Consider the following 113,444-nt stretch of genomic DNA (forward strand, 5'->3'; position numbering starts at 1 on the left):
GCACCAGCTTGGTGTGCACCTTCATCCGGGCGGCGACGTCGAGGCCGCGCTCGCTGGCCAGCCGCAGGCGCGCCGCGCCGATGAGCTCCTCGACACCGGTGTAGATGTCGGCGCAATCATAGGTCCAGATGCCGGCATCGAAGGTGGCGATCAGATCGGCAACCGCTTGGCTGCGGTCGATGGCGCCGTGGCCGCCGGCCAGCTGCCAGCCGCCGCGAATGACGCGCGAGATGGTGTAGCCGGGGCCGAGTTCGAAGGTCTTGGCGGTCATGTCAGGTCATCCTCCTTCGGCAGCGGCACCGCTGTGGTCTCGGCGTGGCTGAACCGTCGCTTGGCCACCCTGACAATCCGGAGGCGGCTGGCGCAATTGGGATCGGGACAAGCGATCTCGGCGTCCGATGTCATCCAGTCGTTCGGGTGGGTCGGGCGCTGCTTGGCCGCCAGCAGCGGCAAGACGGCGGCGAGCGAATAAATCGAAAAGCCCTGCCCTGCCGGCATCGACAGCATCTCGCCCTTGAGCTCGAAATAGTCACCGGCCCTGGCGCCGCAATAGATCGGCTTGCCCTCCGGGATGACCACCTCGACGCGAAGATCGAACAGCTCGAAACTGTCGTCGGCCATGTCAAGCCTCCACCAGACTGAAGGTGACATCGCAGGCGCCGTTGCGCCGGATGCCGCCGCAAGCGGCGGCGAACTGATCGCGCTCCCCGGCACGCACCTGCGCCACCACGCTGCCGGCCAGCCAGCCGATCGGGAACAGGAGCCGCGCACCCTGGCCGTAATAGAGGCCGATGTCGAAGATCGCATTGGGATTGCCGCCCCACATGCGTGGCGGCACATAGGACAGCACGATGTCGCCCGGCTGCGGGTTCAGCGTTGCGTTCTCGGCCGGCAGCGGTTTTGCATAGGCCTGGCCCTCGAGGTCGGCTGGTGGAACCGGACAGGAAATCTCCGGCCCCGTCCACATCGCGTGGATGCCCGGAACAACGCGTGGCGTGCCGAGATAGGCCAAGAGGAAGGCAGCGTTTTCCGGTGCCTTTTCGGGCAGCAACAATGCCGTGACGGAAAGCTGCGAGCGCGGCTCGGTGATCCTGATGGCGGTCATGTCTGGTCTTTCGCGGCGGCAGCCTGCAGCTTGCTGCGCAGAAAGGTGAAGGGGCGGCTGATGTCGGCGACCAGCGACTCGCGCGCCGCCTGCGCATCCTGCGTGGACAGCGCCGTGACGATGCGGCGGTGATACTGGGCGGTGTCGACCTCGCCGGCTTCCGAGAAGGCGTAGATGGCGACACGGATGCAGGGGCCCGATTGCAGCCACAGGCTCTCGATCATCGGGATCAGCACGGCCGAACCGCAGGAGCGGTAGATCTCGAAGTGAAAGCTCTGGTTGAGCGTCACTTCGCGATCGACGTCCTTCTTGTGTTTCAGCGCCCGCATCTCGTCCCATTCGCCGAGAATGGTCTCTATGGTGGCGATCTGGCGCGGACCCATGCGGGCGGCGGCAAGCGCGATCGCCTCGCCCTCGATCAGGATGCGGGCCCGCAAGAGATCGTCGAGGCGTTCCAGCGTGATCGGCGGCACGCGCACCGAACGGTTGGGCAACGCCTCCAGCGCCTTTTCGGTGATCAGCCGGCCCAGCGCCTCGCGCACCGGCATAGTCGAGGTGACCAGCGCATCGGCCAAGCCACGGATGGTCAGCACCTGGCTTGGTTCGAACAGCCCGCCGATCAGGGCACGGCGCAGTTCGGAGTAGACGCGGTCCTGTACCGTTTCGCGGCCGACCGGCGCAAGTTGGGCCGCGATCGCCTCGTTGTTCTTTTCGATGGCAGCCTTTTGCATGGAATTCCGTTCTTGGCCGGTTTTCGGCTTGCGGATCAAATTAAAGCCGAATAGCGTGATCAAAGCAAGTGTGATCACAAATCAATAATCAGAAGGCGGCAACGATCGTCTTCGGCCAGAGGGTTTGATGAGCGAGGCAACCAAACGGCAAGGGGAAACCCGCGCGCCGGTTCTGACGGCAAGAAATGTCGTCAGGCGGTTCGGCGGCCTTGTCGCGGTCAACGATGTCTCGTTTGAAGTCAAAGCGGGAGAAATCCTCGGCCTGATCGGCCCCAACGGCGCCGGCAAGACGACGATGTTCGACCTGCTTGCCGGAAGCATCCTGCCGACCAGCGGTGAAATCCTTCTCAACGGTACGCCAGTCTCGGGCGAAGCCGCACATCTGCGCATCGGACGCGGTCTCGGCCGCACCTTCCAGATACCGCGCCCGCTGCCCAATCTGACGCTGATCGAAAACATCATGCTGGCGGCACAACGTCAGGCCGGCGAAAAGCTGCTCGCCAATTTCGTCACGCCATGGCGCGTCGCCGCGCAGGAAAGAGCCGCCAGGACAAAGGCGCTCGAACTGCTGGAACTGGTCACCCTCACCCGCCTCGCACACGAGCCGGCGCGCGTGCTTTCCGGCGGCCAGCGCAAGCTCCTCGAACTCGCCCGCGTCATGATGGCCGACCCGGCGATCATCCTGCTCGACGAACCGGCCGCCGGAGTCAACGCGACGCTGCTCGAAGTCATCATAGACCGCATCCGCGATATCAACGCGCGCGGCATCACCTTCCTGCTCATCGAGCACAATATCGACATGGTGACGCGGCTTTGCCATCGCGTCCTCGTCATGGCGAGCGGCCAGCTGCTCAGCGAAGGCACGGCAGAGGAAGTCGCCCGCGACCCACGTGTCATCGAGGCCTATCTCGGAGGCGCGGCATGAGCGAGATCGTCCTCGATGTCCGCGACCTCGAGGCCGGCTACGAGCCCGGCGTGCCGATCGTGCGCGGCGCCTCGATCATCGTCGCCAAGGGTGAGATCGTCGTCGTGCTGGGCCCCAACGGCGCCGGCAAGTCGAGCTTCATCAAGGCAATCGCCGGCCTCGTCCCGATCACCGGCGGCACGGTGTTTCTGGACGGCAAGGACATCACGGCCGCGCCTGCCCACACCATGGTTCGGCTCGGGCTTGCCTTCGTGCCGCAGACCGAAAACATCTTTCCGCTGATGTCGGTCGAGGACAATCTCAAAGTCGCCTGCGGCATCCTCGAACGGCGCGAGATCCCTGGCCGCATCGAGGAGATGTATTCGGCCTTCCCCGATCTCGTGCGCCAGCGTCGCACCGCCGCCGGCAATTTGTCGGGCGGGCAGCGGCAGATGCTGGCCGTCGCGCGCGCGCTGATCGTCCACCCCAAAGTGCTGGTTCTGGACGAGCCGTCGGCCGGCCTGTCGCCGAAATTCGTCTCGATGGTGTTCGAGATGCTGGCCGGCATCCGCAAGTCCGGCGTCACCATCCTTTTGGTCGAGCAGAATGCCAAGGCGGCACTCGCCATCGGCGACCGCGCCTATGTGCTGGTCGAAGGCAAGGACCGGCACGAGGGCATCGCCTCCGAACTATGGAACGATCCGGTGGTCGCCGAACTCTATCTTGGCCAGCGCCCCCGTAAGGCCGACACGGGAGGTGCGGCATGAGCCTGCAATTTGTCGTCGACGGATTGCTGACGGGTTCGATGATCGGCCTCGGCGCCATCGGCGTGACGCTCACCTATTCGATCCTGCGCTTCTCGAACTTTGCCCATGGCGACTTCATGGCCTGGGGAACCTATGCGACGCTGGCCGTCGTCAGCGCCATCGGCGCGACAGTCGGCAAGGTGGCGCCGATCGCACCGTTGTCCTTCGGCTGGCCGCTCATTGTTGCGCTCGCTATCGGCATGGCCTTCACCGCGCTCTTGGCGCTGCTGCTCGACAAGGTGCTGTTTTCGCGGCTTCGCTCGCAAGGCCAGGCGATCATCGTGGTGATGGCGAGCTTCGGCGCCTCGATGGCGCTGAGAAGCTTGCTCGAATTCACTTTCACCTCGCGGCCGACCTATTTCAGCCGGGCAATCCAGATCGCCATGCCGGTCGGCTTCGGCATCCGCATCACGCCCGACCAGATCGCCCTGCTGCTACTGACCGCGGTGCTGGTGCTCGGCGTGCATCTGTTGATGACGCGCACGCAAACCGGCCGCTCGATGCAGGCCCTGAGCCAGAACGCGGCACTGGCCCGCATCGTCGGCATCGATGTCGCCAGCGTGGTGCGCGTCACCTGGGTCATCGGCGGGGCGCTGGCCTGCGTGGCCGGCGTGATGATCGGCATTCTGGTGCAGATCCGCCCGTTCATGGGTTTCGACATGCTGCTGCCGATGTTCGCTGCCGCCATTCTCGGCGGCATCGGCAGCATTCCTGGCGCGGTGCTCGGTGGCTTGATCATCGGGTTCGCCGAAGCCGGTGCAGTACAGCTGATCGGAGCCGAGTGGCGCGCCGCCGTCTCCTTCATCATCCTGATGGCGGTGCTGTTCGTGCGGCCTATCGGCCTGTTTGGTGTGAGGGAACGCTGATGGACCTGCTCGGCTACGGCGCCTTCTTCCTGACCACCGCGCTGATCTTTTCGCTGGTCACGCTGGGGCTCAATCTGCAATGGGGGCTGACCGGCCTGTTCAATGTCGGCCTCGCCGGCTTCGTCGCCATCGGCGCCTATACATCGGCGCTGCTGACCACACCGGACGATGCCGCGCGGCTGGGCGGCTTCGGCCTGCCGATCCTTGTCGGCTGGCTCGGCGCCATGGTTGTCGGCGGCATCGCCGCGGCGCTTACCGGCATGGCGACGCTGCGGCTGAGATCCGACTATCTTGCGATCACCACCTTCGGCGTCGCCGTGGTGGTGCAACTGGTCGCGCTCAACGCGCAGAAGCTGACCGGCGGCCCGTTCGGCATCGGTTTCATCCCGCGCCCCTTCGGCAGCCTTGCCGAGACGCCGCTGCTGTTCAACCTGTCCAACCTCGCGGTCGTATCGGTGGTGACGCTGATCGCCTATCTCGCTTTGGAGCACCTGTCGCGCAGCCCATGGGGGCGGGTTTTGAAGGCGTTGCGCGAGGATGAGCGGGCGGCGATCTCGCTTGGCAAGAGCGCGCGTTTCTACCGCGTCCAGGCCTTTGCCGTCGGCGGCGCCATCATGGCGCTGGCCGGCGCGCTGCAGGCGCACTTCACCGGCTTCATCGCGCCGGACAATTATTTGCCGATCCTGACCTTCCAGGTCTGGGTGATGCTGATCGTCGGCGGCTCGGGCAGTAATCTTGGCGCCGTCATCGGCAGCATCCTGGTGTGGGCGATATGGGCCGGATCGGGCACGCTGACCAGCATCCTGTTCCCGCCGGAACAGCAGGCTCGCGCCGCCGCGCTGCAGATCGCCGCCATCGGCGTCATGCTCTGCGTCATCCTGCTGATCCGGCCGAACGGCCTGTTCGGCGACAGGCCGCGGCGGCGCCGCTTCAGCAAGCGGGCGAAGATCGCTGCGGGCGAGAGCAGTTCCGGCTCATGAATGCCGTGATCCGGCAGGAGGCACAAGGCGCTTCGCTCTGGCATGCCGTCAGCGGTAGCCGCCGCGAGCGGCCGGCGCTGCAAGGTGGGCTCAATGTCGACCTGGCCATTGTCGGCGGCGGCTTTTCCGGCCTTTCAACCGCGCTGCACGCCGCCGGGAAAGGCCTTTCCGTCGCCGTTCTCGAAGCCGAATTCATCGCCTGGGGCGCGACCGGCAGGAATGCGGGATTTGTCGTGCCGAACTTCGCCAAGATGGACCCGGCCGACATACTGGCCCATCTCGGACCGTCGCGCGGCGAAAGGCTGATCGATTTTGCCGCCGGCAGCGCCGACCTGGTCTTCCGCCTGATCCGGCAGCACGGCATCGACTGCGACGCCGTGCAGAACGGATGGATCCAGCCAGCGCATTCGCCTGCCGCCTTCGAGAAGGTCAAGTCACGTGCCGGGCAATGGGCACAGCGTGGCCGGCCGGCTGTCACATTGGATCGGCAGGATGTCGAAGCCCTGACGGGAGTGCCAGGTTATGTCGGTGGCTGGATGGATCGTTGCGGCGGCGTGCTCAATCCGGTCGCCTATGCGCGCGGGCTCGCCGATGCGGCGGAGAAGGCCGGCGCGAAGATCTTCGAGCAGACGCGCGTCACCTCGGTTGATCGCATAGCCGATGGCTGGGTGCTGAAAACGCCGGTGGGATCGGTACGCGCCGCAAAGGTGCTGATCGCCACCAACGCCTATGGCTGGTCCCTCAACCCGTCATTGCAGCGAACCTATTTCCCGCTCAAGGTTTTCCAAATCGCCACGGCGCCGCTGCCGCCCGAAATCCGCGCGCGCCTGTTACCCGGTGGGCAAGGTGTCGGCGACACCAGGCGCAATCTGTTCACATTCCGCTTCGACGCCGAAAACCGGCTGATCAGCGGCGGCATGCATATCCTTGGCGCCGGTGCGGATACGCGCGTACCGCAGACGATCTGGCGAAGGCTTGGCCGGCATCTCGGTCTGCCCGATCTCCCGCCGCTTGCCTACAGCTGGTCGGGAATGGCGGCGGTCGAACCGGATTTCCTGCCGCACCTGATCGACCTCGGTCCGGGCCTGATCGCCGGACGCGCCTGCAACGGCCGCGGCATCGCCATGACCACAGCGATGGGCAAGGTGCTGGCCGACTGGGCCGCTGGAGCCGAGGCCCGCGACCTGCCGCTGCCCTTCGCGCCACCGGCGCCTATCCCGTTCCATGCCTTGCTGCGGCATGCGCCCAACATGCTGCTCGGCTGGAGCATGCTGCGCGACCGGCTGGACGGGACGAGCTAGGCCGACGGCTACCTGGCAGCGTCAAGGTTTGCAGATAATACGGCGGCCGCCACGGCGATGTCCTCTTCTATGAAAGTCCGCACAGTGGGACCGCTGCGCCGCTCCAGCGCGGCGACGATCTTGCGATGCGCGTCGTTGGACTGCGGGATGTAGCGATCGGCCTGCATCAGCAGCTTGAGATAAGGCCCAACCCGCCCCCAGAGGTCGCGGATCATGTTGAGCAGGATCGGCGCGCCGGCATGCTGGTAGATGGCGAAGTGGAACGCCTCGTTCAACGAGAGATAGGCCCTGGCGTCGCCGGCCTCGATGGCACGCTGCATGCCGGCGAGCGTCGCCTGTATGTCAGCCAGTCCGCTTTCGCTCATCCTGGTCGCCGCCATCTCGCCCGCCAGTCCCTCGACGGCGATACGGATGCGCGTCAGTTCCTCGAAGGCGGGCGCGGACAGCAACGGCACGATGACCGAGCGGTTGTTCTGCATCTCGAGCAGTCGCTCGGCGACAAGCCGCTGCAGCGCCTCGCGGATTGGCGTCGTCGAGATGCCGAACGTTTCGGCGAGCTTGCGGATGACCAGCGTCTGCCCCGGGCTGAAGCCGCCTGAAATCAACTCCTGCTTGAGCGCGCCATAGGCGCGGTCATTCAGGGTTTGATGTTCGAGCTTCAGCATGCGTTCGGCCCGATCACCAGTTCGACAGCGCGCGATCGAGCGTCTCGGCCAGTTGCTCGGCATTGTCCCTGGCAAACGGCAGTGGCGGCCTCATCTTCAGCACATTGCCGCGCGGACCGCAGGACGAGATCAGCACGCCGTCCTCGCGCATGGCTTCGACGACCGCCGATGTCTTGGTGGCGGCCAGCGCCTCGTCACCGTCCGCCGTCAGCTCGACACCGAAATAGAGGCCGTTATGCCTGATATCGGCGACCGCGCCATGCCGGCTCTGCAGGGTGCGCAGCAGTTCACTCGTATACGCGCCGACATTGCGCGCATTCTCGATCAGCCCCTCGCCCTCGATCACCGCCAGCACGGCGAGACCGACGGCGGCAGCAACCGGATTGCCGCCGAAAGTGTTGAAATAACCGGTGTTCGAGCCGAACGAAGCGACTAGCTGCGGCCGCACGAGCACGGCGCCCATCGGGTGTCCATCGCCGATCGGCTTGCCCATCGTGACGATGTCGGGCTCGATGCCATAATTGGCGAAACCCCACATGCCTTGGCCAAGCCGGCCGAAGCCGGACTGGACCTCATCGGCGATGACGATGCCGCCGGCCTTTCTGACGTGATCCACCGCCTCGCGCATCACCGCCGCATCGGGAAAGAAGATGCCGTCGCTGGAAAAGGCCGAGTCGAGAAGGAGTGCGGCCGGCTTGATATCTTTTACGCGCATGTCCTCGATGGCGGCGGCGACATTTTTTGCGAAAACATTCGCGGCCCGGCCATGGTCGCGGAACGTGTCCGGCGCCGACACGGTGCGGTGCTGCGCGCGCACGCCCTTTGCTCCGACCGCCGCCGGCGACAGTTGCGCCGTCGCGATGGTGGCGCCGTGATAAGCGAAGTCGGTGATGATCACGCCGGTGCCGCCGCTGGAATGCTGGGCGATGCGGATGGCGAGGTCGTTGGCCTCGCTTCCGGTGCAGGTGAACATGGCGTGGCTAAGATGGGCCGGAACGGTGCCGAGCAGTTTTTCCGCGTAATCGAGGATGATCTCGCTGAGATAGCGCGTGTGGGTGTTGAGCGTGGCGGCCTGTCCGGACAGCGCCTCGACAACGCGCGGGTGGCAGTGGCCGACCGAGGCGACGTTGTTATAGGCGTCGAGGAATTTACGGCCCTGGGCATCGTAGAGCCACACACCGCTGCCGCGCACCAGATGAATAGGGTTGCGGTAGAAGGCGCGATAGGTCGGCCCAAGCAGCCTGGCGCGGCGTTCAAGCAGCGCGCGCTCCGATGCAGCCGCGTCGGCATTTGAAGGATATGGCGAGGACTGGGACACGAGCATTTACTCCGGATTGGAATGGTCGAGAAAATAGCGGCGGGCATCGGTGGATGACAGACCATCCAGCTTTTCGAGCGAGGCCCAGACCTCGGTGGCGAGGCGCAGCACATAGTCGCGCTTGGCCGGGAAGCGCTCGGCCTGCCAACTGGCGATGTTGACGATGAGCGCAAGCCGGGCACGGATCAGATCGAAGAGAATGCCGATCTCTTCCTCCTCCAGCAGCTGAACCGATTGATAGCCGGCGACGAAGCGCGCGGCCGGCGCCAACGGATGGCCTTGCGCCGGCCAGCGATAGACGGCGCCGATGGCGAGGTCGCAGATCAGCGGCGAATGGATCATGTCGCCGAAATCGAGGATGCCGCTGACGACCTCCGGCCGCGACGCGTCCATCACCACATTGTAGGAGTTCATGTCGTTGTGGACGATCTGGGCGCGCAGGGTCGGAATGATTGGCGCCGCATGCTGCTCGAAGGAGTCGATCGCGCGCTCGACCATCGCCCTCCGGCCCGGATCAGTGATGTGCACCGTCATCGGTCGTATCTTGGCGACCTTGCGGATATCCCAGAGCAGGTCGCTGCCGGCGGCCGGGTGGAAGAAACCGCGCAGCGCCCGGCCAAGGCGGGCGAGGAAGATCCCGAGATTGCGATCCTGCGCATCGGAAGTCGGCGAGCGCGACAGCAGCTGACCGGGCAGATAAGTCACCAGCCGGACGATGCGCGGTGCCGATCCACCAACACTGGCCGTAAATTGCGCTTCGCCCTCAAGGCTTTTGCGCACCGAGGGAACCGGCAAGGTGGGGTCGACTGCAAGGATGTGGTCGAGCGCCTTGTTCTGGAAGTCGGTGAAGCCGGCCTCTTCCGCCGGATGGGAAACCTTGAGGACGAACTCGCCCTCGCCGTCGGTCTGGATGTGGAAGTTATGGTCGCGTTCGCCAGGCAATGGACGCGCGGTGCCGGTCAGCCCGTAGTGCCGGCGCACGATGGCAAGCGCGTCGGTCGTCGAGACATGGGGCGCGTCCTCGGCGAGCGTTTCGCCGAAAGCATCGGGGACGGCTGCATTCATGGCTTGGCCTCGATAGGTTCGAGGCCGCACCAGTCGGCGATGAACAGCGCGATCGTCTGGGTGACCTTGCGCACCGAGTCGAGATCGACGGCCTCGTCATAGCCGTGCGGCATGCGGCAGATCGGGCCGTAGACGATCGCCGGCGTTTCAGCATAGAGGCCGAAGAAGCGCGCATCAGTGGTCGCCGAGGTGACGTGCTCCGTCAGCGGCTCGCCCCACACGGCGGTGTGGCTGCGGCGCAGCACCGCTTCCATCTCGTCGGCGCCTTCCAGCACATAGCCCTCGGCCATGAAGCCGTTGTAGGTCATCATCGGTGGGCGATTGGCCAGGAACGGATCGGCACGCGCCGCTTCGGCGATACAGGCCTCAAGCTCGGCCCTGGCGTCTTCGAGCCTCTGGCCGGGATAGGTGGCGACGCGCATCTCGAAGACACAGCGCGCCGGAACGCTCGATGTCCATTCGCCCCCTTCGATCTTGCCGAGATTGAAGCGGATCGGGTGCGGGTGATCATGGAAATGCTTGTCGTCGACCTTGCGCGCGTTCCAGACGATTTCGAGCTGCTTCAGCGCCTGGATGATGACAAATGCCTTTTCGATGGCATTGGCCCCGGCAGAAAATGCACCCGACGCATGCTGGGGATCGCCGTCGACCTCGACCCGGAACCAGATCGGCCCGACCTGCGCCCGCATCAGCCTCGGCTCCAGCGGTTCGGGAATGAAGGCGGCGTCGGCGCGGTAGCCGCGCTGCAGACAGGCAAGCGCGCCATTGCCGGTGCATTCTTCCTCGACCACCGACTGGAGATACAAGTTCGCGGCCGGCTGATAGCCAAGGCTGCGCAATGCGGCCAGCGCATAGAGGCAGGCGGACAGGCCGGCCTTCATGTCGCCGGCGCCGCGGCCATGCATCCAGCCGTCCTCGATCACCGGATCGTAGGGATCGCGCACCCAGCGGTCGAGTGGCCCTGTCGGCACGACATCGATATGGCCGTTGAGGATCAGCGAGCGGCCGGTCGCGTTTCGCGGCGTATGCGTGGCAACGACATTGAAGGCGTCGTCATAAGAAACTGCCACGGGTGAAAAACCCGGCAGGTCGCGAATCGCATCGACATCGACGCGCCACATGTCGACGGCATAGCCGTCAGCCTCAAAGGCAGCCGCCATGAACGATTGTGCGGCATGTTCCTCACCACGCTGCGAAGGAAAACGCACGAGGTCTTGCAGAAACGCTACCTGCCGCGCGAAGCCGCCATCGACCGCGCTGAGAATGGCCTCGTCCGCAATCCGCTCAGGCATTATGTTTCACTTTCATCTGAATGGTGTATCATATCTCATATGCCATTTCTGTGAAATGCAAGAGGCATACGCGCCAAACTTTCAGTCCAGGACTTGCCGTTCAATGCTGCCATGGTCTGGGGAGTTGGCATCGGATGCAGCAAGCCGATACTGCTATCTCTGGAAGACATGACGAGGAATGCGTTGATCACCGAAGACACGATGCCGGCCGAAATCACCGATCTCGCCATTGGCTACCATCGCCTGCCGGCGGGCAAGCTTGCCAATGCGGTGACGTGGATGGAGGCGCGCTCGCCGCAGCCCGATCTCGCGCACCCCTTGGCCATGACACGGATCACGCCCCCCGACTGCGCTTCCTACCGGGCGATTTTCCTAGAGATCGGCGCGCCCTGGCTTTGGGACCGTGTTTCCGAAATGTCCGATGCCGAAATCACCGAGCATTTCGCCGACCCGCGCCAGCATCTCTACTACGGCCATGACGAGACCGGCGCGCATCTCGGTATGGTCGAATTCTTCGTCGCCGACAGCAGCGAGATCGAGATCACCTATTTTGGCCTGTTCCCGTCCCTGACCGGCAGGGGTTTCGGCAAACGGCTGATGGCCGGGGCACTGGACCTCGCATGGCGTCTCAACCCGAGCCGCATCTGGCTGCATACAAGCAGCTTCGATCATCACAGTGTCATCGGGTTCTACAGTGCCTGCGGGTTCGTCCCCTTCGCGACCGGATTTGAGATCATCGACGATCCCCGGATCAAGGGAACCTTGCCGCGCGATGCCGCACCGCAGATTCCGCTGATCGAAACGGAGTGGAGCAATGGCAAGGGAGCCGCGCTTTCGCGGAAAAGCGGCAGGTTGCACGGACCTAGATGAGAACAGCTCCGCAATCCGTCAGCCAAGCGTCGCCGCACCATCGCCGATGGGTGCGCCGCGAGACCATCCTGTCGACGCTGGAGCGCCACATCGACACGCGGATCGTGCTGTTCGCCGCGCCCGCCGGCTTCGGCAAATCGACGACAATGGCGCAATGGGCCACGGAGGTCGCGCGCCACGGTCGGCTGACCGCATGGCTATCCTGCGAGGCAACCGACAATGACGAGGGCGCCTTCCTGTCGCATCTGGTGGGCGCGCTCCGCCATCTCGTCCAGAGCCCAGCGGAACTCGACCTTGCCTTCCAGTCCAGCCCGATCCCCCAGCTCGATGTCATGCTCGCGGCACTGGTCACGGGCCTTGCAGCGCGCGAAGCTGACATCACGCTGTTCTTCGACGACTACCACGCTGTCGAGGCGACGGCGGTGAAGCGGTTCATGGAGCGCCTGACCCGGCAGGCGCCGGCAAACGTCGCCTTCGTCATCGGCTCGCGCAGCCTGCCCGATCTGCAACTCGGCAAGCTCAGGGTGCTGGGCGACATCTTCGAAATCGGCCCCGACGATCTGCGTTTCGCCTCGTCCGAGGCCGAGGCTTTCTTCAACGAGAAGCTGGGCCTGAGCGTCAGCAGCGGCACAGTGGAGACCTTGTGCTCGCGTACCGAAGGATGGGCCGCCGGCCTGCAGCTCGCCTCGCTCTCGCTGAGTGCCGCACACGCACCCGAAACCTTCATCGGCAATTTTACCGGCGCCAACCGCAACGTCGCCGACTTCCTGATGGGCGAAGTGTTTCTGGAGCTGCCGCCGGCAATCGCAAAATTCCTGCTCTACAGTTCGATCTTCGAACGCTTCAGCGCCGAAGCCTGCCGGGCGGTGATGCGCGCGGCGGATGCCGAGGCGGCGATTACCGAGATCGAGACGCGCAACCTGTTCCTGGTGCCGCTCGATGAAGAGCGACGCTGGTTCCGCTACCATCATCTGTTCCGCGATTTCCTCAGCCGCGAAATGGAACGGCGCGAACCGGAGATGATCGCGCCGCTGCATCTGGCGGCCGCCGAATGGTTCGGCGAACGCAAGATGCTGACCGAGGCGATCGGGTACGCGCTGGCCGCCGGCGACCAGGCACGCGCGGCGGTATTCGTCGAAAACAACGCGCTCGACCTCATCGCCCAGTGCCAGCTTCTCTACGTGCGCCAGCTGCTCGCGCTGCTGCCTAGGAAACTGATCGACCAGCGCATCCGGCTGCAACTGGTGGTGCTTTGGCTGGCGGTGCACAGCAGCCAACCCGAGATTGCCCAGCAGACGCTGAGCAATGCGCGCAAGCTGGTCGAGACCGGACCGACTGACAGCAATGACCCAGGCACCATGACCGGCACAACGATCGAGGCCGAACTGGTGGTTCTCGCCGCTGCCGTCCACAGCACGCTGGAGCAGTTCGATCAGGCGCGCGACACAGCACTTGCGGCCCTGCGCGTCATCTCACCCGATGCCTGGTTCATGGAAGGCGCGACCGCCAATGTCATCGGCTACAACCTCTATGCGCTGGGTGACCTCGAAGGTGCCCGCGCCGCGATCGATGCGGCGCGACGGGCGCATGAGCGAAGCGGCAGCCTGCTCGGCGTCACCATTGCCAATTGCTACATGGCCGTTGTCGAGCGTTCGGCGGGCCGCTTGCCCGCCGCCGAGCGGCTGCTGCGCAACGCCATCATCGAGGCCAGGGCGCGGATCGGTGCTAATTCCTATGCCGAGGCCTTGGCCGGAACGCTGCTAGCCGAGCTCGCCTACGAGACCAATGCGTCGGGCGAAGCGCTGACCCTGGTCGAGAATCTCGGCCCGCAGATCGAGGGCGCGGCGGTCATCGTCTATCCCCTTGCCAGCGTGCCGACCTATGCCCGTGTGCTGCAGCTGACCGGTCGCACCGAAGCCGCACTGGACATGCTGGAGCGCGTCTATCAACGCGTGCGCGGCACGGTGTATCGCCGCCTGGCATCGATGATCATGCATGACCGCGTACGTGTGCTGCTCGACCAGAACCGCAATGCCGAGGCGCGCGCGCTGCTGGCCGAGCATCGCGGCGAAGAGACCGAGACTTCGACGGTCATCACCACCGCAAACGAGTTCGAGTTCTTTGCCGAGGGCCGTTTGCTGACGGCGGAAAAATCCTATGCCAATGCAGCGGGGGTTTTCGACGCGCTTCTGGAGCGCACGAGAACCAGCGGGCGCATGCGTCGCCATATATTGGCGCTGATCCTGCGAGCCAAAGCGGCCAGCGCTGCCCACGACCAACGCGAGGCAGACCGCAATCTCCTCGATGCGTTGCGTCTCGCCCAACCTTCCGGCTTCATCCGTTCCTTCGTCGACGAGGGAAGGTCTGTCGTCGAAGGGTTGATGCGGCTGCGTGCTGCCCAGGCGAAGACCGACCCCGCGCTGTCAGCCTATGCCACGCGCATCATCGATGCAGCGCAGGCGATGCCCGTGGCGGCGCGCAAGCTGGCCGCACCAGCCGCTGAGAAGGAACAGCTCACCCAGCGCGAGGCCGAACTGCTGCGCTATCTCACTGAGGGCATGTCCAATCGCGATATCGCCTTGGCGCTGTCGGTGAGCGAAACCACGGTGAAATGGCACCTGAAGAACATTTTCGGCAAGCTTGCGGTATCCAACCGGGTGCAGGCGGTGCGCGCCGCGCAAGGGTCAGCAGGCGCCTATACCCCTCCGAAAGGAGGGGCATAGATACAGGCGCAGCCCCTCTTTCGGGTCGGGCCACATGATCGTTAGCCTGCTAGCGTCACCTGGTTTTTAGAGGACGCTGCGAATGGCGACAGGCTACGTTTTTCACGAACAGCTGATGTGGCATGACACCGGCTCCAGCGCCGACATGATGCCTCCCGGCCGTTTCGTGGAACCCGGCCGCCATCTGGAATCCCCTGGCTCGAAGCGGCGGCTGAACAACCTCATCCAGGTCAGCGGCCTGTCGCGCCATCTCGTCCCGATTATCCCCGAGCCGGTCTCGGTCGAGGACCTGTTGCGCGTCCACACGCAACGTCACGTTGACGACATCAGGATGCTCAGCGAGCGCGGCTCCGGTTTCGCCGGGCCGCAGGCGCCAATCGGCCTCAACAGCTTCGACATCGCGCTGCTGTCTGCCGGCACCACCTATGCCGCGATGCGCGCCGTGCTGACCGGACGCGTCGACAATGCCTATGCGCTGGCGCGGCCGCCGGGGCACCATGCCGAGCCTGATCAGGCGATGGGCAACTGCCTGTTCTCCAACATCGGCGTCGCTGTCCGCCGGCTGCAGCATGAAGGCCTGCTTGGCCGCGCCGCAGTGGTCGACTGGGATGTGCACCACGGCAACGGCACCGAGACGGTGTTCTATTCCGACCCGTCGGTGCTGACCATTTCCTTGCATCAGGACAATCTCTACCCGACCGGGCGCGGTGCGCTGGCCGACAACGGCAAAGATGCCGGCGAAGGCTACAACATAAACATACCGCTGCCGGCGGGCAGCGGCACCGGCGCCTATGAAGCGACTTTCGACCGTGTCGTCGCGCCGGCGCTGCGTGCCTACAGACCGGACCTCGTCATCGTCGCGTCCGGCTTCGATGCGTCCGGCTTTGATCCGCTCGGCCGCATGATGCTCAACAGCGAATGCTTCAGGCGGCTCGCCGCGCGCATGGTGGCGCTGGCCGCCGAAACTTCGCAAGGGCGCCTGATGATGACCCATGAGGGCGGCTACTCCGAGGGCTATGTGCCGTTCTGCGGCCATGCCGTCATCGAGACTCTGGCCAACCATCGCACCGAAGTGGTCGACCCGTTGTCGGAGCATATCGACGAATGGGCGGGGCAGGATCTGCAGTCGCATCAGGCCGCGGCGATCGATGCCGCCGAAGGCCTGCTCGCCGGCCTGCGCCAACGTCTCGCCAGTGCGGCCTGACGCGATGGATTTTCTCATCACCACGCTGCTCAATGCGCTGACGCTGATCAGTATCCTGATGCTGGTCGGGCTCGGGCTGGCGATCAGCTTCGGGCTGATGAACGTGACCAATTTGGCGCATGGCGAGTTCGTCACCGTCGGCGCTTTCGCGGTTTATTTCGTCCAGAGCGTGGGCGGCTCGTTCTGGCTGGGCCTGGCGGCGGCGCCCGTTGCCGGCGCGGTGGTCGGCTGTATCCTCGAGTTCGCCATCATCCGCCATCTCTATTCCAGGCCGGTCTCGACCGTGCTTGCCACCTGGGGCGTCAGCCTGATCCTGCAGCAAGGGCTGGAACTGATCTTCGGGCTCGGCGCCAAGCCGGTGACGCCGCCGATCGAGGGCACGCTCGATCTTTTCTTTACCGTCTATCCGGCCTACCGGCTGATCCTGATCGGCATTGCCATGCTGACCTTGCTCGGCGTCATCCTGTTGATCAGCCGGACGCCCTTCGGTCTCGACATCCGCACCGTCATCCAGAACCGCGAGATGGCCGAAGGCGTCGGCATCAATACCCGGCGCACCTACGCCATCGCCTTCACCTTCGGCGCGGCAATCGCCGGCCTTGCCGGCGGACTGGTCGCACCGCTGGCAATCGTGCTGCCGCAGATGGGGGTGAACTATCTCGCCAACGCCTTCTTCGTCGTCATCGTCGGTGGTGTCGGCTCGATCGGCGGCCTTGTCGCCGGCAGCGTCTTCGTCGGCGGACTGACCAGCATCCTCAATTATCAGATTTCGCCGTCGCTGGCGCAGGCGATCGTGCTGCTGGCTGCCATCGTCGCTGTCCGTCTGCGGCCCAACGGCCTGTTCAACGGAGCGTCGCGATGATCGCCCGCGACCGCAACTGGCTGATGATCTTTGCCGTCTGCGTGGCGCTCGCGATCATCTATCCGTTCTTTGCCGGCGGCTATCAGTTGACGGTGATCCGCGACGCGCTGATCTTCGGCCTGTTCGCAGCGAGCCTCGACTTCTTCTGGGGCCGCACCGGAATCCTGTGTTTCGGCCACGCCGCCTTCTTCGGCATCGGCGGCTACATCATGGCGCTGGTTACGCTCAATGATGCCATCCCCTTCGGAAGCCTGCTTGGCATCATCGGTGCGGTGGCGGGTGCGGCCTTCGTCGCCGCCATCATCGGCTACTTCCTGTTCTTCGGCGGCATTCGTGGCAGCTATTTCACCATCGTCACGCTGGCCATGGGCGTCATCTGCCAGCAGGCCGCGGTTTCCTGGAGTTCGGTCACCGGCGGCGACAGCGGCCTGATCGGCATTCCGCCGATCGAGTTCGATCTTGGCGGCCTGCATGTCGATCTGAGCCAGGATCTGCCCTCCTATATCTTCGTCTCGGCTATCGTCGCCGTGACGGTGCTGGCGCTGTGGTCGATCAGCCGCGGCCGCTGGGGCACGGTGCTGACCGCAATCCAGGACAATGAAGTCCGGGCGGCCGCGCTCGGCCACAATGCGCCGTTGCGGCTGCTCGTTACTTTCGTCTTGTCGGCGGCGATCGCCGGACTTGCCGGCGCGCTCTATGTCTGCATGGCAGGACTGGTGGCGCCCGACCTGTCCGGACTGCTCCTGTCGACGGAGGTGATCGTCTGGGTGGCGGTCGGCGGGCGCGGCACGCTGCTTGGGCCAGTACTGGGCGCCATCTTCATTCAGCGCGCGCAGCAGACGATCAGCAGCTTCAACCCGAGCCTGTGGCCCCTTCTGCTCGGCTGTGTCTTCGTCATCATCGTCTTCGTCCTGCCGGATGGCATCCTGTCGATCTACGCGCGGCTGAAAGGCCTGTTCAAGGGCGGGAGGCGCGCGCAATGAGCGACATCCTGCTGCAGGCCGAGAACGTCGGTATCCGCTTTGGCGGGCTGCAGGCGCTGGAGGCTCTGAACCTCACGGTGCGCGACAAGGAACTCTGCTGCATCATCGGGCCGAACGGCGCTGGCAAGAGCACCTTCCTCAACGTGCTGACCGGCACGCTGCGTCCGACCAGCGGCAGCGTGCGCTTCCTCGGCCACGACATAGCCGGCTTGCCGCTGCATCGCATCGCCCGGCTCGGCATTGCCCGCAAGTTCCAGATCCCCTCTGTCTTCCCGAGCCTCTCGGTGGAGGATAATCTCAAGGTCGCGCGCTGGGGGGCGCCTTCGCCTGCGCGCCCGGTTGGCGAACTCTTGGAGCTGGTCGCGCTGACCAACCGCGCCGCCACGTTGGCCGGCGAACTCGCGCATGGCCAGAAGCAATGGCTGGAGATCGGCATGGCGTTGGCGATAGAGCCGCGCCTGCTGTTGCTCGATGAACCCACTGCCGGCATGACGCCGCAGGAGACGCTGGCGACGGCGCAGATGCTGCTGCGACTCAAAGGTGAATTCTCGATCGTTGCCGTCGAGCACGACATCCGCTTCGTGCGGGCGCTGAACTGCGAGACGTTGGTGCTGCATCAGGGACGCCGGCTGCGCAGCGGTCCTTTCCATGACATCGAGACCGACGAGATGGTCCGCGATGTCTATCTGGGGAGGCGCTGATCATGCTGCGAACAATGGCGGTGTCGGCCGGCTACGGTCTGCTCCCCGTGCTGAACGGCATCGACCTCAGCGTCGCGCTGGGCGAAGTCGTGGGCTTGCTCGGCCGTAATGGCGCAGGCAAGACAACGCTGCTGCGCGTCATCTCCGGCGGCTTGCGGGCAAGCGGCGGGGCGGTGGTTCTCGGAGACAAGGATCTCACCAACGCGCCGGCTTTCCGCCGTGCGCGCGCAGGCATCGCGCATGTGCCGCAGGGGCGCGGGATCTTTAACCAGCTGACGGTGCGGCAAAACCTGGAGGTCGGCACCCGCGCTGCCAAGGACCGTGGCGACGGCGGCATTCCGGCCGACATCTTCGGCTATTTTCCAATCCTGCGCGAACGCGAAGCGCAGGTCGCCGGCACGCTTTCGGGCGGCCAGCAGCAAATGCTGGCGATCGGCCGCGCGCTCTGCGGCCTGCCCTCGGTGCTGCTGCTCGACGAGCCCTCGGAAGGCATCCAGCCGAACATCGTGCAGTCGATCGCCGAACTGGTGCCGCGCATCGCCCGCGAGCGCGGCATCGCGATCATTCTTGTCGAGCAGAATCTCGATCTCGTTCTCAAGGCATCGGACCGCTGCCTGGTGATGGAGAAGGGCAGGATCGTCCACGAAGGTGCGCCTGAGACCTTCGCCGACGAGACCCTGCTGAAGGACCTGTTGGCTTTGTAAGGCGTGCATGGGGCGCGCCTGGGACTGGAAGGGAACACAACAATGATAAGCAGAAGAACTGTCTTGAAATCGGGCGGCGCTGCCGCCGCCTTCGCCATAGTCGGCGCGCCGTCGATCCTGCGCGCCGCCGACACCGTCAAGGTCGGCCTGTCGATCCCGATCACCGGACTGCAGGCGATTCTCGGCGAGACGTTGCTCAATTGCTACAAGCTCGCCGCCGCCGAACTCAACGCCGCCAACGGCATTGGCGGGCGCCAGGTCGAACTCATCATCGAGGACAACCAGACCACGACCAAGGGCTCCATCGACAAGGCGCGCAAGCTCATCAACGAAGACAAGGTCGACGTGATCATGGGCACGATCATTTCGCCTGAGCGCAGCGCCACGCTGTCGGTCACCTCGAAGGCCAAGAAGCTGTTCTTCTACCCGACCAATTTCGAAGGCGGCGAATGCAACCGCTACTTCGTCGCCACCGGCCCGATCCCGATGCAGCAGGTCGACCCGATGATGCCATGGGTGGCAGAGAACCTCGGCAAGACGATCTATGTCATGGCTTCGGACTATGCCTGGCCGCAGAAGATGACCGAGGCGATCACGGCGGCCTATGAGAAGGCCGGCGGCAAGATCATCGGCGCCGATTACTATCCGTTCGGGACCACAGATTTCGGCCCGGCCTTCCAGAAGATCAAGTCGCTGAAGCCCGATGTCGTCTGGTCGATGGTGGTCGGCAACGACGCCGTCACCCAGCTCAAGCAGTATCGCAGCTTCGACATCAAGCAGCCGCTGATCGCCCCGCTCGACGAGGTCTTCAACAAGGACGCGCTGCCGCCCGGCGTTGCGGCCGGCACCTATGCGCCGCAGCCCTACTGGATGGCGCTGGACAATCCGGTCAACAAAAAGTTCATCTCCAGCTTCCGTGAGAAATTCGGCCAGGAGAAGATGGTCAACGGCATCGGGGAGGCCGGCTACAACGGCCTGCATCTCTACGCGCTGGCCGCGGAGAAGGCGGGATCGCTGAAGGACGACGATGTATTGGCCGCGCTGCCGTCGATCGAGTTCGACGCACCGCAAGGCAAGATCCGCGTCGACGCCACCAACAACCACACACTCTGCCATTCCTATGTAGGCAAGGCGGCGGCCGACGGCATCGGCTACGAGATCGCTAAGGATTTCGGCACCATCGCGCCGGTAACGCCTTACTGCAAGGTGTAGGGTCTTCCGCCCAAGCAATCCTGACGGCGGCTTTGTCGCTGCCGTCAGGGCGTCTGCGGCGCAGGCAGACGCTCGCGCAATTCGTCGACGAGCACCCTGGTGTTTTCGGAATAGTCGATAGGCACAACGACGAGATGCACGCCGCCGCCGGTGAAGGCCTGTTCCAGCGCCGGCCGCAAGTCGGCGATCTCTGCAACCCTGGTTCCCTTGGCGCCATAAGCCTCGGCATACTTGACGAAATCGGGATTTCCGAAGGTCATGCCGAAATCCGGAAATTCGTCAACCGCCTGCTTCCAGCGGATCATGCCATAGGCATGGTCCTCGAGCAGCAGGACGACGAGGTTGAGCTTGAGCCTGACGGCGGTCTCCAATTCCTGGCTGTTCATCATGAAGCCGCCATCGCCGCAGATGGCCATGACACGGCGCTGCGGATAGAGCAGTGCCGCCATCATCGCCGACGGCAAGCCCGCGCCCATGGTGGCCAGCGCATTGTCGAGCAGGATCGTGTTTGCCATGCGCGTCCGGTAGTTGCGCGCGAACCAGATCTTGTACATGCCGTTGTCGAGGGCGAGGATCCCGTCGGCCGGCATCACGGCGCGCACGTCGTGCACGATGCGCTGCGGCGTGAAGCGATCTTCGGTGGCCCGCGCGGCGATCCGGCTCAGAATGCCTTCCCGCAGCGGCAGCAGGACCTGCGCGTTGGGGATCTTGCCCTCGATGCGGTCGGCCAGCAGCGCCAGCGAAGGGCCGAGGTCGCCGACGATTTCGGCTTGCGGGAAATAGACCTGCTCGACATCGGCTGATTGGTAGCCGACATGAATGACCTTCGGCCCCTTCGCCCCCATGATGAAGGGCGGCTTCTCCACGGTGTCGTGACCGATGGTGATGATCAGATCGGCCTGCTCGATGGCCTCGTGCACGTAGTCGCGCTCCGAAAGGGCTGCCGTTCCCATATAGAGCTCCGTGCCGCCGGGCACGGTGCCCTTGCCCATCTGCGTGGTGAAATAGGGAATTTGCGTCCGCAGCACGAACTGCGCGACGTCGGGGGTCACGCGCGGTCGCGACGCCGCCGCGCCGAACATCAGCAGCGGGCGCCTGGCTTCCAGGATCATACGGGCGGCGCGATCAAGCGCGCCTGGACTGGCCAGCGGCAGTTCGACCGGGTGCGTCGGCACCAGCGCGATCGGTTCGCACTCGGCCGCCGCAATGTCTTCCGGCAGTTCCAGATGTACGGGACCGGGACGCTCTTCCTGGGCGACACGGAAAGCTTCGCGCACCAGCGAGGGGATCATCTTCGGCGAGACGATCTGGCGCGACAGCTTGGTCAGCGGCTTCATCGCCGCGACGATGTCGACGATCTGAAAGCGCGCCTGCCGGGATGACAGGATGCCCTTCTGGCCGGTGATCATGATCATCGGCATCGCGCCGAGCAGCGCATAGGCCGAACCGGTCGAAAGGTTGAGCGCGCCTGGGCCAAGCGTGGTGATACACACACCCGGCTTGCCGGTAAGCCTGCCATAGGTGGCGGCCATGAAAGCGGCTGCCTGCTCGTGACGGGTCAGGATCAACTGGATCGAGGAGCGGCGGATGGATTCGACGATATCGAGATTTTCTTCGCCCGGAATGCCGAAAATCCGTTCGACCCCTTCGTTCTCGAGGGCCGCGACGAACAGATCCGAACCTTTGGTCATAAACTGTCTCTCCCGCAACATTCCGTCGGCCCCCCTTCATATGGCATCGGAATGCGACGCCTCAAAGAGGCATCTTCGGCCGCGGGTCAGAGGCGCGTGTTGCAACTCGCCGCTTTCGGCGAAGCGAAAAGTTCCTTCGGCGCAGACCATTGGCTGACGGTCGCGCCGCGCGTGCCGGTGATCAGCGAGCGCAGTTCCGACAGATAGGTCTGCACGAAGAACGAGGTCTGGCTTTCCAGCGGCGTATAGGGCCCCGGCCGGTAGGCGCGCGACATGATGCCGTCGGCATTGTCTTCGGTGATCTTCTTGTCCTGCACCGTGGTGATGTCCCACATCCAGCTGATCGCATCGGCGTCGACGTCGTTATCGGCATCCTTGTCGACGAGCCAAGTCAGGATGACGTCTGTTTCCATGGCGTTGCGCGGTATCATCTGGAACAGCGTGACATAGTCATTGGCAGCACTTGCAAACGACAGGCGTCCGAGGCGAAAGCCGCTTTCGCCGCCATCATAGGCACGACGACCACCCATCAGGCACGAGACCCCCTCGCCCGTATTGGACAGCGTGTTACGGCCGGAGCCGATCGGCTTGCGGTGCATGGCGAACGGCATCGTGTCCAGGTCGCCAGCCTGCCACGCGCCCTTGTGGAACTCGGCATCGCCGATGACGCTGTGCCAGGCCTCGATTTCGTTCTGCCACTCGACCGCCTTGTCGGCATCGCGGGTCGCGGTCACTTTGACATGACCGTTGACGCGGTAATATTCGGGGTGAGCCGGACGGCAGTGATAGCATTCAAGGAAGTTCTCGAGCACCAGCTTCCAGTTCGCCTTGGTCAGGTAATTCCTGCGCGCAACGATGCGTGCGCGGTCGAGGCCGTTCTCGCGCAAGCCACCGGTCAGCCCGTCCGCGACAGGCTGGATGTCGGGCAACGACTTGGCATCGAGGCCGCAGAATACCAGGCCGCCGAAACTCTTGCAGGGCACCCGGTGCAGGCCGAGCGTTTCCGGATCGGCGCTTGTAGGAAGGTCCTGCCGCGACTGCAATTTGCCGGTCAGCCTGAACGACCAGGCATGATATGGGCAGACCAGAAGCTTGCCGCGACCATCCTTGGCGCAGAGCCGCGAGCCGCGATGGGTGCAGACATTGTAGTAGGCCGCGATGTCCTCCTCGCCATCGCCGAAGCGCACGACGATGATCTCTTCGTCGAACAGCTGGCGCACGATGTAGCGGCCCTTTTCAGGGACCTCGCTGGCATGGGCGACAAGCATCCATTGGCGCGGAAACCACAAGTCACGTTCCAGCGCGAAGATCGTAGGGTCGGCATAAAAGGCCTGTTCCAGCGACCAGTCCGGACGTTGCCGGTCGATCAGCCTGACGGTCTCGCTTCTGTCGATAGGCTGGCTGTTCGGTGTATAGGCCTGCACTGCAACACCTTTCTGCTCGCTGGCGTTAGGATGACGTTTCGATAGGAATGTGCGATGCGGAAAGGCTTGCGGCAAACACAGAAATGATAGACCTTCATATCGAAAAGGCATGAAGGCAGGTTTGGATTGTGAAAACCCTCAAGACATCGCTTCCCCTGCTGAACGCCATGGTCGTCTTCGAGGCTGCCGCCAGGCATGGCGGGCTGACGTTGGCCGCTCAGGAGCTGAACATCGCCCAATCGGCGGTCAGCAGGCACGTCGCCAATCTCGAGCGCCAGCTGTCGGTCGAGCTGTTCGCGCGCAAAGGCAACCGCGTCGCCGTCACCGGGGCCGGCAACACGCTAGCCGAAGCGATCCGCGAGGGTCTCGGCACCATCAGGCAAGCGGTCGAGGATTTGACCGCGCACGACAGCGATACATTCGTGGTCGGCTGCAGCCACGACTTCGCGCAGGCATGGCTGATGCCGCGCTTCGGCCTCATCACATCGCAGGTTGCCGATGGCCGGGTGCTGCTGCAGACATCCACCGACTACAGGGATTTCGACCAGCCTGAAGTGGCGCTGTCGATCCGCTTCGGCGAAGCCGGGCAATGGTCCGAATTCGTGACCGAAAAACTGCTCGACGGTGAATGGTTCCCGGTCTGCGCACCGGCGTTCCTGGCGCGTTATCCGGCGCTCGCCTCGGAAGACCCAGAGGCTTTCATAGCAGTGCCGCTGCTGCATCAGGTGACGCCGCCGGGCGCGATCGACAGCTGGCAATCGTGGATCGGAACCGACCGGAAACTCGATGGACCTCGGTTCACGGGCTACATGTCGATGATCCACGAAACCATCGCCGGGCGCGGCGCCGCGCTCGCCTGGGCCGGGTTTGCCGACGAGCATCTGCGCCGCGGCCAGCTCGTCCGGCTGACGAAGACCTCGCGTCGTCACGCCGGCTCCTTCCACATCGTCACGAGGAAGAATGCCGGCCCGGTGGTCAGGGCGGTGGCGCAGGCGCTGCTCGGCAGCGTCGACGACTGCTGACATCAAGCCTCGCGGCCAAATCGCGACGCCTCATGACGCGCGCCCCAGGCCGGCATGGCGGCCTCGATCTCTGCTTCCGACTTGAAGGCATCGGAGGCGTAGCGATCGACACGGAACCGCTCCGCGGAAACGAATGGGGTCTGCCCGAGGACCAGTTCGCAGGAGAGCCGGCCAAGACCCGGCCCATGGGTGACGCCGCTCTCATTATCGCCGCCGACGACCACGATATTGTCGCTGCCGGGGACCTTGCCGACGATAAGACCGTTGTCGGGCGTGTAGCACGGCACACCTTGCGCCCAACTCGCGATCGTCGAACCGCGCAGCGGCGGGAACACCGTCTGCAGCTCGGCAAGCTCCTGCTCGAATGTCTCCTGCATCAGTTCGAGATTGTGCGGTTGGCCGGGTTCGATTTCGCTGTCATTTGTTTTGTACAGGGGTTTGTAGTGCCGGCCGGTTCCCCACATGACGGCCCCGAATGTCTCGCGCAGCCACAGCCGCAATTCGCGGCACTGGACGGTGGGGATGGTCGACGGCAGCCCGCGATCATCGGTGACGATGCGTGTCGCGACGACCCGCAGCAGCGGCAACTTCCAGCCGAGGCCCGATATGATCTGGTTGTCCCATGCGCCAGCGGCAACGATCACGCCGTCAGCCTCAAGGCTGCCCTGATCGGTCTCGATCGCCACCCGGTCGTCGGCATCATGGACGGCCGTCACGCGTGTGTTGCTGCGGAATACGCCGCCCAGCTCGCTGATCTGGCCGGTCAGCACACCCATTGCCAGCTTGGTGTCGAGCTGGATGCCATGCGGATTGTAGGCCGCCGAATGGACCCGCGCCGGATCGATGAGACCTTGCATCTTCTGGCCGATCTGCGCGGCGTTCAGATCCTGCATTTCCGTCGGGGCATAGGAAGAGTCCAGCACCGGGCGGACAAAACGCTCGCGCCCGTCCTCGGTCAGCGCCATGATCAAGGTGCCGTTCGGCCGATAGCCGATCTCGACGCCGACCTCGTGCAGCCGGCGATAGAAATCGAGGCCATATTGCTGCAGCTGAAGACCCTCTTCGCCAAGCGGAATCATGCCGGCAGACCAATGCGAGACAAATCCCGCGCCGGCGCTGGTGGTCGCGGCACCCGGCTGACCCGCATCGATGACCGTCACCCGGCGCACGCCGGACCGCAGCAGATGGAAAGCCGCGCTGCAGCCGATGATGCCGCCGCCGATTACCGCGATGTGCCTGCTATCGCTCCCGCCATGGCTTCCGTTTGAACTCATCTTTGTTCTCCCTTTTGCCGATGGTCCGATCGGAGCGACATGCAGCGACGGCGACCATACAGGCCCGTTCGGAGCTGTATAGACACATGTGTCTGTGGCCTGATACTTGATGCGTACTGCATCTGGATCACACGTCCGGAACGCCGCTTGATCCGGCCTTCCGTCGTGTTGGCGTTGCCAAGAGAGTGAGAAAAAAGTGAGCGTTTCGACTGCCGCCAAGGCCATTTTCGACAGTGAAATCATATGGGACGCGCATTCCGGCTTCATGCCGGACCCGGCTGCGGACCTGAACAATCTGCAGATCTGGCGCGACGCCGGCATCGACTATCTGTCGATTGATGTCGGCTTCGACCTGTTGCCCTGGGAGCAGACAGTGCGGACGCTCGCAAATTTCCGCCACTGGATCCTTGCCAATCCCGAGCACTACACGCTGGTCTCCTCGGTAGAGGAAATCCGCAAGGCAAAGCTTGAGGGCAAACTGGCAATCACCTTCGACGTCGAGGGCATGAACGCGCTCGACGGCCGCATCGAAATGGTGGAGTTCTATCACCATCTGGGTGTGCGCCAGATCTTGTTTGCCTACAACAGGAACAACCTCGCCGGCGGCGGTTGCCACGATGTCGAGACCAGCCTGACGGCGTTCGGCCGCCAGGTCATCGACGAGATGAACCGTCTCGGCATGTTCGTCGACGTCACCCACACCGGCTATCGCACCTCGATGGAGGTGATGGAATATTCCAACCGGCCGGTGATCTTCTCGCACTCCAACGCCAAGGCCTTGTGCGGCCATGGCCGCAACATCACCGACGAGCAGATAAAGGCCTGCGCGCGCACCGGCGGCATCGTCGCGATCGTCGGGCTCAATCGTTTCCTGGGAGAGGGACGCACGGACTCGGACAGGTTGGCCGACCACATCGAATATCTTGTCGATCTGGCTGGCCCAGATCATGTCGGCATCGGGCTGGACTACGCCTTCCCCGTCGACATCAAAGGCATCGACCGTATCATTTCCGACAACCCGCAATTCTGGCCCAGGAGCGAGTATCCGGAAGGGGCGACGACCTACGCGGCTCCCGGCCAGATGAGCGAACTGACCGATGTGCTTCTGCGCCGCGGCCAGTCCGAGCAGACCGTGCGCAACGTCCTGGGCGGCAATTTCGTGCGCCTGGCGGCCGAAATCTGGAAGTGATCGGCCGCGGAGAGGCGCATGTCCGCTACAGCTCTTGATCCAGGCCCCACCGAATGGCGGGCCAAGCCGCGCCGTGTGGGCGATCACATTTAGCCCGCGTAGGGCCCAAGCCGACGCGCTGGCGCGGTCGGAACAGATGTCGATATTTCCCGCAAGATCGTCCGTATTCAAGATTCGGACATGCCGGCAAAATTTTCGCTAGACATACATGTCTATTATTAGCAGTTTTAGCTGACAGACACATTCGGCCCGGCTTGGAGAATGGCCAACGGCCGGAAACAAGACAACGAAAACAGCAGAGGGGTAGAGCATGTCCATTCTAGCCGACACCAGGGTTTCGCGCCGCAGCCTGCTCGCCGGAGCCGGCGCTTTCGGCCTCGCCTCAATGGTCAATCCAAAAGTTTCCTGGTCGAGCGACGGGCCGATCCTCAAGGTGCGCTCCTACGCCGACATCCAGACGCTCGACCCTTGCTTCCGGCTGGCGGCACCCGAAGGCGACATCACCAGCGTCATCTTCGCCGGCCTCGTCGTCACCACGCCGGGCGACAGCTGGGGCTGGCGGCCGATGGCGGCGGAGACGATCAAGCAGCTCGATCCGCTGACCGTCGCCTTCCAGCTGCGCGACAATATCGGCTTCACCGATGGCTACGGCCAGATGACGGCCGAAGACGTCAAGTTTTCGATCGAACGCATCGCCGATCCCGCCAACAAGAGCCCCTACTCCGGCGACTGGGCGACGCTCAAAGAGGTCGAAGTCAAGGACAAGCTGTCGGGGCTGATCCACCTGAAGCAGGCCTTCGCGCCGCTGTGGACGTCGACCTTGCCGACGCCTTCCGGCACCATCCTGTCGAAGCGCGCCATCACCGAGCTCGGTGGCAAGATGGGTGTCAAGCCGGTGGCCCAGTCGGGGCCCTACATCCTGAAGGAATGGCTGCCCAAGCAGCGCACGGTGCTGGTGCGCAATCCCGACTGGAAGTACGAGCAAGGTGCCTTCGCGGAGATCCACATCCATCCGATCGAGGATGAGAAGACCGCCGAACTCGGCTATGAGGCCGGCGACCTGGATTACACCTGGACCGCGGTCTCCTCGATCTCGCGCCTGAAGCAGACACCGCCGCCAAAGACGACCGTGGTCGAGAAGCCGTCGCTGGCCTTTGTCTGGCTTGGCATGAACCAGGATGTCGCGCCTTTCAACAATCCGAACATGCGCCGCGCGGTTCAGTACGCCGTGGACCGCAAGGCGGTGGTCGATGCCGCCTATTTCGGCGCCGCCGCCACCGCCACCGGCATCATCGCGCCCGGCCTGCCCGGCCATCGCGAGAAGAACCTGTTCGATTTCGATCCGGACCGCGCCCGCGACATGATCGCCAAGGAAGGACTGGCCGGCGCGACGATCACGCTCGACATCCTCAACAAGACCGAGCGCCTGACCGCGGCGCAGGTCGTGCAGTCGAACCTGCAGGATGTCGGCCTCACTGTGGAGATCAAGCAGAACGACAGCGGCACCTTCTGGACGCTGGGCGCCAAGGAAGGCGACTACTACAAAAAGCTGCAGATGATCATCAGCCGCTTCTCCATGCAGCCGGATCCGAGCTGGGCCACTGCCTGGTTTACCCGCGACCAGATCGGTGTCTGGAACTGGGAGCGGTTTTCCAGCGAGGAATTCGACAAGCTCAATGCCGAAGGCATGGTCGAGCTCGACCCGGCAAAACGCGATGTCATCTACAAGAAGCTGCAGGACCTGATGGAGGAGAACGGCAACTACGTTTTCCTGACGCATGAGGTCACCGGCATCATGAATCGATATACGCTTGTGGCCGGCCTGAAGCCGAACGGCGAACCCGTGTTCACCGACTTCAAACCCGCATGATATCGGCGGGCGGGGCTCGTCCCCGCCAAAGACCGTCCGACAGGTACTGGAAATGATCCGCTACGCCCTCAAGCGTCTGTGGCTTGGCGCCATCATCATCAGCGTGGCCATGATGATGATGTTCGCCATGGTTTACCTCATTCCCGGCGACCCGGCCTCCGTTGCGCTGGGGCCGCGCGCGACGCCGGAGATGATGGAGGCGCTGCGCGTACGCATGGGCCTCGATCAGCCGGTGTGGCGGCAGTTCCTACATTTCTACGGATCGGTCCTGCGCGGCGATCTCGGCACAGAGGTGCTGTCAGATCGGCCAGTTCTGGACGTGGTGATGGAACAGCTTCCGTTCACGCTGGCGCTGGTGGTCGGCGGCATCACGTGGTCGGTGGCGCTCGGCATTCCGCTTGGCTGCATCGCGGCGGTGCGGCGCGGCGGCTTTGTCGATCAGGTGATCGGGGTGCTGTCGGTGGCGATGATCGCCGTGCCGTCCTTCGTCGTCGCCATCTATTCGCTGCTGGTGTTTGCGGTCGCCCTGCAATGGCTGCCGGCGATCGGCGCCGGCGAACCGGGCGACCTCGCCAGCCAGCTCCAGCACCTCATCTTGCCGTCGCTGGCGGTTGGCCTTGGCTGGATCGGCTATATCTCGCGCATGGTGCGCGCCTCGATGCTGGAGACGCTGGAAGCCAGCCATATCCGCACGGCGCGCGCCTTCGGCCTGACCGAGCACAGGATCGTCTACACCTACGCCCTCCGCATCGCCGTGCTGCCGACGATCACCTTGCTCGGCGTCGGCATCGGCCACATGCTGTCGTCTTCCGTCTTCGCCGAAATCGTCTTTGCCCGTCCCGGCATCGGCAAGCTGGTCTATGAGGCGATCTCGGTGCGCAACTATCCCATCGTCTCCGGAGCCGTGCTGGTCACCACGGTCTTCTTCGTTCTCGTCAACGTAGCAGCCGACATCCTCGTCGGTATCTTGGATCCCCGTGTCAGATCAAGTTTCAACTGAGCTGCCATCCCGCAGCTTCCGTCTCGGCATGATATGGCGCACCTTGCGCCGCATCATGCGCGAGCCGCTCGGCGCGATCGGCCTGACGCTGGTGACGGTCGTGGTGCTGTCGGCGGTCTTCGCCAGCCTCCTGACCAGCTATGCGCCGAGCAAGATATCGCCGGCCGAACGCTTCGCTTCGCCGAGCCTCCTGCATCTGCTCGGCACCGACCATCTCGGCCGCGATCTTCTCACCCGGGTGCTCTATGGCGGACGCGTCGCGCTTTTGATCGCGCTGGGCGCGACAGCGGTGTCGCTGGTTGTCGGCGTCGTGCTAGGGCTGATCGCAGGCTATGGGCCGCGCTGGCTCGACAATGTGCTGCTGCTGATCTTCGACGCCGTGAAGAGCTTTCCCACCGTTATGCTGGCGCTGACGCTGGTCACCCTGTTCGGCCCCTCGCTCTACGCGGTGGTGCTGGTGGTGATGCTGGTCAATGTGCCGGGTTATGCGCGCATCATCCGAACCCAGACGCTGGTGCTCAAATCGGCCGAACACGTCATGGCGGCGCGCTCGATGGGGGCAAGCGCCGGCCGCATCCTGCGTGTCCATATCCTGCCCAACATCATCGGCCCGATCCTGATCCTGATCTCGATGGACATTCCCGTGGTGGTGGCGATCGAGGCGGGCATGAGCTTCCTCGGGCTCGGCGTGCGGCCGCCGACGCCGAGCTGGGGTGCGATCCTCAATGACGGCTTCGCCAACATCCGCGATTCCTACTGGATCGTGATTGCCGGCGGCCTGCCGATCGTGCTGACCACGCTCGGCTTCACCTTCTTCGGCGAGACGCTACGCGACCTCTTCGATCCCAGGCTGAAGGGACGCTCATGACGGTTCTCGAGGTCAAGGATCTGAGCGTCGCCTTCCACACCGAGGCCGGGCGACTGGAGGCGCTGAAGCAGGTGAGTTTTTGCGTGCCGGCCAACCGCAGCGTCGGCGTGGTCGGCGAATCCGGCTGCGGGAAATCGACGCTCATCAACGCCATTCTCGGCCTGCTCGCCGACAATGGTGAAATCACATCGGGCGAGATCATCTTCGAGGGCGACAAGGACCTTGCCCGGCTCGACCCGACCGCGATGCGCGGCCTGCGTGGCCTCAGGATCGCCACTGTGTTCCAGGATCCGATGGGCGCGCTCAACCCGGTGCTGTCGGTGGGGCGGCAGATGCGCGACATTCAGTATCGCTCGGGTCTGTCGAAGCGGGACAAGGATGCACGCTCCGTCGCCATGCTGCGCAAGGTTCGCATTCCCGATCCGGGAAGCCGGCTGACGCAGTTTCCACACGAGTTCTCCGGCGGCATGAAGCAGCGCATCGCCATTGCGATGGCGCTGATGATGGAGCCGGCGCTGCTGATCGCCGACGAGCCGACGACGGCACTCGATGCGACGCTGGAGGTGGCCACCATCGAACTGCTCAAGGATCTGCAGCGCGACATCGGCTGCTCGGTGCTGTTCATCTCGCATCATCTGGGCGTGATTGCCGAACTCTGCGACGAGATGATCGTGATGTATGCCGGCGAAGTAGTGGAGAGCGGCACGACCCGCGAGATATTCCACGATGCGCGTCATCCCTACACGCAGAAGCTTTTGGCTTGCGATCCCGCCCGGCTGTCGCAGCGGGTTGCTCGCCTGCCGACCATTGCCGGGACCTTGCCGGATTTGCGCCGCCGGCCGAGCGGCTGCGTCTTCCAGCCGCGCTGCGATCGCGCCGACGCCCAATGCCTGACGACGCCTCCCAGCGCAGTCCTCGGTGGGTCTCACATCGCCCACTGCTGGCATGCGGACATTCCCTTGGGAGCGATGAACGCATGAGCTCCGAAGACCTGCTCAGCGTCAATGATTTGCGCGTCGCGTTCCGCGCTGGCGGCCTGTCCGCCAGGCTCGCGGGGCGGGCCACCGAGATCGAAGCGGTCTCCGGCGTCAGCTTCACGCTTCAACGAGGCAGCACCTTCGCGCTGGTCGGCGAATCCGGCTCGGGCAAGACGACGCTGGCGCGCACGCTCAACGGTCTTCAGCCGGTGAAGGCGGGCACGATCCTGTTTGAAGGGCAGGAACTGCAAGGCCTGTCTAACACCGCCATGAAACCGGTGCGGCGGCGCATGCCGATGATGTTCCAGGATCCTGTGGGATCGCTGTCACCACGGCTCAGCGTGCGCTCGCTGCTGTCTGAGCCTTTCGTCATTCACGGCTTGTCCGATCGCGATCTCAACGCCGAAGTCACACGGCTTCTTGCGCTGGTCGGGCTGCCGCGCGATTTCGCCGACCGCTACCCGCACCAGCTTTCCGGCGGCCAAGCGCGCCGCGTCGGTGTGGCGCGGGCGATCGCTCTGGACCCGGTGCTGGTCGTCGCCGACGAGCCGACCGCCGGCCTCGACGTCTCCGTGCAGGGAGAGGTGCTGAACCTGCTCAACGACCTGCGCGACCGAATGGGCCTGTCGATGCTGATCATCACCCACAATCTGCATGTCGTGCGCCAGATCGCCGACCGCATGGCGGTGATGTATCTCGGGCGCTTCGTCGAGCAGGGTGAAACCGAAGCGATCTTCCGCGCGCCGCATCATCCCTATACGGCGGCCCTTCTGTCCGCCAATCCCGAGCCGGACCCAGATCGGGTGCACCAGCGCATCACGCTGCCGGCCGACGTTCCCTCCCTGCTGGCGCGCCCTTCAGGCTGCGAATTTCACACACGCTGTCCGCAGGCCCAGCGCTGCTGCGCGGTGGATGTCCCCATCCCGGTCGCGGTCGGAAACGGCCGCCTGACCTGCCATTTCCCGCTGAACACATAAGGATCGCCACCGGCGCAAGTTGTCGGCCGGGGCGTCGAGAGGAGCCGCCATGCAAGATATCCGCGTCGTCACCGATTTCCCGCGCAAAATCCGCGAGATCGAGAATTTGTGGATTCCGATGCCTGACGGCGTCAAGCTGGCGGCGCGTGTCTGGCTGCCGGAAGACGCGGAGGCCGATCCGGTGCCGGCGATCCTCGAATATTTGCCCTACCGCAAGCGCGACGGAACGGTGGAGCGCGATGCGCTGACGCATCCCTATTTTGCCGGTCACGGCTATGCCGGCGTGCGGGTCGACATGCGCGGCTCAGGCGACAGCGAGGGATTGTGCAAGGGTGAGTATCTGAAGCAGGAGCAGGATGACTGTCTGGCGGTCATCGAATGGCTGGCCCGGCAATCCTGGTGCTCGGGTAGTGTCGGCATGATCGGCATCAGCTGGGGCGGCTTCAACGGGCTTCAGGTCGCCGCGCGGCGACCGCCAGCATTGAAAGCGGTTGTCTCGCTGTGCTCCACGGATGATCGCTACAATGATGACGTGCATTATCTCGGCGGCGCCATGATGTGCGACAATCTGATGTGGGGAACCACCGCCTGGGCCATCGCCATGACCCCGCCCGACCCGTTCATTGTCGGCGATCGCTGGCGCGATCTTTGGGAGCAACGGCTGAACGGCAACGGCATCTGGATGCAGGACTGGTTCGAACACCAGCGCCGCGACGATTTCTACAAGCACGGCTCGATCTGCGAGGACTATTCCGATGTCGAAATCCCGGTCTATGCCGTCGGCGGCTGGGCCGACGGCTATCCCAATCCGATCTTCCGGATGCTGGAAAAACTGAGCGGTCCTCGCAAGGGCCTGATCGGACCCTGGGGCCACAAATATCCGCACTTCGCCATGCCCGGCCCGCGTATCGGCTTCCTGCAGGAGTGCCTGCGCTGGTGGGATCAATATCTCAAGGGCATCGACACCGGCATTGCCGACGAGCCGATGCTGCGCGCCTGGATTCAGGACCCCGCACGGCCGGCGGCGATCTATGACGAGCGGCCCGGCCGCTGGGTGGCGGAGCCGGCGTGGCCGGGACCAGGCGTTGGCGAAAAGGTGCTGAACCTTGCGCCGCATGTGCTGAGCGAGGCCAGGGGCGAAGATACGATCCTGGAGATTTCGTCGCCGCAGACGGCCGGCCTGTCGTCCGGCGCCTGGTGCGGTTATGGCGTCATGCCGACTTTGCCGGTCGACCAGCGCACGGAGGAAGGCAATGCCCTGATCTTCGAGACCGCGCCGTTGACCGAAGCCATCGAGATCCTTGGTTTCCCCGAATTCGAGGTCAGGCTCTCCTCTGACAAGCCCGTCGCCCTTCTGTCCGCCACGCTGTCGCAAGTGTTCCCTGAAGGTGCTGCCTCGCGCATCAGCTATGGCATCCTCAACCTGAGCCATCGCAACGATGATCTGGACATCGCACCCATGGTGCCGGGCCAGGCGGAAACGGTGCGCATCAAGCTGCGCTGCTGCGGGCAGCGTTTCGAGGTTGGCGAGCGTATCCGGCTGGCACTGGCGACATCGCATTGGCCCATCGTCTTCCCGACCGCCGAGCAGGCGACGCTGTCGATCCATTGCGGCGACAGCCGGCTGATCCTGCCGGTGCGCCCACCGCAGAAGCTGGACGACACGCTGGGGGCTTTCCTGGCTCCGGAAAGCGCTGTGCCGATGGAGCAGGAGGTTCTGGCCAAGGGCGACGGCTTCCGGCGCTCGGTTTCGACGGACCAGGACACCGGCGAGACCGTTTATCAGGTCGTCAATGATGGCGGCACGGTGCGGCATCCACATACGCAGATGACCGTTGCGGCGAGGCATGTCGACCGGTTCACCATCCACCCCGACGATCCGAACTCGGCGGTCGGCACCTGCACCTGGGAAAAGTCCTATGGCCGCGGCGACTGGCAGGCGCGCCTTTCGGTGAAAGCGACCGTGCGCGCGCTGCGCGATGTCTGGCGGATCGAGACCCACATCACTGCCCATGAGGGAGATGAAGTGGTCGTCGATCGCAGTGAGGTCAAGGAGTATCCGCGCGACCTCAACTGAAAGCGGCTGCGATTGGCAATCAGGCCATCGATCTCGGCAAGGCGGCAGCCAGCGCATCGACGGCCAGCCGCACCTTCAGCGGCAGATGCGGCGTCTGCAGCCAAAGGGCATGGCAGTCGTAGAGATATCGCGGCTGGTCCGGCAACAGTGCGACCAGCGCGCCGGCTTCAATGCGCTCGCGCACCAGCCACCAGGGCAGCCAGGCAAGCCCCATGCTCTCAACAGCCGCATCGGCGATGGCATCGAGATCGTCGAGCCGCAGCCGCCCGGTTGGCGTAATCTCCTGTACGGATTGCCCCTCGCGCGCAAACAGCCACGGCTGAACGACTTGGCCGAGCCGGCGGTAGACAATCGCCTGATGATCAGCGAAGTCTTCGATACGCTGCGGCTCGTCATGAATTCTGAGATAGGAGGGTGCGGCGCAGACGACCATGTCCTGGCGCGCGACGCGGCGTGCGATCAACCCCGCCTTGTCGCCCAGAGCACCGGTCCGAATGGCGAGATCGTATCCGTCTTCGGCAAGATCGGCGAAGCGGTCGGTGAGCGACAGGTCGAGCTCCAGCATCGGATATTGCCGCGCCAGCCGCAGCAGCACGGGTGCAACGCAATGGCGGCCGAAATGCGCCGGCATGGTGACCCGCAGTTTTCCACGTGGTTCGGAGAACTGGTCGGCGGCGAGCGCATCGGCGGCTTCGGCCTCGGCCAGCACCACCCGGCAGCGTTCATAGTAGGCGCGCCCGAAGTCGGTCAGGCTCTGCCGCCGCGTGGTCCGGTTGAGCAGCCGCACGCCCAGCCGCTCCTCGAGGAACCGCACATGCTTGCCAACCATTGGTCCGGACAGATCGAGTGCGACTGCGGCGGCTGCGAACGAGCCGAGGTCGACGGCCCTGACGAACACGGACATGCTCTCAAGCCGATCCATATTCAAAACTCCTGGTTTCTACTGTTCTTCCCTTACAGCCATTTATCCCCGGCAAGCCTAGCTGCATAGCTCATTCGGTTCAGATGATTTGGAGTATCCCGAATGACACGCGTAGTTCGCTTTCACCAGCATGGTGGCCCGGAGGTTCTGCGCATCGAGGATGTCGCGCTTTCCCCACCGGGGCCGGGCGAAGTTCAAATCCGGGTCAAGGCACTCGGCCTCAATCGCGCCGAAGCGCTGCTGCGCGCGGGCGCCTATATCGAGACGCCGACGCTCCCGGCGGGGCTTGGTCTTGAAGCGGCGGGTGTCGTCGAGACTATTGGCGACGGCGTGAAGGATTTCGCGCCAGGTGACAGCGTCAGTGTCATCCCGCCGCAATCGATGATCCGCTGGCCGGCCTATGGCGATCTTGCCACCTACCCCGCCCGACTTATCGTCAAGCATCCGCAGTCGCTTGACTGGCAAACGGCAGCGGCGGTCTGGATGCAATATCTCACCGCTTATGGCGCGCTGATCGACATCGCCGGGCTGCACAGCGGAGACGCCGTCGTCATCACAGCAGCATCGAGCAGTGTCGGGCTTGCGGCGATCCAGATCGCCAACAAGGTCGGCGCGACCGCGATCGCGGTGACGCGGACATCGGCGAAGATGCGGGCGCTGCTCGAGGCCGGCGCGGCCGACGTCGTGGCCTCGACGGAGGAGGATCTGGCGGCGCGATTGAACCAGATCGCCGGGCCGCGAGGCGTGCGCGTCGTGTTTGATGCGGTCGGCGGCCCGATCTTCGAGCCGCTGACGGCGGCCATGTCGCATAGCGGCATCCTCATCGAATATGGCGGACTGAGCCACGCGCCGACGCCATTCCCGCTGCCAGCGGTGCTGAGCAAGACGCTGACACTGCGCGGCTACCTCGTGCACCAGATCACCGGTAACCCGGTAAAGCTGGAGGCCGCCAAGGCGTTCATCGTCGAAGGCCTGCAGAGTGGGGCACTAAGACCGATCATCGACCGGACCTTTGCGTTCGACCAGATCGTCGAAGCGCATCGGCATCTGGAATCAAACGAGCAGTTCGGCAAAATCGTGGTGATGATTTGAGCGGAGTTGACAAACAAATCGTTCCTGGGGGCGATATCGCTCTTGAAGGCGCCGAGTTGCATTCCTAACTGTCTCACGCGGGCCGGGCCCCTCTGACTATCGCTTTTGGCGATCGTGATGTCGGACCGCTTTAACGGGCCCCTTTCCATGTTTTCGGTCAAGCGGGCTCAATCTTTTTCGGTTTGGAGCCCCGTATGACATCTTCTCTTCTTGGCATGACTTGCCCCTCCTGCCGCGTTGCGCTCGTGATGAGCGAACGCCAGGGTATCGAAATCGACTACTGTCCGCAGTGCCGCGGCGTCTGGCTTGATCGGGGAGAACTCGACAAAATCATCGAGCGTTCCGGCAGGGAAGCGGCGCCCGCGCCGCAGCCACAGCCGGCAGCATTCTCCCAGCCGCAACACGGCCAGGGCCGCGACGACGATTATTCCCGCTCCCACGGCCACCGCTATCCGAAGCGGAAGAAATCATTTTTCGAAGAGTTGTTCGATTGACCGCATGACGCCGGCACCCGGCGGCGGCTGAAAACTTCCGAAACCGCAGAGACAAAGGTTCATCTCCGATGACTTCCCGTACAAGCCGATTTGCAGCCCTCTTTGCAGGACTGTTCCTGGCGTTTTCGATGGTTGCGATAGACCATGCCGAGGCGCGCCGCGGCGGCAGTTTCGGCAGTCGTGGCATGCGCACGTTCCAATCGGCACCGCCGACCAGGACCGCACCGGCCCCGACCGCTCCAGTCGAGCGTTCGATGACGCCCAACACCGGTGCGAACAACGCGGCCCAGCAGCCGCAGGCCGGCCCGCAGAGGCCCGGCTTCATGAGCGGTTTCGGTGGAACGATGATGCGCGGCCTGCTGCTCGGCGGCCTGATCGGCCTGCTCGTCGGCCAAGGCTTCGGCGGCCTGGCCGGCATGTTCGGTTTCCTGCTTCAGGCCCTGCTCATCGGTGGCACGATCATGCTGGCTATCCGCTTCTTCCGCTCGCAATCGGCGCGTGGTCCTGCGCCAGCGCTCGCCGGTGTCGGCAATGCCCAGGCTTCGAGATTTGAGAACCGCGCAACGGCAGGGCAGCAGACTGCAGGCTCCTTCACAATTCCTGGCTTTGGCGGTGTTTCGGGCGGAAGCTCTCCGGCCATCGGTTCTGATGAGATCACGCTGGCTCAGACCGACCTCGACGCATTCCAGCAGCTGTTGACCGATGTCCAGGAAGCATTCGGGCGCGAAGACCATGCCGCTCTGCGCCGGGCTGTTACCCCCGAAATGGTGTCCTATCTGTCGGAAGAGCTGGCCGACAATGCCCAGAAAGGTCTCAGGAACGAGGTAACGGACGTCACGTTGCTGCAGGCCGACGTCGCTGAAAGCTGGCGTGAGGATGACCACGACTACGCCACGGCCGCATTGCGCTACGAGTCTCGTGACGTGATGCGCGAACGGGCCAGCGGCAAGGTCGTCGCGGGCGACGATGATCATCCGACAGAGACGACCGAGCTGTGGACATTCGTGCGTGAGAATGGCTCCAGTTGGAAGCTATCGGCGATACAACAGGCTTGAGCCCAGGGCGATTTTGTCCAAGGCTTCACAGTGTGGGCGTTCAGCGCACGATCTTGACGCACATCGGCGTGCCGATCTCGATGGCGCGCCCAGTGTCGCTGAGCATGCCGGTCTCGGCGTCGCGAGCGAAGATCGAGATGCGGTCGGCATTCTGGTTGGCGGAAAACAGATGGCCGCCTGACGGCGTCAGCGCCAGGTTGCGCGGCGTCGCGCCACCACAAGAGGTATAGCCGACGAGGCTCAGCGAACCCGTCTGCTGGTCGACCGCCATGATGACAACGCTGTCATGGCCGCGGTTGGAACCGTAGACAAAGCGGCCATCCGGCGACATCTGGATATCGGCGCAATGATTGCTGTCGCGCGCCTCGGCCGGCACCGCCGGCTTTGTGTCGACAATTGACAGCTTGCCGCTGGCTTCGTCCAGCGCCATCGACACGATGGTCGAATCCAACTCATTCATGACGAAGACGAAACGCCCGTTCGGATGCAGCGCCAGATGGCGCGGGCCGGCGCCCGGCGGCAAGGCGGATTCGGCAAGCTTGGTCAGGCTGCCATCCTGCTCGATCCGGTAGGACACCAGCCGGTCGATGCCGAGATCGGCAACGATGGCTGTTCCGCCGGCAATTGTTTCGGTGACGCTGTGGGCGTGCGAACGTTCCTGCCGCGCGGCATTCGGGCCGCTGCCCCTATGCGAGATGCTGGCCAGCGGCGCCGACAGCGCGCCGTCCTTCTCGAAACCATAGACAGCCACGGCCCGATCCGGACCGCCCTCGCCCATGCCGTAATTGGCGACCAGCAGCTTCGTCCCGTCGTGGGTGATGGTGTTGTGGGCGGTGATGCTGCCGAGCGATGGCTGCTTGTTCAGATAGCGGAGCGCGCCTGAGCCACGATCGAAGCTGTAGGCGGAGACGGTGCCCTCGCGCCAGGTGAAGACTTCCGAATTGGCATAGATGTGCGAGCCGTCTGGCGTCACCGACAGGAATGTCGGATTGTCGACATCGTTGGTCTCGGCCAGTTTTCGTGTTTCCAGCGTCGTCTCGTCAAAGCTGTAGACGCCGAGACCGACGCCCCGAGCGCCCTGAAAATACGGCGCCTCGCGGTTCAGGCTGCCGACAAAGACCAGACAATCCTTGCGCATGATTTCCTCCCCTGCCCGCCTGCGCTTCGGCGCGCGGGAGCAACCAAAATTTCGCCTGTTCACGCTTGCAACGCAACCCCATATGTGAAAATACTATTTACAAAAGAAGATTGACGGGAGGAGACGTCTTGCATTTCGACGCCCTGATGCGTTTTCCGACAGCTGAGACGTGCTCCAGGCAGGGCTGGTGGAGCCGACCATGAACGATTTTGCGCCCACCGTCGGCGTCGCCTCGACGCACCCAAAAAATATGCCCGAGGAGCACGCCGCGCTGCCGGTGTGGAACGCCGAAAACTGGTTCTATGAGGATTGGCCGGTCGGGCAGAAGATCCGCTCGTTGCGACGGACCATGGCCGAAGGCGATAGCCATTTGTTCAACACGCTGGTGCTCGACATCCACCCCTATGTGCAGGACCAGATATTTGCCGAGAGCGAAGGCATTTTCGGCAAGCGGCTGATCGCCGGCGCCTTTGTCTTCTCGGCTGGCCTCGGCCTGGTCGCCACCAATTGCGTCAATGCCTTTTCCTATGGCTACGACAAGCTCCGTTTCATAAAGCCTGTCTTCATTGGCGACACGATCTATTCGATCCGCTCCAACCTCGACAAGAAGCCCCGCTACAAGGAGATGGGGCTGATCCGCGCCAGCTATGAGGTTTTCAAGGGCGAAGGCGAGCTCGTTCTCTATTGCGAGCATCTGCAGACGGTGAAGTACCGCAACCCGGCCGACTTCGTCGGCAAGACGGAGAAATAGCATGCCGGCAGCAGCCGAATTGCCGCTCGCCGGTCTCGTCGTCGTCGACATGAGCCAGTTCCTGTCGGGCCCGTACTGCTCACTCAGGCTGCTCGATCTCGGTGCCCGCGTGATCAAGATCGAGCGTCCGGATGGCGGCGACCTGTCGCGCCGGCTCTATCTCAGCGACACCGAGATCGGCGGCGATTCCACCATCTTCCACGCCATCAACCGGGCCAAGGAAAGTCTTGCCATCGACCTCAAGAACGAGGCCGATCTCGAAGCGTTGCGCGGCCTCCTGGCCAGGGCTGACGTGCTGATCCAGAATTTCCGGCCGGGCGTCATCGAACGGCTCGGCCTGGACTATGAAGCGGTCCGCAAGATCAACCCGCGGCTGGTCTATGCTTCGATCAGCGGCTATGGCGAGGATGGGCCATGGGTCAAACGGCCCGGCCAGGATCTCTTGGCGCAGGCGCGTTCCGGCGTGATGTGGCTGAACGGCGACGAGGATCAGGGACCGGTGCCGTTCGGCCTCGCCATCGGCGACATGCTGGCTGGTGCCGCCTGTGCGCAGGGCATTCTGGCCGCACTGGTGCGGCGCGGCATCACCGGTCAGGGCATTCATATCGAAACCAGCCTGCTGGAAGCGCTGGTCGATTTCCAGTTCGAGGTGCTGACGACGCATCTCAATGACGGCCGCCGGCTGCCCAGGCGCTCCAGCTTCCGCAGCGCGCATGCCTATCTGTCGGCGCCTTACGGTGTCTACCCGGCCAAGGACGGCTATCTCGCCATCGCTATGACGCCGATCCCCAAGCTGGCCGACCTCTTGTCGCTCAGCGAGTTGGCGCCCTATCGCGACAAGCCTGCATCGTGGTTCACCGCGCGCGACGACATCAAGGCGATCATCGCGCAGCGGATCGCCACCAAAACCATCGACGAATGGCTTGATATCCTCGAGCCGGCCGACATCTGGTGCGCCAAGGTACTGACCTGGCCCGAGATGCTGGCAAGCGAGGGGTTTCAATCGCTCGATATGCTGCAGACGGTGACGCGCGAGGATGACGTCTCGATCCTCACGACGAGTTCGCCGCTCCGGGTCGATGGCATCAGGGCCAAGGTCGATCGGGCGGCGCCGCGCATCGGCGAGCACAGTGCCGCCATCCGCGCGGAGTTCGGCCTGTGAGCGTGCCCAAGCTCAAAGGCATGACCTGGAGCCATCCGCGTGGCTACGATCCGATGGTCGCCTGCTCGGCGCTGTGGCAGCAGAAGACCGGTATTGCCATCGAATGGGACAAGCGCTCGCTGCAGGATTTCGAATCCTTCCCGGTCGAGGAACTGGCGCGCGCCTATGATCTCATCGTCATCGACCATCCGCATGTCGGCCAGATCACGGCCGAAGGCTGCCTGGAGCCGCTGGATGTCGCCGGACGCGAGGCGGAACGCACGGCCCTTGCCTCGGGCAGCGTCGGCCAGTCCTATCCGAGCTACAACTGGCAAGGACGGCAATGGGCTTTCCCGATCGATGCGGCAACCCAGGTCCAGGCATGGCGGCCGGATGCGATCGAGGCGCCACCGGCGCGCTGGAGCGAGGTGCTCGATCTCGCCCGGCAAGGCCGTGTGCTGCTGCCGCTGCGGCCGCCTCACGTGTTGATGGTGTTTTACACATTCGCAGGCAATCTCGGCCGTCCTTGCACCACCGATCCATCCCACGATCTCATCGATGTTGACGCCGGTAGCGAAGTGTTTGAAGCAATGCGCGAGATTGCAGCGCTCGTTGATCCGGCTTGCTTGGAGATGGATCCGATTGCCGTCTCGGAGCGCATGGCGGAGGCCGGTTCCAGGTTCGTCTGCGCGCCACTGATCTATGGCTATGTTTCCTATGCGACGACTGGCTTTCGGGCGAACCGGCTGGCCTTTGCCGATGTTCCGGTCATCGGTTCCGGCGGCCCGATCGGTTCGGCGCTCGGCGGCACCGGCATAGCCGTATCAGCCTTTTCCAAAGCCAGGGATGCCGCGATCAACTTTGCCTATTGGGTCTCGAGCGGCGATGTCCAGCGCGGCGCCTATGCCGCCGCCGGCGGCCAGCCCGGCCATGCAGCGGCCTGGGAAGATCAGGCCGTCAATGAAGCGACCGGCAATTTCTACCGGGACACGCGCGCGACACTGGAGGGTGCATGGGTGCGGCCGCGCCATGACGGCTACATGGCGTTCCAGCAGGCCGCGTCCGAACGCATCCTTTCCGGCATGACCTTCCGGCATCAAGCCCGACAGGTCGTTGCCGATCTCAATCGCCTGTTTCGGGAGAGTTCCCCGGTGCAGGTGTCCGGCGCTGCCGGTGGAGGAGCCTGAACCAAACCGAACGGAGGAGAACAAGAATGACAGGAATGATCCGCGGCCTGCTGGCCGCAACGGCGCTTGCCTCGCTTGCAACGGCCGCCTTTGCACAGGATGTGCAAGGCGTCATCGGTGGACTGCCGACCGAACTCAAGGCGCAGTATGACGGAGCGCCCCAGAAGGTATTGCCTTCGGCCTGGGAGAATTTCAACGCGCCGCCAAAGCCGTGGAAATGGTGCCACTCGGAATCCTACCAGGGCAACCCGTGGCGGGTCACGGTGACCAAGGAGTTGAAGCGTCTTGTCGACGGGCTGATCGCCGACGGCACCGTCTCCAGCTTCGAGGTGTCGGATTCCAACAATGATGCCAGCCAGCAGATCAACCAGATCCGCGCCTTCATCGACAAGAAATGCTCTATCATCACGTCGGTGCCGGGCTCGGCGACGGCGCTCGACGATGCCATCGACGCTGCCGCCAAGGCCGGCATTCCGTTCATCACCGCCGCCGGCTCGGTGACCAGCCCGAACGCCATCAATGTCGATTCCAACTATGCGCGCTGGGGCTATGACATGATGACGGCGATCGGCAAGGCGCAGCCGGACGGCGCCAGCATCCTTCTGGTCGAAGGCATCGCCGGCCACCCGATCGTGGTCCAGGAACGCCAGGGCGCGGACAAGGCGCTGGCGGAAAATCCGAAGCTGAAGATCTCGCGCAACGTCAACGGCAACTGGACAGCCAACGTCACCAAGACCGTGGTGCTGCAGGCGATCGCCACCAACCCGGCGCCGATCGATGCGGTGTGGACGACAGGCAGCGAAAGCCGCGTCGTCGCCGAAGCCTTCGCGGAAGCCGGCCGGCCGGCGCCATTGATCACCGGCTCGATCACCGGGGACGCGCTGGGCTACTGGAAGGCCAACCCCGACAAGTACCGCTTCGAAGGCCATGCGGTGCTGCCGCACTGGACCGCGCAAACACTGTTCCGCGTCGGCGAGCGCATGCTCGACGGCCAGAAGCCGAAGCTGAACACGCTGCTGATCCCGATCCCGCCTGTCCACACCGCCGATCTCGGTGCCTGGTACAAGGACTGCATGACGACGGATGCCGTGTCGATCTTCCCGATCCCGCCGAAAGATCCGATGCCGGAGGAATGGCTCGACGCCTATTTCTCGAACCCGGCGCCGACCAAGGGCTGGGATTATTCGAAGGTGCCCGATGCCTGTGCAAAGTGACGCCTGCTAGTCTCTCAGCAGGCCGGCTCCTTTCTGGGTGCGGGCCTGCCAGCATCGAAACGCGACATGCTTGAAATCAAAACCATATCCAAACGCTATGGCGAGACGATCGCGCTCGCGGACGCATCGATCGCGTTTCGGGCGGGAACCATCCACACCATCCTGGGCGAGAACGGTTCGGGCAAGAGCACGATGGTCAAGCTGCTGTCCGGCATCGTCCAGCCGGACAATGGCGCGATCCTGCTGCACGGCAAGCCGTTTTCGGGTGCCAAGCCCTCGGCCTTCCAGGCGCAAGGTTTTGCCACGGTGTTCCAGGAGGTGCTGATCGCGCCGGACTGCAGCGTCATCGATAACATCCTGCTCGGCCTCGACGGGCTGGTCCGGCGCGCTGTTCCCCGCAACGAGCGCCGTGACCGGGCGAAAGCCGCGCTGAAGCGCTTCGCGGTTACCGACGTCCCCCTCGACAAGCCAGCCGGCCTGCTGCCGCTTGCCGCGCAGCAATTGGTCGTTCTCGCCCGCGCGATCGTGCGCAACCCAAAGATCCTGATCCTCGACGAGGTCACCGCCGCGCTCGACTTCGCCGATCGCGAATCCGTCTTTTCCCTGATGCGCGCGCTGGCCGGCGAAGGCTGCCTGATCCTGTTCATCACCCACCGCATGGACGAGGTGATGTCGCTGTCGGATCGCATCTCGATCCTGCGCGGCGGCAGCGTCGTGCGCACCGAGGAGCGCGGCGCTTCGACGCCGGCTGAACTTCTCAAGGCGATGGCGCCACGCACGGCGGCGGAGCTGCAGCATGGCTGATCGCGCCGCCCTCGATTTTGGTGGTCTTGCCGTTCGGGACCTTGTCATCGCGCCCGGCGCCAGCCCGATCACGCAGGCAATCGCTCCGGGTGAGATCGTCGGGCTTGCCGGTCTCGATGGTCATGGCCAGGAGCTGTTTCTCAAGATGCTTGCCGGCCTGGAACCGCCCCATGGCGGCTCGATCGAACTCGGTTCATCGGATGCCTCCCGAAAGATTACCGGGTTTCGCAAGGCTGTCGCCAGCGGCATCGCCTATTTGCCGCGCGACCGACGCGCCAACGGCATTTTCCCGACACAGTCGGTGCTCGACAATTTCGCCGTCTCGACCTTGTCGCGCGACACGCGGCTCGGGCTAATCAGCCCGTCGGCACGCAAGGCGCGCTACGACTTCTATCGCGAAAAACTCTCGATAGTGGCGCCCCGGCCCGATGCGCCGATCACCACTCTTTCGGGCGGCAACCAGCAGAAGGTGCTGTTGGCGCGTGCCTTGGCGCTGGAGCCCGCGATCCTGCTCCTCAACGATCCGACGCGTGGCGTCGACGTGGCGACGCGGCATGTGCTCTACGACGTGTTTCGCGGGCTGGCGTCCGACGGCATGGGGCTCGTCATCCTATCCAGTGAAATCGAGGAGATTCTTCTCCTGTGCCAGCGCGTGCTGGTGTTCCGTGAGAATGAAGTCGCGGCCGAGATCTCTGGCGACGCGCTCACCACCGACAGCGTGATATCAGCCATGTTCGGACGTGCGGCATGAACCCTGTTGCGCGCCTCCTGTCCCTTGGGCGAAATTTCGGCTTCGCGGTGGTGCTGCTGGTCGTGCTGCTTGCGATCAATCTTATCCTCAGCCCCGGGCGGTTCCAGCCGGGTTCCTGGGGCGCGCTGGTCGGATTGGCGGCGCCCTTGATCGGTGCGGCCATTGCCTCGACGCCAGTGATCCTCGCCGGTCGCGGCGGAATCGACATCTCGGTCGGGCCATTGATGGGCTTCGTCAACGCTTTGACGATCCAGGTGCTGTTCCTCGGCACCGGCATCTCATCGCCCCTGGTGCTCGTTCCGGCTGCATTGCTCGTCGGGGCGCTGGTGGGTGCTGCGAACGGCTTTCTGGCGACAATCGTGCGCATTCAGCCGATCGTCGCGACGCTCGGCACCTATCTGATCCTCACCGGCGTGACGTTAACAATCCTGCCGGCGCCGATCGGTCCCGCACCGGCCTGGCTCAAGGCACTGTCCGGTCCGCTGTCGATGCTGCCGCTGGCGGCGATGTTCATCGTCTGGTGGCTGGTGCGGCGCACCCCTTACTACGACCAGCTTATGGCGGTGGGCAGCGACGACCGTGCCGCCTACACCGCCGGCGTCGATGTCACGCGCGTGCGCTTCATCGCCTATATCATGACCGGCATCCTTGGCGGCTGCGCCGGATTGATGCTGACCGCGCTGATCGGCTCCGCCGATCCGAACATCGGGCCAACTTACACACTGATCGCCATCGCCGCGGTAGCGCTCGGCGGCGTCAGCCTTGCAGGCGGCCGTGGTGGGGTGGCGGGTGCCGCCATCGGCGCCATCGACATCTTCCTGCTGCAAAGCGTGCTGACGACGTTCAATGTCTCGACCTTCGTGCTGCAGATCGCCTACGGCGCGATCCTGGTGCTGGCCGTGATGCTGACAGCGCTGCAGGAACGTCTTGCTATGGGGAGACGCTGACATGGTTTTGCGCCAAAACCTCTTCGCCACAACCAACGCTCGCGTCGTCGGCGCCTTCTGCGTCGCCGCCCTTCTGCATCTCGCCGGCACGATCCTCATTCCTGGCTACTCCGCGCCGTTTGCCATACGCGCCATGCTGGTGCTCGCCTCGCTGCTCGCCGTGGCCTCGATCGGGCAGACGCTGGTCGTCATCATGGGCGGCATCGACCTGTCGATCCCTTTCGTCATTGGCTTTGCCAATGTCGTGGCGGCGCAGCTTTATGGCGATGGCTGGCATTTTGTCCTGGTCTGCGGCCTCGTCGGCGTACTGGCGATCATCATCGGCGGGCTGAACGGGCTGATCTCGCGCAGCCTCGACATCCAGCCGCTCATCGTCACGCTCGGCATCGGCATGGTCGTGCAAGGGCTGGTGCTGTTGTGGACGGCGGGTTTCCCGTCAGGCTCCGCACCGCAAGCGGTATCCAGCTTCGTCTCGATCGGCGGATCGGCCGGACCGCTGCCGGTGCCGTGGCTGGTGCCGAGCCTTGTCGTGCTGGCGGCACTCGTCGTCCTGGTGCTGGAGCGAACGCCCTATGGCCGCCGGCTTTACGCGCTGGGCAGCAATCCGGGCGCGGCGCCGCTGGCGCTGATTGACCCGGTTCGCATGTGGGTCGTCACCTATGCGGCAAGCGCTTTCTTCGCCGCCGTGGCAGGAGTGCTGCTGCTCGGCTTCACCGGTTCGGCCTATGGCGATGTCGGCCAGCCCTATCTGTTCCAGACCATCGCAGCCGTTGTCGTAGGAGGTGCAGCACTTGTCGGCGGCCGGGGAAGCTATCTCGGCACGATCGCCGGCGTGCTGGTGCTGACCGAGATCAACACGCTGCTGATCGGCCTCGGCTTCCAGCCCGCAGCGGTGCAGGCCGCGCTCGGCTTCGTCATCGTGCTGCTGGTTTCGCTCTATGGCCGCGAACGGCACGTCTCGACAACCATCTGAAATAACCAGTCAGTCGAGCCGCCACAGCTTGCGGGCATTGTCGGACAACAGCCTGTCGCGCTCGGCAATGCTGCAGCCCGAGAGCAATGCATGGGTCGCCGCCACCCAGGTCGACAGGCCGCCGCCTAGCGTGCAGACCGGCCAGTCGCTGCCCCAGACGACGCGGTCCCAGCCGAATGAACTGATAGTGTGCTCGACGTACGGCCGCAGCGTCTCGACCGTCCAGCTGCCGGCATCGGCATAGGCGACGACGCCGGATATCTTGGCCATGACATTCGGGCGCCGCGCGATCTCGCTCATATGCTCGCGCCATGGATGTTCGGCTCCGCCCTTGATGTCGGGTACGCCGCAGTGATCGAGGACGAACGTCACATCGGGCGCCAGGTCGGCCAGCGCAATCGCCTTGGGGATCTGGTGCGGCAGCACGACGAGATCGAAGGTCAGGCCGGTGCCGCCAAGCCGCTTGATGCTGGCGCGAAACACCGCACCTTCCGAGAGCTCGTCGGGCACGACGTGGAGGACGCGGCGAAAGCCTTTTACGAACGGGTTTGCCCGCTGCCGTTCGAGATAGGCCGCGAAGTCCCCTTCCTCAGGACGGCAGGACGCGATCACCCCGGCCAGCATGCTGCCGGACTGCCGTGACAGTCCTTCCACACGAGCGGTCTCGGCTTCGATGTCGGCCGCATCGACATCGACCTCCATATGCAGCACACGCCCTACGCCGACACGCTGCGCCTCCACGGCGTATTCCTCATAGGAGAAATCGCGGTTGAGCGCCGGCACGCCGGCGAGCCAGGGATAGCGCAGGGCCGAGCGATCGATCAGGTGAAGATGGGTATCGATGATCATGGTGAGGCTCCTCCCTCTGGCTTTTCAAATCATCTCACGGGGGAATTCTTCATTCAAATAAGAATTCACACCGATGAGCCGACTGCTGATCCAGCAAGGTGCGACAGCTTTTCACACGTTGCCAGCAACAGTTCGATCGTCCTGGTGATGTCGGGCGCGGAAGGCGCGTTGACCACCGTGATGTAGGGAATCGACAGCGCGGCGATCGCCTTGCCGTCGGAACTGCGCACCGGGGCGGACAGGTTGAAGACGCCGGCTGTCTGCATCGAGGCCATCATCTCGTAGCCACGGTCGCGGATCTGGTCGAGACGGGTGAAGAACTCGGTCGATTGCGCCGTCTTGTCGGTGCTGCGGACGTGTTCGGAAATCATCATCTGGCGCTCTTCCGGTGAGCGGAAAGCGAGCAGCACATGTCCCGAGCCGGTGTCGAACAGACTGATATGGGAGCCGACCCGGATCGATATGCCCCAGTAGTTCGGTGCTTCTTGCTGGCCGATGACGACGGCAGAACCGCGATCAAAAACAACGAGTTGGTTGGCCTGCTGCGATGTCTCGGCAAGCTCACGCATCAGCGGCGTCGCATAGGAGACCAGCCGCCGAACCGGCGCGTGCAACTGTGCCAGACCGAACAGCTTGAGCGTCAGCGAATAGCGGTCGCCGTCGAGCCTGGTGACATAGCCGCGCCGCACCAGCCGGTCGAGCATACGGTAGAATTCGTTGGGGCTGCGGTCGAGTTTCTTGGCGATTTCTGCCTGGGTCAGGCCGCCGTCGACGCCCGCCAGCAGTTCAAGGATATCGAGCCCCTTGTCGAGCGCCGGCGCGCGATAGCGCTCGTCTTCGCTGTCGTCCATGGGCTCATCCTCCAGTGAATTTCACCCTTCATATACGCAGGAACTTGCGCGGCGGAAACAAATTTCGCCTTGACGTGTCTATGAATGTTTTGTTTGTATATGAATGTAGCACTTCTTGTCATCAGACGAGTTGCGGTCGCCGCGGAGGCGGCACCAAGGGAGGATACCAATGAACAGACTGCTGTCCGGCGTGTGCGCCGGTGCATTGTTGCTCGCGTCAGGTGCGGGCGCTGCCCTTGCCGGCGACCTGCCCGGCAAGTTCGAAGGCGTGACCGTCGACGTGAAGCTGATCGGCGGCCAGCAATATGAAAAGCTCTACGAGCGCATTCCCGAATGGGAGAAGGCGACCGGCGCCAAGGTCAACATCCTGACCAAGAAGAACGGCTTCGACATCGACAAGGAGCTCAAGTCCGACATCGCCTCGGGCAGCACCAACTGGTGCGTCGGCTGGAACCATTCGTCCTTTGCGCCGCAATATACGGGCCTTTACACCGACCTCAGCAAATTGCTGCCCAAGGAAGAGATCGACGCTTTCGTGCCGTCGACGATCACGTCCGCAACCATCGACGGCAAGCTGGAGATGCTGCCGCGTGCGCAGTTCGACGTTTCGGCGCTCTACTACCAGAAGAGCCTGTACGAGAACGCCGACAACAAGACCAAGTTCAAGGCGAAGTACGGCTATGATTTGGTGCCGCCGGACACCTGGAAGGAAGTGACCGACCAGGCCCAGTTCTTCGCCAACCCACCCAATTTCTACGGCACGCAGTTCGCCGGCAAGGAAGAGGCGATCAACGGCCGCTTCTACGAGATGGTTGTCGCTGAAGGCGGCGAGTATCTCGACAAGGACGGCAAGCCGGTCTTCAATTCCGAGGCCGGCATCCGGGCGCTCGACTGGTTCGTCAACCTCTACAAGGCCAAGGCCGTACCGGCCGGAACCACCAACTATCTCTGGGACGATCTCGGCCAGGGCTTTGCGTCCGGCACCGTCGCCATCAACCTGGACTGGCCGGGCTGGGCTGGCTTCTTCAACGATCCGAAGTCGTCGAAGGTCGCCGGCAATGTCGGCGTGAAAGTCGCGCCGAAGGGCTCGTCCGGCAAACGCACCGGCTGGTCAGGTTTCCATGGCTTCTCGGTGACCGAGAATTGCCCCAACAAGGAGGCCGCGGCTTCCCTGGTGTGGTGGCTGACCAACGAAGACAGCCAGAAGCTCGAGGCCGCCGCAGGCCCGCTGCCGACCCGCAGCGCGGTGTGGGACTGGGATTTGAAGCAGGCCGAAAACGATCCTTACAAGAAGGAGGTTCTTACCGCCTTCCAGGAAGAGGCCAAGCACGCGTTTGCCGTGCCGCAGACGCCTGAATGGATCGAGATCTCGAACGCCGTCTATCCCGAATTGCAGGCGGCGATCCTCGGTGACAAGACCTCCAAGCAGGCACTGGACGATGCGGCCGCCAAGGCGACGCAAATCCTCCAGGACGCCGGCAAGCTCTAGAAACGGGCTCCCAAGGCTGCCTCCCCCATCGGAAATGGGGGAGGCGATCGTGTTTCGCGGCCAGCGATTTACGCTAACCCATCGCCCCCGGCCCACTCACGGCCGTCCAAATGCAAACACCTCAAGGATTCTGATGAAGGGCTTCAAGCCATCCGCGCCATTCCTGCTGCTGCTTCCGGCCATGATCGTGCTGGCGGCGGTTGTCGTTGTGCCGTTGCTGTTGTCCCTTTACTCCAGCTTCACGCCGTTCCGCCTGACGCGGCCCGAAACGTTCTACGTCTTCATCGGCATCCGGAACTATCTTTCGATCCTGTCCAACACTGATTTCTGGTGGGCGTTCGGTCGCACGGTGCTGCTGCTGACCATCGCGCTCAATCTCGAAATGCTGCTTGGCCTTGGGCTTGCCATGCTGGTCGAGAAAGCGACACGCGGCCAGCGCATCCTGCGCACGCTGATGATGTTTCCGATGATGTTTTCGCCGATCCTGGTCGGCTTTCAGTTCAAGTTTATGTTCAACGACAATATCGGCCTGGTGAACAATGCGCTGCAGTCGCTCGGCATCACGCAAGACGCCATACCGTGGCTGATCGAGGGCCATCTCGCCTTCATCGCCATCTCGATCGCCGAGATCTGGTCGTCGACGGCGATCTTCGCCATCCTGATCCTCGCCGGCCTGCTCGCCATGCCCAAGGAGCCGATCGAGGCGGCGCGGGTCGACGGCTGCACGCCGTGGCAGACATTCCGCTATGTGACGTGGCCGTTCGTCATGCCTTTCGCGTACATCGCCATGACCATTCGCTCGCTCGACGTCGCGCGCGCCTATGACATCGTCAAGATCATGACCGATGGCGGACCGGCGGGCCGCACCGAACTGCTATGGACCCTGGTGGCCCGCACCGCCTACAGCGACGGGCGCATGGGCATGGCCAACGCCATGGCCTATTTCTCGATCCTGCTGTCGATCGCCTTCACTGTCTACTTCTTCAACAAGCTCGCCGCGGCGCGCACGCAGATCGGTGCGGAGTGGTGATGGACGAGAATTCTTCCGCCCGCCTGAAGCGCCGGCTGCTGGGCGTCGTCTATCGCATCGGCCTGTTCCTGGCGATGCTGACCATCTGCCTGCCGGGCCTGTGGATCGTCATCTCGTCGCTGCGGCCGGCGGTCGAGATCATGGCCAAGCCACCGGTGTGGATCCCTCAGGAGATCTCGTTCGACGCTTATGTCGCCATGTTCTCAGGCATCGGCAAGGGCGGCATCCCTGTCATCGAATATTTCCGCAACTCGCTGATCATCTCGGTGACCTCGACAGTCATTGCGGTGGCCATCGGCATGGCCGGCGGCTATGCCTTCGCGCGCTACCGCTTCCGCGGCAAATCCAGCGTCTTCCTCAGCCTGATGCTGACGCGCACCGTGCCGGGCATTGCGCTCTCGCTACCGCTGTTCTTCCTCTATGTGCGGCTTGGCATCATCGACACGCATTTCGGGCTGATCCTTGCCTATGTCGCGCTCAACGTGCCGTTCACCATCTGGCTGATCGACGGCTTCTTCCGCCAGGTGCCCAAGGACCTCGCGGAGGCGGCGCAGATCGATGGCTGCACGCGCTGGCAGGCGTTCTGGCAGGTCGAGTTCCCGCTTGCCGGACCGGGCATCGCTTCGGCCGCCATCTTCGCCTTCCTGACCTGCTGGAACGAGTTCGCGCTGGCCTCGCAGCTGACCCGCTCGGTGAGCGCCAAGACGCTGCCGGTCGGCCTGCTCGATTACACGGCCGAGTTCACCATCGATTGGCGTGGCATGTGCGCGCTGGCCGTGGTGATGATCATTCCGGCGCTCACCCTCACCTACGTCGTCCAGAAACACCTTGTCGGCGGCCTGACCTCCGGCGCGGTGAAAGGCTGATACCATGGCAACCGTTACCCTCACCAAGCTGACCAAGCGCTACGGCAACATCGGGATCGTGCACGGCATCGATCTCGACATCGCCGACCGCGAATTCATCGCGCTGGTCGGCCCGTCCGGCTGCGGCAAGTCGACGACGCTGCGCATGATCGCCGGGCTGGAAGAGATCAGTGCCGGCTCGATCGAGATCGGCGGGCGCGTCGTCAACGACCTGCCGCCGCGCTCGCGCAACATCTCGATGGTGTTCCAGTCCTATGCGCTCTATCCGCACATGACGGTGCGCGAGAATCTCGGCTTCTCGCTGAAGATCGCCGGTGCCGCCAAGGAAGACATGGACCGCCGTGTCGCCGAGGCCTCGGCCATTCTTGGCCTCGACACACTGCTGGACCGACGCCCCTCGCAACTCTCCGGCGGTCAGCGCCAGCGCGTCGCCATGGGCCGCGCCATCGTGCGCGATCCTGACGTCTTCCTGTTCGACGAGCCGCTTTCCAATCTCGACGCCAAATTACGCACGCAGATGCGCACCGAGATCAAGAAGCTTCATGCCAAGGTGCAATCGACGGTGATCTACGTCACCCATGATCAGGTCGAGGCGATGACGCTTGCCGACCGCATCGTCATCATGCGCGACGGCCATATCGAACAAGTCGGCACGCCCGACGAGGTGTTCCGGCAGCCGGCGACGCGCTTCGTCGCAGGCTTCATCGGCTCGCCGCCGATGAACCTGCATGAAGCCACGATCGATGATGGCCAGATGGTTTTCGCCAGCGGCGAAAAGCTGCCGCTGCCCGCCCAGTTCAAGACCAACGTCGCCACCGGCGACAAGGTCGTGTTCGGGCTGCGGCCGGACGACATCTATCCGACCGGCCATGGCATCAGCTCCGGTGGTGCGGCCGATGTCCACCAGATCGAACTGCCGATCACGGTCACCGAACCGCTCGGCAACGAGACACTGGTGTTCGTCGAATTCAACGGTACGGACTGGGTGTCGCGCATGCTGAACCCGAGGCCACTGCGGCCGGGCGAGCGGGTCGCCATGAGCCTCGACATGTCGCAGGCGCACCTGTTTGCCACCGAGACCGGAAAGACATTGCGGAGCTGATCGGCATGGCCAAAATTGGGAAAGTCGACCTTCGGATGGTGGACCTTGTGCCCAAGGTCAAGCGCACCGACGCCATCCAGAGCTTCGTCAGCCAGGAAACGCCTATCGTCACCATCACCGATTCCGACGGTGCGGTCGGCACCGGCTACAGCTACACGATCGGCACCGGCGGCTCGTCGGTGATGCGGCTTTTGTCCGACCATCTGGTGCCGCGCCTGATCGGCCGCGACCCCGACATGATCGAGGCAATCTGGCACGATCTCGAATTCGCCACGCATGCCACGACCATCGGCGCCATCACCGCCATCGCCATCGCGGCCATCGATACAGCACTGTGGGACCTACGGGCAAAGAAGCAGAACCTGCCTTTGTGGAAGCTGGCCGGCGGCGCCAAGGACCGCTGCCCGCTGTACACGACCGAAGGCGGCTGGCTGCACATCGAGACGCAGGCGCTGGTCGACGATGCGCTGGCCGCCAAGGCCAAGGGCTTTCGCGGCTCGAAGGTGAAGATCGGCAGGCCGCACGGCTCGGAAGATCTGGCGCGCCTGTCGGCGGTGCGCAAGGCGGTCGGCGACGGCTACGAGATCATGACCGACGCCAATCAGGGCTTTTCGGTCGACGAGGCGATCCGGCGCGCGGCAAGATTACGCGACCTCGACCTCGCCTGGATCGAGGAGCCACTGCCGGCCGACGACATTGACGGGCATGTGCGGTTGTCGAACTCGACGCCGACGCCGATTGCCATCGGCGAGTCGCTCTACTCCATTCGCCATTTTCGCGAGTACATGCAGAAAGGCGCCTGCTCGATCGTGCAGGTCGATGTCGGCCGCATCGGCGGCATCACGCCCTGGCTCAAGATCGCGCACGCGGCGGAGGCCTTCGACATTCCGGTCTGCCCGCATTTCCTGATGGAGCTGCATGTCAGCCTGACCTGCGCTGTTCAGAACGGCCGATATGTCGAGTACATTCCGCAACTCGACCAGTTGACCGGCAAGCGCCTCCGCATCGAGGATGGCCAGGCGCTGGCGCCCGACGAACCCGGCATCGGCATCGATTGGGACTGGGACGCGGTCAAGGCCATGAGCATCGCCGAATTCACCACGGCGATCACGAAATAGGAGAATGATATGCAGCGGATGGGAATGGTTCTGGGGCTGAAGCCGGAAAAGGTCGAGGAGTATGTCCGCCTCCATGCCGCCGTCTGGCCCGACGTGCTGGCCATGATCTCCGCCTGCAACATCAAGAACTACTCGATCTACCTGAAGCGGCCGGAGAACGTGCTGTTCAGCACCTTCGAATACCACGGCAGCGACTACGAGGCCGACATGGCGAAGATGGCGGCCGATCCGAAGACGCAGGAATGGTGGGCGGTCTGCATGCCGTGCCAGGAGCCGCTGGCGACGCGCAAAGAGGGCGAGTGGTGGGCCGAGATGGATGAGGTCTTCCATCATGACTGAAGGCGGTTTCGACCCTGCCTTGCTCGTTCAATCCTGGCCAAAACCCTCCAAGCCCCGGCAGATCGTCACCTTCGGCGCCGGATCGATCGTCGGCGACGCGCATTTCCCGGCCTACCGGAAGGCCGGCTTTCCGGTTGCCGGGCTTTATGATCCTGATCATACCAGGGCCGAAAAGCTGGCCAGCCAATGGGGCGTGACGGCCTTTGGGTCGGTCGAAGAAGCTGCTGCCGTCGAGGGCGCGATCTTCGACCTTGCCACCCCGCCGTCGCGTCATGCCGATGTGCTGAAGTCCTTGCCTGATGGCGCGGTGGCGCTGATCCAGAAGCCGATGGGCAGCAATCTTGCCGAGGCGACCGCGATCCTCGAGATCTGCCGCGCCCGGAAGCTGCACGCAGCGGTGAACTTCCAATTGCGCTTCGCGCCGATGATGCTGGCGCTCAAAGATGCCGTCGGCAAGGGCTGGCTCGGCGAGATCGTCGACTTCGATGCCTGGCTGGCGCTGGCGACACCGTGGCAGCTTTGGGAATTCCTGCTCAAGGCGCCGCGCGTCGAGATCGCCATGCATTCGATCCACTATCTCGACCTGATCAGGCAATTGCTCGGCGACCCCAAGGGCGTGCACGCTAAGACGCTCGGCCATCCCAATCATGCCGTGGCGCAGACGCGCACCAGCGCCATTCTCGACTATGGCAACACCATGCGCTGCGCGCTGTCGATCAACCACGACCACAAGTTCGGCCGCCGGCACCAAGCCTGCGAGTTCCGCATCTGCGGCACCGAGGGAGCAGCCTATCTCAAGTTGGGTCTCAACCTCGATTATCCCACAGGTGAGCCGGATGTGCTGGAAATCTATCCGAAAGGCGGGACGGACTGGATCGCAGTGCCCTTGGCCGGCGAGTGGTTTCCCGACGCCTTCGTCGGCCGCATGGCCAATGTCCAGCGTTTTGCCACCGGAGAAGATGCTACGCTGATCAGCCCGGTCGAGGACGCGTGGAGCACGATGGCGCTGGTCGAGGCGGCGTATCAGTCGAGTGCGGCACCGGCGACGCCGATTGCGGAAAGACCCTGATGGAACGGATTCAGTATTTCGAAGACTATGAGATTGGCGCGTCGCGCCTGACCAGCGGCCGCACCATCACCGAGACCGACTTCATCGTCCATGCCGGCCACACCGGCGATTTCTTCCCGCACCACATGGACGCCGAGTTCATGAAGACGACGCCATTCGGCCAGCGCATCGCGCACGGCACGCTGGTGTTCTCGGTCGGCATCGGGCTGACGGCAACCGTCATCAATCCTGTTGCCTTTTCCTATGGCTATGACCGGCTGCGCTTCATCAAGCCGGTGTTCATCGGCGACACGATCCGGACGCGCACGACAATTACGGCCAGGGAAGACGACCCGAAGAGGCCGGGGGCGGGACGGGTGATCGAACGCTGCGAGGTGATCAACCAGCGCGGCGAAGTGGTGCTGGCGGCCGACCACATCTACATCGTCGAACGCAGGCCGGCGCAGGGCTGAAGCCCATCGCATGCCCATGAGCCACGCCGTCAGGATTCTCGCGACAGGCCATCTTCCCTGATCGCGCGGACCAGCGTCTCGCTTCCTTCGCGAAGATGCTGCCTCAGAATGCTTATGGCCCTGTCGCCGTCGCGCCGCCGGCAGGCGGCCAGCAGCTCGCGATGCTCCGTCTGCGAGCGGCTGCGATAGTCCAGGTTCGACAGCAGGATGCGGACGTAGCGATCGGCGGCATTGTGGTGCGCCTCGATCAGGCCGAGCAATCGATGGTTGCCACAGGCATCGTAGAGAGCCAGATGAAAGGCACGGTTCAGCGCACCCCATCGGCCGACATTGCGCTCCGCGTCGATCTGGTCGAGCACCTGTTCGGCCTCGTCGAACTTCGCGCCGGAGAGGCTGGGTACCGAAAGCCGGAGCGCCTCGCTTTCGAGCAGCTCGCGTAGCGCGTAGATTTCACTGATCTCGGCGCCGTCCATCCGGGCGACCTGCGCGCCTTTTGTGGGATGAATGGAAACAATACCTTCGGCTTCCAATTGGCGAAGGGCGTCACGAATTGGCATGCGGCTGAAGCCAAACTGCTCGGCCAATTCATCCTGGCGCAGCGGCGTGCCCGCCCTGATGGTTCCACTGGCAATCGCTTCGCGCAGGACATTGGCGACCTGTTCGGCCACGGTCCGCGGCCCCTGCATCACGCTTTCCGCAAATCCTCGCAATCGATGCTCCCCGTTTTCACACAGCATCGAGCCTAATTGAAAAACCCATGCGGATATAGGTATGCCCGTATACACACTGCCCGCGCCAAGCAGACTTCCTCCGCAAGACGCCACCCGCCTCCGCAAGGCAACGTCCCGATTCGCGCATATGAGACGATCGTCTGAAGCACTGAAGGCGCGGCTCGCCCAGCCCTGCGGGCTTTCAGCCAGTCTGCGGCAGGTCAAGCGCGGAGCGCATCCGCCCGACACCACGCTTGTAGAGCATCGCGCCTTGAGCTGGGGCGAGCAGATCAGCATGCGGCGTGAAGTCGGCAACGCACTTGTTGAAGGCGATCTCGCCACACCCGGGAACCAGGCAGTCGAGCTTTCCCTTCGGACACTGACTGAACTTGCAGAGCCGGCCCAGATATCTGTCGCTGCCGGGTTCGATCAGAAAAACGTCTAGCTGGTGATCGGCAACGCTGATCCCTGTTCCCTTCTCAAACGCCTCACGCAGGGCAAGAGCGGCGGCGCGACGCAGTTCGCCTAGACGAGCCTGCGAGTCAAGCCAAAGCGCCAGGTCGAGATCGCTACATTCATGCCAGACCTCGATCCGAGCGCGCCGGAATTCGCTGAAGCGCGGCACCTCTTTCCAAAGCGGCTTCGCGACAGAGCCGATAACGGCCACCGCCCCCACCTCTCGAAAACGCGTCCAAGCATCGGTGACGACATCCGCCGCCGCGCGGAACTGCTGCTGGCGTTCCAGCATGTAGCGATTTTGCTCGTCAATCGCCGCGCGCCGCATGTCAGGCCAACAGTTTCATGAAATTGCGCTTGCGGCCGAAGCGGTCTTTCACATCCGCCAGATACGCGGCATGTTCGGACGCGCCGCGCAGGCCGGCCATACGGCCGATCAGGGTTGACGCTTCTGCATAGGCGCCGTTACCGCCAAACTGGGCCAGTTGGTTTACGCGTTCCGCATAGATCTTCAGTGCCTCGCGCGGATGCGTGGCTTCACTGACCTGCGCGAGCTTTTCCTTCAGTCCTTCGGAAGCGCCATGTGCGCGCGTGTTCGCCCACGCCAGATCAAACTGCTTCTCCTCAATCAAGATGCTGATGAGCAGATCGGCCGGATAATGCCAGGCGGACGGCTTCTCGCGCGCTAGCCTGGACTGGAGGCGCTCGATTACTCGATCGCGCGTCGCCGTGCCCGTCTTGCACAGCCGTTGATACAGTCCGAAGCTCGGTGCCTTCTCGAATGCGCGCCACAGATGCGCTTCGGCGTCCGCATCGCGACCGGCCGTGGTCAGCAGGTCGACTACAAAGGAAATGAGCCGCTCGTCGGGTCGATCATCCTCGAACACCCACAGGCCGTCCTCGGCCTGCGCAAAGCCTCTTCGGCGCGACCGTGCGAGAGGCAGAATTTGGCGACTTGCAGATAGGCTTGCTGTGAGGACAGATGCTTGGCGCGAAGGGCGATGCGTGCCTCGAGGTCGCCATCGCGGTCAGCAAAGAAGTCGAGGATTTCCTGCAGCCTGAAATGGTCGCCGGACAGTCCGTGACCTATCCGATTCTTGCCGGCGGTTGCGGGCAGTTCATTCCAGGCTTCGTTGGCCAGGCGACGGTATTCGGCCAATCCTTCCTCGCCGAGGATATCGCCATAGCGCTCAGCCGCGCCACCGAAGGTGTCGTAGCCACCATTCATCTCGCGCGCGAACAGGTCACGCGCCAGGGACAAGGGTTCGCAAGGCGCCTCCGAGACAGCGTTGCAGTGAATTTCGCATGCCCGGTCGAGAAGTGGGGCGCAATGGCCATCGGAATCGTCCACGACCTCGATGGCAGCCTCGATCCGATCGATGGCTCGCATAGCGAGCCGTATAACGATGCCCGCATGCTTGCTCGAGACCGAGGCGATCACATCGAGCGCCTCGTCCACACCTTGGGCCCAGTCGGGCGCCTCGCGGTAATCTATGAAGCCATTCGTGGCGGTTGCGCCGTCGATCATCTTGCCGAGACGCGCCTCGATGGCCGCCTCGTCGCCGTCTTGCGTAGTCAGCGTGGCCATTTCCAGCCTACGCAACAGGATAGGATCGCGCTCGACGACATCCATGATCATATCGACAAGCGCCGCCTTGTTCTTGCCTTCCAGATGTTCGCGTATACGCGTGAACACATCGATGCTTTGCGCTTCCGTGTCGCTGCCCATCGCGTTTGCCGCCAGCGCCGTCGCCACCAAATGCTTGCAATAGCCCCAGTCGCCGAAGGCGCGGCAGGAACACGAACCGTCGACCGACTCGCCACGCCCCGTCAGTTCAACACGGTAGTCCTCCGTGCCGGCAACCTGCGCCAGCACGCGCTTGGGCCCAACGGTCAGCAGTTGCACCAGCCCGTCACGCCAGTAGGCCTCGCCGCGCGAGTACACCTTGGTGCCGACAAGATCGCGCAGGGCATCGACATCGAAACGGGGTCGGCTGTTCTTGCGGTTCATAGTGGCGGCTGGAGCCTCGAGTCAGCCGAGATGAGACGCAGGGCTTCGTCCAACGTAACGGTCGCATGCAGCCGCCCACATGCTCCGGTGTGCCTGTGCCACATGAGGTCGAACCGGGTCTCGGCGAGATGCTCCTCCACATGATCGAGCCGGGCGAAGGGAGCGTTGAATTCTTCACCGTCATCCGAACGGTAGCGCGCTGAGAAACCGTATTTGCTTCCTCGCCACTTGCCGAAAATGTCTAGCGGATGGTCGAGCCGATTCGGCTGGCCGTGGATGAACCGAGGCTTCAGAACCTCGGCGATGAAACGCTCGCAAGTGGCAGCCATGGCCAGCTTCTCGTCAGCCGAAGGCTTCTTAACCCACACCATCGCGTTTTCCCGTTTCGCCAGCGCGATCATTTCCCACTATCCGCCGCCAAGAGCGCTGTGGGGCTGCCCTCAGCCATACGGTATCGCCGTTCATGATAATCGACCGATCCGGCGAGGCAATCCTTTTTGAACGCAGAATGCATCTGGCATCATTTGCGAGAATTACCCGATCGAACATGACCGCTGACCTGCACGCCGTCCTCGGCACGCAGGTACAGGAAGCCGGGGACGGACAGCAACGGGATGACCGCGGTCAGCAGGAACACCTGGTGGAAGCGTTCCGCTGTCACGATGTGGGTTTCTCCTGCGACAAGGCCCAGCACCATGGCGGCGATCGAAACGCCCAGGGAAACGCTGAGTTGCTGCAGGACGCCGCCGAGACTGGTGGCGCGGCTGAGCTTGTCGGCCGGCAGGTCGGCGTAGGAAAGCGTGTTGGAGGTCATGAACTGCGCCGACCGGATGACCCCGAAGACAAAGGCGTAAAGGCCGATCATCCAGTGCGGCGTATCGGCTTCGATCAAGGCGAAGCCCCCGACAGCGGCGGAACCAACCACCGCGCTGCCGATCAGCACGACATTGAAACCGAAGCGCCGCAACAGCGGCGACAGCAGCGGCCGAATGAGCAAGGCGCCGAAGCTGCCGACGAATGTCAGCGAGCACCGAGGTGACCGGGCTCATGCCAAAGCCGACCTGCAGCATCAGCGGCAACAGGAAAGGCACGCCATTGAGGCCAACGCGGCACAGGCCGCCTGCGAGCGTACCGACCCAGAACGAGCGAAATCGAAACAGTGTCAGATCGACTGCCGGTGCAACGACGCGGCGCGCATAGCGCCCGAAGGCGAGCAGCAGCAGGATCGCCGCGGCCAACACCAACGCTGTCGCCGAAACGGAGATGATTGGCCTACCGATGCTTTCCAGTCCGAACTGCAGCAGCGCGACTCCGCATCCGACCATCAGGAACCCGGCAAAGTCGAAGCGTTGCACCGCTTCCTCGCGGAAATCGTCGACGAAGCGCAGCGCCGCCAGAATGCCGAGGCAACCGAATGGCACGTTGACATAGAATATCCAGCGCCATGAGGCATAAGTGGTCAACAGGCCGCCGAGCAGCGGCCCGATCACAGGCCCCATGATGGCGGGCAAGGTCGTGTAGGTCATGGCGGTGATCAGCCCGCTGCGTGGGAAGCTGCGCAGCAGGATCAGCCGCCCGACCGGCGTCATCATGGCGCCGCCCAGCCCCTGCAGGGCGCGCATCGCCAGCAGCATGCCGAAACTGTTGGCCATGCCGCACAGCGCCGAGCCGAGGGTGAAGGTGAAAAGCGCCAGCGCGAACACTTTTCGCGCACCGAACCTGTCGGCGAACCAGCCGCTGACGGGAATGAATACGGCCAGCGTCAGAATGTAGGTGGTGATCGCCAGGTTCAGCCTGACGGGCGTCGTGTCGAGACTGCGTGCGATGGCGGGGATCGCGGTGGTGATGATGGTGGAATCGAGCTGCTCCATCAGAAAGGCGATGGCGACGATGATTGGGATGATCAATCTCAGCCTCGGGTCGCGCTCGGTGGCAAATTGAGGCTGTTCCAATTCTATTGCCAATTCCGTCATGCAAGCGGCTGCTCTATTCCAGGTGGCGCGTCCGCGTTCAAAGGCAAGGTCGCCTTCCGTGCGGCAAGCCAGCCGAGGCCCGATCACACGGCCTGTCTTATGGTCCGACAAGCAGGCAAGCGGTAGTCATTTCCTCTTTGATGGAAGTCAAAAAATTTTGACTGCCGACCCCTTCGAGAGGAGATCGGCAGGACAGCGCATTGGGAGTCCGAACTGCCGTCGCCAGGCACATTTGCGTTTCAGCGGACGCCCGTCCCGATTTCGTGAAGGAACGTGTCAGGTAAGAGGCCGTCTTACCGCCGCCATGAGCGCTTGCGTCTTGACGGCACAGCGAGATTGAGCCACTTGTCGACTAGTATACAAGTGGTGAGGCCATGCTTGAAGTTCTCGTTCGCGCACCGCAGTCGCTGGAAGTCCGGCAGGGCGCCATGCCAGAGCCCGGCACTGGCGAAGTCGTCGTTCATGTCAGCCGTGCCGGCATCTGCGGCTCCGACATTCACATATTGCACGGCTCCAATCCGTTCGCCGTCTATCCGCGCATCATCGGCCATGAATTCGCCGGCACCGTAACAGCGCTCGGACGCAATGTGACCGGCATAGCGGTGGGAGACCGCGTGGTGGTCGATCCCGTGGTGTCGTGCGGCCACTGCTATCCCTGCCGGGTCGGCCGCTCCAATGTCTGCGCCAACCTCGAAGTGATGGGCGTTCACCGCGACGGCGGTTTTCGCGCCTTCGTGGCGGTGCCGGCGGCAAATGTCATACCGGTTCCAAGGGATATGCCGTTTGGGCTGGCGGCACTGGCCGAGCCGTTTTCCATCGCCGCCAATGTGCTTGATCGTACCGGTTGCGGACCCGAGGACACGGCGCTGATCTATGGCGCCGGCACGGTCGGCGTCACTGTCCTGCAGGTCGCCAAGCTCAAGGGCGCACGCTGCATCGTTGCCGATATCGACGAAGCCCGCCTGGAGCGAGCGCTCCGCTTCGGCGCCGACAGGGTGATTCACTCCGTGCGCGATCCCGTGCCGGCCGCGGTGCGCGGTGAAAATGACGGTCTTGGCCCGACGCTGGTCATTGACGGCGCCGGCATTCCCGCACTTCTTGACGAGGCTTGCCGGCTGGCCAGCCCGGCGGGCCGCATCGGCCTGCTCGGCTTTTCGGACGCCCCATCCAACCTCAGCCAGCAGGAAGTGGTGCGCAAGGAACTGACCATCGTCGGCTCGCGCCTGAACCGCCGGCTGTTGCCGCGCGTCGTCGAATGGCTGGCCGACAAGCGGCTCGATCCGCAAGGCATGATCACACAGGTCTTCGCGGCGACGGAGGCGCGCGCCGCCTTCGACCTGATCGAGAAGGAACCTCAGCGCACGCTCAAGGTCCAGCTGGATTTCTCTTGAGCCGGTTTAGCCCTCGACCAGCGCGATGGCGCGCAGCGGTGATCCGGTGCCGCCTTCGATCGCCAGCGGCAAGCTGATCAGGAAGCACCGAGGCGGCAAGTCACCAAGCCGTGCGAAATTCTCGCCGATCAGGATGCCGGCTGAAAGCAACGTATTGTGCGCCGGGAAATCCTCGCTGCCGAAACAATCGATCGACAGGCAGTCCGAACCGACGATGCGCGCACCGCGCTCGACCAGCAATTCGCTTGCTTGCCGCGACAGGCCGGGCCAGTCGGCGAGAAACGCGGCCGGATCGTCCCAGAACCGGTCCCAGCCGAAACGGAAGAACACGGCGTCGCCCTGCCGTACGCAGCCCTGTTCGGCCTCGAAAGCGAAGATAGAATCCGGCTCGACCGCCTGCCGGGGCGCGCAGTCCCGCGCATCGATCGTCACCATGCGGCCGAAGAAACGCTCGACCGGAATGTCCGAGATGGCAGCACCGCCGCGGATGAAATGGACCGGCGCGTCGAAATGCGTGCCGGTGTGCTCGCTCATAGCCAACGCATGGTTGCAGGCGACGTCGCCGCGGTCATAGGATTCCACCATCTCCTGGCAGTAATGCGGGTGCGTCGGCCACACCGGCATGCCGGGCTTCATCGGATGCGTCAGGTCGACGAAGGAAACTGCCTTTGTTTCGAACAGCCCGGCGAGCGTATCGGTGGCGGGTGTCATCTGACGCGAGGCCTCGGCACGAGAGCGACGATCAGGATGATCAGCACGCCGGTCAAAAGGAAGCGCACGCCTGCCTGGATGCCAAAGGTGTTGAGCATGGTGGACATCAGGTTGAAGAACAGCGCAGCCCCCCATATGCCTACCGCGTTGGCCTGTCCACCGGCGACGCTGGTGCCGCCAAGCACCACCACGGCGATCGATTCCATCAGATAGGCGTCACCCATGTTGAGTGCTGCCCCGCCGCTGAAGCCGGCAAGCAGGAAGCCGGCGAGCGCTGCCGCCGTGCCGCACAGCATATAGGCAATCAACCGCACCCGGGCGACGTTGATGCCGGCGAGCCGCGCCGCCGGTTCGCTCTGGCCGGTGGCCAGCAATTGCCGGCCCCAGACCGTGCGTTTGAGGACGACCATGGCGACCAGCGTCAGCACCATCACCGCGATCGGCATGAATTGGACGCCGCCAAGGTTCATCAAGGTAAACCGGGAAAGGCCGGCCGGCGGCTTCAGTGTCGCCTGGCCGCCGAGATTAAAGGCAAGCGACTGGAAGACGAAGCTCCAGGCGAGCGTTGCGATGATCGGCGGCAGCCTGAGCGCGACGATGGCAAGGAAGTTAGCGGCACCCGCGACGGCGCCGACGGCAAGTGCTGCAAGCAGGCCAGGCAGCAGCATGCCGTCGGACCCTTGCATGACCGTTATCGATACATAGGCGGCCAGCGTCAGCACGGATGGCACGGACAGGTCGATATTGCCCGGCCCGGAGGCGACGACGAACATCTGCCCGGTTCCCACCACAACGCTGAAGGCACCGAAGGCGAGCGCCCCCGAGAGCGTGGCGCCGGCGCTGTCGATACCGGAATAGGCTGATGTCACCACCCACATTGCGAGCGCCACGATGAAGCCGTAGGTCCACGGCGCGAGGCTCAATCTTCGGGTCATCGCGCCCGCTCCGACAAAAGCACGCGCCCGGCCAGCACGAGAAACAGGATAACGCCCTGGGCACCGATCTGCCATGTCGGCGGCACCTGCAGGAAAGACAAAAGCGAGCCCGCGAGCGACAGCGTCAGAGCGCCGACCACCGTGCCGACCGGCGAGACGACGCCACCGGTGAAAGCGCCACCGCCGAGGATCACCGCGCCGACGCCGAGCAGCGTATAGGCCGGCGCGACATTGGCGTCGCCCGATGTGGTGAGGCCGGTCAGCGTCAGCCCGGCCAGACAGGCGAGCAGGCCGGCGGCGGCATAGACAGCGACGCGGATGCCGACAACGGACCAGCCGGCGCGCTGGACGGCGCGCGGATTGCCGCCTGCGCCGCGCAACACCACGCCATAGGAGGAGCGTGAGATGACGAGATGGCCGGCAAGCGCCGCCAGTGCCGCCAGCCAGATCGACAGCGGCATCAAAGGCGGCTGCCAGCTCATGAAGGCGGCAAGCCATGCGGGTGCCGAGCCACCCGGTGCCGGCAGTAGGATGACGGCGATGCCGAGCCAGATGAAGGACATGCCCAGCGTCACGATGATCGAGGGCAATTGCCGTGCATGAATAAGCAGGCCGAAGCCGGCATAGGCGGCGATCAGGACCAGGTAGCACAGCGCCGCAATTGCCGGCGCATCCCCGAGATAGAGCGCCGTGATGCAGGTGATCAGCCCGACAAAGGCGCCGTTCGACAGGTCGATGTCGCCCAGCATGATCACCATCATCTGCGCCAGTGCGGCAAAGACCAGCGGCACCGAGAGCTTGAACAGCAGATGGAAGCCGAAATAGCTCATCGCCGCCGGGCGGATGCTGAAGATGATGGCCAGCATGACCAGCAGCGCGATTGCCGGCAGGCCGACCTGCATCGCATTGAGCAAGGCCGAGCGCGGATTGGAAGGAGAACGGGCCGGAACTCGGGCAGGCGCGTCAGACATGGTCGCCTCCGAACGACGCCTGCAGGATACGGCCGGTCTCGATGGCCTCGCCTTCCAACCTGGTCACGGCGCGGCCCTCGCGGAAGACATAGATGCGCTCGCAATTGGTCAGCTCTTCGAGTTCGGTTGTGTACCAGACGAAGGCGCGTCCGTTCTCGGCTTCCGCGCGGATCAGCCGGTAGACCTCCTGCTTGGTGCCGACATCGACGCCGCGCATCGGATCGTCGAGGAAGATCACCTCGGCGTCCGACGACAGCGCGCGGGCGAACAGCACCTTCTGCTGGTTGCCGCCGGACAGCGACAGGATCGGCGTGTCGATCGAAGGCGCCTTGACGTTGAGCCTGTTCGACCAGGTCTCGGCCAGCTTGCGGGCGGCGGCGCCTGAAATCATGCCGCCCCGCGTCAGTGCATTCAGGCTGCGGATGGTCAGATTGTCGGCGATAGACCACAGCGAAAACACGCCTTCCGAGCCGCGGTCGCCGGCGACATAGGCACCCGGCAAGGCCTCGCGTTGCCGGCGCGAGGCATAAAACATCGCGCGCAGCCGCTCGCGCTGGCCGTGGCCGTCGAGCCCGGCGAAGCCGATGACCTCACCCTTGCCGACGTCGATGGTCAGATCTGTGGTGTCGCGACCCGCATGCCGGATAACCGGAGCTTGCACCGAGGCCACCTTGCCGGCCGTGCGCTCACGCGGCCGTTCGATGCTTCCCATCAACTCGACCAGCGCGGCGCGTGACAGGCCGGCGGTGGGCCGCTCGGCGACGACCTTGCCGTCGACCATGACGACGGTGCGGTCGCAGACGGCGAGGATCTCGTTGAGGCGATGGGTGATCAGGATGCAGGCGATGCCACGCCCTGCGGCACGACGAATGTGGGCGAGCAGTTGTTCCGTCGCCTCATGGCCGAGCGCCGAGGTCGGCTCATCGAGAATGACGGCGCGCAATTTGATGCTGGTCTGCGTGAAGGCGCGGGCGATCTCGACCATCTGTCGCTCGCCGATCGGCAGGTCGGCGACCTTCCTGTCGAGATCGATGCCGTGGCCAGGGAAGATCTCGTCCAGCACCGGACCAATCACCTGGCGCGCGCGCCGCCGCCAGCCCAACCCACGCAAGGACCTGTGCACGATGCGGGTGTTTTCCGCCGACGTCAAATTGGCGCAGAGCGACAGTTCCTGGAAGATACAGCGCAGACCGGCCTGCTGGGCACTGGCCGCACTCCAGGCACCGATCTCACGTCCGCCGAGGCGAAAGCTGCCGCTGCTGCGCTCGATGGTGCCGGCCAGCACGTTCATCAGCGTCGACTTGCCGGCGCCGTTGTGACCGACAAGGCCAACGACCTCGCCGGGTTTGAGATGAAAATCCACGCCGCCCAGGGCATGCACGGCATCATAGTGCTTGCGGACATCGCGCACCTCGATGAGGAGGCCGTCGGCATTGACCGTCTCTGCTGCGTCCCTTTTGGGCGACGTGGGATCGTTCATCATTCGGCCATGCTGCTCATTTCGGCGCGGGAACGCCCGGCAGAGGCTCCTTCTTCACGTTGGCGTCGATGATCTTGGCCACCAGCTCCTGCGGGTATTCGGCATTGACCACGCCGCCTGCGGGAACCGTCTTCAGCCAGGCGTCGAGGTCAGGCTGATTGATCTGCAGGAGCGGCACCTCGACGAATTTCGGCACCTGCTTGCCGGCCAGGATCTGCTGCGCGACCCAGAACGCGACCTGCGAGACGCTGGGCGTGGCGCCCAGCGAGAAGGTTTCGTAGCCGCCGGCATCATGCTCCTGCTTCCACAGCGCCAATTCGTCCTGGCGGTTGCCCATGATGATGATCGGCAGCGGCCGGCTGGCGGCCTTGAATGCCTGCGCCGCGCCATAGCCGTCGCCGCCCTGCGTCAGCACCGCATCGACCTGAGGCAACGACGGCAGGATGCCCGACACTTCCTTTTGTGCCACGGTGGCCGTCCACTGACCATAGACCTCGCCGACAGCCTTGTAGCTGGCGTGCGCCTTCATCGCCTTCTCGACGCCCTCATGCAGGCGCTTGTCGAAACCGTCGCCGGCCATACCGCGGATCTCGAGGATGTTGGCCGGCTTGTCGCCGAGCTTGCTGGAGATGAAATCCAGTTCGGCCTTGGCATAGGAATCGAGGTTGTAGTCGACGACATAGGCGCAAGGCTCGGTGACGCCGCTGGCGAAGGCGACGACCGTGATACCGGCATTGCAGGCATCCTTGATGGCGCCATTGAGTGCGGTGTCGGAGCCGGCAAGGACGATGATCGCATCGTAGCCCTGCAGGATCAGGTTCTCGATCTGGCTCGCCTGTTCGGTCACCGAATTGTTCGAGCTGACGACGGCTGTTGCGGCGATCTGCTTGTCGGCCACGGCCTTGACGCCCATTTCCTCGAAGCTCTTGATCATCACCTGGCGGAAGGAATTGCCGGCGTAGGAATTGCTGAAGGCGATCTTCTTGGCCGAAGTGTCGCCCTTGGCGACGCCTTCATAGGCGCGCGCGTCCAGCGCTGCAAAGCTGGTGCAGCCGAGCATGGCTGCAATGAATAAGGCTGTGGTCTTGCTCATTGTTGTTCTCCTCCGGTTGAAAGTCATAGCGTCCTCCCGACGATCCTTTCGAACGGAAAATGTCAGCCCAGCCCGAGATCAGGCACGGCATCGTTCAAATGGTCGGCGAAATTAGTGTTGGGCAGCAGCGGATACCAGCCCGGACGGCCGGGATCGCGGTCGTAGGCATAGCCGCCCAGCGAGCGATAGAGTTCGGCATAGGTGGCGAGTTTGTCACGATCGAGTTCGACGCCGAGGCCCGGTGCCTCCGGCACCGCGATCGCACCATTCTCGTAGAGCATCTTGCCGCCGACGATGATGTCGTCGGCAAGGTGGTGATAATGCGCGTCGGCGGTGAAGACGAGGTTGGGCAGCACTGCGCCAAGATGCAGCATGGTGGCGAGCTGGATGCCGAGTTCGCCAGAGGAATGCACCGCAATACCGAGACCGAACGTGTCGCAGATCTGCGCCGCGCGCACGCAGGCGCGGATGCCGCCCCAGAAGGTGGTGTCGAGCAGGATCACGTCAACCGCAGGGTCGCGCACATTGGTGGCGAGCTGTTCGAAATCGATGACGATGGTGTTGGTGGCCAGCGGGATGGAGAGCTTCTCGCGCAAGCGGCGCATGCCGGCCAGGCCCCAGGTCGGGTCCTCGAAATAGTCGTTCCTGAGATCGGAGATGGCTTGGCCGAAACGCAGCGCCTCTTCGACTGACAGGGCTGCGTTCGGATCGTAGCGCAGCGTATCGGCAGGAAATTCGGCGGCGAGCGCCCTGAAACATTCCAACTCATAGTCGGGGTGAAACACGCCGGCCTTGAGCTTGTGGGCGTGAAAACCATGTTCGGCCTTGAGCGCGCGGGCATGCTCGAGCAATTGATCGATGGTGCGGACTTCGCCCTTGCCGCTGCGGCGGTCGGCATAACGGAAGAACAGATAGGAGGCGAAGCCGATCCGGTCGCGCACGCGCCCGCCAAGCAATTGGTAGACCGGCACGCCGAGCTTCTTGCCGATGATGTCGAGACAGGCGAATTCCAGCGCTGCGTGCAGCTGCGTGCGGTTGTTGTAGAGCGACGCCGTCGGATTGCAGATGGCGTAGCGCATCCGGTTGAGATCGAAAGGGTCATGGCCGACCAGGTAGGATTTCAGGCCGGCGAAAGCGAGTTCGGCGCCGGCGCCACCACCGCCCATCTCGCCGAGCCCAACAATGCCTTCGTCGGTCTCGACCTCGACCACGGTGCGGACAAAGCGTCCCCAATGCGTACCGTTGCTGTGCCGCAATGCTGCTTCCAGCGGAACGGTGATGGTGGTCGCCTTGATGTCCGTGATCTTCATGCCGGCTCCTCTCCCCTAGCCTGCTGGCGTCATACACACTACCATGGTAGTATGTCAACACAGCTTCAATCCTGCTTGCCGCTTGAGTTGGGACGTGCGCGGTGTCATGACCGGAGCAGTGCAGCGCCATTCACAGCAACGGATTCGTCATGGGGACCAAGCTTTCGGGGGCGACCAGATTTTCAGGCAGTGCTGCCAGGCTGAAAACCGCCGGTCAGCGCGAACCCTCGCGGGTGCTGGAGCCGGTCAACAATCGCATGCCGATCTCACCGCAGATCTACGAGCGCCTGCGCCGCGCCATCACGACGCTGGCGATGTTGCCGTCGGAAGCGCTCAGCGAACAGGACCTAGCCCAGCAGCTCGGTGTCAGCCGGACACCCGTGCGCGAGGCGCTGATCCGGCTTGCCGATGAAGGGCTGATCGACATCCTGCCGCAACGCGGCAGCTTCGTCGCGCCGATCCGGCTAAGTGACGTCGAGGAAGCGCAGTTCATTCGCGAGGCACTCGAGGTCTCCGTCGTGCAGAAGCTGGCCGGACACGGTTCGAGCGCCTTCATCGCGGCAGGCAGGGTGAATCTTGCCCAGCAGGCCAAGGCAGTGGCCGAGGGCGACCGCGAGCTGTTTCTTGAGCTCGACGAGGGCTTCCATCGTAGCCTTTGCGAAGAGGCCGGCCTGCCCAAGAGCTGGCGGGTGATCCAAGTGGTCAAGCTGCAGATGGACCGTGTGCGCTATCTGAGCCTGCCCGAGCCGGGTCACCTCGAAACGCTGCTCGCTCAGCATGTGGCGATCTTCGAGGCCGTGGAGACCGGCGAGGCAAAGCAGGCAGGCGCGCGTATGGCGGCGCATCTGCGCGAAGTGCTGCGCACGGTGCAACGGCTCAACGTGGCTCGCCCGGACCTGTTTGGCCAATGATCCGTTGACCGCTCATTGGGATGCCTGCGCGAAGGCCTGATCCGCGTATGCTACGGGCGCTTCGCTTGTCTGGCGTCAGCTGCCGAAGCGGGGCTCCGCAACGCCTTTGACGCCAAGGCCCGTGATGGCGAACAGGCTGCCGCGCAAAACGCCGTCGCCGGGAAAACGCGGCAACGGCGGCTTGGCCATCGAGGTGACGTAAAGGATATCTAGCTTCGGTCCGCCGAACATGACGCTGGTGATCTTCTTGACCGGCATGTCGATGATGCGATCGATGCTGCCATCGGGCGCATAGCGCACCAGTCTTCCGTCATAGACCAGCGCATTCCACAGATAGCCCTCGGCATCGACGGTCGAGCCGTCCGCCGCACCGCCCCGGCTGGTGTCGACGCGCACGAAGGTACGCCTGTTGGTGGCGGCACCGGTGGCGATGTCGTAGTCGTAGGCCCATATCTCGCCGGTCCAGGTGTCGGCGAAATAGAAGGTGCGGTCGTCGGGGCTCCAGCATGGACCGTTGGAACAGATGATGCCGGAATCGATCCGGGTGACGGAGAAATCCGGATCCAGCCTGTAGAGACCGCCGGACGGCCCCTCTTCCATCGTGTCCATCGAGCCGGCGAAGAAGCGGCCGCGCCGGTCGACCTTGCCGTCGTTGAGCCGGTTCATTGGCCTGTCCGGCTCGGGATCGTGGATCAGCGTCACATCGCCGGAGGCGAAATCGAGCAGATGGAAACCGCGCTGCAGCGACACCACGGCGCCGCTACCGTCCTTGCGTAGCGCCATTGAGCCGATCTTCATCGGCACGTCCCATGACCGGATCTCGCGTCCGTCGGCGGTCGCCCGAAACACGCGCCCGTCGAAGCTGTCGATCCAGTAGAGTCGTTCCTGTTCGACGTCCCACAGCGGTCCTTCGCCCAGTGTGGTCTTCACGTCCACCACGACTTCGATCTTCATGCCGTCCTCCTCGGAATTGGCGCCACGCAACGATTTAGAAAGCGACCTTGTCGCCGCCCTTCAATGACAGGATTTCGCGCGCCTCGTCGGGCGTCGCCACCTCCATGCCGAGCCCCTCGATGATCTTGCGTGCCAGCAAGACCTGTTCGGCGTTCGATTTGGCAAGCTTGCCCTTGCCCGCCCAGAGACTGTCCTCCAGCCCGACGCGGATGTTGCCGCCAAGTGCGGCCGATTGCGCGGCGATGCGCAGCTGGCTGGCGCCGGCGCCGAGGACCGACCAGCGGAACTGGTCGCCGAACAGCCGGTCGGCGGTGCGCTTCATATGGGCGACGTCTTCCGGGTGCGTGCCGATGCCGCCAAGCAGCCCGAACACCGACTGCACGAAGAAAGGCGGCTTCACCAGCCCGCGGTCGGCGAAGTGAGAGAGGTTGTAGAGATGGGCGATGTCGTAGCACTCGAACTCGAAGCGCGTGCCGTTGTCGTAGCAGGTCGCCAGAATGTACTCGATGTCCTTGAACGAGTTGCGAAAGACGAGGTCGCGGGTCGCTTCCAGATGCGGCTTTTCCCAGTCGAACTTGAAGGTCTCGTATTTGTCGGCGAGGTGATAGAGCCCGAAATTGATCGAGCCCATGTTGAGCGAGGCGACTTCCGGTTTGAACTTGGCGGCCGGGCGCACGCGCTCCTCGACCTTCATGTACGGGCTGCCACCGGTGGTGATGTTGATGGCGGCGTTGGTGCCTTGCTTGACGCGCGGCAGGAAGCGAGCGAAGGCCTCCGGCGTCTGGTCGGGCTTGCCGGTTTCCGGATCTCGCGCATGCAGATGCAGGATTGCGGCACCGGCTTCGGCAGCCGCGATCGCCTCAGAAGCGATCTGGTCAGGCGTGATCGGCAGATAGGGCGACATGGTCGGCGTGTGGATGGCGCCCGTCACCGCGCAGGTGATGATGACCTTGCCCCTGGTCTGCGCAGCACTTGGCTTGCGGCTCGTTTCGATCATTGTCCGTACTCCTGGTCCGATTTTTTCTTGTGTGCCGCCAGCGCCATCAGCCGACGATCGCGCCATACCTGCCGTTCGCCGAGGTTTTCGCGTGGCAGGCGCTCGCGGCGGTCGGCTTCGACGGTTTTCATCACCTCGCCCGCCCAGTCGACGCGCCGCAGCATCTGCGGGAAAATGTTCGAATAGATCGACTGATAACGCTCGACATAGTCGCGCACGCCGCCAGGTGCATTGAGATCGATGGTCTCGAACGGACCCATGAACGACCAGCGCAGCGCCAGTCCGTCACGGATACCGATATCGACATCCTCGACGCTGGCGTAGCCGTCGGCGACAAGCCGGAAAGCCTCCTCAAGCAATGCGCCTTGCAGGCGGTTCATGATGAAGCCGTCGAGCTCGCGCTTCATCACCAGGGGCGCATGACCGGCGTCGATGAGGAAGGCGCAGGTTCTCTCGACCGTCTCGGCGGACGTCCATGGCGCCGGCACGATTTCGGCCGCCGGAATGAGATAGGGCGGATTGATCGGGTGCACGACCAGACAGCGATGCCGTCCTTGCAGATGGTCGGTGAATTTCGACGGCAACAGCGCCGAGGTGGAACTGGCGATGACTGTCCGCGGATCGGCAAGCGTGTCGATCAGCGAGAATACCTCCCGCTTCACCTCGAGGTTTTCAGGCGTGTTCTCCTGGATATGGACCGCACCCGCCAGCGCCTTTGCCAGCTCCGCGACAATGGTGATCCGGCCAAGCACAGTGTCGACGGACTGACCGCGCAGCAGGTCGTTTGCGGCAAGGTCACCGAGCACGCCGGCAATGTAGTCGCGGGCGCCGCCGGTCGCAGCGGGCGACTGATCCCACATCCGCACGTCATGGCCGGCACGGGCGAAGCTGATCGCCCAGGCCCGCCCGATGAACCCGCTTCCGACAATTGCGACATTGGCCATGGATCGGCTCCTCAAAGTGTTTCGACATTGCCGTCGACGCCGAGCGACTGGCCGGAAATGTTGATCCCCGCATCGGAGAGCAGGAAGGCGACCATCGATGCGACATCATAGGGGCTGGTCATGCGGCGCAGCGAGATATTCTGCAGATAGCGTCCGGTCATTTCCTCGTGGCTGATACCGACCTGCTTGGCGCGCGCCGAGATAACACCTTCGATGCGCGGCCCTTCGATGATGCCGGGCAGGATGGCGTTGACCCTGATAGCGTGCGGCCCGAGCTCCTTGGCGAGACTCTGCGTGAAACCGATGACACCGAACTTGGCCGCCGAATAGGGTGTGCGGAAGGCGTAGCCATGGCGGCCGGCGGCCGACGACATCGAGACGATCGAGCCGCCGCCCGCCGCCTTGATCAGCGGCACGGCGCGCCGGGCGCACAGGAACTGGCCAGTCAGGCAGATGTCGATGCAGCGCCGCCAGTCGGCCGGGTCGATTTCGTCGACACCGCCGGTCGGCCCGGCAATGCCGGCATTGTTGATCAGCGCGTCGAGCCCGCCGAGTTCTTTCTCGACCGCCTCGAACAGCCGGTCGACGTCATCGTCGCGCGAAACATCCGCCTTCACAGCGGCGACCAGATCGATCTTGCCGGGAGCAGCGGCCAGCGCCTCGTCGGAAACGTCGCAGACGACGATGCGGGCACCGAGGCGTGACAGTGTGTCGGCTATGGCAAAACCGATGCCGCCGGCGCCTGCCGTCACCAGCACGCGCTGGCCTTTCAGCCCGGTCAGAAATTCGTCCGCCGATGCCGGCGCCCTTGTGCTCATGGTCCTGTCCTTTTCATTGCAGCCGCCGTTCGCGCAACGCCATGACGGCGCCCAGAACGACCAGTCCGTAAAGAATTGCCCTCGTGGCATAGGGAAGCGTGGTGCCGGCGAGCAGCATCTGCAGTGCCGTCAGCAACAACACGCCGCCGAGCATGCCGAGATAGTGGCCGCGTCCGCCGGTGATCAGCGCGCCGCCGACCACCACCACGGCGATCGACGGCAACAGATAGTCGTCGCCCATGCCAAGGCTTGCCTGACCCGAAAAGCCGGTCAGCATGATGCCGACAACAGCCGCGCAGACGGCCGAAAGCATATAGACCAGGATCAGCGTGCGCTCGACGCCGATGCCCGACAACCGCGCCGCGCGCAGCCCATTGCCGATGCCGTAGACGCGTCGTCCGAACGGCGTGCGGCCAAGCAGCAGTACCGCCGCGACGACAAAGACGACCATCAGCAGGACGATTGGGGTCAGCAGGCCGGCAAGCTTGGCCGTCATGACCCAGCGCAGCATCGGCGAGGAAAACCCGGCCGGCGTTCCCTGCGAATAGAGCAGCGCACAGCCTTGCAGAATGCCGTTGGTGGCGAGCGTCATGACGATCGGCGAGATGCCGAGATAGACGATGCCGAAACCATTGGCAAAGCCGATGGCGCAGGCCATCACCAGGACGACCGGCAAGGCGTAGACAAGGGCGGCGTCGGAGCCGTTGACCATGCCTGCCAGGATGATGCCGGAGATGCCGATCGTCCACGGCACGGAGAGGTCGAGGCCCCCGGTCAGAATGACGGTTCCCTGCCCGAGCGCCAGGACGGCTAGGAACGACGACAGCACCAGCAGCGAATTCCAGTACCCCGGATTGAGGATGGCGCGGCCGAGCCAGACCTGCGTGACGACCACGATGAGCAGCAGGCAGACATAGGCGGGCAGCGCATAGCGCAGCGTTTCCGCGTTGCGCAGATGGAAGGCAGGGTGCGGCGATGCCGGACTGCGCTGGGCATGGGCTGGTTCGGCGGTCTTGAGACGCCGGTCCACGCGCTCGAGTTGCGAGGGCAGTATGCCGGCGCGCCAGGCGGCGAGCCGGGCACGCGCGGCGCGCAACTGCACGGCAAGCACCGATGCGTGCGAGATGGAGCCGGCAAGTGCTGCCAGCACCAGAATGGTGCCTTCGGCGATGGTCGCATAATAGGCCGATACGTTGAGCACCAGCAGGATGTTCACCACGATCATCAGGATAAAGGCGCCAAAGACAGAGCCCACCGGGCCGCCCTGCCCGCCGCCGAGGCGCGTGCCGCCGACGACGACCGCCGCGAACATCGACAACAGCAGCGGATTGCCGACCAGCGGATCGCCGCTGCCGGTCTGGGCGCTGATGAAGACGCCGGCAAGGCCATAGCAGCCGCCGGCGATGACATAGACGGCAAAGCGCACCAGCACGACATTGATGCCGACGGAAGCGGCCGACTCCGCATCGCTGCCGACCGCATAAAGTGCTGTGCCGAAGCGGGTTCCCTTCAGCCAGAACCAGGCGAGCAGGACGACGCCGATCACCACCAGCGGCATCGGCAGCCAGCCGGCGATCGCGTCGCCAAGATAGAAGGTACCGAGATCGGGCGACACGAAGCCGCCGGGCTTGTCCATCACCAGCAGCGTCACGCCTTGCAGGATGAACATGGTGGACAGCGTCACCACGATGGGCTGCATGCGCAGCACAGCGATGAAGAAGCCGTTGAAGGCGCCCACGGCCATGCCGACGCCGATGCCGACGGCGGTCCACAAGATGATGCTGGCGCCTGGCGCCATTGGGTCCATGCTCGATGCCAGCACGGCATTGACCAGCGATATCACCGCGCCGGCGGACAGGTCGAAGCCGCCCGACAGGATCACGATGGTCTGGCCGATCGCCGCGAGCGCCGAGGTTGTGCCGCCGCTCGACAGGAACGACACATCGAAATAGGTCAGCGGCCCGGCGCTGATCCAGTCGACGATGAAAAGCAGGATGGCCAGGACGACCGCGGCGATCAGAGCGCCGCGATTGCGCATCAGCGCGCGGCGCAGCCCGAAGCCACCGGAAACAGGGGATGAGGCTGCCGTGCTGCTCATGCGGCGGCTTCCCCGGCATCGCCGAGCGCCGGGCGCATGATGGCCGGCTCGGTGATGGCGTCGCCTGCGAGCTCGGCTACGATGCGCCCGTCGTAGAGGACCAGGACCCGGTCGCACTGGTGGACAAGTTCGGGGATCTCCGTCGAGTGCAGCAGGATCGAGCCGCCGGCGGCGACGTAGTTTCGCATCATCACATAGAGCTCGTGCTTGGTGCCGACGTCGATGCCGCGGGTGGGATCGAACAAAAGCAGGATGCGGCTCTGCGCCACCAGCCATTTTGCGATGGCGATCTTCTGCTGATTGCCGCCGGAAAATGCGGCGGCCCGCGTCCACAGCGCACGATCATCGACTTCGACAGTGGCGAACGCCGCCTCGACGGAGCGGGTCTCGGCTTGCGCGTCGACAAGGCCTAGCCGTGTGAAGCGCGATATCACGGGCAGCGTGGCGTTCTGGCTTCCCGACAGTTTCAGGAACAGGCCTTCGGATTTGCGGTCTTCCGGCACCAGGCCGATCGCCATGTTGGGGAGCACGGCATCGGCGGGCGATCCCAGCCAGACCTTGCGGCCATCGACGAGGATGTCGCCGCGGGTGATTTCGGCCATGCCGAAGCAGGCCAGGAACAGATCCTGCTGGCCCATGCCCTGCAGTCCGGCGACGCCGAGGATCTCGCCTTTGCGCAAGTCGAATCCGGCACCGTCGAGCTTGCGCCCGACCTTCAGGTCGCGCACGCCCAGAACCGGCGGGCCGAAGGCCTGGGCACTGTCGGGCTTGGGCGGGAAGGTCTGCTCGATGCTGCGGCCGATGATCTTTTCGATGACGTCGGCGTCAGAGACATCGGCAACCGGCGCGGTGACGATGTGGCGGCCGTTTCTCAGGATCGTCAACGTCTCGCAAAAAGCGCGAACCTCGCGCATGCGGTGGGTGATGAAGACGATGGTGGTGCCCGCCGCCTTCAGCCTGGCGATGATGTCGCCCAGCCAGTCGACGTCGCGGCCGGCGAGCGTCGAGGTCGGTTCGTCGAGCAGCAGTATGCGCGGCTTGCGGTAGACGGCACGCGCGATCTCGATCTTCTGGCGCACCGAAAGCTCGAGTTCGCTCACCTCGGCGTCGAGATCGACGGAAAAACCGAGATCTTCGATATGGCGGCGGACGGCCTTGCGGGCGGCACCGCGGCGGATCAGGCCGGAGATGCCGACGGGGGCGTAAGGCAGCATCATGTTGTCGAGGACGGAGAGATCGCGCACCAGGGTCATCTCCTGGAACGCGGTCTGCATGCCGAGCGCATGTGCCGCGCGCGGTGCGCCGTAAGCGATCTCCTTGCCAAAGACGCGGACATGGCCTTGGCTCGGCCGGACCAGCCCGGACAGCAGCTTCACAAGTGTCGACTTGCCGGCTCCGTTTTCACCGAGCAGGGCATGGACGCTGCCGGGCGCGATCGCAAACGACACGCCGTCCAGCGCGACGGTCGGTCCGAACGCCTTGCTGATGCCGTCGATCTCGATGGCGGGAAGCTCGGAATGTTCTGTCATTGTCCTCGATCGCCAGGCTTGGCATGGACCGACGATGCACGGACAGAAAATGTCCGCGCATCGTCAAGATCGCCTTGGGAGGCTTATTCTTCCGGTTGTCCGACGAGGGCAGCCGCGAGGCCGACCTCGGGTGTCTGGTCCGAGAAGATCGAGGCAAACCAGCCCGGATTGGAGACCAGCGACGGCTTGAAGGCGTTGCAGCCGGCCTTCATCTCCGCCCATGTGCCTTCGTCGCACAGCTTGATCGTCTCATTGGTGACGAGCGGCAGCGGCAGGATGGTGGTCTTCGGCACGTCCTTGCCTTCGATCGCCTCGACGGCAAGCTTCAGCGCCAGCGCACCCGAATAAGGCGGCGAGGCGTAGGAAATGCGTTGTGCGCCGGCCGGCGCGTAAGGGGCGGCCGCACCTTCGACTTCGGTGCCCTCCGGCAGCATCTGGATGCGGCCGCCATTGGAACCTTCGCCGGCGCAAGGCAGGAGTTCGCTTGTCTTCTTGCCGGCCTCGAGCTGCATCGAGTTGGCGGTGAAGCAGCCGACCTGCATCCACAGCCCGTTGATGTCGTCCCAATTGCGGGTGGCCAGGATTTTCGAAAGTTCGGTGCGGGCGACCGCCTGGCTCCACATGCCGACAGCCTCGCCGACGATCTTGATATCAGGATATTTGGCGAAGACTTCCTTGGCGGCTTTTGTCCGCTGATCGTCGACGGATGTTCCCGGGACACCCGTGATGGCGATGATGTTGCCCTTGCCGTTGAGCTTCTTGACCAGCCATTCGGCGGTCACCCTGCCGGCTTCCAGCTGGTCGATGTGGACGTTGTAGGCACAAGGCTCGGTGATCTCGGCGTCGTAGGCAAAGACCTTCACGCCCTTGTCGCAGGCATTCTTGACGACCTGGTTGAGCGCGGTCGGCGAGATCGGATATACGACGATGGCCTCGGCGCCGCTTTGCACCATTGCGTTGATCTGCTGAATCTGGCGTTGCGCGTTGGGGCCAGCGACCTGGACCTGCAGGTCGACCTTGTCGGCCAGGCTCTTGTGGGCGGCCATGGCCTTGACCATGTTGGCCGCCTCCGCTTGCCAATCATTGCCTATGTAGCTCATGCTGAGAAAGATCTTGTGCTTCTCGGCTGCCTGCGCGGCGGACAGGCCGAAGGCGCATGCAGCCATGCCGGCCAGCAGCGCGAGCCGCCGGACTTTCGATCCGATACCCATGTGAACTCCTCCCAAACAGAACGATCGAATGCCTCCCAAGGGCACAAAACGTAACCCTTGCCATTCGATGCCGACGACCGTAACATGATTTGATCAAAGATCAATGATGAAATCGCTTAATATCAAAACGGGGGCCCGTGGGCGCTTGACGCGGCACCTTGAACCTTGCATTCCGGATGCAGGTAGCGTCGCCCTTGGGCGGGAAGGTTGACGGGAGATGGCTGGATCGGCGTTCAGAAAGCCGGGGGTCGAGATCGCACCCCTGTCCAGGGAAACCCTGCAGGACAGGGTCTATCGCCATGTCACCGAACTGATCCTCGACGGTAGCATCGTGCCGGGCGAGATGGTCACGGTTCAGAGCCTTGCCGATGCTTTTGGCGTCAGCCCGATGCCGGTCAGGGAAGCGTTGCGGCGCCTGACGGCCGCCAACGCGCTGATGGTGGTTTCAGGTCGGTCGATCGGCATTCCGGCATTAAGCCGCGCACGCCTCGTCGACCTCAGGAATGTCCGGTTCGAGATCGAGGCGATCGCGGCCGCATGGGCTGCGGAGCGTATGGGCGACCAGGCCGTGGCGCAGTTGCGCCAGCATCTGGATGCGCTCGAACAGGCCAATGCCGCCGGCGACGTCAAATCCTACCTGCGCGCCAACTACGCCTTTCATTTCTCGATCTATCGGGCAGCCGGTTCCGAGAACATGCTCAACATCATCGAGAACCTGTGGCTGCAGATCAGCCCCTACTTCAACATGCTGCACGATTCAGGAAACTACTCGACCGCCAACGAACACCATCAGGCGATGTTCGCGGCATTGAGAAACCGGGACGCGGAAGCCGTCAGGGCCGCGGTCCGCGCCGACATCGACGCCGCTTTCGACGTGCTGGTCGATCTTTTGAAGTAGCGCCCGACCCAGTCTCCGACCGCCTATCACATGCCGGCTCATCCCTGGTGATGGCAGAGCGCCAATGCGCATTTAACGGCCAGTGCGGGCTTCTTCGGGCTGATCGTATCCCCTGAGCGCGCCATCCAAGGTTCTGTTCACGGAGCAGTTCGTGGGCGAAACATCATTGTCATCTTCGTGCTGGAGCTTGCTGGGCGGCAGGCGATTACGCCGCAAACGCATGACCCTGCGCGCACGGTCATTATCGATTGCCAAAATCTGGTAGCGTGATTATACCAGTTGATAAGTAGACGACGGGCGATACCGTCGGCTGAGATGGAGTAGTGACCAGATGACAACGATTGCGCTGTTCGGGGCTGGCGGAAAAATGGGCTACCGCCTGTCGACCAATTTTCGCGGGTCGCCCTACACGATACGCCATGTCGAAGTCAGCGATGCCGGCCGCGAACGGCTGAAGACCGGACTGGGTTTCGATACGGTCAGTGCCGACGAGGCGCTCAAGGACGCCGATGTGGTGATCCTGGCCGTCCCAGACACGCATATCGGCAAGGTAGCGGCCAGCATCGAGAGCAAGCTGGTATCAGGCACGATGGTGGTGGTGCTCGACGCGGCAGCACCCTTTGCCGGCCATCTGCCGAAGCGGCCGGACCTCACCTATTTCGTCACCCACCCCTGCCATCCGCCGATCTTCAATGACGAGACGGACATGGCCGCGAAGAAGGATTATTTCGGCGGCGTGAAGGCCAAGCAGCATATGGTCAGCGCCCTGATGCAGGGGCCGGAAGAGGACTACGCCAAGGGCGAGGCGATCGCGAAGATCATATGGGCGCCGGTGATGCGTTCGCACCGCGTCAGCGTCGAACAGATGGCGCTGCTCGAGCCTGGCCTTTCGGAGACGGTGTGCGCCTCGTTGCTGGTGGTCATGAAAGAAGCCGTCGACGAGGTCGTGGCGCGCGGCGTCGACCAGCAGGCGGCACTCGACTTCCTGCTCGGCCATATGAACGTGCTCGGCGCCGTCATTTTCGGCGAGACCAAGGGCGTTTTCTCGGACGCCTGCAACAAGGCGATCGAGTTCGGCAAGCCGGTGCTGATGCGTGACGACTGGAAGCGGGTGTTCGAACCGGAAGAGATCGCCGCCAGCATTCAGCGGATCACCTGAGAGAAGACAGGTGCTTGACGCAGCACCTCGAGGGCCCGGCATGTCATTGCCGACCCTCGGTTTTGGTAGCTCATCAGGTACATGTCACCTGAATTTGTGGTTGACTCATCATACCAGTTGGCTTAGCTGTTCATGGCTCGGATCGACAAGGTTTCGCAGGGAGCAGGATGCCTGGGCGAGTGGAGGAGGGCTGGGGAGCAACGATCCGTCTTGGGTAAGCCGGCAACGGTTTTTTGACCCAAGCGATCCGCGGCCCGCGCTGCCTGACGAATTCGGATGCAGACAAAGCCATTGGCCGATCAAGGCAATTTTTTCAAACGGGAGGACTTCATGAAACTCACACGCAGAATGACGCTTGCGGCTTTCGCCGGCATGCTGGCGCTTGGCACGGCAGTGCCCGCCTACGCGGCGGATCTCATCGCCATTATCACGCCCTCGCACGACAATCCGTTCTTCAAGGCGGAAGCCGTCGGCGCCGAAGCCAAAGCCAAGGAACTCGGCTACGAAGCGCTGGTGCTGGTCCATGACGACGACGCCAACAAGCAGTCCGAGCTGATCGACACCGCGATCGGCCGTGGCGCCAAGGCGATCATCCTCGACAATGCAGGCGCCGACGCCACCGTCGCCGCCGTGCAGAAGGCCAAGGACGCAGGCATTCCGTCCTTCCTGATCGACCGCGAGATCAACGCCACCGGCGTCGCCGTGGCGCAGATCGTGTCCAACAACTACCAGGGTGCCCAGCTCGGCGCGCAGGAGTTCGTCAAGCTGATGGGCGAGAAGGGCAATTTCGTCGAACTGGTCGGCAAGGAATCCGACACCAATGCAGGCATTCGCTCCAAGGGTTATCACGACGTAATCGACGACTATCCGGACCTGAAGATGGTCGCCCAGCAGTCGGCCAACTGGAGCCAGACGGAAGCCTATTCCAAGATGGAATCGATCCTTCAGGCCAACCCCGACATCAAGGGTGTGATCTCCGGCAACGACACGATGGCGATGGGCGCCTATGCGGCACTTGCCGCGGCGAACCGCAAGGACGTCATCGTCGTCGGCTTCGACGGATCGAACGACGTACGGGACTCCATCACGTCGGGCGGTATCAAGGCAACCGTGCTGCAGCCGGCCTTCGCGCAGGCGCAGATGGCGGTCGAGCAGGCCAACGACTTCATCAAGAACAAGAAGTCGCCGGCCAAGGAAAAGCAGTTGATGGACTGCGTTCTGATCAATGGCGACAATGCCGCCAAGCTGGAGACCTTCGCGCTGACGAACTGAGCCAGCGTGATTTCAATAGCGAGGGGCGAAAATCGGTTTTCGCCCCTCGCCGCCATTTTCCGTGGGTCGCCCACGATGCTGAACGACAGGCCGCCATGCTGAACACCAAGCCGAACTGGCCGATCCTTACCGTGATGGTCGGCATCAGCCTGACCGCCTGCAAGATCCTGCCTACGAAATCGGAAGGCGGAGACAACGCTCCCGCCTTCAATCCAGACAAGATGGTCGAAGAGACATGGGCGGCAAAGGTCGTGCCCTATCTCCAGCAGAAAGCCGGACCGTTTGCGCAGGTTCACACCCTGGCGACAACCGATCCATCGGCTGCCGGCGCCAAATACGGCAATCCGAACAAGCAGGCGAATTCGCCTTGGACTTTCGCGGTTCGCCTGGAAGGCAAGATCGTCGCGGCCAACACGCAGTCGCGGGCGGCAACCGTCGACGTCGATGTCGACGGCGACGGCAAGGCCGATGCACGGGTGCAGATCGGACCGGCGGTGCGCGGCACCGCGCTGCGCGACAGCCTGGACTTCATCCAGTTCAACGACTTCACCAACCAGATCGACTTCGCCCAGTTCGGCAAGGCGTTCAACAGCTACACCGACAAGACGGTGCTGTCCAAGCTGCCGCGCGAGGCGCTGGAAGGCCGCAGTGCCAAAGTGCTGGGTGCCTATACGCTGGGCAACGGCCAGGACCTGCCGCTGGTGACGCCGGCGGAGGCAGAGATCGGGCCGAAGCCATGAGCGCGACAGCAGAGCGCGAAATCATCCTGAAGCTCGAGGACGTCTCCAAGGTCTATTCCGGCACCGTTGCGGTCAAGCGCGCCAATTTCGAGGTGCGCAAGGGCGCGGTCAACGTGCTGGTCGGTGAAAACGGCGCCGGCAAGTCGACGCTGATGAAGATCATCGCCGGTGTGGAACGGCCGACCGCCGGCCGCATCCTGCTGGAAGGCGAAGAGGTTTCCTTCTCGTCATCCGGTGATGCGGTGAACCGTGGCATCGGCATGGTGTTCCAGGAGTTGAACCTGTTCGGCAACATGAGCGTCGCCGAGAATATTTTCGCCACCCGGGAGATCACCAACCGCTTCGGCAAGATCGACCGCAAGGAACAGGAGCGCCGTGCGGCTGAATTTCTGGAACGCCTGCAAGCCGGCATACGGCCCGACATGCTGGTCGAGGATTTGCGCATCGGCCAGCAGCAGTTGGTCGAGATCGCCAAGGCGGTTTCGCTCGATGCGCGAATCCTGATCATGGACGAGCCGACCTCGGCGCTGAGCGCTGCGGAGGTCGAGATCCTGTTCAAGGTGATCGCCGACCTCAAGGCGCGCGGCGTGGCCATCGTCTACATCTCGCACCGGCTGGAAGAGCTGATCCGCATCGGCGACTACATCACCGTGCTGCGCGACGGCCGCATCACCGGCCAGGAGGAGATGAAGAACGTCGACACGCAATGGATCGTTCGCCAGATGATCGGTTCCGACGCCAAGGATTTCGCCAAGGCTGACGGCCATCTTCCGGGCGAGGAGATCTTTCGAGCCGAGGACATCTGCCTGCCGCGCGCTATCGGCGGGCTTGCCGTCGACCATGTCTCGCTGTCGCTGCGCGCCGGCGAGATCCTCGGCATCTACGGCCTGATGGGCGCCGGTCGCAGCGAATTGTTCGACTGCATCATGGGCCGCCACGGCCATTCGACAGGCGCGATCTTCATTGGCGGTAAAAAGGTCAAGGAGCGCGACACGACGCGGCGCATCCGGCGTGGCCTGGCATTGATCCCCGAGGATCGCCAGCGCGAAGGGCTGGTGTCGATCCTCTCGGTCGCCAGCAATCTGACGCTAGCCAGCCTGTCGCGATTTGCCCGCCTGTTCCATATCCGTGGCGCCGACGAAAGGCAGGCGGTGACGCAGATGGTGCGGGAACTGGCGATCAAGGTCGCCGACCCGGCGCAGGAAGTGTCTTCGCTGTCGGGCGGCAACCAGCAGAAGGTGGTGATCGGCAAGGCGCTGCTCACCGAACCCAAGGTGCTGCTAATGGACGAACCCAGCCGAGGCATCGATGTCGGCGCCAAGGCAGACGTCTTCCGCACCATGCGCAAACTGTCCCGCGACGGATTGGGGATTTTGTTCGCCACCTCCGACCTCGATGAGGTGATGGCGCTGTCCGACCGCATCGCGGTGATGAGCAACGGAAAACTGACCGGCATGTTCGACCGTGCCGAGGCGACGGAGGCGGCACTCGTGGCTGCATCCGCGCTTGGCCACGGACCGGTCCCACACACGGAGAGCACCGCCCATGACTGACATCCCAGCCAAGGCGGCCGCTCATTCCGCTTCCAGCGGCTCCGTGCTGTTGACGCTGATGAAGCTCAGGACCTTCATCGCGCTTATCGCCGTGCTGATCTTCTTCTCGATCGCGGCGCCGAATTTCCTGTCGACCGCCAATCTGATCCTGATGTCGAAGCACGTGGCGCTGAACGCGTTCCTGGCGATGGGCATGACCTTCGTCATCATCACCGGCGGCATCGACCTTTCGGTCGGCTCGATCGTCGGCCTGTGCGGCATGGTGGCCGGCTATCTCGTGCTCAATGGCATCGACCTGCAGATCGGCTACACCATCTATTTCAACGTCTTCGAGATCGCGCTGATCACGCTTGCCGTCGGCATATTGATCGGCGCCGTCAACGGCTTGCTGATCACCCGGCTGAACGTCGCGCCGTTCATCGCCACGCTTGGAGTGCTCTATGTCGCGCGCGGCCTGGCGCTGCTGTCGTCGGATGGCCGCACCTTTCCCAACCTCGTCGGCAAGCCGGAGCTTGGCACCACCGGTTTCGGTTTCCTCGGTGCAGGCCGGCTGCTTGGCCTGCCGGTGGCGATCTGGATCCTGATCGTCGTTGCACTGGGAGCCGCCTATCTCGCCAAATACACACCGCTCGGCCGCCATATCTTCGCCGTCGGCGGCAATGAACGGGCGTCGCGGATTTCGGGCGTCCGTGTCAACATGGTGAAGATGTTCGTCTATATGTTCTCCGGTTTCTGCGCGGCGATCGTCGGCCTGATCATCTCGTCCGAGCTGATGGCCTCGCATCCGGCAACAGGCGAAAGTTTCGAGCTCAACGCCATTGCGGCGGCGGTGCTCGGCGGTACCTCGATGTCGGGCGGGCGCGGCACGATCGGCGGCACCATCGTCGGCGCCTTCGTCATCGGCATTCTTTCGGACGGGTTGGTGATGATGGGTGTGAGTTCGTTCTGGCAAATGGTGATCAAGGGTCTCGTCATCATCGTCGCCGTTGTCGTCGACCAGGCACAACGCCGGCTTCAACAGCGCGTCACCTTGATGCAGATGGCGAAGGCGGGTTGAGCATGGCGGAGTTGCGTGGAGCGCTGATCGGCTGCGGCTTCTTTGCCGTCAACCAGATGCACGCCTGGCGCGGCATTGCGGGCGCTTCGATCGTTGCTATCTGCGACCGTGACCCGGAACGGCTCAAGATCGTCGGCGACCAGTTCGGCATAGCGAAGCGCTATACCGATGCGGCGGAACTTTTTGCCGGCGAAAGCCTGGACTTCGTCGACATCGCCACCACCGCGCCCAGCCATCGTCCGCTTGTCGAAATGGCGGCCGCTCATCGCGTTCCGGTGATCTGCCAAAAGCCGTTCGCGCCGACGCTCGCCGACGCCAAGGCAATGGTCGGGGCATGCGCGGAAGCCGGCGTGCCGCTGATGGTGCATGAGAATTTTCGCTGGCAGTCGCCGATCCAGGCGGTGCGCGCCGTGCTCGACAGCGGCGAGATCGGCACGTCTTTCTTCGGGCGCATCTCCTTCCGCTCCGGCTATGACGTGTTTTCCGGCCAGCCCTATCTAGCGACGGGAAAGCGCTTCATCATCGAGGACCTCGGCATCCATATCCTCGATATCGCCCGCTTCCTGCTCGGCGACGTCTCGACCATCACGTCGCGAACCGCCCGCGTCAATCCTAGTATCGCGGGCGAGGATGTGGCGACGATGCTTCTGGACCACAAGAGCGGCGCGACCTCCGTGGTCGACTGCAGCTATGCGACGAAGCTTGCCACCGAGCCGTTTCCCGAGACGCTGATCGAGATCGACGGCAGCGACGGAACGATCCGGCTGGCGCAGGGATACCGGCTCACCGTCACCGGCAAGAACGGCACGGTCGTCACCGACGTCTCGCCGCCGCTGCTGCCATGGGCGTCGCGGCCCTGGCATAACATTCAGGAAAGCGTCGTCGCCATCCAGCAGCATTGGGTAGACTGCCTGGCGAAGGGAATCGAACCGGCGACCTCGGGCGCCGACAATCTCAAGACGTTCGCACTGGTCGAGGCGGCTTACACCGGTGCCGCGAGCCGGCAACCGGTGCAGCTCGACGCCTTGCTTAAATGACCGCCGACGCATTCCTGCTCTACGGAACGCATGCCGTCGAGGCCGAACCAATCAGGCTACGCGCAGGCGCGCTCAGCGCCGACTTCGTCAACGGCAATCTGCGCACCATCCGGCATGGCGGCACCGAGGTGCTGCGCGCCATTGCCTATATCGTGCGCGACCGCGACTGGGGCACTTATGAGCCGGTGCTGACGGGCCTCGTCATCGATCAGGACGCGGAGAGCTTCGCGATCAGCTATTCGGCAAGCTGCATCGGACCCGATGGAAGCCGGCTCGGCTTCCACGCAACCATCAAAGGCTTCGCCGATGGCCGTCTGGTCTTCGACGTCGGCGCCCTCCCCGAAAGCGATTTCGAGACCAACCGCTGCGGCTTCTGCATCCTGCATCCGATCGCAGGGCTGGCCGGCAGTCCGGTCACGGTAGAGCATACGGACGGCAGCATCGTCGCGACGAAACTTCCCGAGTTGATCGACCCCTGGCAGCCTTTCAAAAATCTGCGGACGATCACGCATGAGGTTCGGCCTGGTGTCACCGCCGAATGCCGGATGGAAGGTGACGTGTTCGAAATGGAGGACCAGCGCAACTGGTCGGACGCCTCCTACAAGACCTATGTGCGGCCGCTGGCGCTGCCATGGCCCTATGTGCTGCCTGCCGGCCAAACCCTGCGCCAGACGATCAGCCTGCGCATCACAGGTGAAGGCAAAGCTCGGCTGCCACCGTGACCAGCGAACCGGTCCGCGTTGAACTCGGCGAGGTCGGGCCAAGGCTGCCCGATGTCGGCGTGGTCATCTATCCCGAGGATGTCGAGACGGCGCTGGCGAACCTCTCCACGCTGGCGGCACTCGGCCCACAACAGCTGCTGTTTCACTACGATCCGACGCGCGGCCACGGACTTGACGCCTTGCGCGCTTTCGCCCGACTGGCAACTGCCTACGCGGCCGAAACAACCCTCGAATGCGTCGTTGCCTGCGCCGGCGATCTTGACGCCGAGATGTCTGGCGTCGCCAATCTGGTGCGCGAGGCCGGGCTGAAACTCTCGGCCATTGCCGTGTCGCCGTCGGTCGACCGACAGTCGACTCCGCCGGGCAGCGCGTGGCCGGACTGTCCGCCACTCGAGGAGATCTATGCCGCAACGCGGCGCGCGTTCTCGGATATCCGCCTCGGCGGCGGCATGTTCAGCTATTTCACCGAGCTCAACCGCAAGCGCGTGCCGGCGGACCAGCTCGATTTCGTCACCCATTGCACCTGCCCGATCGTGCATGCCGCCGACGACCTGAGCATCATGCAATCGCTGGAGGCGCTGCCTTTCATCACCCAATCGGCACGGGCGATCTTCGGGGCAAAATCCTACCGGATCGGTCCGTCGACGATTGCCATGCGGCAAAACCCCTATGGCGGCGCGACCAAGCCCAATCCCGGGGGACAGCGCATCGCCATGGCCGACCGAGACCCGCGCCATGCCGGCCTGTTCGCAGCAGCATGGACGATCGGCTACGCTGCGCGTGTCGCACCGGCCGGACTGGAGATGCTGACACTTTCCAGCTTCACTGGACCTTTCGGCGTGCTCGCTTCATCAGGGGAACCTGTCGCGGAAGGATCGCGCCGGCCGATCTTCAGGGCCATCAAGGGGCTTTGCGAACTGGCTGGCCTTTCGCATGTGGCGGCCAGGACGAGCGATGAGACCAAGGCGCTGGCGCTGGCCGGGCGCTCCGCCTCGGGCAAGACAATCGCGTGGCTGGCGAACCTGACGGCGGACGACGTGCCGGTCGACATTTCAGCTTTTGGCCGCGGCCATCTCGTGATGACGCCTTACGCGATCGTTCGGATCGGCTGAAGTTACTTTTCGGAGTTCATCACATAGAGCGCGCGTGAGCGCTCGAGATGCTTGATCATCGCCTTCTCGGCGCCATCCGCATCCTTTTTCTCGATGCGACCGATGATCTCTTCGTGCTCGGTCAGCGTGAACTTTTCCTTGCCGGTCCAGATCAGCATTTCGGTGTGGTATTCCTTCAGCCAGCCCAGCATCGCCTCGCTGACGGCAACATAGATCGGGTTGCCGGAGATCGTGGCGATCTGTGTATGGAACTTCATGTCAGCGGAGATGAAGGCTTCGGAATCGCCGCGAAAGCCGCGCTGTTCGGCGACGGTCGCCCGCAGCCGCAGCACATCCTCGGCGGTGGCCTTTTCGGCGGCTTCCCTGACCATGCCGCGCTCGAAGAAGATGCGCGCGGTTTTCAGATGCTCAAGCGTGTCCTTCGACGACGACAGGATGATCTTGGCGGCACCATCGACCTGCTTAATGATCGACTTGGCGGTCAGTTGCAGCACCTTGGCGCGCTCGCCATGCGAGATCGCGACCAGGCCCATATTGCTCAGCGCCTGCATCGCCTCGCGAATCGCCGGCCTGCCGACCTCGAAGCGCTCCATCAGTTCGCGCTCCGACGGCATGTCGTCACCCGGCATCAATTCGCCGCTGGTGATCAGGCGCTTCAGCCGCAAGAAGACCTCGTCGGAAAGCTTGCGCCGGACAATCGGTTCCGAACGGTTCATCGTCGCGAATCACTCCCTTGAGCCGGCCCTATCTAACACTGCCGCCACATTTCCCGGAAATTGCCGCCTGTCGATCTGCCTAAAACTTCTAGCCGGATATGCCTTGCAATACTTATGTACTCATTATACCAGATTTAGAACACCGGTGAACCTTTTTCGAACGCCTCGGCTTAAGACAGCAGACCATGATCACCCTCACCTATCGCATCGAAACGCCTGGAAGCATCGAAGCGTTGGCCGCCAAGATCGCCAGCGACCAGTCGACCGGCACCTTCGTCGCGCTGCCCGGCGAGACCGAAGAGCTGAAGGCCCGGGTGGCGGCGCGCGTGCTGGCGATCCGGCCTCTGCCCGATGCCGAGCGGCCGTCACTTCCCGATGACGGCAGCGGGCCGTTCAAACGCGCCGATGTCGACATCGCCTTTCCGTTCGATGCCATCGGCACCGACCTTTCGGCGCTGATGACCATCGCCATCGGCGGCACCTATTCGATCAAGGGCCTCACCGGGATCCGCGTCGTCGACATGAAGCTGCCGGAGGATTTTCGCGGCGCGCATCCCGGCCCACAGTTCGGTGTCGCCGGCAGCCGCCGACTGACCGGTGTGACGGACCGCCCGATCATCGGCACCATCGTCAAGCCGGCGCTCGGGCTGCGGCCGCACGAGACGGCGGCAATGGTGGCGGAACTGATCGCCGCCGGCGTCGATTTCATCAAGGATGACGAGAAGCTGATGAGCCCGGCCTATTCGCCGCTGTCGGAGCGGGTGAAGGCAATCATGCCGCTGATCCTCGACCATAAGCAGAAGACCGGCAAGAAAGTGATGTATGCCTTCGGCATTTCGCATGCCGACCCGGATGAGATGATGCGCAACCACGATCTGGTGGCGAAGGCCGGCGGCAATTGCGCTGTTGTCAACATCAATTCGATCGGGCTCAGTGGCATGGCGTTCCTGAGGAAGCGCTCCAGTCTGGTGCTGCATGCTCACCGCAACGGCTGGGACATCCTCACCCGGCACCCCGGGCTAGGTATGGGCTTCAAGGTCTGGCAGCAATTCTGGCGACTGCTCGGCGTCGACCAATTCCAGATCAACGGCATCGCCTCGAAATATTGGGAGCCGGATGACTCCTTCGTCGAGTCGTTCAAGGCGGTGACGACGCCGATCTTCTCACCTGAGGACTGCGCCTTGCCGGTCGCCGGCTCCGGCCAGTGGGGCGGGCAGGCGCCCGAGACATATGCGCGGACCGGCCGGACCGTCGATCTTCTCTATCTCTGCGGCGGTGGCATCGTCAGCCATCCGGACGGGCCGGGCGCCGGCGTGCGTGCCGTGCAGCAAGCCTGGCAGGCGGCGGTCGACGGCATTCCGCTTGCCGACTTCGCCCTGAACCACCCTGAACTGGCGCGGTCGATCGAAAAATTCGGCGACGGCAAGGCAGCCTGAAGCCATGCAGAACCTGCTTCTCAGCTATTATGGCGACGACCTGACCGGCTCGACCGATGTCATGGAGGCGCTTGAGCTCGGCGGCGTGCCGACCGTGCTGTTCATGCGCCAGCCGGACGATGCCTTGCTTTCGCGGTTTGCCCATTGCCGGGCGATCGGCCTCGCCGGCACCAGCCGCAGCGAGACGCCGCAGTGGATGGACATGCATCTGCGCGATGCCTTTGCCTGGCTGAAGACACTCAACGCCGCGATCTGCCACTACAAGGTTTGCTCGACCTTCGATTCCAGCCCAACGGTCGGCAGCATCGGCCGGGCCATCGAGGTCGGCCGCTCGGTGTTCGCGCAGGATAGTGTGCCGCTGCTGGTCGGCGCGCCGCAGCTCAAGCGCTACACCGCCTTCGGCCATCTATTCGCCGCCTATCGCGACCAATATTTCCGCATCGATCGCCACCCTGTGATGAGCCGCCATCCGACGACGCCGATGGATGAGGCCGATCTCCTGATCCATCTGTCGCGGCAGACGGCGCTGAGCTCCGGGCTGATCGACCTTGCAACGCTGCAGTCCGCGTCGCGATCGGCCGCGTTCGATCGCCTGACCGGAAACGGCACCCCCATCGTGCTTCTCGATGTCGACAATCTGGAAACGCAGGCTCTGGCCGGCAAGGAGATCTGGCGCGTTCGCAAGCCAGGCGGTTCTTTTGTCGTCGGCTCGTCCGGGGTCGAGTATGCATTGCTGGCCGAATGGGCGTCGAATGACATTGTCGGCGCTGGACAAGGTTTTACGCCGCCGGGCGCAGCCGAGCGGATAGCCGTCGTGTCGGGCAGTTGTTCGCCGACCACCGAGCGGCAGATCCGGCATGCCCTGACCGACGGTTTCGACGGCATCGAGGTCGATCCCGTCGAGCTGGTTTCGGAGTCTTCGCAGCAGGCGATCGCGCGCGCAACGGCAAGCGGCCGTGCCAGTCTGCAAGCCGGGCGCAGCGTCATCCTCTACACCGCGCTTGGCCCCGATGCCGACAGGGGCGCCGAAATCGACCGGCAGGAAGGCGCCCGCCACAGGCTTGGCCGCGGCCTTGGAGAAATCCTTCGCAGCCTGACGATCGAACAGAATTTGCGGCGCGTGGTCATTGCCGGCGGCGACACGTCGAGCCACGCACTCGGCGAGATGGGTGTCGATGCCCTGACAATTCGCATGCCGCTGCCCGCTTCGCCTGGCTCGCCGCTCTGCGTTGCCCACTCGCGCGTCAAGGCGATCGACGGCTTGGAGGTCGCGCTCAAGGGCGGCCAGGTCGGAACCGATCGCTATTTCTCAGCCATCCGCGACGGCCTCGGCACTTGAACCAGCCGACACCTGGATTTCAGGAGCCGCTGTGCGAGAGCACTTCAACACGCGAAATGCGCCTTGCCGGGTGGAAATCCCGGTAACACCCGGTACTATCTGCGAAAATGCCGAAATCGGGAGGACGTCGGGTGCAGACCAAGAAGATCATCAACGATGGCAACCGCGCCGTTGACGAGATGCTGGAAGGCATCCTGGCAGCGCATCCCCGCCATCTCAAAAGCGTGGACGGCAGTCCACGCTCCATCATCGCCCGCGACGGACCGCGCCAGGGCAAGGTGGGCCTCGTGATTGGCGGCGGTTCGGGCCACGAGCCGAGCTTTCTCGGCTTTGTCGGCAAGGGATTGGCTGACGCTGCGGCCATCGGCAATGTCTTTGCCTCGCCGCCGCCGGACCCGATCCTCGAATGCGCCAAGGCAGTCAGCGGCGGCGCCGGCGTGCTCTTCATGTACGGCAATTATGCCGGCGACGTGATGAATTTCGACATGGCGGCCGAGATGGCCGCCATGGACGACATCGAGGTGCGCACGGTGCTGAGCACCGACGACGTCGCCTCGGCACCGCGCGACCAGCGGCACAAGAGGCGCGGCGTCGCCGGCAATTTCTTCATCTTCAAGGCGGCCGGCGCCGCCTGCGACCGGATGTTGTCCTTCGACGAATGCGAGCGCGTCGCCGGCAAGGCCAACGACCATACCTTCACCATGGGCGTGGCGCTGTCGCCCTGTTCGCTGCCGCAGACCCGCCGGCCGAATTTCGAGATCGGCCCGGACGAGATGGAGATCGGCATGGGCATCCACGGCGAGCCCGGCATCGCGCGCGAAAAGTTGAAAACAGCCGACGAGATCACCGACGAGATGCTGGACAGGATTCTCGACGAGATGGCGCCGGCGCGCGGCGACAAGGTCGCGGTGCTCGTCAATTCGCTGGGCTCGACGCCGCTGATGGAACTCTACATCATGAACCGGCGCGTGAAGCAGAGGCTCGATGAGATCGGTGTGTCCATACACGCAAGCTGGGTCGGCAATTACTGCACCTCGCTCGAAATGGCCGGGGCCTCGATCACTCTGCATCGGCTGGACGGCGAGTTGCAGACGATGCTGGACCACCCCTGCGACTGCGCCATGTTTCGCGCCGGCTAAACCCACTTCTGTGGCAAGGACTAAGACATGACGACAATCGACACCGCCCGCCTTGTCGCGATGTTCGCGGCGATCGCAACCGCCATGTCGGCCGACAGGGACCGACTATGCGCGCTTGACGGAGTTATCGGCGACGCCGACCACGGCATCGCGATGGAGCTTGGATTTTCCGCGGCACGCGATGCAGTCGCCGCACTGGACACCGAGGCCACTGATCCGACCACCTTGCTGAACACGGCGGCAAAGTCGTTCCTGAATGCGGTTGGCGCCTCCTCCGGTCCGCTCTATGCGACCGCGTTCATGCGCGCCGCGGCAGCCGTCAAGGGCAAGACGACGCTCGACGACGCGGACGTGGTCACTCTGTTCCAGGCGATGGCCAAAGGCATTCAGGATCGCGGCAAGGCCGAGCCAGGCGAAAAGACGATGATCGATGCATGGGCGCCGGCTGCGCAGGCGGCGGGCGAAGCGCTGACCTCCGGCAAGGATCTGGCGGGCAGTCTCGAAGCTGCTGCACAAGCGGCAAACGCCGGCGCGGAGGCGACCAAGTCGATGGTCGCCACCAAGGGCCGGGCATCGCGCCTCGGCGAACGCTCGCTTGGCCACATGGACCCGGGCGCCGCCTCCGCCGTGACCGTGATCGAGGCGATGCGGGTCGCCTTGACCACCTGATCAGTAACGGGCCTTCCGCGCCTCAGCGCTTGGCGTCGAGCTTGTCGATGGCCTGCACGTTTGTGGCGGAGGGGCCATTCGGATCGAACTCCGAGGCCAACCATGCGTCGGCGATCGATTTCGCCAGTTCGGGACCGATGACGCGGGCGCCCATGGTGATGATCTGGGCGTTATTGGACTTGGCGGCGCGCTCAGCGGAATAGGTGTCGTGGGTCAATGCGGCGCGAATGCCCGGGACCTTGTTGGCGGAGATGCTGACGCCGATGCCGGTGCCGCAAAACAGGATGGCCCGGTCGTAATTGCCGTCGAGAATTTCGTGGCCGACCGAGGCGGCGATATCGGCGTAGAATCCGGCCTGGCTTAGGTCGACGACCTGCAGTTCCGGCTTGGTGGCGAGATGCTTGGCGATGACGTCGAGCAACGGCTTGCCGGCGCTGTCGGCTCCGAGTGCGATCTTCATGATGATGAGCTCCTTTGCTTGGTCTTTTAGCGGTCAGCGCGCGATGGCGGCCGACGCCTTTTTCAGAATGTCGATATAGCCTTCCGCTTGCCACGCCGAGCGGCCGATGAACAGGCCATCGATATGCGGCTGGCCGATGAGTTCGGCCGCGTTGCCGGGATTGACGCTGCCGCCGTAAAGCACAGGCGGGGCAGCCGGCAGCCGGTCGGCGGCAACCTGCTTGATCAGCGCCTGCTGCCTGTCGGCATAGTCGGCGCTGGCGGGAATGCCCTTCTCGCCGATCGCCCAGACGGGCTCGTAGGCAAAGAGGATTTCAGCCTTCAGTTGATCGCCGCTCAGCTCTTGCAGCGCGCCGAGAACCTGTGCCGTCAACACCGCCTCGGCGCGGCCTGATTCACGCTCAGCCAACGTCTCGCCGACGCAAATCAGCGGCACGAACCCGTGCCTGACAGCGGCCGCCGTTTTCAGTCCCACAGTCGCGTCCGTTTCGCCGAAATGCTCGCGACGCTCGCTATGGCCGAGTTCGATCACATCCAGCCCACAGTCTTTCAGCATCACTGGCGAGATCTCTCCCGTCCAGGCACCGGCGTCGGCCCAATGCATGTTCTGGGCGCCGACTTTCACGCGGGTGTTGGCCAGCGCCGCTTTGACCTGGCGCGCGGCGGTGAACGGCGGAATGACGAAAGGCTGTATCGCCTGATCGAAGTCAGGCACGAAGGCCGCCAACGCATCGGCGAACTGCAGCGCCTCGGCAAGCGTCTTGTTCATCTTCCAGCTCGTGCCGACCCAATATGGGGTCATTCTTTTCTCCTTCAACGCGCGTTTTTCCTGGCCACCATCGGTGCCGGCGTCTAGCCAGCATTTCACTCAAGCCCGAGGCTTGAGACTGTCGCGACCGCTGTCGATATGAGGCGCCCAGAAATCCACCGACTCGCGGATCATCTCGATAACCTGATGGTCGACTGGTTCCCTCTCCCTGAAGGAAAGTTCAAGGCAAATTTCATTGTCGGTTCCACCGCCCTGCCGAACCGCGTCCAGCAACTTCTGCGGCACTATGCGGCCATCCTTGTTGTAGGCGGCCGTGAACGGCCAGTGCCCGCCCTTATTCATCGACGACTGCTTGATGTGGATGATCGGCGATTGCAAGGGAAACGCTTTCGCCCAGGCATAGGGATCGGTGTCGGCAGGGTTGGGCGAAGTGACGTCGCCATGGTCGATGTCGACCATCATTTTCATCGGTATGGGCAGCTTCGCCGCGTCGATGGCGCCTTGCAGCGTGGCGCAGCTTTCGATCGTGTGGCCGAACTCGCGGCCGACCGACATCGGCTCCCAGAACAGGTATGTCAGACCCGCCGCCTTGGCGTGTTCGGCCACCTCGCGCCAGCATTCGAGGGCGATATCGAGAAGCACTGCCCGCCGTTGCGGATCGTCAAAGTCCTTGTGGGTGAAGATGGCGAACTGCGTGCCCATGCCCGACGCACCGAGTTCCGCGGAAATATCGGCGAAGGTCTTGAACCAGTCGACATAGTAGCGCCGGACATCCGCGTCCGGATGGCCGAAGTGATTGAGCCGGCCATAAGGTCCGGTCATGCCGGAGGTGATCCGCACGCCGGTCCGCGAAAGCGCCCTGTCGAACAGGCGCAGGAATTTGGCAATCGTTGCCGCCGGCCAGCCCGGATTGACGAATTCATGCGTCAGCTGCACGTCGCGGATACCGATGCCATAGGCAATCGCGTCGATCAAATCGTCCGGATCGGCGAAACGGTTGACCAGCGGATTGGTGTTGAGGGAAAGCGTGAAGGCCATCAGTCTGCCGTCGCCATGATGTTATCGAACCAGTCTTCGAATGCTTTCCGCTCGGCCGCATTGAGATGCAGGCCATGTTTGGTGCGGCGTTCCAGAATATCGGCTGATGTGCCGGCCCATTCGGTCTCGGCCAGGAACCTTGCCTCCCGCTCATACAGGTCGGGACCGAAGCGGCGGCCGAGATCCGCCTCGCGCTGTGCGCCGGCGAGCAATTGCCTGGCACGGGTGCCGTAGCTTCGAGCGTAGTGCTTCACCAGCGACGGGCTGAGCCATAAAAACTCGGAATGCAGATCGCTCAGGAACTGCTCGAAGTCCGCATTGGGCAGGTCGCCTCCCGGCAAGGGGATTTTGGCCGTCCAGGCTTTCTTCATCATCGGAAAAAACGGCTGGATCTTTTCCAGCGCATGTTCCGACAGCTTGCGGAAGGTGGTGATCTTGCCGCCGAACACCGACAGCAGCGGCGCGTTGCCATTGGAGGCGTCGAGTTCGAAAATATAGTCGCGCGTCACCGCGCTTGGATTGTCGGCATTGTCGTCATAGAGCGGACGCACGCCTGAGAAACTATGGACCACGTCCTGTGACGTCAGCTGTCGCTTGAAATAGCGATTGACCACCTTGATCAGGTAATCGACTTCGCTTGCCTCGGCGACCACTTCCTCGGGCCTGCCTTCGTAGGGAATGTCGGTCGTGCCGATCAGCGCCAGATCGTTCTCGTAGGGGTTGACGAAGATCACTCGCTTGTCGTTGTTCTGGATGAGATAGGCCTGCCGCCCCTCCCAGAATTTGGGCACGACGATATGACTGCCTTTCACCAGGCGAACATTGCGGGTGGAGTTCTGCCCGGCGACTCGGCTGACAATGTCGTTGACCCACGGCCCGGCCGCGTTGACCAGCGCCCGCGCCCGGACCTTCGTCACCGCACCCGTGCGACCATCCTGCATGTCGATCGACCATAGTCCGTTTTCGCGGCGGGCCGCGACACAGGCGGTGCGCGTGAGCACTCTGGCACCGCGCTGCCTGGCATCCAGGGCGTTGAGCAGCACCAGGCGCGCATCGTCGACCCAGCAGTCGGAATATTCGAAACCGCGCTTGAATTCGTCCTTGATCGGCGCGCCTTCCGGCGCAGTCCTGAGGTTCAGTGTTCGTGTCCCCGGCAGGCGTTTACGGCCGCCAAGGTGGTCGTAGAGAAACAGCCCGAGCCGGACCAGCCATGCCGGCCTGTCTTGCGGGCTGTGCGGAAGAACGAAGCGCATCGGCCAGATGATGTGCGGCGCTGCCTCGAGCAGCACCTCGCGTTCGATCAGTGCTTCGCGAACCAGCCGGAATTCATAATATTCGAGGTAGCGCAGGCCGCCATGCACCAGCTTGCCGGAGCGCGAGCTCGTGCCTTGCGCGAGATCGTCCTTTTCGCACAGGATGACGGACAGCCCGCGACCTGCCGCATCACGCGCTATGCCGGCTCCATTGACGCCGCCGCCGATCACGAAGAGATCGACGACATCTGTTGTATTGCTCAAGATCTTGCTCCTGTGCGGTGCGCCATGCCCTTCCACACCGGCCGAAGCGCCTGACGCGCTGCAACGAAGGAAGGGAAGAGGGCATCATAGGTATGCGAAAGCGCCTCGTCATAGGCATCGCAGTCGCCGAGAAGCGGCGTCACCCATTCGGCGGCGCAGTCTTCCATCGAGCCATAGACGCCGAGGCCGACGGCCGCCATCATCGCGGCGCCTGCCGCGCCGGCTTCCTGGCGACTGCTGGTGCGCACCTGCGCCCGGGTCGCCGCCGCGATGATGCGGCGTAGGGAGGGGCTGCGCGCGGCGCCGCCCGACAGGCGGATCTCGCTCGGCACGGCGCCCATCGCCTGGTAGCAATCGCGTGCGGCGAAGGCCAGTCCCTCGAGGACGCCGCGTGCCAGATCGCCAAAGCCGTGCTTGACCGAAAGGCCGATGAAGCCAGCGCGTGCGTCAGGATCGACGAACGGTCCTCTTTCACCGGCCAGCGATATATAGGGCTGGTAGATCAGCGAACCAGGCTCCGATGCTTCCACCCAAGCGTCGAGGGCCTTCAGCAACTCGTCATGAGAAGGCTTGCCGCCAGCCGTCGCGAGCACGTCGCGCGCAAGGCCAAGCACCCAGTCTATGTTGAGCGTCGCCGCCATGTTGGATTGCAATTGTGCAAAGGCGCCTGGAATAGGCATGGCGATCGTGTAGCCGGAGCCATCGTCGTTCAGCACGACATCGTCGGGAGTGGCGGCAAAGCGTGTGTGTATGCCGGTCGAGCCGATGACCGTGCAGCCGACATTGCCCGAGGGATCATAGAGGCCGGCTCCGAGCGCCGTCATGACCATATCGACGTAACCCAGCACCACCGGCGTGCCTTCGAGCAGGCCAGTCTCTGCCGCCGCCGATCGCGACAGCGGATGATGGTCGGTGGTGCCTTCGAGCATGGGAGGCAACAGGCGGCGATGCGTCGTCAGATCCAGGATGTCGAGGGCTTCGTCGGAATAGCTGCGCGACCGAAAATCGCCGAAGGTGAAGGTTCCCTCGGAGGGATCCGTGGCGCGTTCGCCCGTCATCTTGAAGTAGAGCCAATCCTTGCAATGCAGTGCGGTCGCCGCCCGCTCCAGCATGTCGGGATGGTTCTTTTTCATGAAGGCAAGCTGGGCGCCTTGCTGGCAGGAATTCAGCCCCGTGCCGGTCAGCTCGAACCGCCTGCGATCCCGGGGATCGGCGCGCATCTCGTCCACCAGATGTCCAGCTCGGGCATCAAGCCACAGCCAGGCGCGCGAGACAGGCAAGCCGTCGCCATCGATCAGCCAGGTTCCGTCGCCCTGCCCGGTGATGGCCACCGCCGCGGTTCGTTGCGCGAGGTCGGGAACCTTGGCCGCGAGATCGCGAACGGTCCGCGCCATGTCGCGCCAGGTCTGGTCGAGGTCCTGCTCGGCGCCGCCGCCTTCCAGCGTGACGAAGCTATTGGGCACCGACGTCATGGCGAGCTGCCGCCCGGACAGGTCGAAAGCGATCGATTTGATCACCGACGTTCCCGCGTCGATGCCGATCAGCAGGTCTTTCATGCCGCAAATTCCGGTTGGTTGCGAAGGCGGTTCACGAGGGCAGTCATTTCGTAGAAGAGGCAGGGAGTGTCCGCAAGGACACCCCCTGTACAGGTATTACTCAGACAACACGAAGGGTGCGGTGTACTTGTCGACATTGTCCTTGGTGATGAGAAGGCAATCGAACAGCTGCTTCTCGGTCGCCGCACCGGTGGCACCCGTCTTGATAAACGAATCCGCCTGCTGCACGGCCTTGGCCGAGAAGATGGCGACCGGCTGAAGCACGGTGTACTGCAGTTCGCCGGACTTGATCGCCGCAACCGCATCCGGGGAGCCGTCGAAGCCACCGACCTTGATGCCGGCGAGCTTGCCGGCTTCCTTCAGCGCCGCAACCGCGCCAAGCGCCATCTCGTCATTGCCGCTGATCACGGCGATGATGTCGGGATTGGCCTGCAGCATGCTCTGCATCTTGTCGTGGCCCTGGGTACGATCCCAGTTGGCGACCTGCGAAGCAGCCTTTTCGAGATCCGGGTACTGGCTCAGCACAGTCGCGTACCCGTTCGAGCGCGTGGCGGCGTTGTTGTCAGACGGGGCGCCGAGCAGTTCGACATATTTGCCCTTTTCGCCGACGGCCTGCACCCACTGCTGGGCACCGAGAGCAGCACCCTGCGCGTTATTGGAAACGAGCTGACCCTTGGCGAGGCCTTCCTGATTGATCTCGGCATTGACGAGGAACACCGGGATGTTGGCTGCAATCGCCTTCTTCACCGCACCGACAGAGCCGTCGGCGTTGGCCGGATCGAGGATGATCGCCACCGACTTGTTGGTGATGGCGGTGTCGATCAAATTGCTTTCGGTATTGGTATCGCCCTTGTGGGCACCGACATTGGCCGTATAGCCAAGCTTTTCAGCCTCGGCCTTGGCGACGTTGCCCTCGGTCAGCCAGTAGGGGTTGGCCGGATCGTTGACGATGATCGAGATCAGGCCCGCGGCTGACGCGGCGGCCGTGAACCCGACGACCATCGCGGCGGCGAGCAGACTTTTCAGCATGGTTTTCATGTACATTCCTCCAATGATTACGCGGTGTTGCTGCCAGTTCACCTGGCAGTCTTCCCTTGGGCAGGATTGGCCGGTTCGGCCTTCCCCCGTTTCTGAGAAGTCGGTTGGCCACCTGACGCGCTTGGGAGCTTGCTACGGCGGCGATACTGAACGGCATTGAGGAGCACGGCGAGCACGATGACCGCGCCCGTGAACACTGTCTGCCAGTAGGATGAGATGCCGATGATCACCAGACCGTCGGACAGGAAGCCGATGACGAAGGCCCCAAGCAGGGTTCCGCGGATGTTGCCGCGCCCGCCGGTCAGTGCCGCGCCGCCGATGACGACGGCCGCGATGGCCGTCAGTTCGTAGGTGGTGCCGGCGGTCGGTCCAGCCGACGTCAACTGCGAGGACAGGATCAGGCCGGCGATGGCGGCACAGATGCCCGACAGCACATACACGGAAATCTGCACCGTCTTGACCGGAACGCCGGAGAGTTCGGCCGCGCGCTCGTTGCCGCCCGAGGCGTAGAGCCAGCGCCCGAAAGCGGTGCGGTTCAAGACGATGCTGCCAATGAGCGCGATGACCACGAGAACCACGACGCCCGTCGGCACACCGAACAGGCGGTTGAAGCCAAGCGCATCGAAGCCGGTGTTTCCGAGCTCGGGCTTGCCGCCGAGATTGTTATAGGTCAGGCCGCTGGTCATCAGCAGCGCCAGGCCGCGTGCCATGTACATGACGCCGAGCGTGGCGACGAAAGCCGGAACCTTGAAGCGCGCGATGAGCACGCCGTTGATCAGTCCGACGACGGCGCCGAGCATGCAGGCCAACACCGCGACCACCCAGACCGGCGGATAGAGAACGACACCCAGCCAGGTCAGCGTCACGCCTTGCATCAGGAACCCGGCAACGACACCGGCCAAGCCCAGCGTCGACCCCACCGACAGGTCGATACCGCCATTGAGGATGACGAGCAGCATGCCGATCGCGAGGATTCCGAAGATGGCGACATGCGAGGCCATGGTCAGGAAATTCGCCACCGAGAGATAGTAGGGCGACAGGATCGAGAACACGACGATGATGACGATCAGGGCAAAGAAAGCGCGACCCTCGAGCAGCAGCTTGGCGAGATCGAAGCCTTCGCCGCCCGCGCTTGGACTGGACTGTTTTCTGGCCTGGCTGACGTCGGTCATTGGTCTGGGCTCCGAAATTCTGGTGATCAGGCGACCACGGCTTCGCCAGAGGCGGCCATGATCTGCTCTTTGGTGGCGTTGGCGCCGAATTCAGCTGAAATCCTGCCACGCCGCATGACGACGATGCGGTGGGCAATGCTGAGGCATTCGTTGACCTCAGAGGTCGAGAAGACGACCGCAAGCCCTTGCGCGGCGCGTTCGCTCAGCAAGCGGAAGACCTCGGCCTTGGCGCCGACATCGATGCCACGGCTCGGTTCGTCGAGAAGGATGACTTTTGGGTTGGTCGTCAGCATCTTGCCGATGACGACCTTCTGCTGATTGCCGCCCGACAGCGATCCGATCATGGCATTGCCGCCTGCGGTCTTTATGGTCACCTTGCGGATCGAATCCTCGACCAGCCCACCCTCCTTGGAACGGGACAGAAACAGCCCCTTGGCGAACGCCTCGATGCTGGCCAGCGAGAGATTGCGGCCGACGGTCATCGTCTGCACCAGCCCGTCGCGCTGGCGGTCCTCGGGGACCAGCACAAGACCTCTGGAGATGCGCTGGGCAATGCTCAGTCCCGAAACGTCCTCGCCTTCCAGAAGCGCGCGGCCGCCCGCCATCGGCACCCGTCCGGCGACGGCTTCCAGCAATTCCGTGCGCCCGGCGCCCATCAGCCCATAGATGCAGACGATCTCGCCTGCCCGGACATCCAGCGACAGGTGGTCGACGACGGAATAGCCCGAGCCCGAAGTGTCGACGACGCTGACATCCTCGATCGACAGGGCGACCTCACCGAACGCATGGCCGGTCGGCGGCGAGCCGAGATCGAAGTTCTCGCCGACCATGTTGCGGACGATCCACTCGAGGTCGATGTTTCTGGCTTCAGCCGTCGCCGTTATCGCCCCGTCGCGCAGGACAACGGCGTAGTCGGTGATCTGCAGCGCCTCTTCGAGGTGATGTGAGATGTAGACGATGGAAACGCCGCGGCTGGTCAAATCGCGGATCACCTTGAACAGCACCTCCACCTCTGTGGCGCTGAGCGCCGAGGTCGGCTCGTCCATGATCAGGATGCGCGAATCGACCGACAGCGCCCGCGCGATCTCGACGATCTGCTGTTGGCCCAGGCGCAGATCCTCGACCAGGGTCATCGGGTCGATGTCCTCTTCGAGATCAGCCATCAGCGCGCGCGCCTGGCGCGATTCTTCGGCGAAGTCGAGGCCGGTCCTGGTGCGCAGTTCGCGGCCCATGAAGATGTTGTCGCGAACGCTGAGATTGGGCGCCAGGCTCAGTTCCTGGTGAATGATCGAGATGCCGCGATCGCGTGCGTCCGAGGATGAGGAAAAACTGACGAGATTGCCGTCGAGCACGATGTCGCCGGATGTCGGCGTGACCACGCCGGAGAGGATCTTCATCAGCGTCGACTTGCCGGCGCCATTTTCTCCGAACAGCGTGGTGACCTTGCCGCGATGGATGTCGAAATTGACGCCCTTGAGTGCATGGACGCCGCCATACGACATGACGATGTTGCGCGCCGAAAGCACGGCGTCGCCATTCGCGGGTCCGGTGTCGGCAGCCGCGCTCATTTGACCTCCAGCCTCACCGGAGTGACCAGCCAGCTCTTCGGGTTGACCAGCTTGAATGCGCCGACCACCGATATGGTCTTGCCGGTCAAGGTGCTCGTATCGACCTTGGCCAGGATTTCCTTCTTCATCTCGTTGTTCAGCGCCGAACCGGCGTCCTGGTATTCGATCTGGTTGGTGAACTGGCCGAATGTGATCTTGCCGGTGGCGTCGCGAAGCTCGGTGCCGTTGATCGCCGGTCCCGTCTGCACGCGGATCATCAGCGTGTCCGGCACACCTTCGACGGCGACTTTGTAGATGCCCGATTTTCCTTCGCCGACGACGCCGGTGAACTTCACCGAGATGACCGGCCCAACGCCCGCCGGCACGCCGTATTCCTTTTCCGCCGTTGCCCTGTCCTTGGTGATCGCCGTCGCCACCGTTGCCGCGTCGGCGGCACGCGCTTCGACATCGGCCTGCACCTTGGGAAACTCCGACTTGCCGTAGTCGGCGGCGGAAAAGACGGCGCTGCGGACATCGCCGGCAGAGCCGATCCTGACCACGTTGGTGTCGAGCGCCATGGCGCCGAGCAGGACGACAACCGCAGCGCCGGCAAGTACCCGACGCAAGCCGGGCGAAGCCGGCCTGGTTGGTGCGGGGGCGGCCTTCGCGCTCATGACGCAACCGCCGGCAAGGCTGATCCGCGCTTGTCACGCATTTGACGATCCTCCGTTCACATGGCGCTTCGCACCATTGGGTTTGTTCTGTTCGACAAGGGCACGGGCGGTGGACTCGTCAGTGATCAGCCCGCTCAGATAGCGGCTTTCGAGCACCGCCTTGATGGCGCGTATTTTCACCTTGCCGCCGGCGACTGCGACGATCCGACGGCCCTTCAACTGGTCCCGCGGAAGCGCCAGGATTCTGTCCGACAGCGCCGTTTCCACCGGGCGTCCCTTGTCGTCGAAGAAGTGGGCGAGCAGCTCGCCGACGCCGCCATCCCGTTTGACCTCATCGATTTCGGAATGTTCGATCATGGCGGTAGCGACCAGCGAGGCTTCCCGTTCGGCGGTGCCTATGCCGACGAACATCAGGTCGGACCGGCTTGCGAGGTCGAAGACATCGCTGATGCCGCGCTGGCCAAGCAGCACTTCACGGTCCTCGGCGGTGTTGGCGACGAAAGGCACCGGCATCACATAGGCCTGCGCGCCGGTCCGCTCGGCCAGCCGATGCATGACATCGTGCGGGTTGGCCGCGAATTTGCGCGTCACGCCGCCAAGCAGCGAGACGAAACGGATATGGGCAGCGGCGGTGCGCGTCAGATACTCGACGCTTGCGGCAAGGGTACGGCCATGGCCGACGCCGATCAGCATGTCCTCGCCGCGATCGATCTCCCGCTTCAGAAACTGAGCGCCGGCGATGCCAAGGGCCTTCAGCGGCAGCTCGTCCTGATCGAGATCAGGAACGACCTCGCAGTAATCCAGCCCGTAAGCATTGATCAGCTGCTGCTCGAGGTCGATGCATTCGCCGACATCGCCGTCGATGATTACCCTGACAAGGCCATCCTGGGTGGCCCGGGTGATGAGCCGATGCGCCTTGAGGCTGGTCAGGCCGAGCCGCTTGGCCACCTGGGCCTGCGTCAGCCCCCCGGCATAGTGAAGCCAGGCCGCGCGGGTGGCGAGGCTGGACTCATGATCGCGGTTAGCGGCTCCGCCGGATTTCAAGACATCTCCTCCCTGAGATGATATTATTATCTTTGTGTGCAAAAATTTTCACATCCCTGCATCGCTGTCAATCCCTCGCCGGATTTGGCGCATGCACATACGGGGAATTCACAGTTCTCGCCCTTCCCGAAACGCCGGTCTGCCGGCATTTCGGCGGGCAACATCGACCTATTAGGAGGTGAGCATGTCACTTGATCATACGGCTATGTTAATTTAACGTCAATCTGTGTTATTTCGTGTCTGAGCCAGTAGAATTGCACAGCCATCGGCTATCCAATTTTTTGCTAACTAACTGTTTCTCAATAATAATATCTAATATCGCAAAATCCCAACCCGCCTGTGAGTTGAGCGATTGGGGATGCGGCGCATCCTTAGGCAAACCGACCGGATTGCCTTGGGAAAGAGCATCGGCGACGGAATGATCAGCCCAGCCGCATCAGGTTCCGGTCCTCGAGTTCCAGGGCGGCGGCCTCGACTTCCTCTGCGAGGCGCCCGGCGCTCCAGCCCAGCGCCCGTCCGGCAATCGTCGCAATCTCCTGCAGATCCCGGCCCGTCAGTGACCCTGATATCGCCAGGGTGCTGCGGCGCATGACGATATCGGCCAGATGTTCGACGAACTCGGTGCGGACGATGTAGTCGATTTCCGATTTGCTGTAGCTTTCTGAATCCGGCAGCCGACCCTCATCACCCGACCCATGCGTGGCGATCTGCGTGGCTCTGGTGCCATATCGCGACAGCAGCGCCTCGAGACGCCGTCCTCCAGCGCCCGTTTCCGAGTGAGCCAGAGCCAGCCAACTTGCTCGCGCTGCGGCATCGGCCGGGAAATCCCTGCCGCCGCCGATCGGCATGGCCTGCGTCGTCACCTTGCGGCTGCGCTGCAGGCGGCCGAGCACGGTGTCGGCGACTTCCTCGGCGAAGCCGCGAAAGGTCGTCCACTTGCCGCCGATCAGCGAGATGACCGCGAAAGGTCTGTTCCCATCCGGCTCGGCGACTGGCGCCGAGTGGTCACGGCTGATTAAGCCGGGCACCGATGCATCCGAGGCCGGCAGCGGCCGGATGCCGCTATAGGCATAGACGATCTGGTCGCGTTCGAACGCCATCCCCGGCAGCAGCGTGCGTACGCTGTCGAGCAGGTACTCCACTTCGTCAGGCTCGCAGCGTACCGCGTCGGGATTGTCGGCCTTGATGTCGGTAGAGCCGACCAGCGCCAGGCCGAGATAGTCGTAGACAAGGCAGATGCGGCCGTCATCGGCCTCGAAATAGAGCATGCGCCCGGCAAGGCTTCTGACCAGCTCGTCATGCTTCAGCAGGATGTGCGAGCCCTTGGTACCGCCGATCATCTTCGACGGCGCGCCTAGCAAATCGTTGACATCGTCGATCCATGGACCGGCGGCATTGACCACCAGCTTCGGCCGCACCGAAAAGGCCGCGCCGTTTTTCGGCTGGAAGGTCAGCACGCCATCGGCGGACTTCGCCAGCGCCGTGTAGTTCGCGCTGGCCGAGGCCGTATTTGCCTGCAGCCCATCGAGGATCAGTTCGAGCACCAGCCTTTCGGGATGGCTTATCTTGGCGTCGTAATAGGTGCCGGTGGCGACGATCGAGGGGTTGAGCGCCGGCATCTTGCTGAGCGCCTGGCGCCGCCCGACCATGCGGTGGCGCGGCATGACCTGGTTTCGCGAGCCGTAGAAATCATAGATCATCAGGCCGATCTTGATCAGGATGGCGCCGCGGCTGCGCGGCGCGCTGGTCGAGCCGAACAGCGTCCGCAGCGCCGCCAGCATGCCCTTGCTCCAGGAAAAGATCGGGATGACGGTCGGCAGCGGGCTGACATAGTGCGGCGCGTTTTTCAAAAGCAAATTGCGCTCGAGCGTCGATTGCGCCACCAGCCCGAATTCGCCAGTTTCTAGATATTTCAGGCCACCGTGAATGAGCCGCGATGGCGCGGCACTGGTGCCGGAGCCGAAATCCGCCTTGTCGACGATCAGGCAGCTGACGCCCTGCGCGCACAGGTCGCGAAACAAGCCCGCCCCGTTGATGCCGGCGCCAAGGATGACGACGTCGACCTCGCCGGTCCCGGCCATGGCGGCCAATCGCCCGGCGGGATTTTCCGTAAATGTTGCTTCGCTTGAGCTCATGGCGCTTTCGTCTTGACGATGCGCAGCTTCACGCCGGCCCGTTCGAGGGCCCGCGCCCGCGCATCGCCCAGGCCTTCGGTCGCCAGCACGACGTCGAAGCTGGTCAGATCGTCGAAGACGTGCAGTGCGATCCTGTCGAACTTGGCATGGTCAATCAAAAGGATGCGCTTGACCGATGCGGCCATCATCGCCTGCTTGACCCGCACGACATTGGGGTCCTGGATGAAGGCGGTGGTTCCAGTGATGGCCGAAGCCGAACAGATCAGCACATTGGCGCGCAGCTGCGCCACGGCGTTCTCGCAGACGATGCCGATATAGGCGTTGTAGGTGCCGTGGTACTGACCGCCGAGACAGATGAAGTCGAGTTCGTCGACATTGGTCAGCAGGGAAGCCGTCGCCACTGAATTGGTGATGACGGTCAGCGGCTTGACGTCGAGCAGCAGCGTGGCGACGGCGTTTGCCGTCGAGGAATCGTCCAGCATCACCACTTGGCCGGCCTCGACAAAATCGAGCGCCGCCCGCGCCAGCGCATCCTTCTCGGCCCGATTGACCGTCACCCGGTAGCGGAAGGCGCTTTCATAGAGGCCGGAAGGCTGAACCGTCACCGCACCGTGCAGCTTGCGCAGCACACCCTGCTGCGCCAGCCGGTCGATGTGCCGGTGGATGGTCATGCGCGATACGCCGAAATGTTCGACCAGATCGTCGATGCGCACCTGGCCGAGCTTGATCACATAGTCGGCGATCTCTTCGCGTCGTTCGTCGGCCTTGATCATGCGGTTCCCCCAGTGTCTTGCCGCGCCAGCTTCTCGATCTCCGGCCACTGCGGTTCGAGCGCACCGGCTATGCGGCCATAGAGGGAAAAGCGCTCGTTGAACACAGCACTTGAGGCCGCCATCGGCTCGTATTGGCGTGCCGTCATGCCGGCTTGCCTGGCGCCTTGTTGCGGCGTCGCGAAGATGCCCACCGCGGCACCCGCGCAAAGGGCCGCGCCAAAGGCCGCGGCCTCGTCGGTCGAGGTGACGGTGACCGGGGCATTCAGCACATCGGCAAACATCTGGACAAAGGCCGGATTGCGTGAACCGCCCCCGGTCAGGCGGATCTCGCTGATAGCAAAGCCCTCGCGCAGGGCTTCGACATGGGTGCGATGATTGAAGGCAATGCCCTCTAGAACCGCCTTGAGCATATCGCCGCGATCGTGCCAGCCGTGAAGGCCGACAAAGCTGGCGCTGGCGACATCGCCAAAGGGGGAGCCGAACAGATAGGGATGAAACAGGATGGTCGACCGCTTTTTCAGCGCCGCGTCGATCTCGCCTGCCAGAAACTCGTGGATCGAGCCACCACCGACCGATGCCCTCTCCTGTTCCGAGCGGCAGAACGTGTCGAGAAACCAATCGTAGTTCGCGGTCGAGGCCGGCGATATCGCCATGTTGTTCCAGCGGCCGGCGTCGATGGCGTTGCGACAGAGCCAACGCGGATCGACGCGCGGTTGCGAAGAGACTACTTCGTTGATGGAATAGGTCCCGGCAACAATGGCGAGCACGCCCTCCTCATGGCCGCCCATGCCAAGTGCGGAGCCAGTTACGTCATGCAGGCCGCTCGCGACCGGTGTCCCCTTGGCAAGGCCGGTCATGTCGGCGGCCTCGGCGGTAACGTGGCCGGCGATCTCGGCCGAATGCGCCATCGGCGGCAGCGCGTCGAAAAGATCGTCCAGTTCGAAGATGCGCATCGCTTCCAGCGCGTAATCCTGCGTGCGGAAATCCGTGAATGAGGTGCTTGCCTCGGTACGGTCGGTGCCGATCGTGCCGGTCAGGCAAAAGCGCAGCCAGTCCTTGCAGGCCAGTATATGCCCGATGCGGCCATAGCGGTCGGGTTGGTTCTTCCTGATCCAGGCCAGCAGCGCCGACGGAGCCGAAACGTGCGGCGCCTGTCCGGTGCGCGCCAACGCATTTTGGAAGACCCCGTCCGCCGACCATTGTTCGACAATCTCGCCGGCGCGGCTGTCAAGCGACAGGATACCGGGGCCTAGCGGCCGGCGATCCTTGTCGAGCAAATAGAGACCATCGCCGTGTGCGGTCGCCGCCACCGCCTTGATATCGTTGGCGGGCCGGCCGCACAATGCGATCGCTTCGCGGATGGCATCGGCGGTGGCTTGCCATAGCCTTGCCATGTCGCGCTCCACCCAGCGCGCATGGGGCATCGACTGCGGAACGCGCCGACGCGCCACCGACAACTGCGTGCCATCGGCATCGAAGATCACTGCCTTGGTGACCGTGAGACCGTTATCGATTCCGAGCAAACTGGGCATGGGCGCCGCCGCTTTCAGCAACTGGTGAAGGGCGCTGCAAGGCTAACCTGCAGGTTGGGATAGGGATGACAGACATGACGACAATCAACGAGCAACGGTGATACAAAAGCGACGCATCCGACGCGGTAAACAGACCATAATAGCATGTTAAGTTAACGTCAACATGTGAGATATTTTTGCGGAAAAGTCTGACGTCATCTGCGACAAAAATTGCCATCCACTCGTACCGCATCCGATGCGGGACGAAGTTCCGGCCAATGCCCAACTGGCCGGATGACCCTCAACCCTGCGCGGCGAGCCAGGGAGCGCGGTACGACTGACGCCGAACGCGCTTCGACTGGCTTTGCAAGTTCCGTGCGCAACGACCGGACAACCCGCGCTTCGGCGCCGTTCAAAGAAAACGCGACGACTCAAGAAGCTCAGCCACCCCGTCCAGTTCCTTGTGCAGGCGATGCCAGCGACGGTCGAGATAAACAAGCGAATGCGCCTCCGGGGGGACCTCGTCCGGCTGCACCTCGCCGTCAAGGAGTTCGGCCGCGACCAGCGTCGCGCCCTCGATCGGCAGGATGCCGAGCCGACGGGCGCGGAACCAGGTCGAAACGCCGGTATAGCGGCGTTCGCCCGTAGGCAGCCGCGCCCAGGCGCCTCCCGGCGGGAAACGTTCCGCGCCGCTCGACGCGCAGAGCTGCGCCAGGTCGATATCAGTGAAGCGCAGCAGGTGGATCACCATGGTCTCGGCCCGTAGCAAGGGCTCGGACGAAGTCGATTTCATGGAGAGCGAGAAAGCGACGACCGGCGGCGCAGCACTTACCGAGATCAGCGAGGATACGGTCATCGCCACCGGCCTGTCGCCGGGATCGGCCGTGATCACGGCAACACCGGCCGGATGGTGGCGAAAGGCTTCGCGGAAGGCGTTGGTCATCGGATGCGGGAAGCTCATCGACGTCTCTCTTCTGCAGCGTGAATAAGGGCCGGACGGCGTCCGCCGTCCGGCCCTTGCGGGCTACTTCTTCTCGATCAGGTCGTAGAACTGCCAGGTGCGATCGCTCCACAGGCCGCCGATGTCGCGACCGGCCGAGGTGACGATCGACGGCGCGATCGTGAAATGGTTGGCCGCCACCATCATCTCGCGGAAGGTGCGCTGGATCACGCCGGCGCGCAGCGACGCGCCGCCGCCGGCGCGGTAGGCGAAGTTGCAGATATCCACGCCAACCTCGTGAATCTCGGATTTGGCCAGATGGACAAGGCTGATCTGCCGCGTCGATACGCTGTTGCCGGCTTCGACCGTCGCCTCGATGTCGCGCCAGACTTCGAAGACAAAGGCGCGGGCAGCGCGATAGCGGGCTTCGGCGCGGCCATAGTCGTGCCAGAACTTCTCGCTTTCGCCGATCAGTCCGGCCCGGCCTGACTTCGAGCGGGCGAACTTGGCGATCTCGTCCAGCATCCGCCGCCCAGTGCCGAGCGCCCAGCCGGTATGACCGATGGCGGCGAGGCCAACGACCCCGAGACTGAAGAACTCCTTCTGGCGCAGCGGTGGTGCGGTCAGGATCGGGAAGACGAGATCGTCGGCGATGAAGACATCCTCGGCCGCATAGTCGATGCTGCCGGTACCGCCGAGGCCCAGAACGTCCCAATTGCCGACCTGCTTGTGCTGGGAGATCGGGGCATGGGCGCACATGATAATCAAATTGCCCTTGTCGTCCTTGGCGGGCTTGCCGGTGCCGTCGTCGACGAAGGCGGCACTGTGGCTATAGGTGGCGTGGCTGAAGCCGCTGCCATAGCTCCACTTGCCGTTCAGCCGGTAACCACCGTCGACCTTCTTCAGCATGCCGAGCGGCGCGCCCTGCCCCGAGAAACGGTTGTCGGTGCCCGGTGCGAACAGCCGCTCGACCGCGCTATCCGGCAGAAAGGCCGCCGACATCGCACCGATGCAGCAATGCACCATTGAAACCCAGCCGGCCGCCCCGGAGTGCCAGGTGATCGCCGCCAGCAGTTCGAGACCCTGGGTGGGTCGCAGCTGCGCACCGCCGAGGCTCTCCGCGGCGAAGATATGCGACATGCGCAGCGGCTTCAGCAGCTCGAACGTGGCCGCAGTCAGTTCGCCATTCTCCTCATCGGTGGTGGCGTTGGCTTCCAGGGCCGGCCCGATCTCCGCGATCTTGCTGAGCAAGTCGCGATAGTCGGTGGTCGTCCCCCACGAGCCGTGCTTGATGGGTTTGTTCATTGTCTTCTCCTCCTTTTCAAATGCGGTCAGCCGGCGAGGAAATCGCCGATCTTCCTGAGTGTTTCGGGTTTCTCCTGCATGACGAAATGGCCGGCATCCTCGACCAGGATCAGGCGTGCGTCGGGCAGGGCTTCGACGAAGAGCGGCGCCTGGCCAGCTGGCAGCAGACGGTCCCTGGTGCCCCAGACGACCAGCGTCGGATTGGCGATGCGCGCCAGGAAGCGCCGCAGGTTCGGATGGCCCATGCCGAACGGCGCCAGCAACCGGCCGAGCGTCTCTCCTTCGCGGGCGCGATCGGCGCCGAAGGCCTCCGCAAAGGCGGGATCCGAGCCGTCCGGGAAATAGCGCAGCGCCACCGAGACGTCATGCGCCAGATAGGCCGGCAGCTCCTGCGGCGCGACCGCGCCCAGATCGGTGGCCGGATGCGCGGGGTCGTTGAGCCCTGCCGGCGCGATCAGCACCACCTTGTCGAAACGCTCGCGCGCAAGGCCGGCGAGCTCCGTCGCCATCCAGCCGCCCATGGAAAAGCCGATGAGATGAGGCTTCTCCGGCAGGTTCAGAACATCGAGCAGGTTCAGGTAGTGCAGAACCATGTCGGACATCCCGGTCACATGCGGCGCAGCGCCCGAAAAGCCGAAGCCCGGATGGCTCGCGCAAAGCACGCGGAAACGGTCGGCGAGGCCTTCGGCGAAGTCGAAACCTTCAAGCGTCGAGGCGCCGTGCAGGAACAGCACGGGCTTTCCCTCACCAATGGCCTTCACCACCGTTTTGGTGCCAGCGACATCGTATTTGAGCGTTTCGAATTGAACGGCCATTTTATTCCTCCTCAAACAAGGTCCGGCTGGATCAGCACTTTGCATTGCGTTGTGCGGCGGCGAAGGCTCTCGAATATCTGCGGAACCGGCGAGAGGTCGATCCGATCGGTGATCAGCGCCTGCGGTGCGAAAGGTCCGCCGCGCAGCGCATCGAGGGCGACGCCGAATTCGTTGCGCTGATGGAAGAAGACCGAGAAGAGCAGGTTCACTTCCTTCGTCAGCGCGACGAATGGATCCCATTCGTCGCCGCCGATACACAAGCCGACACCGACCACCGTGCCCTGCGGCCGAACCGCCTTGACCGCCGCGTCGATAAGGCCGCGCTTGCCGACGCATTCGAAGACGATATCGGGGGCTCCTCCGCAGAGATCGGCAAGGCTATCCGCCAGCTTGTTTCCGGACAGCGCGAAACCGGTTGCGCCCAGTGCGAGCGCACGGTCACGCTGATGGCTGTGAATATCGGCCACGACCACACAAGACGCTCCCAGCCGCCGCGCCCAGAAAGCGACGAGCAGGCCGATCGGTCCGGCGCCAAGGATGGCGACCCGGTCTCCGGGCTTCATGCCCGAGCGGACGATGCAGTGCAACGCGACCGAGAGCGGTTCGGCCAGCGCGCCATCCTCCAGCGCAACGTCGTCGGGCAAGACATGGCACTGGCGCGCGGCGACGGCCGCGTATTGCGCATAGCCGCCACCAATCAGCACCATGTCGGGACAGCGGCCTGGATCGCCGCGCCTGCAGGCCTGGCAGTGCCCGCAGCCGTGCATCGGCACGACGGCCACACGCTCACCGATCCGAAGGCTCGCCACCCGTGATCCCAGCGCGATGATGTCGCCGGCGAATTCATGGCCAAGAACGAAACCTCCACCGATGCCGAAAGGCACCGGATCCTCGGTGATATGCAGGTCGCTGCCGCAGATGCCGCAGGCTGCGATGCGCAAGACGACCTCATCCGGCGCCGGCGTCGGATCCGGCACCGTGCCGATCCGCAGCGGACTGCCGACCGTATCGAAGATGGCTGCTTTCATAAAAACCCTCCCTCTCAGCGGTTCGGATCGACGAGCCTGCGTCGGATCGGGAACCATGGCGCATCCCACCGTTTCGAGATCAGGCCCCAGATGCCGGTGCGGGCGTAGAGCGCCACCAGCAGCGTCATCAGGCCGAGGACGACGAAATAGCTCGCGCCGTATTCACCGAACCAGCGGTCCGCGATGAAGAAAATCAGGGATCCGATCAGAACGCCCTCGATGGACCCTATCCCGCCGACCATGACGATGAAGATCGCGACGTTCGCCCACATCGGATCAAAGGCCGAACCCGGGGTGATGCGCAGTTGCGCCATGAAATAGATGGCGCCCGCAAGGCCGCAGCCGACCGCCGACGCGACGTAGATCAGGAAGCGCAGCTTGACGACATTCACGCCCTGGCTCGCGGCCGCGACCGGATTGTCGCGCATGGCGATCAGCGCAAGGCCGAAGCGCGAGCGAAGCAGCCAATAGCTGCC

106 protein-coding genes and 1 pseudogene (2 of these 107 running past the window's edge) are annotated in these 113,444 nt (G+C 63.7%); 54 read left to right on the top strand and 53 right to left on the bottom strand.

Going from position 1 to position 113,444, the window contains the following annotated elements:
* The 4 genes in view from NKI21_RS09950 to NKI21_RS09965 are tightly spaced (at most 1 nt apart) and all read right to left on the bottom strand, a layout consistent with a single transcriptional unit that may run on beyond the window.
* A protein-coding gene (locus NKI21_RS09950) for an aldo/keto reductase (protein ID WP_128302375.1) crosses the window boundary here: on the bottom strand, positions 1-271 show its beginning. 785 nt of this gene lie to the left of the window's left edge; 271 of the gene's 1,056 nt are visible here — the first part of the coding sequence; it begins with the start codon at positions 269-271; the stop codon falls past the left edge of the window.
* Positions 268-621 carry a TIGR04076 family protein gene (locus NKI21_RS09955; RefSeq protein WP_128302374.1) on the bottom strand — a complete coding sequence of 118 codons (354 nt, stop codon included), beginning with the start codon at positions 619-621 and terminating at the stop codon, positions 268-270. Before NKI21_RS09955 ends, NKI21_RS09950 begins: the two co-directional genes overlap by 4 nt.
* Before the next feature lies 1 nt (position 622).
* Positions 623-1,105 carry a DUF3830 family protein gene (locus NKI21_RS09960; protein ID WP_128302373.1) on the bottom strand — a complete coding sequence of 161 codons (483 nt, stop codon included), beginning with the start codon at positions 1,103-1,105 and terminating at the stop codon, positions 623-625.
* The gene (locus NKI21_RS09965; protein ID WP_127327034.1) at positions 1,102-1,836 is read right to left on the bottom strand and encodes a GntR family transcriptional regulator; all 735 of its coding nucleotides are present in this window, start codon (positions 1,834-1,836) and stop codon (positions 1,102-1,104) included. The genes NKI21_RS09960 and NKI21_RS09965 overlap by 4 nt, the downstream gene beginning before the upstream one ends.
* A 127-nt stretch (positions 1,837-1,963) precedes the next feature.
* Between NKI21_RS09965 and NKI21_RS09970 the strand changes: the two genes are divergently transcribed.
* The 5 genes from NKI21_RS09970 to NKI21_RS09990 are packed head-to-tail and all read left to right on the top strand — an operon-like array spanning position 1,964 to position 6,693.
* Complete coding sequence (locus NKI21_RS09970; RefSeq protein WP_128302372.1) at positions 1,964-2,761, top strand: ABC transporter ATP-binding protein; 798 nt, start codon at positions 1,964-1,966, stop codon at positions 2,759-2,761.
* A complete protein-coding gene (locus NKI21_RS09975) occupies positions 2,758-3,507 on the top strand; it encodes a branched-chain amino acid ABC transporter ATP-binding protein (protein ID WP_128302371.1) in 750 nt (249 codons plus the stop codon). The genes NKI21_RS09970 and NKI21_RS09975 overlap by 4 nt, the downstream gene beginning before the upstream one ends.
* Positions 3,504-4,412, top strand: a complete 909-nt coding sequence (locus tag NKI21_RS09980) for a branched-chain amino acid ABC transporter permease (protein WP_128302370.1) — start codon at positions 3,504-3,506, stop codon at positions 4,410-4,412. The genes NKI21_RS09975 and NKI21_RS09980 overlap by 4 nt, the downstream gene beginning before the upstream one ends.
* Entirely contained in the window at positions 4,409-5,392 is a 984-nt protein-coding gene (locus NKI21_RS09985; RefSeq protein ID WP_023808826.1) for a branched-chain amino acid ABC transporter permease, read from the top strand. The genes NKI21_RS09980 and NKI21_RS09985 overlap by 4 nt, the downstream gene beginning before the upstream one ends.
* A complete protein-coding gene (locus NKI21_RS09990) occupies positions 5,389-6,693 on the top strand; it encodes an NAD(P)/FAD-dependent oxidoreductase (RefSeq protein ID WP_023808827.1) in 1,305 nt (434 codons plus the stop codon). The genes NKI21_RS09985 and NKI21_RS09990 overlap by 4 nt, the downstream gene beginning before the upstream one ends.
* An 8-nt stretch (positions 6,694-6,701) precedes the next feature.
* Here the strand turns inward: NKI21_RS09990 and NKI21_RS09995 are convergent, their stop codons facing one another.
* From NKI21_RS09995 to NKI21_RS10010, 4 genes are read right to left on the bottom strand one after another with little or no spacing between them, the layout of a single operon-like run.
* Positions 6,702-7,358, bottom strand: a complete 657-nt coding sequence (locus tag NKI21_RS09995; RefSeq protein WP_023808828.1) for a GntR family transcriptional regulator — start codon at positions 7,356-7,358, stop codon at positions 6,702-6,704.
* 13 nt (positions 7,359-7,371) lie between these two features.
* Positions 7,372-8,682 carry an aminotransferase class III-fold pyridoxal phosphate-dependent enzyme gene (locus tag NKI21_RS10000; protein ID WP_352440072.1) on the bottom strand — a complete coding sequence of 437 codons (1,311 nt, stop codon included), beginning with the start codon at positions 8,680-8,682 and terminating at the stop codon, positions 7,372-7,374.
* Positions 8,683-9,741 (bottom strand): phosphotransferase, encoded by a 1,059-nt coding sequence (locus tag NKI21_RS10005; protein ID WP_023808830.1) that lies wholly within the window; start codon positions 9,739-9,741, stop codon positions 8,683-8,685. It abuts the gene before it with no gap.
* Positions 9,738-11,033, bottom strand: a complete 1,296-nt coding sequence (locus tag NKI21_RS10010; protein WP_164892806.1) for an ArgE/DapE family deacylase — start codon at positions 11,031-11,033, stop codon at positions 9,738-9,740. The genes NKI21_RS10005 and NKI21_RS10010 overlap by 4 nt, the downstream gene beginning before the upstream one ends.
* A 168-nt stretch (positions 11,034-11,201) precedes the next feature.
* On the opposite strand from NKI21_RS10010, the gene NKI21_RS10015 reads away from it, so the two are divergent.
* From NKI21_RS10015 to NKI21_RS10050, 8 genes are all read left to right on the top strand, one after another.
* Positions 11,202-11,903 (top strand): GNAT family N-acetyltransferase, encoded by a 702-nt coding sequence (locus NKI21_RS10015; RefSeq protein WP_245273050.1) that lies wholly within the window; start codon positions 11,202-11,204, stop codon positions 11,901-11,903.
* A complete protein-coding gene (locus NKI21_RS10020; protein WP_352628492.1) occupies positions 11,900-14,626 on the top strand; it encodes a winged helix-turn-helix domain-containing protein in 2,727 nt (908 codons plus the stop codon). The genes NKI21_RS10015 and NKI21_RS10020 overlap by 4 nt, the downstream gene beginning before the upstream one ends.
* 82 nt (positions 14,627-14,708) lie before the next feature.
* Complete coding sequence (locus NKI21_RS10025) at positions 14,709-15,830, top strand: histone deacetylase-like amidohydrolase (protein ID WP_023808834.1); 1,122 nt, start codon at positions 14,709-14,711, stop codon at positions 15,828-15,830.
* Positions 15,831-15,834: 4 nt separating this feature from the next.
* Positions 15,835-16,692 carry an urea ABC transporter permease subunit UrtB gene (gene urtB / locus NKI21_RS10030; protein WP_031212284.1) on the top strand — a complete coding sequence of 286 codons (858 nt, stop codon included), beginning with the start codon at positions 15,835-15,837 and terminating at the stop codon, positions 16,690-16,692.
* Positions 16,689-17,675, top strand: coding sequence for a branched-chain amino acid ABC transporter permease (locus NKI21_RS10035; protein ID WP_023808836.1), 987 nt, complete (start codon positions 16,689-16,691; stop codon positions 17,673-17,675). The genes urtB and NKI21_RS10035 overlap by 4 nt, the downstream gene beginning before the upstream one ends.
* On the top strand, positions 17,672-18,376 hold the full coding sequence (locus NKI21_RS10040; RefSeq protein ID WP_023808837.1) for an ATP-binding cassette domain-containing protein: 705 nt from the start codon (positions 17,672-17,674) through the stop codon (positions 18,374-18,376). Before NKI21_RS10035 ends, NKI21_RS10040 begins: the two co-directional genes overlap by 4 nt.
* 2 nt (positions 18,377-18,378) lie before the next feature.
* On the top strand, positions 18,379-19,080 hold the full coding sequence (locus NKI21_RS10045; protein ID WP_023808838.1) for an ABC transporter ATP-binding protein: 702 nt from the start codon (positions 18,379-18,381) through the stop codon (positions 19,078-19,080).
* A 42-nt stretch (positions 19,081-19,122) separates the two neighbouring features.
* Positions 19,123-20,292, top strand: a complete 1,170-nt coding sequence (locus tag NKI21_RS10050; RefSeq protein WP_023808839.1) for a substrate-binding protein — start codon at positions 19,123-19,125, stop codon at positions 20,290-20,292.
* Between the two features lie 44 nt (positions 20,293-20,336).
* On the opposite strand, the gene NKI21_RS10055 is transcribed toward NKI21_RS10050, so the two are convergent.
* Both NKI21_RS10055 and NKI21_RS10060 read right to left on the bottom strand, forming a co-directional pair.
* On the bottom strand, positions 20,337-21,983 hold the full coding sequence (locus tag NKI21_RS10055; protein WP_128302363.1) for an acetolactate synthase large subunit: 1,647 nt from the start codon (positions 21,981-21,983) through the stop codon (positions 20,337-20,339).
* Between the two features lie 86 nt (positions 21,984-22,069).
* Complete coding sequence (locus NKI21_RS10060; RefSeq protein ID WP_023808841.1) at positions 22,070-23,407, bottom strand: aromatic ring-hydroxylating oxygenase subunit alpha; 1,338 nt, start codon at positions 23,405-23,407, stop codon at positions 22,070-22,072.
* A 128-nt stretch (positions 23,408-23,535) separates the two neighbouring features.
* Here NKI21_RS10060 and NKI21_RS10065 point away from each other — a divergent pair, with 128 nt between their 5' ends.
* Positions 23,536-24,429 carry a LysR family transcriptional regulator gene (locus tag NKI21_RS10065; RefSeq protein ID WP_352440074.1) on the top strand — a complete coding sequence of 298 codons (894 nt, stop codon included), beginning with the start codon at positions 23,536-23,538 and terminating at the stop codon, positions 24,427-24,429.
* A 2-nt stretch (positions 24,430-24,431) separates the two neighbouring features.
* Here NKI21_RS10065 and NKI21_RS10070 read toward each other — a convergent pair whose 3' ends face one another.
* Positions 24,432-25,703, bottom strand: a complete 1,272-nt coding sequence (locus NKI21_RS10070; RefSeq protein ID WP_023808843.1) for an NAD(P)/FAD-dependent oxidoreductase — start codon at positions 25,701-25,703, stop codon at positions 24,432-24,434.
* Between the two features lie 196 nt (positions 25,704-25,899).
* Between NKI21_RS10070 and NKI21_RS10075 the strand changes: the two genes are divergently transcribed.
* The 7 genes from NKI21_RS10075 (at position 25,900) to NKI21_RS10105 (ending at position 34,661) form a co-directional block, all read left to right on the top strand.
* A complete protein-coding gene (locus NKI21_RS10075; RefSeq protein ID WP_023808844.1) occupies positions 25,900-26,892 on the top strand; it encodes a dipeptidase in 993 nt (330 codons plus the stop codon).
* Between the two features lie 310 nt (positions 26,893-27,202).
* Positions 27,203-28,762: an ABC transporter substrate-binding protein gene (locus NKI21_RS10080; protein ID WP_352440075.1), complete on the top strand. Its 1,560-nt coding sequence runs from the start codon at positions 27,203-27,205 to the stop codon at positions 28,760-28,762.
* A 52-nt stretch (positions 28,763-28,814) separates the two neighbouring features.
* On the top strand, positions 28,815-29,762 hold the full coding sequence (locus NKI21_RS10085) for an ABC transporter permease (RefSeq protein WP_352440076.1): 948 nt from the start codon (positions 28,815-28,817) through the stop codon (positions 29,760-29,762).
* 28 nt (positions 29,763-29,790) lie between these two features.
* The gene (locus NKI21_RS10090) at positions 29,791-30,630 is read left to right on the top strand and encodes an ABC transporter permease (RefSeq protein WP_031212293.1); all 840 of its coding nucleotides are present in this window, start codon (positions 29,791-29,793) and stop codon (positions 30,628-30,630) included.
* On the top strand, positions 30,627-31,610 hold the full coding sequence (locus NKI21_RS10095) for an ABC transporter ATP-binding protein (RefSeq protein ID WP_023808848.1): 984 nt from the start codon (positions 30,627-30,629) through the stop codon (positions 31,608-31,610). Before NKI21_RS10090 ends, NKI21_RS10095 begins: the two co-directional genes overlap by 4 nt.
* Positions 31,607-32,584, top strand: a complete 978-nt coding sequence (locus NKI21_RS10100) for an ABC transporter ATP-binding protein (protein ID WP_023808849.1) — start codon at positions 31,607-31,609, stop codon at positions 32,582-32,584. Before NKI21_RS10095 ends, NKI21_RS10100 begins: the two co-directional genes overlap by 4 nt.
* A 49-nt stretch (positions 32,585-32,633) precedes the next feature.
* Complete coding sequence (locus NKI21_RS10105) at positions 32,634-34,661, top strand: CocE/NonD family hydrolase (protein WP_352440077.1); 2,028 nt, start codon at positions 32,634-32,636, stop codon at positions 34,659-34,661.
* 19 nt (positions 34,662-34,680) lie between these two features.
* Here the strand turns inward: NKI21_RS10105 and NKI21_RS10110 are convergent, their stop codons facing one another.
* Positions 34,681-35,583, bottom strand: a complete 903-nt coding sequence (locus NKI21_RS10110) for a LysR family transcriptional regulator (protein ID WP_352440078.1) — start codon at positions 35,581-35,583, stop codon at positions 34,681-34,683.
* 102 nt (positions 35,584-35,685) lie between these two features.
* Between NKI21_RS10110 and NKI21_RS10115 the strand changes: the two genes are divergently transcribed.
* The 3 genes from NKI21_RS10115 to NKI21_RS10125 all read left to right on the top strand — a co-directional run bounded on the left by NKI21_RS10115 (position 35,686) and on the right by NKI21_RS10125 (position 38,224).
* Positions 35,686-36,675, top strand: coding sequence for a zinc-dependent alcohol dehydrogenase family protein (locus NKI21_RS10115; RefSeq protein WP_352440079.1), 990 nt, complete (start codon positions 35,686-35,688; stop codon positions 36,673-36,675).
* 194 nt (positions 36,676-36,869) lie between these two features.
* Complete coding sequence (locus NKI21_RS10120; protein ID WP_023808853.1) at positions 36,870-37,169, top strand: TFIIB-type zinc ribbon-containing protein; 300 nt, start codon at positions 36,870-36,872, stop codon at positions 37,167-37,169.
* Positions 37,170-37,237: 68 nt separating this feature from the next.
* Positions 37,238-38,224, top strand: a complete 987-nt coding sequence (locus tag NKI21_RS10125) for a Tim44 domain-containing protein (RefSeq protein WP_352440080.1) — start codon at positions 37,238-37,240, stop codon at positions 38,222-38,224.
* Positions 38,225-38,264: 40 nt separating this feature from the next.
* On the opposite strand, the gene NKI21_RS10130 is transcribed toward NKI21_RS10125, so the two are convergent.
* Entirely contained in the window at positions 38,265-39,362 is a 1,098-nt protein-coding gene (locus tag NKI21_RS10130) for a lactonase family protein (protein WP_352440081.1), read from the bottom strand.
* Positions 39,363-39,561: 199 nt separating this feature from the next.
* Between NKI21_RS10130 and NKI21_RS10135 the strand changes: the two genes are divergently transcribed.
* The 8 genes from NKI21_RS10135 (at position 39,562) to NKI21_RS10170 (ending at position 47,130) form a co-directional block, all read left to right on the top strand.
* Positions 39,562-40,113 carry a MaoC family dehydratase gene (locus NKI21_RS10135; RefSeq protein ID WP_352440082.1) on the top strand — a complete coding sequence of 184 codons (552 nt, stop codon included), beginning with the start codon at positions 39,562-39,564 and terminating at the stop codon, positions 40,111-40,113.
* A gap of 1 nt (position 40,114) precedes the next feature.
* A complete protein-coding gene (locus tag NKI21_RS10140) occupies positions 40,115-41,275 on the top strand; it encodes a CaiB/BaiF CoA transferase family protein (protein WP_352865456.1) in 1,161 nt (386 codons plus the stop codon).
* Positions 41,272-42,441 (top strand): extracellular solute-binding protein, encoded by a 1,170-nt coding sequence (locus NKI21_RS10145; protein WP_352440083.1) that lies wholly within the window; start codon positions 41,272-41,274, stop codon positions 42,439-42,441. The genes NKI21_RS10140 and NKI21_RS10145 overlap by 4 nt, the downstream gene beginning before the upstream one ends.
* A 26-nt stretch (positions 42,442-42,467) precedes the next feature.
* A complete protein-coding gene (locus tag NKI21_RS10150; protein WP_023808858.1) occupies positions 42,468-43,655 on the top strand; it encodes an ABC transporter substrate-binding protein in 1,188 nt (395 codons plus the stop codon).
* Positions 43,656-43,721: 66 nt separating this feature from the next.
* Positions 43,722-44,459, top strand: a complete 738-nt coding sequence (locus tag NKI21_RS10155) for an ATP-binding cassette domain-containing protein (protein WP_352440084.1) — start codon at positions 43,722-43,724, stop codon at positions 44,457-44,459.
* Positions 44,452-45,210 (top strand): ATP-binding cassette domain-containing protein, encoded by a 759-nt coding sequence (locus NKI21_RS10160; RefSeq protein ID WP_023808860.1) that lies wholly within the window; start codon positions 44,452-44,454, stop codon positions 45,208-45,210. The genes NKI21_RS10155 and NKI21_RS10160 overlap by 8 nt, the downstream gene beginning before the upstream one ends.
* Entirely contained in the window at positions 45,207-46,157 is a 951-nt protein-coding gene (locus tag NKI21_RS10165) for an ABC transporter permease (RefSeq protein ID WP_352440085.1), read from the top strand. Before NKI21_RS10160 ends, NKI21_RS10165 begins: the two co-directional genes overlap by 4 nt.
* A gap of 1 nt (position 46,158) precedes the next feature.
* A complete protein-coding gene (locus NKI21_RS10170; protein WP_352440086.1) occupies positions 46,159-47,130 on the top strand; it encodes an ABC transporter permease in 972 nt (323 codons plus the stop codon).
* 9 nt (positions 47,131-47,139) lie between these two features.
* On the opposite strand, the gene NKI21_RS10175 is transcribed toward NKI21_RS10170, so the two are convergent.
* Positions 47,140-47,979: an amidohydrolase family protein gene (locus NKI21_RS10175; RefSeq protein WP_352440087.1), complete on the bottom strand. Its 840-nt coding sequence runs from the start codon at positions 47,977-47,979 to the stop codon at positions 47,140-47,142.
* Between the two features lie 65 nt (positions 47,980-48,044).
* Positions 48,045-48,830, bottom strand: a complete 786-nt coding sequence (locus NKI21_RS10180; protein ID WP_023808863.1) for an IclR family transcriptional regulator — start codon at positions 48,828-48,830, stop codon at positions 48,045-48,047.
* A gap of 169 nt (positions 48,831-48,999) precedes the next feature.
* Here NKI21_RS10180 and NKI21_RS10185 point away from each other — a divergent pair, with 169 nt between their 5' ends.
* The 8 genes from NKI21_RS10185 (at position 49,000) to NKI21_RS10220 (ending at position 56,295) form a co-directional block, all read left to right on the top strand.
* Positions 49,000-50,319, top strand: a complete 1,320-nt coding sequence (locus tag NKI21_RS10185; protein WP_352440088.1) for an ABC transporter substrate-binding protein — start codon at positions 49,000-49,002, stop codon at positions 50,317-50,319.
* Positions 50,320-50,452: 133 nt separating this feature from the next.
* Positions 50,453-51,349 carry a carbohydrate ABC transporter permease gene (locus NKI21_RS10190; protein WP_023808865.1) on the top strand — a complete coding sequence of 299 codons (897 nt, stop codon included), beginning with the start codon at positions 50,453-50,455 and terminating at the stop codon, positions 51,347-51,349.
* Complete coding sequence (locus NKI21_RS10195; RefSeq protein WP_023808866.1) at positions 51,349-52,215, top strand: carbohydrate ABC transporter permease; 867 nt, start codon at positions 51,349-51,351, stop codon at positions 52,213-52,215. Before NKI21_RS10190 ends, NKI21_RS10195 begins: the two co-directional genes overlap by 1 nt.
* A gap of 4 nt (positions 52,216-52,219) precedes the next feature.
* On the top strand, positions 52,220-53,317 hold the full coding sequence (locus NKI21_RS10200; RefSeq protein WP_023808867.1) for an ABC transporter ATP-binding protein: 1,098 nt from the start codon (positions 52,220-52,222) through the stop codon (positions 53,315-53,317).
* A 5-nt stretch (positions 53,318-53,322) separates the two neighbouring features.
* Positions 53,323-54,435, top strand: coding sequence for a mandelate racemase/muconate lactonizing enzyme family protein (locus tag NKI21_RS10205; protein ID WP_352865462.1), 1,113 nt, complete (start codon positions 53,323-53,325; stop codon positions 54,433-54,435).
* Positions 54,436-54,444: 9 nt separating this feature from the next.
* Complete coding sequence (locus NKI21_RS10210; RefSeq protein ID WP_023808869.1) at positions 54,445-54,774, top strand: L-rhamnose mutarotase; 330 nt, start codon at positions 54,445-54,447, stop codon at positions 54,772-54,774.
* Positions 54,767-55,843, top strand: a complete 1,077-nt coding sequence (locus tag NKI21_RS10215; protein ID WP_023808870.1) for a Gfo/Idh/MocA family protein — start codon at positions 54,767-54,769, stop codon at positions 55,841-55,843. The genes NKI21_RS10210 and NKI21_RS10215 overlap by 8 nt, the downstream gene beginning before the upstream one ends.
* The gene (locus tag NKI21_RS10220; protein WP_128302349.1) at positions 55,843-56,295 is read left to right on the top strand and encodes a MaoC/PaaZ C-terminal domain-containing protein; all 453 of its coding nucleotides are present in this window, start codon (positions 55,843-55,845) and stop codon (positions 56,293-56,295) included. The genes NKI21_RS10215 and NKI21_RS10220 overlap by 1 nt, the downstream gene beginning before the upstream one ends.
* A gap of 29 nt (positions 56,296-56,324) precedes the next feature.
* Here NKI21_RS10220 and NKI21_RS10225 read toward each other — a convergent pair whose 3' ends face one another.
* The 6 genes from NKI21_RS10225 to NKI21_RS10250 form a co-directional block, all read right to left on the bottom strand.
* Positions 56,325-56,963: a GntR family transcriptional regulator gene (locus tag NKI21_RS10225; protein ID WP_502895155.1), complete on the bottom strand. Its 639-nt coding sequence runs from the start codon at positions 56,961-56,963 to the stop codon at positions 56,325-56,327.
* Positions 56,964-57,207: 244 nt separating this feature from the next.
* On the bottom strand, positions 57,208-57,789 hold the full coding sequence (locus tag NKI21_RS10230) for a hypothetical protein (RefSeq protein WP_023808873.1): 582 nt from the start codon (positions 57,787-57,789) through the stop codon (positions 57,208-57,210).
* A 1-nt stretch (position 57,790) separates the two neighbouring features.
* Positions 57,791-58,348, bottom strand: coding sequence for a hypothetical protein (locus NKI21_RS10235; protein WP_352440089.1), 558 nt, complete (start codon positions 58,346-58,348; stop codon positions 57,791-57,793).
* Positions 58,303-59,472 (bottom strand): SWIM zinc finger family protein, encoded by a 1,170-nt coding sequence (locus NKI21_RS10240; RefSeq protein ID WP_352865465.1) that lies wholly within the window; start codon positions 59,470-59,472, stop codon positions 58,303-58,305. Before NKI21_RS10240 ends, NKI21_RS10235 begins: the two co-directional genes overlap by 46 nt.
* Complete coding sequence (locus NKI21_RS10245) at positions 59,469-59,873, bottom strand: DUF3024 domain-containing protein (RefSeq protein WP_245273055.1); 405 nt, start codon at positions 59,871-59,873, stop codon at positions 59,469-59,471. Before NKI21_RS10245 ends, NKI21_RS10240 begins: the two co-directional genes overlap by 4 nt.
* A 132-nt stretch (positions 59,874-60,005) precedes the next feature.
* On the bottom strand, positions 60,006-61,445 hold the full coding sequence (locus NKI21_RS10250; protein WP_352865468.1) for an MFS transporter: 1,440 nt from the start codon (positions 61,443-61,445) through the stop codon (positions 60,006-60,008).
* A gap of 374 nt (positions 61,446-61,819) precedes the next feature.
* Between NKI21_RS10250 and NKI21_RS10255 the strand changes: the two genes are divergently transcribed.
* Positions 61,820-62,836, top strand: coding sequence for a Zn-dependent oxidoreductase (locus NKI21_RS10255; protein WP_128302346.1), 1,017 nt, complete (start codon positions 61,820-61,822; stop codon positions 62,834-62,836).
* A gap of 6 nt (positions 62,837-62,842) precedes the next feature.
* Here the strand turns inward: NKI21_RS10255 and NKI21_RS10260 are convergent, their stop codons facing one another.
* The 6 genes from NKI21_RS10260 to NKI21_RS10285 all read right to left on the bottom strand — a co-directional run bounded on the left by NKI21_RS10260 (position 62,843) and on the right by NKI21_RS10285 (position 69,336).
* A complete protein-coding gene (locus NKI21_RS10260) occupies positions 62,843-63,547 on the bottom strand; it encodes a cyclase family protein (protein WP_023808878.1) in 705 nt (234 codons plus the stop codon).
* Positions 63,544-64,482 (bottom strand): ABC transporter permease, encoded by a 939-nt coding sequence (locus NKI21_RS10265; RefSeq protein ID WP_023808879.1) that lies wholly within the window; start codon positions 64,480-64,482, stop codon positions 63,544-63,546. Before NKI21_RS10265 ends, NKI21_RS10260 begins: the two co-directional genes overlap by 4 nt.
* Positions 64,479-65,384 carry an ABC transporter permease gene (locus NKI21_RS10270; RefSeq protein WP_352440117.1) on the bottom strand — a complete coding sequence of 302 codons (906 nt, stop codon included), beginning with the start codon at positions 65,382-65,384 and terminating at the stop codon, positions 64,479-64,481. The genes NKI21_RS10265 and NKI21_RS10270 overlap by 4 nt, the downstream gene beginning before the upstream one ends.
* 61 nt (positions 65,385-65,445) lie before the next feature.
* Positions 65,446-66,936, bottom strand: coding sequence for a sugar ABC transporter ATP-binding protein (locus NKI21_RS10275; RefSeq protein WP_023808881.1), 1,491 nt, complete (start codon positions 66,934-66,936; stop codon positions 65,446-65,448).
* 13 nt (positions 66,937-66,949) lie between these two features.
* Positions 66,950-68,026, bottom strand: coding sequence for an ABC transporter substrate-binding protein (locus tag NKI21_RS10280; protein ID WP_352865472.1), 1,077 nt, complete (start codon positions 68,024-68,026; stop codon positions 66,950-66,952).
* Positions 68,027-68,088: 62 nt separating this feature from the next.
* Complete coding sequence (locus tag NKI21_RS10285; RefSeq protein WP_023808883.1) at positions 68,089-69,336, bottom strand: enolase C-terminal domain-like protein; 1,248 nt, start codon at positions 69,334-69,336, stop codon at positions 68,089-68,091.
* 149 nt (positions 69,337-69,485) lie between these two features.
* On the opposite strand from NKI21_RS10285, the gene NKI21_RS10290 reads away from it, so the two are divergent.
* The gene (locus NKI21_RS10290; RefSeq protein ID WP_128302340.1) at positions 69,486-70,247 is read left to right on the top strand and encodes a GntR family transcriptional regulator; all 762 of its coding nucleotides are present in this window, start codon (positions 69,486-69,488) and stop codon (positions 70,245-70,247) included.
* Between the two features lie 75 nt (positions 70,248-70,322).
* Here the strand turns inward: NKI21_RS10290 and NKI21_RS10295 are convergent, their stop codons facing one another.
* The 7 genes from NKI21_RS10295 to NKI21_RS10325 form a co-directional block, all read right to left on the bottom strand.
* A complete protein-coding gene (locus NKI21_RS10295) occupies positions 70,323-71,201 on the bottom strand; it encodes an SMP-30/gluconolactonase/LRE family protein (RefSeq protein WP_023808885.1) in 879 nt (292 codons plus the stop codon).
* Between the two features lie 34 nt (positions 71,202-71,235).
* Complete coding sequence (gene kce / locus NKI21_RS10300; protein ID WP_023808886.1) at positions 71,236-72,198, bottom strand: 3,5-dioxohexanoate:acetyl-CoA acetone transferase; 963 nt, start codon at positions 72,196-72,198, stop codon at positions 71,236-71,238.
* A complete protein-coding gene (locus NKI21_RS10305; protein WP_023808887.1) occupies positions 72,195-73,142 on the bottom strand; it encodes a 3-hydroxyacyl-CoA dehydrogenase in 948 nt (315 codons plus the stop codon). The genes kce and NKI21_RS10305 overlap by 4 nt, the downstream gene beginning before the upstream one ends.
* Positions 73,143-73,153: 11 nt before the next feature.
* Positions 73,154-73,960 carry an SDR family oxidoreductase gene (locus NKI21_RS10310; protein WP_023808888.1) on the bottom strand — a complete coding sequence of 269 codons (807 nt, stop codon included), beginning with the start codon at positions 73,958-73,960 and terminating at the stop codon, positions 73,154-73,156.
* A 13-nt stretch (positions 73,961-73,973) separates the two neighbouring features.
* Entirely contained in the window at positions 73,974-76,058 is a 2,085-nt protein-coding gene (locus NKI21_RS10315) for an ABC transporter permease (RefSeq protein ID WP_352795286.1), read from the bottom strand.
* The gene (locus tag NKI21_RS10320; protein WP_352865477.1) at positions 76,055-77,587 is read right to left on the bottom strand and encodes a sugar ABC transporter ATP-binding protein; all 1,533 of its coding nucleotides are present in this window, start codon (positions 77,585-77,587) and stop codon (positions 76,055-76,057) included. Before NKI21_RS10320 ends, NKI21_RS10315 begins: the two co-directional genes overlap by 4 nt.
* Positions 77,588-77,670: 83 nt before the next feature.
* Entirely contained in the window at positions 77,671-78,798 is a 1,128-nt protein-coding gene (locus NKI21_RS10325) for a sugar ABC transporter substrate-binding protein (protein WP_128302335.1), read from the bottom strand.
* A 217-nt stretch (positions 78,799-79,015) separates the two neighbouring features.
* Between NKI21_RS10325 and NKI21_RS10330 the strand changes: the two genes are divergently transcribed.
* From NKI21_RS10330 to apnL, 8 genes and pseudogenes are all read left to right on the top strand, one after another.
* Complete coding sequence (locus tag NKI21_RS10330; protein WP_128302334.1) at positions 79,016-79,696, top strand: GntR family transcriptional regulator; 681 nt, start codon at positions 79,016-79,018, stop codon at positions 79,694-79,696.
* 331 nt (positions 79,697-80,027) lie between these two features.
* A complete protein-coding gene (locus tag NKI21_RS10335) occupies positions 80,028-80,855 on the top strand; it encodes a phosphogluconate dehydrogenase C-terminal domain-containing protein (RefSeq protein WP_128302332.1) in 828 nt (275 codons plus the stop codon).
* 330 nt (positions 80,856-81,185) lie between these two features.
* Complete coding sequence (locus NKI21_RS10340) at positions 81,186-82,127, top strand: D-ribose ABC transporter substrate-binding protein (RefSeq protein ID WP_023808893.1); 942 nt, start codon at positions 81,186-81,188, stop codon at positions 82,125-82,127.
* A gap of 95 nt (positions 82,128-82,222) precedes the next feature.
* Positions 82,223-82,867, top strand: a complete 645-nt coding sequence (locus tag NKI21_RS10345) for a DUF2291 family protein (protein WP_352865482.1) — start codon at positions 82,223-82,225, stop codon at positions 82,865-82,867.
* On the top strand, positions 82,864-84,420 hold the full coding sequence (locus NKI21_RS10350; protein ID WP_023808895.1) for a sugar ABC transporter ATP-binding protein: 1,557 nt from the start codon (positions 82,864-82,866) through the stop codon (positions 84,418-84,420). The genes NKI21_RS10345 and NKI21_RS10350 overlap by 4 nt, the downstream gene beginning before the upstream one ends.
* Positions 84,413-85,477 carry an ABC transporter permease gene (locus NKI21_RS10355; RefSeq protein WP_023808896.1) on the top strand — a complete coding sequence of 355 codons (1,065 nt, stop codon included), beginning with the start codon at positions 84,413-84,415 and terminating at the stop codon, positions 85,475-85,477. Before NKI21_RS10350 ends, NKI21_RS10355 begins: the two co-directional genes overlap by 8 nt.
* Before the next feature lie 2 nt (positions 85,478-85,479).
* Complete coding sequence (locus NKI21_RS10360; protein WP_352609306.1) at positions 85,480-86,514, top strand: Gfo/Idh/MocA family protein; 1,035 nt, start codon at positions 85,480-85,482, stop codon at positions 86,512-86,514.
* Positions 86,511-88,348, top strand: a pseudogene (gene apnL, locus NKI21_RS10365) (D-apionate lactonase). The gene NKI21_RS10360 and the pseudogene apnL overlap by 4 nt, the downstream one beginning before the upstream one ends.
* A 2-nt stretch (positions 88,349-88,350) precedes the next feature.
* On the opposite strand, the gene NKI21_RS10370 reads toward apnL, so the two are convergent.
* Positions 88,351-89,064 carry a transcriptional regulator NanR gene (locus NKI21_RS10370; protein WP_352865484.1) on the bottom strand — a complete coding sequence of 238 codons (714 nt, stop codon included), beginning with the start codon at positions 89,062-89,064 and terminating at the stop codon, positions 88,351-88,353.
* A gap of 185 nt (positions 89,065-89,249) precedes the next feature.
* Between NKI21_RS10370 and oiaX the strand changes: the two genes are divergently transcribed.
* The 4 genes from oiaX (at position 89,250) to dhaL (ending at position 93,647) form a co-directional block, all read left to right on the top strand.
* Positions 89,250-90,500, top strand: a complete 1,251-nt coding sequence (gene oiaX, locus NKI21_RS10375) for a 3-oxo-isoapionate-4-phosphate decarboxylase OiaX (protein WP_023808900.1) — start codon at positions 89,250-89,252, stop codon at positions 90,498-90,500.
* A 4-nt stretch (positions 90,501-90,504) separates the two neighbouring features.
* Positions 90,505-91,839, top strand: coding sequence for a four-carbon acid sugar kinase family protein (locus NKI21_RS10380; RefSeq protein WP_023808901.1), 1,335 nt, complete (start codon positions 90,505-90,507; stop codon positions 91,837-91,839).
* Between the two features lie 131 nt (positions 91,840-91,970).
* Positions 91,971-92,978: a dihydroxyacetone kinase subunit DhaK gene (locus NKI21_RS10385; RefSeq protein ID WP_023808902.1), complete on the top strand. Its 1,008-nt coding sequence runs from the start codon at positions 91,971-91,973 to the stop codon at positions 92,976-92,978.
* A 27-nt stretch (positions 92,979-93,005) separates the two neighbouring features.
* A complete protein-coding gene (gene dhaL, locus NKI21_RS10390) occupies positions 93,006-93,647 on the top strand; it encodes a dihydroxyacetone kinase subunit DhaL (protein WP_023808903.1) in 642 nt (213 codons plus the stop codon).
* A 22-nt stretch (positions 93,648-93,669) separates the two neighbouring features.
* On the opposite strand, the gene derI is transcribed toward dhaL, so the two are convergent.
* From derI to NKI21_RS10480, 18 genes are all read right to left on the bottom strand, one after another.
* Positions 93,670-94,107, bottom strand: a complete 438-nt coding sequence (derI, locus tag NKI21_RS10395) for a D-erythrulose-4-phosphate isomerase (protein ID WP_013533067.1) — start codon at positions 94,105-94,107, stop codon at positions 93,670-93,672.
* Between the two features lie 33 nt (positions 94,108-94,140).
* The gene (locus NKI21_RS10400) at positions 94,141-94,908 is read right to left on the bottom strand and encodes a triose-phosphate isomerase (RefSeq protein WP_023808904.1); all 768 of its coding nucleotides are present in this window, start codon (positions 94,906-94,908) and stop codon (positions 94,141-94,143) included.
* 66 nt (positions 94,909-94,974) lie between these two features.
* A complete protein-coding gene (locus tag NKI21_RS10405; protein WP_023808905.1) occupies positions 94,975-95,913 on the bottom strand; it encodes a sugar phosphate isomerase/epimerase family protein in 939 nt (312 codons plus the stop codon).
* Positions 95,913-97,430 carry a glycerol-3-phosphate dehydrogenase gene (locus tag NKI21_RS10410; protein WP_128302322.1) on the bottom strand — a complete coding sequence of 506 codons (1,518 nt, stop codon included), beginning with the start codon at positions 97,428-97,430 and terminating at the stop codon, positions 95,913-95,915. Before NKI21_RS10410 ends, NKI21_RS10405 begins: the two co-directional genes overlap by 1 nt.
* Entirely contained in the window at positions 97,427-98,986 is a 1,560-nt protein-coding gene (locus tag NKI21_RS10415; protein ID WP_128302321.1) for an FGGY-family carbohydrate kinase, read from the bottom strand. The genes NKI21_RS10410 and NKI21_RS10415 overlap by 4 nt, the downstream gene beginning before the upstream one ends.
* 96 nt (positions 98,987-99,082) lie before the next feature.
* Positions 99,083-100,024, bottom strand: coding sequence for a D-ribose ABC transporter substrate-binding protein (locus tag NKI21_RS10420; RefSeq protein ID WP_013533072.1), 942 nt, complete (start codon positions 100,022-100,024; stop codon positions 99,083-99,085).
* A gap of 38 nt (positions 100,025-100,062) precedes the next feature.
* The gene (locus NKI21_RS10425; protein WP_128302320.1) at positions 100,063-101,196 is read right to left on the bottom strand and encodes an ABC transporter permease; all 1,134 of its coding nucleotides are present in this window, start codon (positions 101,194-101,196) and stop codon (positions 100,063-100,065) included.
* Between the two features lie 26 nt (positions 101,197-101,222).
* Positions 101,223-102,764, bottom strand: a complete 1,542-nt coding sequence (locus tag NKI21_RS10430; protein WP_352440100.1) for a sugar ABC transporter ATP-binding protein — start codon at positions 102,762-102,764, stop codon at positions 101,223-101,225.
* The gene (locus tag NKI21_RS10435) at positions 102,761-103,417 is read right to left on the bottom strand and encodes a DUF2291 domain-containing protein (RefSeq protein WP_127296544.1); all 657 of its coding nucleotides are present in this window, start codon (positions 103,415-103,417) and stop codon (positions 102,761-102,763) included. The genes NKI21_RS10430 and NKI21_RS10435 overlap by 4 nt, the downstream gene beginning before the upstream one ends.
* A 33-nt stretch (positions 103,418-103,450) precedes the next feature.
* A complete protein-coding gene (locus NKI21_RS10440) occupies positions 103,451-104,461 on the bottom strand; it encodes a sugar-binding transcriptional regulator (RefSeq protein WP_127296545.1) in 1,011 nt (336 codons plus the stop codon).
* 422 nt (positions 104,462-104,883) lie between these two features.
* Positions 104,884-106,596 carry a glycerol-3-phosphate dehydrogenase/oxidase gene (locus tag NKI21_RS10445; RefSeq protein WP_502896762.1) on the bottom strand — a complete coding sequence of 571 codons (1,713 nt, stop codon included), beginning with the start codon at positions 106,594-106,596 and terminating at the stop codon, positions 104,884-104,886.
* Positions 106,593-107,369 (bottom strand): DeoR/GlpR family DNA-binding transcription regulator, encoded by a 777-nt coding sequence (locus tag NKI21_RS10450; RefSeq protein WP_031212333.1) that lies wholly within the window; start codon positions 107,367-107,369, stop codon positions 106,593-106,595. Before NKI21_RS10450 ends, NKI21_RS10445 begins: the two co-directional genes overlap by 4 nt.
* Positions 107,366-108,901: an FGGY-family carbohydrate kinase gene (locus NKI21_RS10455; protein ID WP_023808915.1), complete on the bottom strand. Its 1,536-nt coding sequence runs from the start codon at positions 108,899-108,901 to the stop codon at positions 107,366-107,368. Before NKI21_RS10455 ends, NKI21_RS10450 begins: the two co-directional genes overlap by 4 nt.
* A gap of 391 nt (positions 108,902-109,292) precedes the next feature.
* A complete protein-coding gene (locus NKI21_RS10460; protein WP_352865489.1) occupies positions 109,293-109,823 on the bottom strand; it encodes a flavin reductase family protein in 531 nt (176 codons plus the stop codon).
* A gap of 81 nt (positions 109,824-109,904) precedes the next feature.
* Positions 109,905-111,125, bottom strand: a complete 1,221-nt coding sequence (locus tag NKI21_RS10465) for an acyl-CoA dehydrogenase family protein (RefSeq protein WP_352440102.1) — start codon at positions 111,123-111,125, stop codon at positions 109,905-109,907.
* A 26-nt stretch (positions 111,126-111,151) separates the two neighbouring features.
* Positions 111,152-111,940 carry an alpha/beta fold hydrolase gene (locus NKI21_RS10470; RefSeq protein ID WP_023808918.1) on the bottom strand — a complete coding sequence of 263 codons (789 nt, stop codon included), beginning with the start codon at positions 111,938-111,940 and terminating at the stop codon, positions 111,152-111,154.
* Between the two features lie 11 nt (positions 111,941-111,951).
* On the bottom strand, positions 111,952-112,968 hold the full coding sequence (locus tag NKI21_RS10475; RefSeq protein ID WP_352440103.1) for a zinc-dependent alcohol dehydrogenase: 1,017 nt from the start codon (positions 112,966-112,968) through the stop codon (positions 111,952-111,954).
* Positions 112,969-112,982: 14 nt separating this feature from the next.
* Positions 112,983-113,444: the end of a branched-chain amino acid ABC transporter permease gene (locus NKI21_RS10480; RefSeq protein WP_352440104.1), read on the bottom strand. It continues 564 nt past the right edge of the window; the window shows 462 of its 1,026 coding nt (coding positions 565-1,026); its start codon lies off the right edge, out of view; its stop codon occupies positions 112,983-112,985.

It is taken from the genome of Mesorhizobium sp. M0715, from assembly GCF_040320355.1.
In the GTDB taxonomy this organism is placed as follows: Bacteria; Pseudomonadota; Alphaproteobacteria; order Rhizobiales; family Rhizobiaceae; genus Mesorhizobium.

Excerpts from the sequence above, each read along its gene's own strand:
- NKI21_RS09955 (WP_128302374.1), bottom strand. The coding sequence starts at position 621 with ATGGCCGACGACAGTTTCGAGCTGTTCGATCTTCGCGTCGAGGTGGTC.
- NKI21_RS09960 (WP_128302373.1), bottom strand. The coding sequence starts at position 1,105 with ATGACCGCCATCAGGATCACCGAGCCGCGCTCGCAGCTTTCCGTCACG.
- NKI21_RS09965 (WP_127327034.1), bottom strand. The coding sequence starts at position 1,836 with ATGCAAAAGGCTGCCATCGAAAAGAACAACGAGGCGATCGCGGCCCAA.
- NKI21_RS09970 (WP_128302372.1), top strand. The coding sequence starts at position 1,964 with ATGAGCGAGGCAACCAAACGGCAAGGGGAAACCCGCGCGCCGGTTCTG.
- NKI21_RS09975 (WP_128302371.1), top strand. The coding sequence starts at position 2,758 with ATGAGCGAGATCGTCCTCGATGTCCGCGACCTCGAGGCCGGCTACGAG.
- NKI21_RS09980 (WP_128302370.1), top strand. The coding sequence starts at position 3,504 with ATGAGCCTGCAATTTGTCGTCGACGGATTGCTGACGGGTTCGATGATC.
- NKI21_RS09990 (WP_023808827.1), top strand. The coding sequence starts at position 5,389 with ATGAATGCCGTGATCCGGCAGGAGGCACAAGGCGCTTCGCTCTGGCAT.
- NKI21_RS09995 (WP_023808828.1), bottom strand. The coding sequence starts at position 7,358 with ATGCTGAAGCTCGAACATCAAACCCTGAATGACCGCGCCTATGGCGCG.
- NKI21_RS10000 (WP_352440072.1), bottom strand. The coding sequence starts at position 8,682 with ATGCTCGTGTCCCAGTCCTCGCCATATCCTTCAAATGCCGACGCGGCT.
- NKI21_RS10005 (WP_023808830.1), bottom strand. The coding sequence starts at position 9,741 with ATGAATGCAGCCGTCCCCGATGCTTTCGGCGAAACGCTCGCCGAGGAC.
- NKI21_RS10010 (WP_164892806.1), bottom strand. The coding sequence starts at position 11,033 with ATGCCTGAGCGGATTGCGGACGAGGCCATTCTCAGCGCGGTCGATGGC.
- NKI21_RS10015 (WP_245273050.1), top strand. The coding sequence starts at position 11,202 with ATGACGAGGAATGCGTTGATCACCGAAGACACGATGCCGGCCGAAATC.
- NKI21_RS10020 (WP_352628492.1), top strand. The coding sequence starts at position 11,900 with ATGAGAACAGCTCCGCAATCCGTCAGCCAAGCGTCGCCGCACCATCGC.
- NKI21_RS10025 (WP_023808834.1), top strand. The coding sequence starts at position 14,709 with ATGGCGACAGGCTACGTTTTTCACGAACAGCTGATGTGGCATGACACC.
- urtB (WP_031212284.1), top strand. The coding sequence starts at position 15,835 with ATGGATTTTCTCATCACCACGCTGCTCAATGCGCTGACGCTGATCAGT.
- NKI21_RS10035 (WP_023808836.1), top strand. The coding sequence starts at position 16,689 with ATGATCGCCCGCGACCGCAACTGGCTGATGATCTTTGCCGTCTGCGTG.
- NKI21_RS10040 (WP_023808837.1), top strand. The coding sequence starts at position 17,672 with ATGAGCGACATCCTGCTGCAGGCCGAGAACGTCGGTATCCGCTTTGGC.
- NKI21_RS10045 (WP_023808838.1), top strand. The coding sequence starts at position 18,379 with ATGCTGCGAACAATGGCGGTGTCGGCCGGCTACGGTCTGCTCCCCGTG.
- NKI21_RS10050 (WP_023808839.1), top strand. The coding sequence starts at position 19,123 with ATGATAAGCAGAAGAACTGTCTTGAAATCGGGCGGCGCTGCCGCCGCC.
- NKI21_RS10055 (WP_128302363.1), bottom strand. The coding sequence starts at position 21,983 with ATGACCAAAGGTTCGGATCTGTTCGTCGCGGCCCTCGAGAACGAAGGG.
- NKI21_RS10070 (WP_023808843.1), bottom strand. The coding sequence starts at position 25,703 with ATGAGTTCAAACGGAAGCCATGGCGGGAGCGATAGCAGGCACATCGCG.
- NKI21_RS10080 (WP_352440075.1), top strand. The coding sequence starts at position 27,203 with ATGTCCATTCTAGCCGACACCAGGGTTTCGCGCCGCAGCCTGCTCGCC.
- NKI21_RS10085 (WP_352440076.1), top strand. The coding sequence starts at position 28,815 with ATGATCCGCTACGCCCTCAAGCGTCTGTGGCTTGGCGCCATCATCATC.
- NKI21_RS10090 (WP_031212293.1), top strand. The coding sequence starts at position 29,791 with ATGATATGGCGCACCTTGCGCCGCATCATGCGCGAGCCGCTCGGCGCG.
- NKI21_RS10095 (WP_023808848.1), top strand. The coding sequence starts at position 30,627 with ATGACGGTTCTCGAGGTCAAGGATCTGAGCGTCGCCTTCCACACCGAG.
- NKI21_RS10100 (WP_023808849.1), top strand. The coding sequence starts at position 31,607 with ATGAGCTCCGAAGACCTGCTCAGCGTCAATGATTTGCGCGTCGCGTTC.
- NKI21_RS10105 (WP_352440077.1), top strand. The coding sequence starts at position 32,634 with ATGCAAGATATCCGCGTCGTCACCGATTTCCCGCGCAAAATCCGCGAG.
- NKI21_RS10110 (WP_352440078.1), bottom strand. The coding sequence starts at position 35,583 with ATGGATCGGCTTGAGAGCATGTCCGTGTTCGTCAGGGCCGTCGACCTC.
- NKI21_RS10115 (WP_352440079.1), top strand. The coding sequence starts at position 35,686 with ATGACACGCGTAGTTCGCTTTCACCAGCATGGTGGCCCGGAGGTTCTG.
- NKI21_RS10120 (WP_023808853.1), top strand. The coding sequence starts at position 36,870 with ATGACATCTTCTCTTCTTGGCATGACTTGCCCCTCCTGCCGCGTTGCG.
- NKI21_RS10125 (WP_352440080.1), top strand. The coding sequence starts at position 37,238 with ATGACTTCCCGTACAAGCCGATTTGCAGCCCTCTTTGCAGGACTGTTC.
- NKI21_RS10130 (WP_352440081.1), bottom strand. The coding sequence starts at position 39,362 with ATGCGCAAGGATTGTCTGGTCTTTGTCGGCAGCCTGAACCGCGAGGCG.
- NKI21_RS10135 (WP_352440082.1), top strand. The coding sequence starts at position 39,562 with ATGAACGATTTTGCGCCCACCGTCGGCGTCGCCTCGACGCACCCAAAA.
- NKI21_RS10140 (WP_352865456.1), top strand. The coding sequence starts at position 40,115 with ATGCCGGCAGCAGCCGAATTGCCGCTCGCCGGTCTCGTCGTCGTCGAC.
- NKI21_RS10150 (WP_023808858.1), top strand. The coding sequence starts at position 42,468 with ATGACAGGAATGATCCGCGGCCTGCTGGCCGCAACGGCGCTTGCCTCG.
- NKI21_RS10155 (WP_352440084.1), top strand. The coding sequence starts at position 43,722 with ATGCTTGAAATCAAAACCATATCCAAACGCTATGGCGAGACGATCGCG.
- NKI21_RS10160 (WP_023808860.1), top strand. The coding sequence starts at position 44,452 with ATGGCTGATCGCGCCGCCCTCGATTTTGGTGGTCTTGCCGTTCGGGAC.
- NKI21_RS10165 (WP_352440085.1), top strand. The coding sequence starts at position 45,207 with ATGAACCCTGTTGCGCGCCTCCTGTCCCTTGGGCGAAATTTCGGCTTC.
- NKI21_RS10170 (WP_352440086.1), top strand. The coding sequence starts at position 46,159 with ATGGTTTTGCGCCAAAACCTCTTCGCCACAACCAACGCTCGCGTCGTC.
- NKI21_RS10175 (WP_352440087.1), bottom strand. The coding sequence starts at position 47,979 with ATGATCATCGATACCCATCTTCACCTGATCGATCGCTCGGCCCTGCGC.
- NKI21_RS10180 (WP_023808863.1), bottom strand. The coding sequence starts at position 48,830 with ATGGACGACAGCGAAGACGAGCGCTATCGCGCGCCGGCGCTCGACAAG.
- NKI21_RS10185 (WP_352440088.1), top strand. The coding sequence starts at position 49,000 with ATGAACAGACTGCTGTCCGGCGTGTGCGCCGGTGCATTGTTGCTCGCG.
- NKI21_RS10190 (WP_023808865.1), top strand. The coding sequence starts at position 50,453 with ATGAAGGGCTTCAAGCCATCCGCGCCATTCCTGCTGCTGCTTCCGGCC.
- NKI21_RS10195 (WP_023808866.1), top strand. The coding sequence starts at position 51,349 with ATGGACGAGAATTCTTCCGCCCGCCTGAAGCGCCGGCTGCTGGGCGTC.
- NKI21_RS10200 (WP_023808867.1), top strand. The coding sequence starts at position 52,220 with ATGGCAACCGTTACCCTCACCAAGCTGACCAAGCGCTACGGCAACATC.
- NKI21_RS10205 (WP_352865462.1), top strand. The coding sequence starts at position 53,323 with ATGGCCAAAATTGGGAAAGTCGACCTTCGGATGGTGGACCTTGTGCCC.
- NKI21_RS10210 (WP_023808869.1), top strand. The coding sequence starts at position 54,445 with ATGCAGCGGATGGGAATGGTTCTGGGGCTGAAGCCGGAAAAGGTCGAG.
- NKI21_RS10215 (WP_023808870.1), top strand. The coding sequence starts at position 54,767 with ATGACTGAAGGCGGTTTCGACCCTGCCTTGCTCGTTCAATCCTGGCCA.
- NKI21_RS10220 (WP_128302349.1), top strand. The coding sequence starts at position 55,843 with ATGGAACGGATTCAGTATTTCGAAGACTATGAGATTGGCGCGTCGCGC.
- NKI21_RS10230 (WP_023808873.1), bottom strand. The coding sequence starts at position 57,789 with ATGCGGCGCGCGGCGATTGACGAGCAAAATCGCTACATGCTGGAACGC.
- NKI21_RS10240 (WP_352865465.1), bottom strand. The coding sequence starts at position 59,472 with ATGAACCGCAAGAACAGCCGACCCCGTTTCGATGTCGATGCCCTGCGC.
- NKI21_RS10245 (WP_245273055.1), bottom strand. The coding sequence starts at position 59,873 with ATGATCGCGCTGGCGAAACGGGAAAACGCGATGGTGTGGGTTAAGAAG.
- NKI21_RS10250 (WP_352865468.1), bottom strand. The coding sequence starts at position 61,445 with ATGACGGAATTGGCAATAGAATTGGAACAGCCTCAATTTGCCACCGAG.
- NKI21_RS10255 (WP_128302346.1), top strand. The coding sequence starts at position 61,820 with ATGCTTGAAGTTCTCGTTCGCGCACCGCAGTCGCTGGAAGTCCGGCAG.
- NKI21_RS10260 (WP_023808878.1), bottom strand. The coding sequence starts at position 63,547 with ATGACACCCGCCACCGATACGCTCGCCGGGCTGTTCGAAACAAAGGCA.
- NKI21_RS10265 (WP_023808879.1), bottom strand. The coding sequence starts at position 64,482 with ATGACCCGAAGATTGAGCCTCGCGCCGTGGACCTACGGCTTCATCGTG.
- NKI21_RS10270 (WP_352440117.1), bottom strand. The coding sequence starts at position 65,384 with ATGCAGGTCGGCCTGCCGGCAATCGCGCTGCTGGTCATGCTGGCCATC.
- NKI21_RS10275 (WP_023808881.1), bottom strand. The coding sequence starts at position 66,936 with ATGATGAACGATCCCACGTCGCCCAAAAGGGACGCAGCAGAGACGGTC.
- NKI21_RS10280 (WP_352865472.1), bottom strand. The coding sequence starts at position 68,026 with ATGAGCAAGACCACAGCCTTATTCATTGCAGCCATGCTCGGCTGCACC.
- NKI21_RS10285 (WP_023808883.1), bottom strand. The coding sequence starts at position 69,336 with ATGAAGATCACGGACATCAAGGCGACCACCATCACCGTTCCGCTGGAA.
- NKI21_RS10290 (WP_128302340.1), top strand. The coding sequence starts at position 69,486 with ATGGGGACCAAGCTTTCGGGGGCGACCAGATTTTCAGGCAGTGCTGCC.
- NKI21_RS10295 (WP_023808885.1), bottom strand. The coding sequence starts at position 71,201 with ATGAAGATCGAAGTCGTGGTGGACGTGAAGACCACACTGGGCGAAGGA.
- kce (WP_023808886.1), bottom strand. The coding sequence starts at position 72,198 with ATGATCGAAACGAGCCGCAAGCCAAGTGCTGCGCAGACCAGGGGCAAG.
- NKI21_RS10305 (WP_023808887.1), bottom strand. The coding sequence starts at position 73,142 with ATGGCCAATGTCGCAATTGTCGGAAGCGGGTTCATCGGGCGGGCCTGG.
- NKI21_RS10310 (WP_023808888.1), bottom strand. The coding sequence starts at position 73,960 with ATGAGCACAAGGGCGCCGGCATCGGCGGACGAATTTCTGACCGGGCTG.
- NKI21_RS10315 (WP_352795286.1), bottom strand. The coding sequence starts at position 76,058 with ATGAGCAGCACGGCAGCCTCATCCCCTGTTTCCGGTGGCTTCGGGCTG.
- NKI21_RS10320 (WP_352865477.1), bottom strand. The coding sequence starts at position 77,587 with ATGACAGAACATTCCGAGCTTCCCGCCATCGAGATCGACGGCATCAGC.
- NKI21_RS10325 (WP_128302335.1), bottom strand. The coding sequence starts at position 78,798 with ATGGGTATCGGATCGAAAGTCCGGCGGCTCGCGCTGCTGGCCGGCATG.
- NKI21_RS10330 (WP_128302334.1), top strand. The coding sequence starts at position 79,016 with ATGGCTGGATCGGCGTTCAGAAAGCCGGGGGTCGAGATCGCACCCCTG.
- NKI21_RS10335 (WP_128302332.1), top strand. The coding sequence starts at position 80,028 with ATGACAACGATTGCGCTGTTCGGGGCTGGCGGAAAAATGGGCTACCGC.
- NKI21_RS10340 (WP_023808893.1), top strand. The coding sequence starts at position 81,186 with ATGAAACTCACACGCAGAATGACGCTTGCGGCTTTCGCCGGCATGCTG.
- NKI21_RS10345 (WP_352865482.1), top strand. The coding sequence starts at position 82,223 with ATGCTGAACACCAAGCCGAACTGGCCGATCCTTACCGTGATGGTCGGC.
- NKI21_RS10350 (WP_023808895.1), top strand. The coding sequence starts at position 82,864 with ATGAGCGCGACAGCAGAGCGCGAAATCATCCTGAAGCTCGAGGACGTC.
- NKI21_RS10355 (WP_023808896.1), top strand. The coding sequence starts at position 84,413 with ATGACTGACATCCCAGCCAAGGCGGCCGCTCATTCCGCTTCCAGCGGC.
- NKI21_RS10360 (WP_352609306.1), top strand. The coding sequence starts at position 85,480 with ATGGCGGAGTTGCGTGGAGCGCTGATCGGCTGCGGCTTCTTTGCCGTC.
- NKI21_RS10370 (WP_352865484.1), bottom strand. The coding sequence starts at position 89,064 with ATGAACCGTTCGGAACCGATTGTCCGGCGCAAGCTTTCCGACGAGGTC.
- oiaX (WP_023808900.1), top strand. The coding sequence starts at position 89,250 with ATGATCACCCTCACCTATCGCATCGAAACGCCTGGAAGCATCGAAGCG.
- NKI21_RS10380 (WP_023808901.1), top strand. The coding sequence starts at position 90,505 with ATGCAGAACCTGCTTCTCAGCTATTATGGCGACGACCTGACCGGCTCG.
- dhaL (WP_023808903.1), top strand. The coding sequence starts at position 93,006 with ATGACGACAATCGACACCGCCCGCCTTGTCGCGATGTTCGCGGCGATC.
- derI (WP_013533067.1), bottom strand. The coding sequence starts at position 94,107 with ATGAAGATCGCACTCGGAGCCGACAGCGCCGGCAAGCCGTTGCTCGAC.
- NKI21_RS10400 (WP_023808904.1), bottom strand. The coding sequence starts at position 94,908 with ATGACCCCATATTGGGTCGGCACGAGCTGGAAGATGAACAAGACGCTT.
- NKI21_RS10405 (WP_023808905.1), bottom strand. The coding sequence starts at position 95,913 with ATGGCCTTCACGCTTTCCCTCAACACCAATCCGCTGGTCAACCGTTTC.
- NKI21_RS10415 (WP_128302321.1), bottom strand. The coding sequence starts at position 98,986 with ATGAAAGACCTGCTGATCGGCATCGACGCGGGAACGTCGGTGATCAAA.
- NKI21_RS10420 (WP_013533072.1), bottom strand. The coding sequence starts at position 100,024 with ATGAAAACCATGCTGAAAAGTCTGCTCGCCGCCGCGATGGTCGTCGGG.
- NKI21_RS10425 (WP_128302320.1), bottom strand. The coding sequence starts at position 101,196 with ATGACCGACGTCAGCCAGGCCAGAAAACAGTCCAGTCCAAGCGCGGGC.
- NKI21_RS10430 (WP_352440100.1), bottom strand. The coding sequence starts at position 102,764 with ATGAGCGCGGCTGCCGACACCGGACCCGCGAATGGCGACGCCGTGCTT.
- NKI21_RS10435 (WP_127296544.1), bottom strand. The coding sequence starts at position 103,417 with ATGAGCGCGAAGGCCGCCCCCGCACCAACCAGGCCGGCTTCGCCCGGC.
- NKI21_RS10445 (WP_502896762.1), bottom strand. The coding sequence starts at position 106,596 with ATGAGCTCAAGCGAAGCAACATTTACGGAAAATCCCGCCGGGCGATTG.
- NKI21_RS10450 (WP_031212333.1), bottom strand. The coding sequence starts at position 107,369 with ATGATCAAGGCCGACGAACGACGCGAAGAGATCGCCGACTATGTGATC.
- NKI21_RS10455 (WP_023808915.1), bottom strand. The coding sequence starts at position 108,901 with ATGCCCAGTTTGCTCGGAATCGATAACGGTCTCACGGTCACCAAGGCA.
- NKI21_RS10460 (WP_352865489.1), bottom strand. The coding sequence starts at position 109,823 with ATGACCAACGCCTTCCGCGAAGCCTTTCGCCACCATCCGGCCGGTGTT.
- NKI21_RS10465 (WP_352440102.1), bottom strand. The coding sequence starts at position 111,125 with ATGAACAAACCCATCAAGCACGGCTCGTGGGGGACGACCACCGACTAT.
- NKI21_RS10470 (WP_023808918.1), bottom strand. The coding sequence starts at position 111,940 with ATGGCCGTTCAATTCGAAACGCTCAAATACGATGTCGCTGGCACCAAA.
- NKI21_RS10475 (WP_352440103.1), bottom strand. The coding sequence starts at position 112,968 with ATGAAAGCAGCCATCTTCGATACGGTCGGCAGTCCGCTGCGGATCGGC.